The following is a 115,343-nucleotide window of genomic DNA, read 5'->3' on the forward strand; positions in this document are numbered from 1 at the left end:
CAGGCAAGCCAGGGTATGATTTGCTTACTCAAGCAGGAGATAACGGCGAAGGTTTAACTTGGAACTTCCAGGTCAACTTGTGGCAAGCTGGCGGCGAATTCTTGACAAAGGATAATTCTAAGGCTGCATTCAATACGCCAGAAGGCAAGAAGGCTATGAACTTCTGGGTGGATCTTATCAAGAGCGGCGTGAGCCCATATGCTAAGTGGGGCGAATTTGAAAAGGGCAAGGGTGGTTCTGCTCAGGAAGGTAGCTGGATGGTTGGCATCTGGGCGCCAGATCCACCATTTGATTTCGGTGTAGCAAAAGCCCCTCATCCAAAGGATGGCAAGGAAGCAACTAATCTCGGTGGTGAACAAGCAATCGTCTTCCATAATTCTGACGCTCGTGCTAAAGCTGCTGGCGAATTCTTGAACTGGTTCTTGCAGCCAGAACAGGTGATCAAGTGGTCGCAAAAGACTGGCATGCTTCCTGTAACGAAGAGTGTTGCAAAGTCTGATAAGTATTTGGATTGGGTTAAGAAGGAACAGCCTCGTTTAATTCCGTTTGTGGAACAAATGGAGATTGCTCATACACGTCCAAATACGCCATTGTATCCAAAAATTTCCTTTGAATTTGCAAAGGCTGTGGAGAAGGCTTTCGCTGGAGAGCAGAGTGTTGACGAAGCGCTTGCGAATGCTGAAAAGGCAGTTAACGACGTGATTGCCAAAGGCTGATTGCATAAATACTGCGCCGATAGCTGGGTCAAAGGAAATGAAGTTGACTCAGCTATCGGGGTTCTTTGCATCAAGGAGTATGTAATGAAAAAACGTCATTTTCTCAAGTCTGCGCACAGGCACTACCAGAAAGATCAAGTAATATGTGCTGCGGTATTCTTGTTGCCAGCAGTGCTTATTATTGGTGGTTTCGTGCTGTACCCTGTGTTGTCTGCTGTATATATTTCACTAACATCGTGGGATGGATTCTCTCCAGAAAAGAAATTTATTGGCTTGGGAAACTATGTTCGTCTTTTCCAAGATCCTGAGTTTTTCAATAGTTTAATGGTAACGGTTATTTATGCTGCTGGTGTATGTGTATTAAGTGTGCTGACTGGATTGTTGCTCGCGCTTTTGCTTGATGCGCCTATACGAGGTAGGAGTATTTATCGTAGTATTTACTTCCTTCCAGTGGTTACATCTTCTGTGGCTGCAGCCATTGTGTGGAAATATATGCTCGATCCTTCTGGATTCGTGAACAGTGTGTTGATGAAATTCAATATACACGGACCAGATTGGTTACAAAATCGTTGGCTTGCGCTTATTGCATTAATTCTTTTGACCGTGTGGAAAAATATTGGTTTTAACGCTATTTTGTATTTAACTGCGTTACAAGCATTGCCAAAAAGCGTGTATGAAGCGGCTGCATTAGATGGAGCTACTGGGTGGCAAAAATTATGGAAGATTACTTTCCCATTGCTATCTCCAATGACGTTTTTTGTAGTAGTTCAGGCATTAGTAACGAGCTTCCAATCCTTCGACCTTGCATACATGCTCACTGGTGGCGGTCCTCGCGGAGGCACGGAAGTGCTTGGCATGATGATGTATCGTGATGCGTTCAAGCTCGGTGATTTTGGCTATGGAACAGCAATAGCGTTCATTACGCTTGCGCTAGTGCTAGGCGTGACGATGATTCAATGGAAAGTTTCTGGAGCACAAGGAGAAGAATAATGAAGTCATCATTATGGTCGCGTTTGGCGCGTCATGCGATTCTGATTTTAGGTTCAGCAACAGTAATCATTCCATTTTTGTGGATGTTCACTACTTCTTTGCAAATGCGTGCTGAAACATACACGAATACTTCAATTTTTCCTACATCATGGCATTGGGAAAACTATATTCACGCTTGGCAAGCGGCGCCGTTTGCGCAATATTATTGGAATACGCTATTGATGACGGTAGGAATTGTTGTAGGACATTTAATATTTGATGCCTTTGCCGCCTACGCTTTTGCGCGATTAGAATTTCCTTTGAAGAAAACAATATTCATTCTGCTGCTTTCTGCATTGATGATTCCTAATTTTGTGATTGTTATTCCGTCTTATGAGATAGTCGCTAATTTGGGATGGGTTGATACGCTGTATGCTTTGATTGTTCCTAGACTTGCAGATGTGTTTGGCATTATTTTACTTCGCCAATATTTTGCAACAATTCCTCGAGAGCTTGATGAGGCAGCGCGCATTGACGGTTGTGGCAGGTTTGGAATATTCTTCAAAGTAATCGTTCCATTGTCGTCCCCAGCGTTTGCGACGCTTGGTATTTTTAGTTTTCTCTTTGCGTGGAATGATTTCCTTTGGCCGTTATTGGTTACGAATACGGATGAAACTCGTACAATTCAGATTGGTTTAGCATCCTTCGTAGGGCGTTACGGAACCTCTTGGAATTATTTAATGGCAGGAACTTTGACTGCAACAATACCAAGTATTATTGTGTTCCTTTTCTTCCAACGTGCGCTTGTTAGAGGAATTGCCAATACTGGTATGAAAGATTAGAAATTGTAGAAAAATTAAGGATGGGGTTTATTATGTCTATACCACAGTGGTTGCCTGATGCAAGATTTTATCAGATTTTTCCTGATCGTTTCTATCGTTGTGAAGGCTACGGTATGCTAACTGAAGGTCATGTGCCGCTTGATCCATGGGATGCTGAGCCTACGCGTGAGAATTTCTTAGGTGGTAATATTGCTGGAATTACAGAAAAACTTGATTATATTCATGATTTAGGTTGCAATGCGCTCTATTTGAATCCAATTTTTTCTGCTGCAACAAATCATCGTTATGACGCAAACGATTATTTTAAAATCGATCCACTTTTAGGAACTCTTGAAGATTTCCATACATTGGTAGATGAAGCGCATAAGCGGAATATACGTATAGTACTAGATGCAGTTTTAAATCATTGTGGTAAAACTCATTGGATGTTTCAAGATGTTGTTAAAAATGAAGAGAATTCAGAATATGTTAATTATTTTTCAGTGAAAAACTTTCCAGTTAAGTCATTGCCTGTGCCTAATTATAAAACCTGTTCTGGTTGTGAATATCTACCGAAGTGGAATGTGTTTAATCCAAAGGTGCGTGAGCATCATTTTAATGTTGCGAAATATTGGATTGATCAAGGTATCGACGGTTATCGTCTTGATGTTCCATATTTTATTTATCCAGAATTTTGGCAGGATTTTAGGCAAGTTGTTAAATCAAAAAATTCAGAATTATGTTTGATAGCTGAAGAATGGAGAGACCCTGCTCAATGGTTGCAAGGAGACACTACCGATAGCACAATGAATTATACTCTGCGTGATTTAGTTTTAGGTTTTACTGCAACAAAGCGATTCAATGCATACGATTTTGTTAACGGTATTAACCGTCTGCAGGAGCGCATACCGTATGGATATCACCATGGGATGATGAATTTGTTGGGTAGTCACGATACTGAGCGTGTTTTAACTGCGCATCAAAATAATACTGAGGATTGCATAACTGCCTACTGTTGCATGTTTGCCTGCGAAGGTGCTCCGATGATTTATTACGGTGATGAACTTGGTATGGTTGGCGATAATGATCCAGGGTGCCGTTCTGGCATGCAGTGGGATAGTCTTGATACAAATGCTGAAATATTCCGTACAATTGTTCAATTAAATGCATTGCGACGTGATCATATTGCGTTGCGAAGGGGTACGCAAAGTTGTTACGCTGTTGATGGAGATACTGTCATTATTTCGCGAGAGCATAAGGAAGAATCTCTTTTGATGATTATTTCACGTAGTAATTTATTAGAGTATAATTCATCGAAGCTACCTCAACAATTGCAAAATCATAATTGGCGAATTATAAATGGTGTAACTGTTGGAGATAGTTGGCGCCCTAATAAAGATAATTCTATGATCGTATTGCAGGCTCAACAGTAAAAATAATGTAGAAGTAAGAAGTGTGAAGCATGGGAAAGAAAATTACAATGCAGGATATTGCTGATGCAGCGCGTGTCTCTAAATCTGCTGTCTCCTTTGCGTATAATACTCCTGATCGCTTATCGTCAGAAACTGTAGAACACATATTTTCAGTTGCAAAGGAACTAGGATATGTGCGTAATCCTGTTGCTTATATGCTGCGAACTCAAAAGACAAATAGTTTGGGATTGTTACTACCACAGCAATTAGGGCGAGTGCTAGAAAACCCATACTATTCGGAATTTATTCAGGGTATTGGGCAAATCTGTGAGCGAGAGGGATTGACGCTTCTTTTAGTGCCTCCACTTCGTAATTCTATGTTAAAAGCAATTCCTTATGCTGCAGTTGACGGTTTTATAGTAACTGGTTTAGAAGAAGATCGTGGTGAAGTTGAAGCTCTTATGCAGCAAGGAAAGCCATTTGTGATTGTTGACAGTGAAGTACATAGCCAGGCTCCGAGTATCAATATTGATGAGTCGCGCGCTATGAAAGAATTAACTGAGCATCTTATTTCATTGGGTCATCGCAATTTTGTGGTGATTTCTCCAGAATCAGGCAATGATGATGGGTATCTTTCTTGGCATGGAACAATTCGTCGCCGTATTAATGGTGTGATTTCTGCTTTAGAAGAGAATGGAATAGCCCCACTGGTCGATAAGAAAAATGTTATTGAAGTACCATGTACTCGTACTGGAGGAGAAGAAGCTTTTGCACAAATAAAACAAAATAATTCTGTATTACCAACTGCATTCATCTGTTTTAGTGATGTTATCGCGTTTGGAGTAATGGACGCTGCTAGACAGTCTGGTTTACAAATCCCACGTGATATTTCTGTTACAGGCTTTGATGATCTAGCTGAGTCTGCATGTAGTAATCCACCGTTGACAACAGTTAAACAGCCTGTCACAACTAAAGGACGTTTAGCTGCTGAATATATAGTAGAGACTTTGAATGCTGGGTATGAACGAGCATCATCCCGTCACGTATGCCTACCTATTACTGTGCTGCTGCGTGAGTCAATTGGCCCAGCAGCATCTATACGAGAATAGTCTGCGTAGTAAATACTTTGATTCCTTCCTCCTATGAAAAATATAGTGCCACGTTAAGTTTTTTTTAGCGTGGCACTATATGCATAATTTCTTGAATAGGGTCAGAATTAATCGTAATTTTTTGTTTATGCAAAAATTATGATTTCTACTGGCGATAGTAGGAGAGGAAGTTAGAGAGTTTGCTCATTGCGTCGCGAAGCGTTTGCAAGCGCGGCAAGTAGACTACGCGGAAGTAGCCTGGAGTCTGCCAATTAAAGCCTTTGCCGTGCACAATCAGCAACTTCTGGTCGCGCAGCAAATCAAGCGCAAACTGTTCGTCGTCGTGAATGTTGTAGCGAGCAGGATCGAGTTTTACAAACATGTAGAAAGCAGCATCTGGTCGCTCGACGCTTACGCCATCCATCTCCTGAAGTGCGTTATAGCAGTACTCTCGCTGCTCATACACGCGTCCGCCCGGCTCCAAATACTTCTCAACGCTTTGGTATCCGCCTAAAGCAGTCTGAATAATAGATTGCGCAGGAACATTCGAGCACAAGCGCATATTAGACAGCATGTTAAGCCCCATAATGTAGTCGCGAGCCTTGGATTTATCTCCCGAAAGACTCATCCAACCAATACGGAAGCCAGCAATCATATGCGACTTAGAAAGTCCGCTAAAAGTTACGCAGAACACGTCTGGAGCAAGAGAAGCAATCGAAACATGCTTCTTGTCGTCCATAACAAGACGGTCGTAAATCTCGTCCGCAAAAATAATCAGATTAAACTCGCGCGCAATCTTAACAATCTCTTCCAAAACTTCGCGACTATACAGCACGCCCGTAGGATTATTCGGGTTAATAATCACGATTGCTTTAGTGCGAGGCGTGATTTTAGAGCGAATGTCGGCAATATCTGGGTACCAATGCGACTTTTCGTCACACATGTAGTGCACAGGAGTGCCGCCAGCCAAGCTTGCGCACGCAGTCCACAGCGGATAGTCTGGGCTTGGTATAAGAATCTCGTCGCCGCAATCAAGCAGTGCTTGCATAGAAAGGTTAATCAGCTCGGAAACGCCGTTTCCAGTGTAAATATCTTCCATTTGCACGCCTGGAATGCCCTTAAGTTGATCGTATTGCATAATCGCCTTGCGCGCAGAGAAAAGTCCGCGACTGTCCGAGTAGCCTTCGCAATCAATAAGCTGCTGCTGCATGTCGTAAATTACTTCGTCTGGAGCGCGGAAGCCAAAAGGAGCAGGATTCCCAATGTTGAGCTTTAGAATATGCGTTCCGTTTGCTTCCATGCGGTTTGCTTCTTCTACAACTGGGCCGCGGACATCGTAAAGCACGTGCTCAAGTTTGGTGGATTTGTTGAAGTTTCTATGTTTGAGCGTTTTGGAAAGCTCTTCCTCTGTAAGATGTGGCTGATTTAATTGTGATTCTTCTACAGACTGGCAGTTTTGCGCGGTTTTTGCGCAAGAATGCCCACCTTTGATTCCGTAGTCGCTAATTTCAAGAATTTGTGCAAGCATATCTCGCACGTCTTTGCGTGGCTCAGTTTTACCGCTTAAATACTGGCTTAACTGACTTTTGCCAAGCTTATGACCATCTTTTGCTGCAAGCGCGATTACATCAATCTGCTTATATCCTTTGATTTTCATGGCCTTTTTAAGGTCGTTTGCAAAATTTTGTGCCATAATCTGTCTTTCTTATAGAAGCTTATAAAATCAGCATTCTTAAATTGAACAAACTTACAACAAAGTTCAAAATAGAAGATATAAATTGAACTTTGAGGCGATTAAAAGACAATTTTACGCGTAAAAATGCGTTTTGCAAGCCTAAAATTGAATTTATTTTGAATTTATTTTGAATTTTGACCGAACTCTGCGAACAATTATGAACTTTTTGAATCTATGTTGAACTCTTGAATAAATAGATAATCTTTAGATTTATTTTAGATTACTTTGAATTGCTCAAATTGTTTTACCATTTTCTTATATTTCGCGCGGTTGCCATGTTTCGATAAGCTGGAAAAATATGGCAAATAAGCAAGGGGAGTTATAGCGGCATGCCAGTTTTTGAGCTAATTCTGTACATAATGGCAGTTGTGGTTCTTTCATCATTCTTGGAGCGTTTTATACCAAGAGTTTCAGTGCCGCTTGTGCAGATAGCTATGGGCATTATTGCTGCAGAATTGCCATTTTTTCCAAACGCATCTTTAGATCCAAACATGTTTATGGTCGTTATAGTTGCGCCACTTATATACTTTGAGTCTAGAGAAATCAATAAGCTAGCTCTGCTGTCTTCCTTCAAATATTCAGCCACGCTAGCTATTGGATTAGTTTTAGCCACAATGATTGTTGTTGGCATTCTATTGCCTGCAATATGGCCGTTTGTGCCAATTACGGCAGCTCTTGTGTTGGGTGCTGCATTAGGTCCAACGGATGCCGTGGCAGTAAGCGCTTTAAGTCACGAAGTGTCGCTTACGCGCAAACAATTTAGCGTTCTTCAAGGCGAATCATTATTTAATGACGCATCTGGAATAGTAGGATTCCAATTTGCAGTGTTGGTAGCATCCTCAGGCGTTTTCGACATTGTTCCAGCATTAAGCAGTTTTACAACAAAATTCTTTGGTGGAATAGTAGTAGGCGCGTTAGTAGGTTTTGCTGCAAACTGGCTTTTTGAAAAAATCAGGTCACTAGGTTGGGAAACTACGAAAACTAGAATATTAATGGAATTATTCCTACCATTTTTGCTATACATGGGTGCAGAAAGCCTTGAAACTTCGGGAATGCTTGCGCTAGTTACTGCAGGATTGCTTACAAAATTCGATCGTTCTGGAGTAGGTCCTAATGTTTCGCGAACAAATATAGTGGCAAACAGTGTTTGGAGCGTTCTATCTTTTGGGCTTAATGGTGCTGTTTTTGTGCTTTTGGGAATCGCGCTTCCAAAAGTAGTAAGTTCAAGTTGGAATGATCGTGGAATTAACAATCTTATTCTAGTGGCGATTATTTGCGTAACTTTAGTTGCCATTATAGGCGTTCGATTCTTGTGGATGGTTATTATGATTCGCCTTGTAAGGCGATCTAAAGCAAATAGGCGAGATGTAGATTGGCTAAAATCGTCCGTGATAATGACATTAGGTGGAGCAAAAGGAACTTTAACATTAGCGCTGATGTTTACGCTTCCAATTAGCTTCTCGCTTAGAAATGAATTGATTTTTATTGCTGGAGTGGTGATAGTAGTAACGCTTTTGCTAGCTAACTTTATTCTTCCCTTAATATCTCCTAAAGATAACAATCATGAGCTAGAAGCGGTTACGCCAATAATCATAGAAGTTTTGCGGAGAACCGTTGAAGAGCTTACGCTTAACGTTACGCAGGACAGCACTAAAAGTGATGATTATGAAGCGCGAGGCGCTGTGTTATCTGTGATTGATTCCTACACGGAACGAATCAATAGGCTAAAACAAAATGTAAATAAGAGTGATTCAAAAGACTACTTGTTATTACGTGTAGATGCTCTAAATTGGGAAAAGGACTATATAAAACAAAGGCTTAAAGACATTAAACAAGAGGGTGCAACTAAGTTTAAAATGCTAGATGAGGAAGCATGTGAACGGCTTTTAGACCAAATAATGAATTCGTTAAGACACATACATGCTGGTTCGCAAAAGCAATCAATAATGTGGCATGTGCGAGGGCGATTTAGGGCTGCTCAACGAAAGTATGTAACGGTTGCGCGGCGAGTAGGTAATATGATTCGCAGAACGGCTCCGCTTCTTAGAGAAGACATGATTTTTGTGCGTGTTCGGCAGATTCATATTGACGTTATACATAGCGTTGTTAAACGTTTATATCAAGAAATGCATAAAGAAACGTATAGCACGGAGCATTGTTCAGCTCTTTTACGTGAGTATAGGACTAGCGAGGCTTTTCTTAGATCGAGACCAAATGTTGCTATTAGCGTAAAAATGATTGAGCGAATCGATGATGTTAAGCGGCAAGGGTATGCAATTGAGCTTAGGGTTATTCACGATATGTATGAAGCTGGAGATATTACGCGCGCGCAAGAGAGGCAGCTGCGAAACAACGTTTATGTTATGAGCGTAGATGCTAATTCAGACGTGTAAGTTTTGTGTTAAATGCAGCTTTGTATTGCGTTTGTATTAACTTTACGGCGTGCTGTGTCGTTCGCGCGGTCTAAGCGCGCGAACGACTTCGCCGCGCAGAAGCAGTGCTTCTGCTTTGAGCGGCTCAGCGAATCGAGGTGATTTCTCGCGCATTATGCAGCTCGAAATCGTCGATTCGCACGCGGTCTAAGCGCGCGCTATTCCTCGCGGCTATTAGTAGCCGCTCGGCTGATTTGGCACATAAAGTCCACCGGACTTTATGTTTGAGCCAAATCACGCTTTGAAGGAGCTTGAAATGCGTTATGCAATTTCAAGCTCAGTCAAAGCGCAATCGAACTACATAAAGTTGCGAATCAACGCAGTTTGTTGCGGTGATACTATGGGTTACATGTATTTCTTTACTCCGCGCAGATGTGAATCTACTCAAAAAATAATGTACGCCAACAAAGGGCAGGCTCTTATTGCAGCGGATAAAAGTTTTACGGAACGCGGAGCAAAGCTGTGGGTTTATAAATGCGATTATTGCGGAAGTTGGCATTTAACGCATTCAAATCCTGCAATTCGTAAGTATTGCGATATGCGCTCGCGATTTGAAACAACCAAACCTAAGTCTAGAAAACGCGGATATAAGCCGCGTCTTCGTTAAATAATTAACGCTAAAAAATCAATAAATCAATACTTAAAAGTAAATCCTTGCGCATTAAGCTGCGATTCGCAACTATGGTTTTTGGCTCCAGAATCTACAGCAAGCTTTGTGATTTGTGCGCTGAACGCGTCTACTGGTTTGCTGGCATTTCGCAAATCGTAGTATTTATGCACTCTTTCATCGAATTCTGCAAGTTTTTCAAGCAAAACATCATCGCTGCTAGGGTATTCATTTTCAAAGAATTGCATGCTCGAATCCATGCGCGGCTTTAGTTCTGGGGACTGGTCTGGCATTCCAATCGCAAGCCCAAGTACTGGATACGTGTATTTTGGCAACTTCAAAAGTTCAATTAAATCGGGAATGTTGTTCAAAATTGAACCAAGGATTACGCATCCGAGCCCAAGTGATTCTGCAGCTGTTTCCATAGCATGCAGTGCAAGAATTGCATCGTTCTGCGACTGTGAGAACCTGTATCCTGTTTTAAGCGTAAAATCGTTTCCGTCTGCATCAATGCCATTTTTGCGCGCTATAGCAGCATTTCTGTGCTGATCAATAATAAAAACATACAAAAGTGGCGCTGTGGCTATATAAGTTTGATTTCCAAGCTCGGAAAGCTTTTGTTTAAGATTTTTGCTAGTGATTTTAATTGCGGACCAGTCGTTTAAAAACTGACTACAAGCTGCGCGCTGTGCTGCTGCTTCCAACGTTTTTACAATATTTTCGCTAATCGGCTCGTTTTTAAAAGCGCGTATAGATCTGCGATTTAGAAGTGTCTGAATTGTTTTATTTTCTTCAATCTGTTTATTGTTGTTTTGATCGTTATTTTGTTGCAACTCTGTCATTTTATTTCCTTAAAATTATGCTATTGAAAAATATTTATGCTATTTAGACTACTTAAAATACTTGTTTTTCTTGTTATTTTCTGCGACTTTGCCTTTTCTTAATTGCAGATAGTACCGCGCGATTTGTGTATCTACCTGCAACTGTTGTTAATATTGCGCTAAAAATCGCAAGCCCGAGGTTCATGAGCAAAGAATCTTCTTGTTTATTGTCTTTACTGATTTTTTTATAGTCTTCCCTATTTACGTCTTTATTTTTGCTACTTTTATTTTTTCTGTATTTCTCAAATTGTTTATTTTGCGCGATTTTGTGCATTTTATTGTTTTTTACGTAATGCTTCCATACGATTTCTGCGACTTTACCTACGACCATTGTAACAATTGCAGGAATTGCAGATTTTGCAATCATATCTAACAAAGTGTCAGGATTTTTAAGTCTTTTTTGTCTTAATGCAATAGCTTTATCGTTAACCTTGTTTAAACGCTTAATTGTAAGATTTGAAGCGCTGCGGGTTGCGCTGCGAGACGCATTATGAGTCGCACAATAATCTGCATGTGCGTTGGAAGATTCGGTATAAAATTGACCAGAAAAGTCTTGTCGTGAATTGTGCTGCGAATCATTCCGTGAATCATATCGTGAATCATTTTGGGTTAACGTCATATTTTTATGGTAATGGTAGCGAAATACTAATTAGTAATTGACATGTAAAAGTGTTATAAAAGTGTTATAAAAGCGAGCGAATATGGCAGTGGAGCCAGTTTGTAAGTAATGGGTTTAGATTTGCGCTAAGGCACCAAGCGTAGATTTTTGACTTGTTGGCGGTGCTTAAGGCGGAGTGGATTTATGCTGAACAGTATTGACGTTGACGTTAATGGTGGTTCATTTAGCGGAGATTCGTATGAGATTCAAGATGTTCCAGCAACTTGTGGCGGAGCTCCAGAGGGAAGACTTGTTCTTTTGCGTCACGGACAAACTGTTTGGAGCGAATCAGGTCAGCATACAGGTAGAACTGATATACCGCTTACTCAAATTGGTTGTTCGCAAGCAGTTTATGCTGGTGAGCGCATTCGACAAGCATTTCCTAAGGGTTTTGATGCAGACTGCCAGTTTGTAAGCCCTCTTGTTCGCGCTCGGCAAACAGCTCAACTAGCAGGTTTTACGCATTGCACGCCGCTAGAATACGCAGCTGAATGGGATTATGGGTGTGCAGAAGGGCGAACTAGAAAAGATGTCTCCGCGTTAAGTGGAGTAGAATCGTGGGATGTTTGGCGAGATGGTCCTAAGGCTCTTCCAGAGTTTATGTCGGATTCTTGTGAAGAGTCTCTTCCGAGTGGTGAAACGGTGAAAGTAGTACGCTGCAATGGGGAAAGTCTGCAGGATGTTTCTGATAGAACGCAAAAAATAATCGACTCTGTTTTGCCAAAGCTTAAAAGCGGCAAGGATGTGATTATTGTTGCGCACGCGCATGTTCTTAGAATTTTAGCTATGAGATGGTTAGGCGTTGATGCGTCTCAAGCGCGGTTGCTGCGACTAGACACCGCCCACTACAGCGCTCTTGGAACTTATAAGGGAGATCGTGTAATCGTTCGCTGGAATTGTTGATTTGTGATTGTTGCAGATTGTGCGACACGCCATCATATCAACACTGCTATCGTTTGCAATATCTTTGCATTTGAGGCATAATAAAAATTGTCGAAAAGGGCACCTAGGGGTGCGGCGGCTCATAGTAGGGTCGACGGCATAGGAGAAAGGTTCGATGATGAATCGTACAATTAAGTCAACAATTGCACTTGTAGCTTGCTCCGCGATGGCATTCGGTGCGCTCGCTGCATGTGGTTCCAGCTCTTCGGATTCTTCCGATAAGGGTAAGGTTTACTTCCTTAACTTCAAGCCAGAATCTGCTGATCAGTGGAAGGAAGTTGCTAAGGAATATACCAAGAAGACTGGTATTCCTGTAAAGGTCCAGAACGCTGCTTCTGGCACATATGAGCAGTCTCTTAAGAGTGAAATCAGCAAGGGTGATGAAGCCCCTACGCTCTTCCAGGTGAATGGTCCTGTTGGATATGCATCTTGGAAGGATTACACTGCAGATCTTAAGGATACGGAGCTTTACAAGCAGCTTCAGAACAAGGATATTGCTCTTAAGGACGGAGATAAGGTTGTTGGTGTTCCATACGCAATGGAAACTTACGGCTTGATTTACAACAAGTCTTTGTTAAAGAAGTACACTGAGCTTAAGGATGCAAAGGTAAAGTCTGCTGAAGAGATTAATTCCTTCGATAAGCTTAAGGCTGTTGCTGACGACATTCAGGCTCGTAAGAGTGAACTTGGTGTTGATGGTGCTTTCACTTCTGCTGGTTTCGATTCCAGCTCTGATTGGCGCTTTAAGACTCACCTTGCAAACATTCCTCTGTACTATGAGTTCAAGGCAGACAAGGTAACTAAGCAGCCAGCAAAGATCAAGGGCACGTTCCTTGACGGATACAAGAAGATCTTTGATCTTTACATTACTGATTCCACCACTCCTGCAACTCAGCTCAGCTCTAAGACTGGTGAGGATGCAAACTCTGAGTTCTCGCTTGGCAAGGCTGTGTTCTATCAGAATGGTACTTGGGCTTGGACCGACCTGCAGAAGGCTGGCATGAAGGCTGAAGACCTTGGCATGCTCCCAATCTACATTGGTGCTAAGGGCGAAGAAAAGCAGGGCTTGGCTACTGGCTCCGAGAACTACTGGTGCATTAACGATAAGACTTCGGATGCAAACAAGAAGGCAACTAAGGACTTCTTGAAGTGGGTTCTTACCTCTGATTATGGCAAGGAAGCTATGTCTAAGAAGATGGGCTTCACCACTCCATTCAAGAGCTTTGCTGATATGAAGTCTGAGAATCCTTTGACTGCTGCTGCTGTTGAAGATGCTCAGTCTGGTAAGACTCCTGTAAGCTGGAACTTCACTATGATGCCATCTGACAACTGGAAGAACGATCTTGGCTCCGCATTGCTTGAGTATGCTCAGGGCACTGGCAAGTGGGATAAGGTTAAGAGCGCCTTCGTTGACAATTGGGCTAAGGAAGTTGCTCAGACTCACGAAGATCAGGATTAATCTGAATATTGATTATTTGGCTTAAACTTGATTACAAATTAAAGTCATAATTTAAGGACATAATTTAAAACGATAATTTAAGATTGGGCTGTTGATGTAATTGCATTAGCACAGTGCATTAATAGCCTACTAAAAGAGCTTCAAGCCTTAGGTGTTTGAAGCTCTTTTGTTTGAATTTAGGCTGAATTTTGTTTGAATCTATTCTGATATTTAAATAGTATTTTAAGATTGCATTTAAAATGGTACTTAAACTAAGCTACGTCAAGTTGAGATGTACTCGAGCGCACAATTAACTGTGCTGGAATCGTAATGTATCGGCGACTTTCATCTAAATAATCTCCATTAATTAAAGATAAGGTCATTTTTGCAGCATCCACTGCCATGCTTACAGGGTCTTGTCTGATAGTTGTAAGTCCTGTTTCTCTAGCGTAGAAGCTGTCGTCAAAACCGATAATTGAAAGATCACCTGGTGTGCTGTATCCGCTTCTAGAAAGCTGGAACATTAAAGGTATTGCTATTCCGTCTTCTTGGCATGCGATTGCGGTAGGCATACTACTGTTGCTTAAAAGCGATGAAACTATTGAACTTATGCGGTCTAAACCTTCTGGAGCTACGATTTCGGTAGGCGTAATATTGTTAATCTTGCATTCGTCAATAAACGAATGATAACGTTGTAAAACGCTGAAATGAAGGGAAACATCGCGATTTGTGCGAATATAAGCTATGTTTTTATGACCTAATCCAATAAGGTGACGAGCCATAAGCCTCGCGCCCTGATTGTCGTCAATATTAATTGTTGCGTCAAAATCGCAGTCCATAGGATATAAGCAGTTTATGCCTAAAACTGGTACACCAGTTGCCTTTAATGAAGCAACTTCCGACTTATTTACGTCAAATGAGCAAACTATTACGGCATCTGCATTTCTTCGAGTTGGTAGCATATCAAAGAATTCTGCGCGCTCTTGGCTGCTTGATATTTGGAAAATTGATAGATCGTAGCCTGCTGGGTGAAGAACCTGATTCAATCCTTGCATTATGGATGCGCTAAACCACAGGCGAATGCTGTCGCTCATTAGTAGTGCGACTCTTAGAGTTCTGCCAGATTTTAAAGCGGCTGCAGAACGAGATATTGAGAAGTTTAGTTTTTCTGCAATAGCCAACACTTTGTCGCGAGTTATTGCGGAAACTAAGTTTGGTCGTGTAAATGAGCGTGAAACAGTAGATACTGATACGTGAGCTTCGTTGGCAACATCTTGAATATTAGCCGGCATGTGAACTCCTTTATTCGCACAACATCAATATCTTCATCAATATTTTTATTAATGTCTTCATTAATATCATTCAATCATCTTCAACGATAGTATATGAGCAGCGCATACATCAATGTTCATTGCGCCTCTTATACACAAACGTTTGCAATAAAAATAATAATAGCAGATTTTGCTGCAAAATCGCCAAAAATAGGGATTTTCTTCACATTTAATTTTGATTTCATCGCGTAACGACATGCAAAAAATGACAACGTTTGACATTGCTGTTGCATGTAGTAATATAAAAGTATTGGTTCGGGCGTCGACGCTCGTACAAGCGTTGTACTCAAGGAGGAGAAAGTGACGAGTCATGATTAATATGAGTGGAAAAGCAATACGCAAATGGTGGGCGTTATTCGCTTTGCCAACGTTTGCTGCTTTTGTAATCGGCTTTTTAGTGCCATTCGTAATGGGTGTGTATCTTAGCTTTACTAAGTTCCATACTGTTACGGATGGAAAGTTTGTGGGTATTCGCAATTATCGCAAGGCTTTGCGCGATCCTCATTTTATTCATTCGTTGATTTTCACAACTGCTTTTACTGTTGTAACAACAGTTGTTATTAACGTTATTGCTTTTGCAATTGCGTATATGCTTACAAAGAAGTTCAAAGGTTCAAACTTATTCCGTACAGTGTTCTTTATGCCAAATCTTATTGGTGGCATTGTTTTGGGCTATGTTTGGCAAGTAGTGCTTAATGGTATTTTAGGCTACTTTGGTCGTGCTATTACGTATTCTGCGACGTACGGATTCTGGGGCATGGTTCTTTTGATATGCTGGCAGCAAATCGGATATATGATGATTATTTACATTGCTGGTTTGCAGGCGCTTCCAGGAGATGTTATTGAGGCGGCAGCTGTTGATGGCGCAACACCAATGCAAACGCTGTTTAAGATTACGATTCCTCTTATGATGCCGTCCATTACAGTGTGCACATTCTTGACTGTTACAAACGGATTCAAGCTGTTCGATCAGAACTTGGCGTTGACTAATGGTGCTCCTTCCAGAAAGTCGGAGATGTTGGCGTTGAACATTTTCAACACATTCTATGGAAGAATCAATGGTGAAGGCGTCGGTCAGGCAAAGGCAGTCATATTCTTCATCATTGTGGCTGTAATTGCTTTGATTCAGAACAGGTTGACAACGTCTAAGGAGGTGGCAGCATGAACGAGAAAACTAAGCATCCTGTGCTTTGGACCACGCTTTTTGCTGTAGTGAGTTTGTTGTGGATTTTCCCAATCGCGTTAGTGTTTATGAATTCCTTTAAGTCAAAGGTGTATATTGCTAGCGAGCCATTTTCACTTACTCCAAAGTCGTTTATTGGTTTTGATAATTACGTTCTTGGCATTAACCGCACGAATTTGTTGATGAGCTTCTGGTGGACAATTGTTGTAACGATTGGCGCTGTGGTTCTGATTCTTTTGTGCACTTCGATGTGTGCATGGTGGATTGTGCGAGTAAACAATTGGGCTGCAAGGCTGCTTTACGTATTGTTCTTGTTCAATATGATTGTGCCGTTCCAGATGGTTATGTTCACTCTTTCCAACATCACTACAAAGCTTGGATTGAACACCCCTTGGGGATTGTGGATTATCTACCTTGGTTTTGGCGCAGGTTTGGCTGTGTTTATTTTCACGGGCGTTGTGAAGGGTATTCCTCAGGAATTGGAAGAGTCCGCAATGATTGATGGTGCTTCAGTGCCTCGCATATTCTTCCAGATTATTGTTCCAATTATGAGACCTGCTATTATATCTGTGTCGATTTTGCAAACAATGTGGATTTGGAATGACTTCCTTCTTCCTTACCTCACTTTGGATTTGAACAAGTATAAGACTGTTTCGATTGCAGTTCAATATTTGAAGGGTGGTTATGGTTCCGTTGAAATGGGTGCCATGATGGGCTGCTTGGTTCTTGCCATTCTTCCAATTATTATCTTCTACCTCATCTGCCAGAAGTATATTATCAAAGGCGTTATGGCTGGTGCGGTAAAAGGCTGAGGTCTTTTCTCCTTCGGACCTCGGTTGCATGATGATGGTGGTTGCAAAACTTTGCTTCCACCATCATTTGTGTTTAGGAGTATTTTTTAGTGTATTGTTGTTTTAGATTTGTTTTAGATTGCGTTTAACTATGCAGGAGTGGTTGTAATGATTTCTTTTGGAAGCCCCGATTCAAAGTTTGCTCAAGGAATGGAATCGTTTGCAGACGCAGTATGGCTTACCATTTTAATGATTATTACGAGTGTTCCGATTATAACGATTGGCGCATCAATTACAGCTGCTCATGAAACTGCTAGAAGGATTGAGCGCGGAGAAGCACACACAACTTCAATCTATTTTAAATCTTTTAAAAATAATTTTGTTAAATCTACTATTATTTGGATAATCTTGCTTCCGATTCTTGTGGCAATTGTAGGGTCTTGGATTTTTCTGCAGCTTACGCCACTTTTAATAATAAAGTTTGCGATCAGTATTTTATGGATTTTGGTTGCTCAATGGGTGTTTGCTCTTCAAGCAAGATTTGAAAATTCTGTTGGTAGAACTTTGATTAATTCGTTGATTTTTAGCGTATCTTACATTGCAACCACTTTTATGATGGTTTTGCTTGATTTTGTATTTTTTGCGCTTGTCTATTTATCTTTAAAGTATTTTTTGCAGGGATTGCCATTGTTGATTTTGCTTGGATGGGGGTCTTTGATTATGCTTCACACTCCGCTGCTTGAGCGCGTGTTTGCAAAATACGTTAAAACAAGTGGTAAGTGATTTGTGAATTGACATTAGTAACCAGAGAATTAGATGTAACCAAGTAATCGGGTATTCGGATAACTGGGTAATCGGGGGTAACTAGGTATCCGTGTATTCTGCAGAATAATTAATGAGGCGAACACCATCATGGATGCTCGCCTCATTTGGGACATCATTACAAGGTGCTTTAAATGTGCAACTATGCGCAAATCCTAACACCATGTCGGGGAGGGAAACAAGTTACTCTTAACAGATAACCATGCCCTTTCATTATACTCTAAATAGCTTTATTTATAAAGGTTTTCACCCTTTCTTTTTTGTTATTTTTATTGTTATTTTGGCTTAAATTCTAATTATTTTTTGCCGTTCATAACAGCTGCCATAGAAAGCACTCTAGGTGACTTAAACACTTAGTCGGTATGAACAACATTGCCATCTTTATCAGCAAGAGGAATACGCCAATTTGGATATTCTGTACTGGTTCCAGGCTGATTCTGCGAACGCTTTTCTCCAACTGCGTCAACAAGCGCCACTTGCAAAAGCAAAGATGGGGAAGTGCGCATAACCGCATGCATAGCCTCCACAATCTCTTGCACATGGTCTTCTACATGTTCGGCAGCATCCTTGCTAATCCATCCGCCTTCCAAAAGCATCTTCATCATGGCGTCTCGTTCTGCGCTCGCAGCCTTCTGGAAGCTTTCTACAGAATCGGTAAGCAAATGAAGCTCCTCGCGAAGCTTAACATGCTCGAAAGCAAGGTATCCAGCTGTAGGTGGCATGTCGTGAGTTGTAACAGATGCCAAAGCGTATTCGCGGTATGTGGAAGGGTTTGCAAATATAGTCTGCTTTTTACCAGCCTTCTTAGCGGCTTTTTCTGCATCGTCGTCGTGAGTGAACCATTCAACAACAGTTCCAAGAATTCCGTGCGAGGCAAGAACCTTAGAAACATATGCTGGAACAGTGCCCAAATCTTCGCCAATCACCAATCCGCCTGCGCGAGTCGCCTCAATGCTAAGCACAGCAAGCATAGCGTCCACGTTGTAGTACACGTAAGCACCGTTTTTAGCTCCTTGACCTTGCGGAATCCACCATAAGCGGAAAAGCCCGAGCACGTGGTCAATGCGAACCGCGCCAGCATGCAAGAACACGTTGTGAACCATGTCTCGGTATGCAATGTAACCAGTTTCGTCTAGATAATTAGGGTCAAATGGAGGCTGACCCCAATCCTGACCTTGCTGGTTGTAGAAGTCTGGAGGTGCACCAACGCTAACGCCGTTAGCAAATCGCTCTGGGCTCCACCACACATCTGCGCCATAGCCGTGAACGCCAACAGCCATGTCTTGCATAAGACCTATTGCCATTCCAGCGGCTTTAGCTTCGGCGTGGGCAGCTGCAACCTGCTCGTCTGCAATCCACTGCAGCCAGCGGTGGAACTCCAACAAATCAGCGTGCTCGCACTTAAGCGCGTCAATCTGAGGAGTGCCCTTGCCAGTGGTATCAAACCAAAGGTTATCTCCCCAAGGAGCGCCCCAAACCTCGAAGGCTACGCACCAAGTCGCAAAAGCGTCTAAGTCTTCTCCAGAACGCGCCTTAAAGTCTGCGAAATCCTGCTCACGCTCTGCGCTTCTAGGCTGCTCAAAAATTATCTTTAGTGCTGGTAGCTTTGCGCTCCAAGCAGCGTTAATATCCATAGGATTTGGATCGTTGTTTTGCGCTTCAACCGACTCGTGCAGAGCTTCCACTTGTTCTCTCTGGCTATCGCTTAATTGCGTGTATTCTGGAATATCCTGTGGGCGAATATAAGTTACGTTTAAGAATCTGCGCGACTCAGGCAAATAAGGCGAAGGCTCTAAAGGCGCCACTGGTGCGCAGGCGTGAATTGGGTTTATAAGCATGAAGTCGGCTTTGCCAATGCTACCCGCGTCTTTAAGCAGCCTACGCAAGTCTCCATAATCGCCAACTCCCCAAGATTCCTTTGATCGCACGGAGTAGAGCTGAGTCATGTAACCCCAGCGATGGCGTTCCTGAACGCTTTGCGGAAGAGGGATTCTTGCTGGAGCAGAAATCAGTGTAACCTGAGCATGCAAGGCGCATTCGTCATCTACAGTTGCTTTCAGAGTGTGGTAACCCATTGGCAAATCTTCTGGAAGTTCCAGCAATAAGTCGCCCTCTTTGCTTGTCTTAAAGTTATTAAGCGGCTTATCAGGCGTATCCTCGTATTCTGTTCCGTCTTCTAAAGTCAGTGTTACGTGGATTTTGCTTGGGTCGATTGCACTACCGCCAGTGTGCACAGGCACTATTGTTTTTGTGCCATTAAAGCATACAACTGTTGGTGGCAGAAGTTCGCTATCTCGCTTTTCTTGCACTCGTTTTAGTGAGTTTGCAATATTTTCCTCTGTATCTGCTTGCCAACCTAGTGCATCTAGCACGCCAACAAGAGCTTCATCGGTAATTTCCGTATAGTCGCCTAGTTGGTCGATGTAGAAAGTTGCAACTCCGCAGGCTTTTGCTAACTGAATTAGTGGACGATTGAGTCGTTCTGTGCTTTCTTCTACGGGCACAGGCGTGGCAGCCTTTGTTTTGGCGTTGTCTGTTGTGCTCATGATGCTCCTTTGTTAATCAGTGGCACATGTAATCTCGTCGCATCGATGTTGGTTTGCAAACGATGTTGAAGAGTGCGATTTCTCAACACCTCACTGGATTGAGGCACGCTCTAGCTAACCATTATATTAAGTATTGATATCGTTTGCAATATTGGCGATTTTCGTGGCACTTAACAAAAAACCGCAGAAGGTTAAATACCAACTGCGGTTTTGTTATTTGTTATTTGTTATTTGCGCATATTTGCTGCTACTTACTTGCGACGGATTCGCATAAAGTGCCATCCTGCGCCGATTGCTGCGATTCCAGCAGTTATGCTTCCTGCGATTGCTGCAATTAGCGTTGTGCTGTTGTCAGCGGCGTGCTCACCGTTGTTTGCGCCAGATGCCTGAGCGCTCTTATCGCTGCTATTGTCTTCGCTCTTTGAGTCTTCGTTCTTGGACTCTTCGGATTCCTTCTGATTTTCATCTTTTGCAGAATCGTTAGATGTGTTCTTGGACTCTTCGCTCTTTGTTGTGTTTGCGGAGCTTGCTGTAGGAGCAGCAGATGCTGCAGCACGAGGCGTGCGTGCAGGAATCTCTGCGGTTGCTGGCGACTTAGCAGTAGCATTTTCTACGAGTTCTTCTGCAGCTTTTGCGGTATGCGTGGACTCCGTTTGGTTCGCTGGAACAGCACTGTGCTTAGGTGCAGCCTGTGGTGCAGACTGTGATACAGAAGGAGCCGAAGCCTGTGGCGCACTTGGTGCAGCATTGTTCTGTGGCGCATTCTGTGGAGTGCTTGGAGCTGGAGCAGGAGCTGGTGTAGAAGGAGCTGGCTTCTGAACCTGTGGATTCAAAGATTCCTCAGCCTTTTGCTTTGCTGCAGTGAGACTATTTTCCACAGCATTTAACGTGTTTGTTGAATTATCAAGTTCTTTGGCTCGATTAGCAACCTCTTTTATCATTAAATCAAAAGCTGTTTCGATATTAGTTTTGCTTGCAGCATACTTTGAAATAAGTGTACGCTTGGTCTCTTCAATTGAAGCTTTTAGCTCTAAGATTTTTGCTTTAGTTGCTTCAACATTAGTTTTAGCATCATTTAGTTTTTGCTTTGCTGTTTCAGCAAGTTGTTTAGTCGCCTCGACATTAGTTTTAGCTTCGGATATTTCTTTATCGATTCGCTTCAAGTCTTCTTTCAGTTGATTAAGATTCTTTTCGGCGGTCTCCTTATCTATTTTAGCGTTTTCAAAATTAGCTTTTTCATCTTGAACTTTTTTCTCTGCTTTTTGTGCTTCTTCTGTTCTTGCCAGTAAGCTTTGAGCAGCTTTTTCTGCCTCTTCTTTAGCTTTTTCTGCATCTCTGCTAGCGACATTTAGATCTTTTTCAGCATCTTGTTTAGATTCTTTTAGCTCTTTTATAGTATTCTCAAGCTCAGCTAGTTCGGATTCTTTATCTGAAACTTTTTTAGCTAAAGAATTAGATTCAGACTTCTTCTCATTGGCAGCTTTTCGAGCATCTTTTGCATTATCAGAAATTCTTGTTAAAGAATTTATCTCAGAAGTCAATTCAGAAATTGTATCTAATAGATCTCTTATTTGACTACTTTTATCTGCTTTGGCAAGTTCTTCTTCTGCTTTTTTTGCTTCAGTACTTAGTTTTTCGCTATTTTCTTTTGCGGTACTAGCTTCGTTTTTTAATTGCTCTTCAATATCTTGCGCCTCTGTCTTTTTAGTTTGCGCGTTAGTTAATTTTTCTATGTGTGAAGGATCACCAAGTTTTGATCTATCGGATTCTAATTTTTGTAATTCTCTCTCATATTCGGCAACTTTTTCTTTTTGTTTCGTATATGCAAGTTGTTTTTGGGCAGCAGTTTTTTCTGCTTCTTCAGCTTGTTTTTTAGTCGAAGCAACTTTTTCTTTTAACTGATTAATTTTGTTTTGATCATTGTCAGCATCAAGAGTTTTTAGATTTTCTTCTGCAGTTTTAATTTGCTTAGTAATGTTCTCAATCTTATTATCGACGCCTTCAGCAGCTGCTTCCTTTTGCTGTGCTTCCTTTTCAAGCTTTTCAGCTTCTACCTTAGTGGATTCAGACTTTTGCTTAGCTTCAGCTAACTCTGCTTCAAGCTTAGATTTAGCCTCTTCTTCATTTGCTAAATCTTCTGCAGTTTCTTCGTTGTCATCTTTTGCGTCCTCAGCAAGTTCATCTTTTGCAGCTTTTTCTTCAGACCTAATTTTGTTTACTTGATCAGCATTTTGCTTAGCCTCGTCAGTCACTTTCTTGTCTTTTTCTGCCTCTTTTACGGCTTTACTCTTCTCTTCAATGCGCTGCTCGGCATTTGCTATATTCTGAGTCTCTGTTTCTATTTTCTTATTGGTCTCAGCAATGCTATTTTCTGCATTATTTTTCTTTTCTACAGCTTCATTAATTTTTCTTGCAGTATCTTCAGCTTCTTGTTTTGCTTCTTCTACAGCTTTATTTGCTTCATTATGCTTATTCTGAGCTTCTTTTTGTAGATTCTTTGATTCTTCGACTTTTTGGAGTATTTCTGCATTTGCTGGAGTGTTATTCTTAGATGTGCCTGAACCTTGAACCGTTCCAGGATTTTCTTTCTCTTGCTTGCCAGCATCAGCGTCGCCAGTAACAGGCGAGTTAACGGTTTGTGGTTTAAAATCTTCTGGACCATAAGAAACAACATTGCTAACAGCATTAAAACCAGTGTCGGATATTGTCTTAACATGTGCTGTTGGATTGTGAGACGTATCTGTTGTAGTCGCGTCGGCTGCGTTGGCAGCGTTTGCAATGCTTATGCTTCCAATAAGAGCCAAAGAGCTTGCGCCCAAAGAGATAGCGGCTGCAATCTTAGCGTTCATATTTACCTCATTCTTCAAATCATTTAGGTTTGGGTGTGGGGGTATTTGTTTAATTATCAAGTTGTAAGATCAAAGCGCTGGCATACAATCCGTGTCTGTATTGCGTCTCTGTCTTGTTTCTAGACTTTCTACTCTTCTCTACTCTGCATATTTCTCCACTTTGCATATACACAATAGGGGTATAAAGTATAAAAGTTATTCTAACAGAATCACAGGAATAATTCGCTCACTTTGGCAAGTTATAAGGAACAATTAAGGAAATTACAAGGATTCGCCTTGAAATATTAGTATCCGACTCAGTATTCGAAAATATTGGGTTATTCCCCAAAATATTAATATTCAATCATAAGCCAAAAAATAATCCCGACTTTGTTCCCAAATCACAGGAATAAGAGAACAAAATCGGGATAAATTGCGAGCCGAGCGCGCTCAAGAACTCAAGCAATCAAGCGCACTTGCGACTCAACACAACGAATGTACGCGGCGGCACATGAACCGCACACTGAGAGCCATTATCATCGCACAGCATAGAAACGCAGCTGCCAGAGTCGTGCCCCGTCCACTTAGCAAAATACTCAGTGGAATCCAACACGCAGCGCCACGGGTTCGCAGATTTAGCAGGCAAATCAATTGTTGCAGACGCATCATTCATAGGATTCACGCACACAATCAAATCGCTTCCAATCTGCTCCGCAAGAACAGCATCATCAGACGCAGTAAGCCTTGTGTGCTGAGCATCATAAAACTCCGCATTCTTAGCACGAAGCGATATAAGCGCACTATACCACTCTACAAGAGGTTGGAATCGCTTAGTTCTAGACCAATCCAGCTGATTCATAAGCGCACCGCGATTATAAGAATTATCGCAACCATGCTTAGTGCGACCAAACTCCTCGCCGCCAAGCATAAATGGCATTCCAGCAGAACACAAAATCAATCCAGCACTGAGAATATTAGCGCTAAAAATGTCTGCAACGCTGTTTGGATCACTTGCGTCAAAATCGCAGCTAGACGCATTATCGCGCATAGAAATACACAGCTTATCCCACAAAGTCAAATCGTCGTGAGCAGAAACATACTGCACAATTTGACCAACACTTTTACCAGCACAAGGCATACCACGCCAGCCATTAAACGCGTTTCGCACAGGATCCGCCGTCCAAAACTCATTGCCATTTACATATCCGCGGTCATGATGATCCATAACATTGCCCTTAAGCGTATCGCGAGACTCATCACTAAACCAGCCGATTCTAGAATCAAGGAAGCCGCGCCCATCTTTATCTCCCATAGGGCAATCATCGCCAACAGCTGCAGCATCCGCACCCCACGGTTCACCATACATAAGAATATCTTTGCCGCCATCAAGCTTATCTAATTCGGCACGAATCATATTCAAAGTTTCCGCATCCGTTAAGCCCATAAGGTCAAACCTAAAACCATCCACATGGTAGCAGCGCGCCCAGTGCAAAATAGATTCAATCATAAAACGCCTAAACATAGGATGATCGGAAGCCATCTCGTTACCGCAGCCAGAACCATTAGCAAAAGACCCATCAGCCTTACGCCTGCAGAAATAGCCTGGAGCCACACTTTCAAACACATTCGACGCAGCCTCAAACATGTGGTTATAAACAACATCCATAACTACGCGTATGCCATTTTTATGCAAAGCGCCAATCATCGCCTTGCACTCGCGTATTCTTGCCGTACCGTCGTATGGATTGCTAGAGTAAGCACCCTCCGGCACATTGTACGCATGTGGATCGTAGCCCCAATTGTAAAGCGAATCCACGCTCTCACCGTTTTTGCGAGCAGACGAAATCGCAACCTCATCCACAGTAGCAAAATCGTAGATTGGCATTAGTTGAACGTGAGTTACACCAAGTTTTTTAAGATAGTCAATTCCAGTAGGGAAGTGCTCATCGCCACCTAAAGTCGTATGCGAATCTGTAAAAGCAAGATACTGACCCCTATGTTCTGGCTTAAAACCACCATTAGGATTGCTGCTAAAGTCCTCAACATGCGTTTCCCAAACAACCGTCGCATGGCGCACAAACTCTGGCGATTTATCTTTGTGCCAGTCAGCTGGGCTAACGCGTTCCTCACTTACAACCATGCTGCGCTCGCCATTTACGCCACTAGCAACACCCCAAGGGTCACTTGTACGATTCACTTTTCCATCAGCAAAAGTCACCAGAAAATCGTAATAAACGCCATCTAGCCTTTGCAATATTGAAGTTCTCCATGCGCCGTCGCGCAATGGCTTTAAATTACGTGTTTTGAACGGCTCGCTGTTGTTTCCTGTTTCAAAAAGTCTTAGCGTTACGCATGATGCGGTTGGTGCCCAAACTGTGAATGTTGTTGATTTTTCATTAAGCGAGCATCCAAGCTGACCCGAGTACACTGGCCATTGTGTTGAAGACGTGCACGTCATGTAATATATCCTTCTTTTAATTATTCAGAAGAAAATGAAGGCCGAAACGCTTTAAAACGCTCGACCCCCATTTTCAATTAAACCCCACAATTGATGTAGAGGTTACTATCCCTTAACAGAGCCAGACATCGACTCTTCATAGAATCGCTGCATGACAATAAACAGGATTGCAATCGGAATGGAAACGCACACAGCTCCAGCAGAGAATCGTGCGAACCAGTGATTGATGTATTCTCTCTGCAACATCTGGTACAAGCCCAAAGCCACAGTGTAATTATCTTGAGTACGGGCAATAGTCTTAACCAAAACGAAGTCAAGCCATGGACCCAAGAAGCTAACAATAGCTTGGAACACAATCATAGGCTTGCAGATTGGAAGAATAATCTTCCAGAATACTTGCCAAGTTGTGCATCCATCCAAATAAGCGGCTTCATCCAAAGACTTTGGAATCGTGTCCATATAGCCCTTCATAACGTAGAAGCCCATGCCGCTACCAGCAGAGTAAACGATTATAAGGGAAATAAGAACAACAGAACCATTCGTCAAGCCAAAAGCCTTCAAAATGAAGTAGATAGCGATAACTGCCATGATGCCTGGGAACATACCAAGAATCAAAGCAATGTTCATAAATGTCTTACGACCGCGGAAACGCAAACGAGACATGCAGAACGCTACTACAAGCACGAAGAACAGAGAGATAATGCACACGAAAATAGACACAATCAAGGTGTTTAAGAACATTCGTGGGAAGTCAAGAACTTCTCGCTCAGTAAACAGCTGAATGTAATTATTAAACGTGTACTTAGTTGGGAAGAACGTTGTCTGATATGGTGCAGTGTTCTGGTTAAAGCTTTCCAAGAACACCCAAACGATTGGCGCAAGCCAAATCACAGCCATAACAATCAGGAACAGATGAGCTACAATGTCTCCGAATATGCGGCGTATACGCTGATCGCGCCAGAACGGGACACTACGTACACTATGCACAGTCTGTTCGCCTTGCATAAGATCCTTCTTATTACTCACCGGAATCCCTCCTCATTCTTGTAGGAGCCAGAGTTGCGGTATGTTATCAAAGCAACAATCGCAAGCACAATGAATGTCATAATGCCGATTACCGCGCCCATGCTGTAGTTATCTTTATCAACCGTAAGCTTGTACAGCCAGGTGATGAGCAAATCAGTCTTACCTGCAGAAGAACCAATTGGTGTTGGTTCGCCGCCAGACAACAGGTAAATAACGTTGAAGTTATTAACGTTTCCAGTGAAGGTGGTGATCAGGTATGGAGTCATAACGAAGAAGATGTATGGCATAGTGACGTTCATGAAACGCTGCCACCAGCTTGCACCGTCAAGCTCTGCTGCTTCGTAAAGTTCAGCTGGAACGTTCTGCAAAATACCAGTGATCTGCATGATGGTGTAAGGAATACCAACCCAAAGGTTGATGAGAATAACCGTAACCCTTGCCCAAGTAGCATCCTGGAAGAACGGTAGTGGAGAATGAATCCAGCCAGAAGAGATGAGAAGACGGTTAATAGCGCCATCTCTTTGCAACATGCTGTGCATAACAAGCAAAGACACAAACTGTGGGACAGCAATGGTCAAAGAGAAGCAGATACGCCACAAGCTCTTAAGACGAGTGGTGCGCCTGTTAATAATCATTGCCATAAACATGCCGAAGAAGAAGTTCAAGAATGTAGCGAAGAAAGCCCAAACAAGGGTCCAAATCAAAACATCAAAGAAGATTCCAGCATTAATGGTTCCAGTTGTATTTCCAAGAATCTTAAAGAAGTTGTTTAAACCAACCCAATGGAACAGCAATGTGTGGTCACGATCATAGTTTGTGAATGCCATCGAAATCATGAACACCAATGGCAAAACCGTGAACAAAACAATTCCAGCGGTTGGAAGAGTCATAAAACCAACGTGCGCATGGCGGTCGAGCAAAGACTCAACATCTTTAACAAAAGTAATAGGCTTTTCTCCGCGCGCTACAAAAGCCTGAGCTTTGTATGCGCTACGCAAAGACAAAGTAGCTAAATAAATTAAAACAACAATTGCTGCAATGCTCATAACGCCATACAGCAAAATTTCAACAGAATTATCTCCAGCCACATAGTGCCAGAAGCCGTTAATCTTTACTCTACCCTGCTTCTTAGTACCAAGAGTACCGAATTTTGGTAGATATTCAGCGCCAGTTGTGGCCAAGAAGGCAAGAACTCCAGCCTCGCATAGAATGAATACGAGACCTTTCACGTACTGTTTGCGAACGAAGTTACCAAAACCGAAGATAATTATCGAAACCCAAGACAGTACGTCTGCGTGCTTTGCAGCCTCCTGTAATGAGTATTGCGAAGGGGCAATGTATTCATCGGCAGCAGGTGCCTTCTTACGCTTCCCTCGCTTGGTGGATGTCGTGCCAGTCATGACATGCCTTTCGTAAAATTGTGGGGTTTTTACAAGCAAAAGACGCCCCGCCCCGATTTTAAAATCCTTAGGGGAGCGGGGCGTCCTTGCCGTGTGTTTTCTAAATATTATTTTCTTTTAAAAGAATTTAATATTTAGAAAACAGTCGTAAGTAATACTTACTTCTTAAGAGCTTCCTCAAAGCCCTTCTGGAAGTCTGCAATCTTTGCAGCGGCGTTGCCGTCGTTGACTTCCTTGTTTGCCAATGCAGTACCGAAGGTCTTCATTGGATCCCAGAAGGCACCCATTTCTGGAACGGTTGGCTGCAAGACAGAAGTCTTAGCAATGGTGTTCATCTGAGCCACAGCGGCTGGGTTGTCCTTAACGAGATCAGACAAAGACTTAGCAACTGGGATATCGCCGTGAAGCTTGTACATCTGCTCCTGGGATTCCTTAGAACCGAGGAATGCAGCGAACTTAGCGGCCATCTCTGGAGCCTTGGAGTTAGGGTTGTAAGCAACAGCCTTAGAGCCAGCGAAGGACTTCATCTGATGTTCGCCATCTTCAGACTTGAACTTTGGAAGCTGAGCAGCAGCGTAGTTGTCGCCCAAAGCCTTCTTTACATCGCCAGCATCCCAAGAGCCAGAGAAGTAAGCGTCAACGGTGTGGTTCTTAATGCCAGCTAAGCCAGCGCCATCGCCATCCATTACGAAGTTCTTGTTCTGAATGAACTTTGCAACATACTTGGTGATTTCGGCAGCCTTATCACCAATCTTGATGCCAGCCTTGCCATCGTTGCTCTTCTGGCCGAAGAGGGTCATGTTGCCATCGAGGTAGAAGCCTGGAAGGTACCAAGCGTTGCTGATATCGAAAGCAACCTTGCCCTTTTCGAGCATCTTATCGAGGGACTTAACGTCTTCGTCGGAGAACTTGGACTTATCGTAGTACATGAACCAAGTGTTGCCCATGTATGGAACGCCATAAAGCTTGCCATCCTGAGCGGTTACAGACTGGATGATGGTATCATCGTTGTCTTCCTTAACCTGTTTGGCAGCGTCGTCGCTCAACTCGCCAATTGCGTTTGCCTTTACCAAGTCGCCGAGCTGATCGTTAGGGAACAGGTAAACGTCGGCAGCAGCCTTAGCGTCCTGCTTAACGGTCTTAGCAGCATCTGGTGGAGCAACAACAGCGTTCTTAAAAGTAACCTCTGGGTGATCCTTCTTGAAGGCTTTCTCCATAGCCTGAATCCAGCCGCCAGCCTTCTGATCTTCGGAAGAAGACCACACGGTGAGCTTTACTGGGTTTGCCTTGTTGCTGGAGCCAGCGTTGGTGCTAGAACCGCATGCAGCAAATCCAAACATTGTAGCGATTGCGAGGCCTGCGCCCAGCACTTTCTTCATATTCGTCATCCTTGACCTCCTATATCATGCCAGCTTGGCATGTTCTTTGGTGGCATAGTAACAGATTCCATGCGACGCAACATCGCATTTTGCTGCGTTGAGCAGTGTCGCATTTTTATTGAAATCCGTATATAAGCAATGTGTAGTATACACGGATATAAAAGTGTTAGCAAATCATGTCGCAAGTGATTAGAAAAATTGTTTGTAAAGTGACTTTTTAGCTTTAGAAAATCGTATTTTATTCTATAACTCAGTAAATTTAACGGAATTTTATTATTGACTGGTTGAATGTGAATCGACGATTTTGAGCTCAGTCAAAGCGTAAAGTTTTCCTGATTTTGTTGCTCAAAATGGCATGTTGAGCAACAAAATGCGGAAAAGTGGATAGTAAAATAAAATTAGACAAGATAAGTCAAGTCAAAATAAAAGAGATAAGATAAGTCAAGATAAAAGACAGGTCACGCCAACAAAACCAACAAAACGGGGGAAATATGCAAAACGAACATGCACAATGGCTGCGCGACGCCGTGTTCTACGAAATCTATCCACAAAGCTTCTACGATTCAAACGGCGACGGAATAGGCGATATTCCAGGCATAATCGAAAAGCTCGACTACGTAAAATCGCTTGGATGCAATGCGATCTGGCTAAATCCTTGCTACGATTCGCCATTTAAAGATGCGGGCTACGACGTGCGCGACTACAAAAAAGTGGCAGCGCGCTACGGCACAAACGAGGATTTGCAGCGTCTTTTTAGCGAAGCACACAATCGCGGAATGCACATTTTGCTAGACCTTGTTCCAGGACACACAAGCGAAGAGCACGAGTGGTTTAAGCAAAGCTCGCGCGCGCAAGAAAACGAGTTTAGCAAGCGATATATATGGACCGACAGCGCGTTTAGCGGCTATTCCATGCCGTTTATTGGCGGCGAAAGCGAGCGAGATGCCACGTATATTCTGAACTTCTTCAAATGCCAGCCAGCGCTAAATTACGGTTTTGCGCAAAGGGATCGCGCGTGGCAATCCGCGCCAGATTCTGAGGAGGCGGCGCAAACTCGCGCTGCAATGGTTGATGTTATGCGATTCTGGCTTTCGCTTGGAGCAGACGGCTTCCGCGTAGACATGGCGGATTCGCTTGTAAAAAACGACGACAACAATGGCGAAGGAAGCCTTGGCAAAGACAACACGATTCACGCATGGCAAGAAATGCTGGGTGCTGTAAAGGCCGAGTATCCGCAGGCTGCGTTCGTTTCGGAGTGGGGCAGGCCGCGTCAGGCGCTGGCTGCTGGATTCGACATGGACTTCTATTTGAATTGGCGCTGGGATGGGCAGCCAAACGGATATGCGCGCTTAGCTAGAGATGTGGATAATGCGCTAGACAGCAATCCTGAGCACGACCACAGCTACTTTAATGCGCGTGGTGGCGGCAGCATTTGCCCATTTTTAGACGATTATTGCCCACAATACGAGGCTACTTGTAACGACGGCTACTTTAGCTTTATAACGTGCAATCACGATACGCCGCGTTTAGCTCCGCGTCTTGACGATCGTGAGCGTCGCGTGGCTTTCGGCATGATTCTTACAATGCCAGGCGTGCCGTTTGTGTATTATGGCGACGAAATCGGCATGAAATACCGCGATATTCCTACAAAAGAGGGAGGTTATGCGCGCACGGGTACGCGTACACCAATGCAATGGGATGATTCCAAGAATTTTGGATTCTCCACGGCCGCAAAGTCGAAGTTGTATTTGCCTGTTGAAGCGCGCGCGGATGGAAGGACCTGCGCAAATTCTCGCAAACAAGCGGTAGAAAGTGGCGAAATTCCAACGGTTTTGGGGCAAGAGCAGGATGGTGATTCGCTGCTTAACTGGGTGCGCGCGCTGATTGCTTTGCGCCACGAGTGCGCGGCGCTGCACGCGGATGCCACTTGGCGAGTGTTGCATGCGCCTGTGGATGGTCGCAGCTTTGCATACGAGCGATGCGCGGCTGAGTCGAATGTGTCGGATGGCGAATCCTCTACAGATAGATGCATTGTGGTTATGAATCCTGGATTAAACGAGGAGACGATTGCGCTTAGCGCGCTTGCGGGGCTTACGCCAGAGGCGATTTTGCAGCCGCGGCTTTCGGTTGGAGCGGTTGCTTGCGATTCTTCCGCGCTTAAACTAGGCGCGCAGTCCTTCGCCGTGTTTGCTTTATAACACGATTTTCCTATTTAGCGTTGTGTGAGGGCTGGGTGTTTCTACGTCCGCGCGGTCTAAGCGCGCGGACGTCTTCGCCGCATGTAAAGTCCACTGGACTTTACATTTAAGCGGCTCAGCGCTCCGAATTACCTTTTCGCGCTATGCTCTAAGCGAAAAGGTAGGTCGTCGCGCACTGCAGAGATTTAAGTTAGGGTTTGATACAATTGCAATGATTATGCAATGACGTTGTCAACGCTGTTGTCAATAACGTTGCAATGACGGCAAAAGCTTATACGCACTTAACGCAACGAGTGCTAGCAAGAGGTGAATTATGGACGCGCTAAAACCAAAGATCCGCGCAGATAAGAACATAAAAATGGGTATTACGCTCAAAAAGTTCAAGCTGCTCGGCGCTGTAATGATGATGCTCAGTGCGTTCGGAACAACCGTGATTCCGCACCTTTTTGGCGGCCTTTCCAACTCCAACATGTGGAGCCTCACAGCTGCCGTAGTTTGCGAAGTTATAAGCTGGTCGGCTCTGCCGTGGTACGCGTGGCTACTCGTTCGCGGATATCAAAACACGCATAATCTCAACCTTTACACGCTCCGCCTTCTTGTGCTTGCGCTTATTTGCGAGGTTCCGTACGACTTTACAACCTTTGGCTGCGCTTTCGATATGCGCTCGCAAAACCCAGTGTTTGGGCTTGTTATTGCGCTTTTTGTGCTTTCGGGAATTGACATGGTTCGCGCGCGTTTTAAGGGTGCGCAAAAAGTGGCGTCAATCGCAGTGATTCTGATTGCAGGAATATTGTGGAATCTTTTCGGAAAAGTCGGCTTTAGGCAGAATATTTTTTGGGGCGGAGCTTTACTTTTAGGATTTGTTTTGATTTTTAGATTCCTAGAAAACCACGAGATTCGCATGGAACTGATTGCTGGCGCTTTCGGAGCAATGTCTCTTTTGGCGCCAGGCGTTGGCGTGGCTGTGCTGCACTATCGCAGCCCGTATGGCGATGGACCTAAGCAAACTAAGCAATTCCGCTGGCTTATGTATGCGTGGTATCCGCTTATGCTTGTAATCGCAAGCTTGTTCACGATTCTGCTTTAGGTGCAGCCGTAGAATTTCTTATAATAAGTTGCACTGGAGCTGTAAGATGTCTTCGCGCTACAGCTTTACCTTCTATAAGAGATATCGCAATGTTCCCAGCTTGTTCTGCCATTGTTTTAGGATTTTGGCGGATTGTGGTTAGTCCAGCCTCTTTTGCATAAGTGCCATTGTCGAATCCTATAATCGATAAATCTTCAGGCACGCGAATTCCTAATTTTTGTAATCTAAACAAGAACGGCATTGCTGTTGAATCCTGGTGGAAGCATATTGCAGTAGGGGGATTTTCTTGTGTAAAAAGCTCAGAAAGAGTGGCATCTATAGGGTCATCTTTTATGTCTATTGGCAGTACTTTCCCTTGCATTCCATCAATATTGCTGCACACGTTTTCAAAGCTTGTTATTCTTCTTGACGAGCTAAAGCGGAAAGATGAACAAAAATGCTCATACACGTATAAAAGACGCTTATGCCCTAATGTTGCTAAGTGTTGAATCGCAAGTTTTATGCCCAGAGCATCGTCGATTCCGATTGATGCAGAAAGCACTTTAGAAGCTGTGCAGTTTATTCCGACAATTGGTACGTTTATGCGTTGTAATTGTTCAGCCTCATTGCTGCTTATGTCAAATGACGATACGATTATTGCGTCTGTGTTTGCGCGTAAGGGCAGCTCTTTAAAGAAGTTTTTTCTTTGTTCAACTCCCTCTAAAAGGTGTATTACAAGGTCGTAGCCATTTTTGTTCAGTACGCTATTTAATCCTTCTATAATTGCTGAGCTAAACCATTCGATTTTACTGCTTCCGATTAGTAGCGTTATGCGATATGATTTGCCTGTTTTAAGCTCTCCAGCGGTTCTAGAAACAGTGAAATCCATTTGTTCGGCTGCGCGCATGACTTTGGCGCGTGTAGATGCGGAGACTTTTTCTGGATGTGCGAATGTTCTGGAGACGGTTGCAATCGACACTCCTGCCAGTGTTGCTACATCGCAAATACTAGTTTTTGACAAGTCGCACCTCTTTTAAGCGTTTTAGCTGCAGAGTTTTTAGCTGCATTTCTTTCAATCACCCTGCTTCTAGTTATCATAAATGAAAAGGTTTACATTTTTAGACACGCCGCCTAAAAAGTATTTATTCGTGCAAAACTAGCTTAGTATTAAGGATTCAAAATGAAAACCTTTACATTTACATTTTTAATGTTTGACCGAGTCAAACTTAAAGCAATATTATAAAATTACCCATCAATTTCACGAGGAAGTGGAGTAACAATGAAGATTAGAAAAATATGCATATCCTGTATAGCAGTTTTGGGCATGATTTCTACGCTTGCCGCATGTGGGAATAATGGTGCAGCAGGAGTAACAGATACAAAGAAAGACAAAGGCCTAGCTGTTATGGGTCAAGCTTTAAAGTATGACCCAAATCATTTAGTAAATCAAGGAAAGCCAATCCAGCTTGAGTATTGGAGCTGGGGAGACGCGTCCACTGATCCAATTTACGACATGATTAAGGATTATCAAAAGATTTATCCAAATGTAAAGTTTAAGACTAAGAACGTTGCTTGGGATGATTACTGGACAAAGCTTCCTCTTGCTCTAAAGGGAACAAAGGGCCCAGCTTTGTTCAATATTCACAACTCCAAAGATGAGCTTATTCGCCCATACGCTGCCGATTACAAGATTGACAAGGCTGCTATGGAATCGGATTACGCAACGGCTAGTGCGCATGAAGATGCTAAAGGTAATGTAAAGTACATTGATTCCGTAATCAATACGGGAAACATCTACTACAACAAGAAGCTTTGGAAGGAAGCTGGCTTAACCGAGGCAGATATTCCTGCTACTTGGGATGAGTTGCGCGAAGTGGCAAAGAAACTCACTAAGTGGAACGGTTCCAAGATGGAACAGGCTGGATTTAACGTGAACGGCGATGCTTATGCTGCAATCAATCAAGGATTGAACTATCAGCGTGGTGAACTTGCTTTTGATGAAAGTGGCAAGAAGCCTAATTTTGACAACAAAGTCACGCGTGAAAACATGAAGTTCTTGAAGAATTTGTACGACAAAGACAAGGTCATTTCTACCGACTTTGGCACGGATTACACGCAAAGCTTTGGAAACGGCCAATCTGGAATGGTTTATGCCTGGGGATGGCTCGAAGGTGTGCTAAAAGAAAAGTACCCAAATATTGAATATGGAGTCTTCCCAACTCCAACATTCACAAAAGAAAAGCCATTTGCGTACGATCGCTACAATGGAGAATCCACTCCAGGAATTAACGCTCACCAGTCAAAAGATCAGCAAGAGGTTGCTCAAGACTTTATTAAGTTCATTCTCGCTAACGATGCGTTTATTCGCTCGGCAGTAAAGCATTTGAACTCGTTCCCAGCAAAGAAGTCTTTGCAAAACGATCCTGAGATTCTAAAGGCTCCAGTAATGGCTGCGATTCAGCCGCGTGCAGATCGCCTAATCTGGCCAGGGATCACGCCTTCTACCGTGGAAACAAGTAGCAAGGCTGCTTTCCAGAACGTTATGCAAAATGGTGAGTCTATTGATGATGCAATCAAAGAGGCTCAAGCAACAATGGTTAAAGATATGAAGAATTCTAAGTTTACGTCTGCAGAAAGTAAGTATGAGTTCTTCAAAGAGCACAAGTAAAAACAAAGCAGACTAGTTAACTAGTTGTAAATCGTAATCACTGTGCTCAGTAGGTAAGGCAAGGAAAATCATGAAACAAGTAAATCAGGATTCTCATTTGAGCAAAATGAGAAAACATAATGGTGGTATGTCAAAAATAAGCACTGCTCTTTCTCGAACCTTCTCCTTTCGGAATATAGCAGTAGTGTTTCTGATTGTTTATTTTGTGATTTTTCTTGCCTATCCAATATATAAGGCTTTTGCAGGCAGCTTCCATGAATGGAATCCGCTTGTTGGAACATACAATTGGGTTGGGCTGGATAATTTTAAGCAGATTTTAGTAGATAAGTTATTCTGGAAGTCCATTGCAAACACCGCAATCTTTACGTTTGTATCTGTTGTATTCCGCGTTATTCTTGGCATTGGTTTTGCAATGTTGTTAAGCTCCAAGCTTGTTAAGTGCAAAGATACTCTGCGAGGTCTTTTCTACATGCCAACAATTACGCCGTTGGTGGCAGTGAGCTTTGTGTGGATGTGGATGTTTGACCCGCAGTTTGGCATGATCGATAGGGTTACAGGATTAAACATAAATTGGTTGCACAGTTCGACTTGGGCTATGCCAGCAATCATAATAATGACAATTTGGAAAGACTTTGGCTACGCAACGGTATTGTATTTGGCTAGATTAATGAATCTGCCAAAAGATGTTTACGAAGCGGCAGAAATCGACGGCGCTAATAGTGTTCAGAAATTCTTTAGAATAACAGTTCCGTTGCTAAAACCAACAACACTTTTTATAGTAATCACATCTATGATTGGTTATATTCAAGCGTATGTTCAGATTCTTGTTATGACCAATGGAGGCCCAGGAACATCAACGTACACAATCAGCTACCTAATTTTTGATCAAGCGTTCCAAAAGTATAACTTTGGAATTGCATCTGCAATGAGCGTCATTCTGTTTATAATCACTGGAATCCTAACATTCATAATGTTTAAAGCGTCTAAGGATAGTGAGTTAGTATGAAAAAACAAAATCTTAAAAAGAGCATTATTGGATGGTTTCTAACAATATTCCTATTCTTATTGTCTTTCTTAACAATCGTGCCATTTATTTGGATGTTTGTATCTTCCTTTGCTCCAAACAGCGACATTGTGCGCATAGATGGTGGGCTGTTCCCAAAGCCAAGCACATTTGGGAATTACGTTGGGATTCAAGAGAAATTCGACTTTTTGAGGCTATTCTTTAACTCATTGTTTATATCGGTAGTTAAAACGGTAATAGCCATTTACACGAGTGCCGTTCTTGGATATGTGTTTGCAAAAATGAGGTTCCGTGGCAGAAATCTGCTTTTTGGAATAGTAATAAGCACGATGATGGTACCGTGGGCAGTAACAATTATTCCTCAATACGACATGATGACTAGCTTTGGTTGGCAAGACACGTATCGCGCGCTTATAGTTCCAGGCTTAATAAGCGCATTTGGAATCTTCTTATTCCGACAATCAATAAGCGGAATATCCGACGAATTGATTGAAGCAGCAAAACTAGATGGAGCTTCGGATTCTAGAATATTCCACAGAATAATTCTGCCAATGAGCCACAATACTATTGCTGCGCTCGCGATATTTACGTTCTTGTGGAATTGGGAAGACTATTTGTGGCCATTCCTTATGATTACAGACGAGAAAAAGCAGCTTCTTGCAGTTGGATTGAAGACGTTTAGCGGAAGATTTGGAACTGACTACGGCGGTTTGTTTGCTGCGGCATCGCTTGCTATTATTCCTGTAGTAGTAGTGTACTTGGTGTTCCAGAAGCAGTTTATTGCTGGAATTTCAACCGGCAGCGGTAAGTAGAAAAGGGCGGGTCGAATGACTTTACAAGATGCGCGTGAAGCGCGTGGAACACAGGATGTGCAAGACACACACATTTTTTACGATTACGCTAAAAATCCGATGTCTAAAGCCAAAGAGTCGCAGGTTATAAGCGGCAAAAATTGGCGAATCACGTTAATCACGGATTCGCTTGTGCGCCTTGAGTGGAGTGAAAACGGCGGATTTGTAGACGCGCCTACGCAAACAGTTGTAAGACGAAACTTCGAGGCTGGCACGCAGTTTGCCGCGGAAAAGTCGCAAGCAACCGAAGATGAGGCATCGCGCGCTTTTAATCCAAAATATAGTGTAAAAAACTTGGAAAATGACTGGATAGAAGTCGAAACCGAAAAACTACTGATCACGTACAACCAGCAGCCGTTTAGCAAAGAGGGCTTGAGCATTGTTGTGCGCGGAGTGCCAGGCTCGCAATTCAACACGTGGCATTACGGCGACGAGTGCCACGGCAATTTGCTCGGCACAGCGCGAACAGTGGACGAGGCGGATGGAGCCGTTAAGCTTGGAACGGGCGTAATATCTCGCGACGGGTGGGCTGTGTTAGACGATTCGCGCTCGGCACAAATCGCGTATGCGGCTGCTGTTGATGGAAAAGAAAACCCATACGGGGCATGGGTGGAGCCGCGTGAAAAGGCGGATGGCAGTGTGTCTGGGGAAAACTCTGGCGAAAACTCTAAAGACCTATACTTCTTTGGCTACGGTCACAACTATATAGGCGCAATTCGCGACTTTTACAAGCTTACGGGCGCGCAGCCGCTTCTTCCGCGATTTGCGCTAAGCAACTGGTGGAGCAGATACTACAGGTACAGCCAAGACGAATATTTGCAGCTGATGAGCCGATTTAAGCGCGAAGGAATACCGTTCTCCACGGCAGTAATCGACATGGATTGGCACGTGACGGATGTGGACCCAAAGTATGGTTCGGGATGGACTGGCTACACGTGGAACCGCGATTTATTCCCAGATCATCGCGCGTTTTTGCGCAGACTTGCCAGCGAAGGGCTTTCTGCAACGCTTAATTTGCACCCGAGAGACGGCGTGCGCGCGTTTGAAGAAGACTATGCGCAAGTTGCGCGCGATATGGGAATTGACCCTGCAAGCGGCAAGGCAGTTGAGTTTGACCTTACAAATCCGCGCTTTTTGCGAGCATACCTAAACATGCATCGGCGCATGGAGAACGAGGGCGTTGGGTTCTGGTGGATTGACTGGCAGCAGGGCGGAGTTACAAAGCAGGCTGGCTTGGATCCGCTTTGGATGCTTAACCACGTGCACTACCAGGATTCGGGGCGCGGAGGCGCGTGGCCGATAACGTTCTCGCGCTACGCGGGGCCTGGCTCGCACCGCTACCCAGTGGGATTCTCGGGAGATAGCGTAACAACGTGGGATTCGCTGGCTTTCCAAACTTACTTTACTTCTACGGCGTCTAACATTGGCTACGGCTGGTGGAGCCACGATATTGGCGGACACATGCTTGGCTTGCGATGCGATGAGCTGGAGGCGCGCTGGTATGCGTTTGGCGCGTTTAGCCCGATTAATCGCCTTCACTCCAGCTGCTCGCCGTTTGCAGGCAAGGAGCCGTGGAACTTCCCTCGTGAAACTCGTGACGCGATGGTTAAAATGCTGCGACTTCGCGCGCAAATGCTGCCTTATTTATATACGATGAACTATCGCGCGGCGGTTTGCGGAAGGCCGATTGTAGAGCCAATGTATTGGCAATCGCCAGAAACACCTGCAGCGTACGAGATGCCGAATGAGTACCGTTTTGGCAGCCAGCTTGTGGTTGCGCCAATCGTTAGCAAGGGGCGCGCGCAAGTTGAGCGCGGGTGCACTGCCGTTTGGCTTCCAGAAGGCGATTGGTACGATTTCTTTGACGGAAGGCGCTACGTTTCGCGCGGCGGTGCTGGGCGCAGATTTGAGGTTTGGCGAGGAATCGACCGCGTGCCGGCGTTTGCGCGCGCTGGTGCCATTATTCCAATGCAAGTTTTGCCAAGTGAGGCGTCTTGTGCAAGTAGCGAGCAGGCGGCGGCTGCGGTTAATAGCATTGAAAATCCGCGATCTTTGCGCGTTCTCGCATTCCCGGGGGATTGCGGCGAGTTTGTGATGCGCGAAGATAACGGACGATTTGAAGACGCGTGCGCTGGGAAAACTGCCGATACGCGCATGGAGCTTATTTGGCGAGATGGGAATGGATCCACACAGTTTGTGATTGATGCAGCAAAAGGATGCGCTAGTGCTGTTTCTTCGCTGCCTTCCAAGCGCGATTGGAGCGTGGTATTTAGAGGTGTTGCTTGCCCAGACTTTTCGCGCATTCGCGTTTTTGTTGGGGAAAATCAGCTTGAATCTAAGGCTGTAGAAGTTTCATATGAAGGCGAAGAGGGCGACTTAAGTCTTATTGTTTCTGTGCGCAACGTGCCTGTTTGCGATTGCGTGCGAGTGATTGTGGATAGCGGACTGTGCATTGCGCAAGATCCTAAGATTGGCGATTGCTACAGGCTGCTTTTACAAGCGCAAATGCCGTACCGCGGCAAGGAGATTGCTTTTGACGCGATTCGCCAGGCTGGTGGTAGCGCGAGTGCTATAAGTGAGCTTTGCGCGCTTGAGTACACTAGCGAGAGCGAGTTTGAGCGACATCAGCAAAGCGTTGACTTGACTAATGCGCATGCTCCGCAGCACCCAGAGGTTGCTAAGTGGGCGCAATGGAAGTGCACGCTGCCTGATTCGGTTAAGCGCGCGCTTGAGGAGATTTTACTTCGGAGCGCGCTGTAATGCACTGTAATGCGCGAACGATATTTCCTATTTGGTGTTGTAGGAGGGCTGGCTAATTCTACGCTCGCGCGTTACAGCGCGCTCGCGCCTTCGCTTGCGTTGAAAGCACACTGTGCTTTCAACTTTGAGCAAGCTCAGCGAATCGAAGTGACTTCTCGCGCATTATGCAGCTCGAAGTCGTCGATTCGCACAACGCTTCGCCTCTTACGTGTTGGTTGTTGTTGCGGTTGTTCCGTTTTGGCTTTGATTTTGTTTTTGGGTTGAAGTTTGTTTGTAGCGGTGGCTCATTGGATTATTTGGTATCGGCTGCCGCTCTTATATTGTTCGACCAAGAATCACCCAGCCCTCTTACACGTCTGAGCTTTTGTGTGGCTTTCATCGCCGCATTTGGTGTAATCATGTAGTGCGTTTGTACCGAATTTCAGCGTTTTTTAATACAAACACACTACACAAACACGCAAAACTGTAGTGTGTTTGTACTGAATTTCGGCGTTTTTTGATACAAACGCACTACAAGAAATGCACAAAATATTGAACAAAAGTCAACATAAACAACAAAGCACGGAAAACAACTCCGCTTTTTGTTGTTGATTTTGCCGTTTTGAACAACATTTTCGGGAAAAAGTTGATGCTTGCGGCGAACGAAAACCCGCTGTATAGGGTCTAAAAATGTGATTTGTATCATATACAAATGTTTAGATGAGTGAGCTAAAAATGGCGGTTGACTTGCCAGAACTGCAAGAATTTTTGAAAAAATTATTTCGCAAAAACCCTTGAAATAAAAGGCTTGGGGGGGGGGGTATGTATCCCCCAAAGCTATAAACATTTGTTAGTTATCTTCAAAATTTTTTCTAAAATGTTATAATGACTTCTCAAAGGATGGTTACATCATTATAGATGTACGCTATAAGACTTTGTAAAACTATTGTTAAAAACTATAGGGCTTTGAGATTCACGGTCGGTGCGCAAAGCAATATCAAGTAAATTTAATTAATCTCACGGAAAGAGGAGAACATGACTACAAAATCTGCTAAACACGCCAACAAGACATTTGGTTCTGCAAAAGATGAGTCTGCAAAGGCTGTTGATATGCGCAAAGTGGCTGCTCTTTCGGCTGGAGCTGCTAGCGTAATTGCCGGCGCGGCGATTGCTTTTGGCGCAACTCCTGCAATGGCGGCGGAGACTCCTGCTTCTGCGCCTGTTAATACGAATGATCCTGCAAAAGAACAGAGTGTAATTGCTAATAAGAATAAGACTGAGGGTGAGGATTCTAAGAAGACTGCGACCGAGACTAATAAGAAGGAAGAATCTAAGAAGGAGCAGCCTGAGCAGACTAAACCAACTGAGCAGACTGTAGTAAAAACCGAAGGTAAGGCTGACGCTACTAAGACTGAGTCTGGGTCGAAGGTTGAGAGCGCTACGGCTGTAGATAATAAGGTTACGAATAGCACTTCTGCTACTGATAAGAATAATGCAGACAGTAGCACCACTGAGGAAACTAGCACTCCTGCGGAAAATGTTGTAAAGAAGCGTACAAGGCGTGCGACGGTTGAGAATAAGCAACCTGAGGCTACTAATTATGCTAAGGATGAAAATCAGAAGCAGAGCGAACCTGTTGTTGGTCAAGATCGCGAAGCTAATCCTGCACCTGCTCCACAAGTTAATAGTGAGATAACGCTTTCAAAAGAAACAAAAGACACGCTTCCTAACTTGTATGCATGGGGATCTTCTGACAATGTGTATATTGAAAAAGGGCAAAACCAAGAAGTAACATTTAATTTTGCAAAACCTTCTGACGGTAGCACAATTACCAAAGTAGCAATTTTCCCATCTGATGGTAATACTGTTGATAATGATAAAAGTAGAAAGTTCCTTGAATATTATTCTGCTAATGAAAACGAGCACAAGCCATATTCTGGTAAGTACGAATTTATAGTAAATACAGATGGCTCAGCTAAGCTTACCATGACTAAGCTTTATAGCGAAGCAAACATGGCTGCAGAAAAATACACTGCAAACCGCTGTATTTATGTGTACGGCACCAAAGATGGTAAAGAATCTGTACTGTATAAAACAAATATTGTGCGTGCAGCAACACTTGTTCCGCCTAAAACAGCTGGCTCAATTGTTTTGAAGTATAACGAAGAGCTTACCGCACAACAAATTCAAGATAAGCTCAAGGCTGCTTTAGATGCTCCTACCGAAGCCACTGGTAAAAAATCAATTCGCGCACAAATTGATGCTGCAAGTAGATCTAACGGCGTTGGTGGTCGCACTGGAGAAAATGGTAAATTCGTTCAGACGCCAGATGACCCTGATAAAAAGGTGGTTATTACTGACAATCAGGCGTATGATGCTAATCAGTTTAATCGCATTAACACTGTAACATCAAAGAATACCGACAAAGTAACCACATATACCACTGGCGCTCAAACACTCAAGACCTACTTGGTCTCCGACCTCGGCTACAAGTCCGAGGCGCTGGCGCTTACGGTTGCGCGCTACGACACGCGTATTGATAAGCCGATTGTGGACGAGGTGGACATCACTAAGCTTACAGACGACCAAAAGGCGAACATTCGAAAGAAGCTCGCACAGCTTAATCATGTGTCACAAGACAAGGTGACCTTCAACGATCAGGGTGAAGCTGTAATCAGCTTCGACGGCGTGGATGCTGCGGACGCTCCTAAGATTGCACTCAAAGACCTCGTTATGAAGAAACTAGCAGAAACCGACGTTGCCGTTCCAACTGGCGATAAAGCAGTCTTTGTGGCTAACCCACTTGGCTACTCAAACGCTGAACTTGATCGAATTAAAACAGCTATTTACGAAGCTAATAAAGATAATCAAGAACTTGGACTATCCAAGGATAACTACAAAGACCAAATCACGCTTTCGTACATTACGGGTGACCTTACTTGTGCAGGCGATGCTAATAAAGGTCGTTCAAACGGCTTACAAGAAAATAATATTAGTGTAACTATTAAAACTGATAAGGCAGTTGCCGAGTTTACATCCGATGTAAAGTCGAATAAATTGACGCGTCTACCAGATATCCGCACCGATTATAACGTTGAACTGGTAAAGAATAAGCTTGATGGTCGCGATAGCGATGAGGGCTTCTCGTGGAGTGACGATAAACACACTACGCTTATCTATCGTTATGATTCAACCAAAGCTCAAGCGTTTACCGCTCCTGAGATTTTGAAACTTATCAAAGCCACGCCTAAGGATCAGAAAACAGGTTTGCGTCCGCTTACGGGTGGTGAAGCGCTCGATCACGAAGGCGCGAACGGCAAGGCGCGTAAATCTCATGTGTATTATTCAATTGATAAAAATGGTGAACCTACTACCGAGCTGACCCTTGGTATGATGAGTGGTCCGTATTGGATAGGCAATCCACAAGTTGCCAATTCAGACGTGAATATGGGTGACGAAGAGTCGAAGGTGGGTCAGTATACCTGGGATACAGAGGCTGGTTCTGTAACTGTTGCTGCTAAGCAGAACAAAGTTTTTAAGACGCGCTTGTTTGTTGCACCATATACTTTGACGTACTATCGCGGCGTATATACAAATCCGTATCAAAAGGATCCTAACAACACGCCTAAGGCAATCAACATTATCTTTGTGCCGCAAACGAATCATAAGAAAGATGATCTTTCTAAGTCGATTGCTGAGCACAAGACGGACAAGGTTGAAGGCAAGGAAGTTCCAACACAGTCGAAGTACTACAACGCGTCTGACAAAGTGAAGAAAGACTACGAAGATGCATTGAAGGTTGCTAAGCAAACGCTTGAAAAAGTTGGAACTACACCAGATGATCAGTTAACTGAACAGCTTAAAGCTGAGGTTGATAATGCAACCATTAAGCTGGATAAAGCTCGCAAAGCTCTTGATGGTGACGCTACCAAGAAAGACGAACTGGATAAGTCGATAACAGAAGATGGTACGCCTGCTGAAGGTCAACAAGCTACAACTGGTACAAAGGCTAGCGATAAGTATAAGAACGTAAGTAATCCTGATTTTAAGACAGCTGATGGCAAGCCTGATGAAACCAGGAACAATGCTGCTAAAGAAGCGAAGAAAGCCTACGACAAGGCTCTTGAAGATGCCAATAAGGTAAAGGCAGACGACAACGCCACGCAAAAGGCTGTTGACGATGCCAAGGCTAAGTTGGACGAGGCTCGCAAGAAGCTTAACGACTTCACCACCAACAAAGATGAGTTGAATAATGCCATCGCTCAGCATGGTCATGTGAACACGGGCGACGCAACTAAGCAAGGCGACGAAAAGCTCAAGACCGCTGACCCAACCTACCAGAATTCTACTCCTGAGCAGCGTACAGCTTACGATAACGCTGTAAAGAAGGCAGGCGAGGTTGTAGCCGATCCAAACGCTTCCCAAAAGGAAGTAAACGACGCTATCAAGAAACTTAAGGACGCCAAGGATGCGCTCGACGCTAACGCAACCGACAAGGCTCCTCTTGATGCTGCGGTTCAAAAGACTTTAGATAACCCTGATCCAAAAGATCCTAACAAGCACAGCGTGTTCTATACGAACGCTGCCGCAAAGAAAGACAGCGACCCTGCTGCTAAAAAGGCTGTTGAGGACTACGATAAGGCGCTTGCAGAAGCTAAGAGAGTACTTGGTGAAAAGAATGCTACAAAGGCTGATGTAGAAAAGGCTAAGAAAGATCTCGAAGATGCTGAAAAGGTACTTTATGCTGATACCTATCAGACAAAGACAACTGACCTTGCGGAAGCGCTTGCAGACAACTTCAGCGGTTATTTGATGCCTGCCTACTTCAACGCCTTTGATAAAGCGCAGGCGGGCGACGAGCAGGCTAAGAAAGACTTCAAAGCCTATAACGACGCGTACCACGCTGCAAAAGACTTGATGGAAGATTTAAAGAAGCCGGGGAGTACCGTAGATCAGGAAAAGGTTGATGTGGTTAAGAATCAACTTATCGAAGCGCGTAAGGTAATCGACAAGTACGCCACGGATACCAGCAAGATTTCGGCTGCGCTGCTTCATAGCTTGGCTATTACTAATAGTCCGGCGTATAAAAATGCGTCCGCAAATACTGACCCGAATTCTGACGAAGCTAAGGCAAAGAAAGCGTACGACGATGCGCTTAAGGAGTTGCAAAAGGCGTTCAATGATCAAATGGATAAGGACAGGGGTGACGACGGTAACGAAATCCCAGAGTCCGTTATTCCTAAAAAGGGTGGCGACACAAATAGTGCGAGCTATCTTGATGGCATTCAGTCGCACGCTAAGCAGCAGCCTTTGAATAGGGATGTGACGAGGCTTCTTGAAAAGCTTAATGATGCTGTTAAAGGTCTGGATAAGTTTGCAACCAAGACCGATGACTTGATTAAGTCGATTAACGAGGACGCAACCACGCATCCAAGCCCAGCGTTTAAGAACGCGTCGCATCCTGACTACAAACAAGAAGATGGCACGACTGCCGACAAAACCAAGAATGATGCAGCTAAAAAGGCTATAGATGAGTATGGTGACGCTCTTAATGCCGCAAAGGACTTGCTCAAGAATCCTGCTGCAACGCAGAAGCAAGTAAACGACGCGCTTAAGACCTTGAATGAGAAGCGTGCGGCTCTCAACGACTACAACACCGACACCACCAAGCTGGAAAAGAGTGTTGGCGAACACGGTAAAGAGAAGCAGGGTGACACAGCTGCTACCGAAGGTACTGTTACATCTGATGCGTATCGCAACGCGTCTGATCCTCACTTCATGAAAGAAGAGGGCGGCAAGCTTGTTCCTGATAAAGAAAAGAACACTAAGGCTGTCGAAGCCAAGAAGGCGTATGATGAAGCTTTGACAAAAGCTCAGGAGCTTTTGAAGAAGCATGACAGCGCCGATACGCCGCAAGACGCAAAGCCAACTCAAACAGAAATTAATGCTGCGCTTGATGCTCTTGATAAAGCACGTACTGAGGTTGAGAAGTATAAGACCGTTACTACTGATCTTGAGACAGAAATTAATAAGTCTACTGCTGACGGCGCTGCTCAGCCAACTGCTGGTTCGTTCGAGGAATCGCCAGAGTTCAAGAACGCCGACGCTAAGAAGGGCAAAGGCGACAAGGATAATGAGGATGTTAAAGCCTACAAGGAAGCTCTTAAGAAAGCGCGCAATCTTGTAAAGGCTGCTACGGAGGCAGGCAAGAAGAACAGCGAACGTCCAACGCAGCAGCAGGTTGACGAGGCGCTTGAGGCTTTGAAGAACGCCAAGAAGCAAATCACCGACAATTACAAGACCAATGCAGCTGCGCTTAAGGCTGCAAAAGACTTTGCAGCTGGCGACTTTAAGAATACGCCTGAGTATAAGAATGCTAAGGCTCTTAAGGATAATCAGAACGCGGATGCAGATAAGAAATCTAAAGCTAAGACTGACGTTGATGCTCTTGATAAGAACACTAACGACGGCGCTCTGAATAAAGCCATCGGTATTCTTCAGGCATTCGACGATGACGGCAAGCCAAATGTGACAACGGGAGCCAGAATTCCAACTCAGAAGGAAGTTGATGACGCGCTTAAGACTTTGCAAGAAGCCATGAAGACTGTTGCCGAGGGCTACAAGACTGATGTCAAGCCGCTTTCTAACGAAGTTGGCGATAAGGATACGCAAGGTAATCCTGTAACTCCTCCATTCGAGGCGTCTGTTGCGTACAAGAACGCACTTGAAAAGGCGAAGACAGAAGATCATGCGACAACGGATCCTAACTCCGCTACTAAGAAGCTGGAAGCTTACAACGAAAAACTCAAGGCTGCACAGGAACTCATCAACAAGGTGAATAACCCTGATCCAAATGCAAAGCCAGAAGATCGTCCAACCCAAGCGCAGGTAGATAAGGCATTGCAAGACCTTAAAGATGCAAAGACAGCTATCGACAATGCTTTCAAGACCAACGCATCTTCCCTTAAGAAGGAAGCCGACGATAAAGACGAGACCGGACAGGAACATAATCCGAAGTTTGAACAAACAACGGAGTACCTCAACGCTCTTGCTAAGAAGACTGGTGACGAAGATATTCCTGATGTAAAGGCATACAAGGATGCACTGAAGAAGGCTCAAGATCTTCTGAAGAAGTTTAACGACGATGGTTCTGCGCCAAAGCAGGGTGAAAAGGATATTCCAACTCAGAAGGAAGTTGACGAAGCTCTTAAGAATCTTAAAGATATCAAGGATAAGATTACTAAGAACTACGTAACAAGCCCACATGACTTGCAAGAAGAAGTTGATAAGTCTAAGGACGGCGATACTGATACCAGCACCGACGTGTTCGAGAACACGCCTGAGTTCAAGAACGCTGATGCTAAGAAGGGTGAAGACGGCAAGTCGGATAATTCCGACATGAAGGCATACAAGGATGCCCTAGAGAAAGCTAAGAATCTTCTCGATGCTTTTGATCGTACAACAGGTAAAGTAAAAGACCAGTTGCCTAAGGGCATGACTAAGGCTCCAACTCAGAAAGAGCTTGACGACGCCCTAGATGCATTGCAAGCCGCTAAGAAGAAGATTACTGATGGCTACAAGACTGATCCTTCTAAGTTGAAGTCTGAGGCGGATGCTAATGGTGACTTCACCAAGACTCCTGAGTATCAGAATGCTCAAGCTAAGGGTGATGACGCATCTAAGCAAGCTCTTGAAGACTACAAGAAGGCTCTCGAAGACGCTAACAAGGTTCTTGGTGACAAGGACGCAACTCAGGCGCAGGTTGATGATGCTTTGAAGAAGCTTCAGGACGCTAAGTCTAAGCTTTCGGATGGTTATAAGACTGATAAGTCTGATTTGACTGTTGAGGCTGATAAGGATTCTGATTTCACCAAGACTCCTGAATATCAGAATGCTGCAGGAAGCCCAGAGGCTGATGCTTACAAGCAGGCTCTTGAGGATGCTAACAAGGTTCTCGGTGACAAGAATGCTACTCAGGCGCAGGTTGATGATGCTTTGAAGAAGCTTCAGGACGCTAAGAAGAAGCTTGCTGATTCTCATAAGACCGATAAGTCTGATTTGAACACTGAGGCTGACAATGATCCTGATTTCCGTAAGTCGATTCCGTTCATTATTGGTAAGGCTGCTGATTTGGCGGAGTATCAGCAGGCGTTGAATGATGCGAATAGTGTGCTTAATGATCCTAATGCTACACAAGCTCAGGTTGATCAGGCTCTTCGTAGGCTTCGTGATGCTAAGCAAAAGTTGATTGATGCTTATAACAGGCTTGTTAATACTGGTGTTGGTGTTAACGATGTGAATAATACTAGTGTTAATAATGTTGTTGATAAGGGTGCTTTGCAGGCTGAGGTTGATGCGGCTCTTGGTGATGTTTCGGCTAATGCTAATGGTGTAGTGGCTGATTCTAACTTGGTGAGTGAGTTTAATGCGGCTTTGAATTATGCTCGTTTAGTATTAGCGGATTCTAATGCTACTCAGGGGCAGGTTGATTCGGCGTTGGCTCGTTTGCGTGCTGCGCGTGCAGCTTTGCGTGCGGGAATGCTCGCAGCGCGTAATTCTGCTGGAATGAATCTCAAGCGTGGTGACGTGAGTGGTGTTAATACTGGCGCTAGTTCCTCGGTGTTTGCTGCTTTGGCTGCGGTGTTTGCTGGGCTCGGAGTGGTTGGTGCTGCGTCTAAGCGTAGGAAGCATTCGGCTCGTTAGTTTAATCTGTAGTAGTGTGTGATGCTGCTACGATTGGAGTAATGTGAATTAATGGCTTGGAGATAATCTCTTCAAGCCATTAATTGTTTTCTTCTTTTCCACATTTTGTTTGCTCATGTACAGAAGAAGACGCGGAAGAAGACGCGGAAGAAGACGCGGAAGGAATCTCCGAATAACATAGCAAAGAAAACGACAAATAACATTTTGGAGAATATTGCGAAGAACATACCAGTGAATTTAGTAATTTTTCACAAAAGTGTTAAAATCCGTAACTGTGACTTATGCAAAGCAAAATTGCAAATCACCCGTATGGGGACGTTTGCAGGATTGCACTATCGCGAATAATCGCCAGTAGTTGTGATTGCAAAAGTCAAAAAGAGAAAATAGTCTAAAAAATAATCTAAAAAACAGTCTAAAAGGTCTAAAATTAACCAAAATAGACGAAACACGGGAGCTTGTTCTATACAGGCTGAGAGGGCGAAAGCCGACCGTAAACCTGATGCGGGTAATGCCGCCGTAGGGAAGGAGTATTATGCGAAATATTCGTATTATTGGTGCAGGTATCATTGGTCTAGCAACAGCTTGGAGACTTACAGAAGCTGGCGTAAAAGTTAGAATAATTGATCCAGATCCAGTCTCTGGCGCTTCTCATCATGCTGCCGGCATGTTAGCTCCTACCGCAGAAATGCAATATCAGCAGGATGCCTTGTATCCGCTCATGTTTGAGTCTGCAACTATGTATAAGGAATTGGTTGATTCGGTTGCAAAATACACCGATAAGCCAACTGGCTACTTAGAGTGCGGATCTTACGTAATTGGCGGTGACGCTGCAGATAACGAGCACGTAAACGAGTTGCTAAACTTGCAGCACCGTTACGGACGTAGAGCTGAGCATATTTCTGTGAGTAAGCTTCGTGAAATTGAACCTGCGCTTTCGCCGACGATTGCAGGCGCTGTAAGCGTTCCGGATGATCATCAGATTAATCCTCGTCAGTTTACTGCAGCAATGATTGATGCACTTGAAAAGCGTGGTGTTGTTATTGAGCGTCGCGCAAGCACTCCAGACGATTTGGGTCCAGACACGGTTTTGGCATCTGGTTTGGGTGCTAAGGAAATGCTTCCTCAGCTTAAACTTCGCGCTGTGTGGGGCGACATGATTCGTATGACTATTCCAGAGCCTTTGCGCCCAATTTTGAGCTCTGTGGTTCGTGGATTTGTGCATGACCGCCCAGTGTATTTGGTGCCTCGCGCTAAGGAAACAGGCGAGCTTGTGCTCGGCGCTACTTCTCGCGAAGACGACCGCGATATTCCAAAGGTTGGCGGTGTGCTCGACTTGCTCCGCGATGCAGCAAGCGTACTTCCTGGCATCCAGGAATGCTCGATTACTGAGGTTACCGCTGGCGGTCGCCCAGGAACTCCAGATGATTTGCCATTCATTGGCATTGATCCTAAGACGCACACCACAATTTCTACTGGTTACTTCCGTCACGGCATTTTGCTCACAGCTTTGGGTTCTTCTTTGACTACAAAGCTTGTGCTTGAGCAAGAGTTGACTGATAAGGAAAAGGGCTTCTTGGAGAGCTGCAATCCTGCTCGCTTCTAGTGAAGAAAGTTCCTAGTTACGCAAGTTTCTAGTGACGCAAGTTTTAATAGACGCTAACAAAGGTTGAATTATGCAAATCGTCGTCAATGGTGAAACCGCTCAAGTGAAAGATAACTTGACTATTGCCCAACTTGTTGCACAACTCTACGGATCTGACTCTGGTTTTGGCATAGCGGTCGCGATTGGCGACGATGTGCTTAAGCGCGCCCAATGGGAATCAACCATCATCTGCGATGGGGATAAAATCGAAATTCTCAGCGCGGTTCAGGGCGGATGACCCTCAATAGGCGGATGACGCTAAATAATTTGAGTATGGTTTCAAAAAATTTATATAAAAGGCTTAAAATGACAGAAAATATAGAAAATAATGCAGAAGAAAATGTCGATACTTGGCAGCTTTGCGGTAAGACCTTGCACTCAAGGCTTTTGCTTGGCACGGGTGGAATGACAAGCATTGACATTATGGAAAAGTCACTTGTTGCTTCAGGCGCGGAAGTAGCAACTGTTGCTTTGCGTCGTCACGCAAAAACTGGAGTTGATATTTACGGTATGTTGCAGCGTCATAATATTAACGTTTTGCCAAATACTGCTGGTTGCAAAACTGCGCATGATGCTGTTCTTACAGCAAAAATGGCTCGTGAATCACTTGGAACTGATTGGATTAAGCTCGAAGTGATTGCAGACGACGATACTTTGCTCCCAGACACTCGCGAAGTTTTGCTTGCTGCAGAAAAGCTAGTTGAAGAAGGATTTAGCGTGCTCTGCTACACGAATGACGATCCGATTGTGGCTCGTCGCCTTGTGTCGCTTGGTGTGAAGGCTGTTATGCCAGGGGGTGCTCCAATTGGAACTGGACTTGGTATTTTGAATCCTCGAAACATTGAGCTGATTGTTCAAGAAAGCAAAGAATCTGGCGTTCCTGTGATTTTGGATGCTGGCGTTGGAACTGCTTCCGATGTTGTTAAAGCTTTCGAAATCGGTTGCTCGGGCGTGCTTCTTGCAAGCGCTGTAACTCGCTGCCCAGATCCTGTAAAGATGGGTCGTGCAATGGCTGCTGCTGTAACTGCTGGTAAGCTTGCTCACGATGCTGGCCGTATTCCTAAGCGTGAGCATGCGCTCGCGTCTTCGCCTGTTGAAGGTCGCGCTTGGGCTGACGCGGTACTGTAAATTCTGTAAATTTTGTACTGTAATTGATTCAGCATATTCAGTATGACGATTAATAAGATTTATGATAACCTGCAGGAGCTTGAGGCGGAACGCACTTGCCGCCACTTGCTCCTGCCAGGCTTTACGCATGAACATCAGCAGTTACTTCGCGATGCGAAAATCTGCATGGTTGGGGCAGGTGGACTTGGTTCGCCGTGCTTGCTTTCGCTTGCTGCTGCAGGAGTTGGTGAAATCACGATTTGTGACGACGATGTTGTAGAGCTTTCTAATTTGCAAAGGCAGACTTTATACACTGTTGATCAGTGTGGCAAGTCGAAAGCGCAACTTGCAGCTAAGCGCTTGCAGGCATTATCTCCAGGTTTAAAAATCAACCTTGTAAATAGATTTAATGAAGACAACGCAAAACAACTTGTAGAAAATCACGACTTAATAATTGATGGTTGTGATAATTTTGCTACGCGCTTTTTGATTGCGGATGCTGCTTGTAGTGCTGGCACGCCAGAAGTTTATGGCTCAGTTCTTTATTATGAAGGTCAAGTAAGCGTTTTTGTGCCAGGAAAAGGACCTACTTTGCGTGACTTGTATGCTTGCCCTCCACCTAAAGAAAAAGTGCCAAAATCGGCTGTATTAGGCGCAACTGCAGCTATTGTTGGCGCAATGATGGCAACGGAAGCAATCAAGATTATAACTGGTATAGGAAAGCCGCTTATTGGGGTTTTGGCGCGATATAACGCCATTGATAACTCGCTTCGACATTTTAGGTTTGCGTGAACTTTGCGAAAAGTTACAAAAGTTGAGTGGAGTAGTATTAAGTTTTTGCGAAACGCGTGCGAAAATGCTTGACTTTAATAACTTGAGTGTGTTAGACTCAAGTTTTGTAAAAAGAAAAAGCGGTTAGTCGCAAGGCTGGCTGCCAAGAATTTGAGTACATAGATTAAAGGTACGTAGATAAAGATAGCTAGGAGATATTATGGGACGCGCAGTAGGTATTGATTTAGGAACAACGAACTCCTGCATTGCAACGCTTGAAGGCGGCAGTCCAACAGTTATTGTTAACGCAGAAGGTGCGCGTACAACACCATCCGTGGTGGCATTCAGCAAGTCGGGAGAAATCTTGGTTGGCGAAGTCGCTAAGCGTCAGGCAGTTACAAACGTTGATCGCACGATTAGCTCTGTAAAGCGCCATATGGGTACGGATTGGTCTGTTGAGATTGATGGCAAGAAGTGGACTCCGCAAGAGATTTCCGCACAGGTTTTAATGAAGTTGAAGCGCGATGCTGAAGCCTACCTTGGTGAGCCAGTAACCGATGCCGTTATTACATGCCCAGCTTACTTCAACGATGCACAGCGTCAGGCAACTAAGGATGCAGGTAAGATTGCAGGCTTGAACGTGCTGCGTATTATTAACGAACCAACTGCTGCAGCTTTGGCTTACGGCCTCGAAAAAGGCAAGGAAGACGAGCGCATTTTGGTATTCGATTTGGGTGGCGGTACTTTCGATGTGTCGCTTCTTGAGATTGGTAAGGATGACGACGGCTTCTCTACAATCCAGGTGCAGGCAACTAATGGCGATAACCACTTGGGTGGCGATGACTGGGATCAGAAGATTATCGACTGGCTTGTTGGCGAAGTTAAAAACAAGTACGGCGTTGATTTGAGCAAGGATAAGATTGCTTTGCAGCGCTTGAAGGAAGCTGCTGAGCAGGCAAAGAAGGAGCTTAGCTCTTCTACTTCTGCTTCAATTTCTATGCAGTACTTGGCAATGACTCAAGACGGAACTCCAGTGCATTTGGATGAGACTTTGACTCGCGCTCACTTTGAGGAAATGACTTCCGACTTGCTCGGTCGTTGCCGTACGCCATTTAACAACGTGCTTTCCGATGCTGGCATCTCCGTAAGCCAGATTGATCACGTGGTGCTTGTTGGTGGTTCAACTCGTATGCCAGCCGTCAAGGAGCTTGTAAAGGAGCTTACGGGCGGTAAGGAAGCGAATCAGTCCGTGAACCCAGATGAGGTTGTGGCTGTTGGTGCAGCCGTGCAATCGGGCGTTATTAAGGGAGACCGAAAAGACGTTCTGCTTATTGATGTAACTCCACTTTCCTTGGGCATTGAAACCAAGGGTGGAATTATGACGAAGCTTATTGAGCGTAATACCGCAATTCCAACTAAGCGCTCTGAAGTGTTCTCTACTGCAGAAGACAATCAGCCATCCGTGTTGATTCAGGTTTATCAGGGTGAACGTGAGTTTGCTCGTGATAACAAGCCTCTTGGTACTTTTGAGTTGACTGGTATTGCTCCAGCTCCTCGTGGCGTTCCACAAATCGAAGTGACTTTCGACATTGATGCTAATGGCATTGTGCACGTTTCCGCTAAGGATAAGGGCACTGGCAAGGAACAGTCCATGACGATTACTGGCGGTTCTGGCTTGCCAAAGGACGAGATTGACCGCATGGTTAAGGAAGCTGAAGCTCACGAAGCTGAAGATAAGAAGCGCAAGGAGGAAGCTGATACTCGTAACCAGGCAGAATCCTTTGCTTACCAGACTGAAAAGCTTGTTAACGATAATAAGGATAAGCTTTCTGACGAAATCTCCAAGGAAGTTACCGAAAAGGTTAATGCTTTGAAGGAAGCTTTGAAGGGTGATGATATTGAGAAGATTAAGTCTGCTCAGAGCGAGCTTATGACTTCTGCTCAAAAGATTGGTCAGCAGCTTTACGCTCAGCAGGGTGCGGCTGGTGCTGCAGGTGCACAGGCTGGCGCTGCTGGTGCTGCATCTGATGCAAATGCAGGCGCTGGATCTTCTGCAAAGGATGACGACGTGGTTGACGCCGAAGTGGTGGACGACGACAAGGACGATAAGGACAACAAGTAATGTCCGAGTTTAACGCCAACGACTACTTGAGCGGATTGGAAGATGTGCCTTCGGATGCTGGCGATTTGGAAGAATCGTCAAATCCAGCTGATTCTGCTAGTGCAGCCTCGTCTAATGAGCATGTGAATGCATCACAAAACGAAGCACAAGACGCAGCTGCTCATGAGGCAAAGCATGCGGCGACGCAAGATACGTCAACACAAGATGCGGACGCTAATGCAGATGCCGAACGTGAAAAGTCGCCAGCAACCGACGATGAAGCCAACGCTAGTAAGTCTCAAGAAAATAATGATTCTTCAGACACGCAAAGCAACGAAGAAGAAGATTCTTTAACGCCGCTTGGCAAAGCTAAAAAAGAGGCGGCGGAGTATTTGGAAGCGTTGCAACGCGAGCGAGCAGAGTTCATAAACTTCCGTAACCGTGCTTCTAAAGAGCAAGATCGATTCCGTCAACATGGAATTATCGATGTTTTAACAGCTTTGCTACCTGCTTTAGATGATATTGATCGTATTCGTGAACATAGCGATATGGACGATTCATTTAAAGCCGTTGCTGCAAAGTTAGACAAAGCATTTGAGAAATTCGGCGTTGAAAAGTTCGGCGAAAAGGGCGAAGAATTTGACCCGACTAAGCACGATGCGATTCTGCATAAGCCAGATCCAGATGCTACAAAAGACACAGTAGATGTTGTTGTAGAAGCAGGATACAGGATCGGAGATCGAGTGATTCGCGCAGCTAGAGTGGTTGTTGCGTCGCCAGCAAGCTCGTGAAACACGCTGTGAAACATTCGTATGGTTTGTATGTAACGCAATAAAACGCAGTTACCGACTTGCGAAGAATCCCATAAAAACTTACTCGTGCTGGTTTAAAACGTTTAAAACACTGTTTAAAAACGCAAAACCAACACGAGTAGGTTTGTATTTAAGGTTTATATATAAATGTTATGCCAATGTGCTCGAAACATAAGAAGGAGGCACAAATGGCTGAAAATGAATGGTTAGCCAAAGATTTCTACAAAGTGCTCGGTGTCTCCAAAGATGCCGACGAAGACACAATCACAAAAGCATACAGAAAACTAGCTAGAAAATATCATCCTGATTTAAACAAAACAAAAGAAGCGGAAGAAAAATTCAAAGACGTGTCCGAAGCGTATGACGTTTTGAAAGATAAGCAAACACGTCAGCGTTACGATGCGATACGCCAATTTGGAGCGGGCGGAGCAAGATTCGCTGGAGGCTCTGGTGCAGGCGGATTCGACGCAAGTGGATTCAGCGATATATTCTCATCGATGTTCGGAGGCTCAAATGGGTCTCGCGTGCGATTCTCCACAAGCGGAGCTGGACCAGACATGGGAAACATATTCTCCATGTTCACGGGAGGTGCAGGAGCGCAATCTTCGCAAGGATTTGGAGGAAGTGGCTTTAATGGTGGCGCAGAATATGGTCAATATGGTCAGTATGGTCAATATGGTCAATCTGCTCCACAAAATTCGCCTGAACGCGGTGAAGACATTACAACTTCAATCAAACTAACGTTTAAACAAGCGTTCAAAGGTGCTACGGTTTCGCTTCGATCGGGCGGAGAGTCGTTCAAAACTCATATTCCAGCAGGAGTAAAAGATGGGCAAAAAATCCGCTTAAAGTCCAAGGGCAAGCCAGGGAAGTTTGGTGGAGAAGCTGGAGATATGTACTTACAAGTGCAGGTAGAAAAAACCGATAATTTTTCTCTACGCGGCTGTGATTTAGTGGCAAATCTTCCGCTTACACTAGATGAGGCTGTTCGCGGAGCAAAAGTCACGCTTAAAAACCTAGATGGTAAGCCAGTAGTGTTTAAAGTGCCAGCTGGAACATCTAGCGGTAGCGAAGTACGTGTAGAAGGCGAAGGCGTGCCAGGTAAAAATGGAGCCTTTGTAGGAATCGTACAAATACAAATACCAAAGCGATCTGGCATGATGATAAAGCGTGCTGCAAAAGAATTCAACAAGGCATGCGGAGAATCATATGAGCAAGAAGTGCACGATTTGCGCGCATAGCAACAAATCGCTTAGCGCATGCGTGTAGAAAGGAAAAGTCATGGTTAGGTTGGAGCGCCAAACTAAAGCATTGTACGAAATGTGTGCAGTGGCGTTAGTGCGTGGAAGCGCAACTCTTGACGGCGCAGATGAAGTCGGCTTTAAAATCGACATGCCGATTTTTACAGTAAGCCACGTAGCCAACCTAACCGACACTCATCCACAAACACTAAGACAGTACGACAGGCTGCGCTTGATTATGCCACAGCGTACAGAAGGTGGAGCTAGAAGATACTCGCTTAGAGACATAGATAGGCTTGTGCAAACACAAAAACTAAGCCAAGAAGATGGAGTAAATCTTGCTGGAATAATGCGTATTTTGGCTTTGCAAGAAGAAAATCGCCAGCTTAAAAGACAAGTAAGACACTTGATTGAAGAAGCCAATTGCGCTGAACGAAATATTTTTACTGCGACTGTAGATGGGAATATTGTAGAAGTTCAAAGGTCACAAAGCGCAAAGGATTGGCGACGCGACATTCGTGTTCAACAGCGAGCATTGCCATCATCGTATAATAAACATTCTCACTCGCAAAACGATGCTCAATACAACAATTGTGATTATGATGATTTAAACGACGATAAGTCTGTTGTTTTGTGGCGAGCATTCAGAATATAGCAATGTAGCAGTCTAACATTAGTTTAGATATTATTAAATACTAATCAAATGTTTAAATATAAAATGTAAATATAAAATATAAATATTGATAAATATCGCATACGTAAAGCGACAAAACAAAGGGTATTGATGGCAATAAACACAACAGCAGCGCAAAACACCACAAATCACAAGCTTTCCGCAGTCTTTTGGGATATGGACGGCACGTTAATTGATTCGGAACCGTATTGGCATGATGCTGAAATCCAAATCGCAAAAGAACATGGTGGCGAATGGAACGAAGAATTAGCTTGGCAGTATTCTGGTGGATCTTTAAAAGATGTTGCTGAAGCCATGATTGCTCGCGGAACAAAAATGGGCGTTGAAGAAATCGGCAACGCGATGGTGGACTATGTAGCGCAAAAAGAGCAGATAGAGGTTCCATGGGTACCAGACGTTCTGAATCTTTTGCAAAAATTAGCGGATGCAGGAATCCCTTCGATTCTAGTGAGCAATTCACCAAGGCGACTTGTTGAAAACATTGTGAACCATGCGCCAAAAGGTGCGTTTGCAGGATACATTTGCGGAGACGATGGATATGCTACAAAGCCAAGCTCCGAGCCATATTTAGCAGCAGGGAAACTGCTTGGTATTAGTGCGCAAAACATGAAGTATTGCATCGCTATTGAGGATTCGTTTGCAGGGTTAAAGTCGGCTGCAGCTTCGGGGGCGACGACTCTTGCACAAACAGCGTACTCGAATCTAGACGTAAGTAACGGACCGCAATTCGCTGATATACATGGATACGAAGATGTTACGCCTCAAACGCTTGAGCGCTACATTATTGCGCGAATTGCGCAGTAGCGAATACGTGAGCGCTTAGAGCGCGCGAACGGTATTTCTTTGCTTGCTGTTGCGCGAGGTTTGAGTATTTCTCTCCTCGCAAGTCCCGTCGCTACGCTCCTCTTTTATTGCTCGTATAGAAATACATCAAACCTTCTGAATATCTAAAACTTTTGCGTATATCTTAATCACCGAGATTCTCGATTTTTCTTCTTCATTCGATGAATCACCATTTCATGCTGAGGTTCATCTCATTCAGTGCGAAAAATCTCGAATCTCTACCTACTTGGCGCAACCTACGTAATCTTGTAACGCGCGAACCAATCGACGCTTTTTGTACCAAATTCGACCCGATTCACGTACAAACTCGGGGAAATATAGATTAATCGCCGCCAGCAGCGCCTTCTTGAGTCTCTGATCCAGAGTATCCATATGGCGATCCTGGCGAGTCAAATGCTCCAGACGAATTGCGTTCAGCTTGACCAGACTCTCCCGAACCAAGCCCAGATCCATAAGATCCTTCGGACCCGCGTGAAGAGTCGCCAGCAGCCGCGCCTGCAGAATCTGAAGGCTTATTTTCTGTCCTATCTACTTTATCCTTATTTTCCTTATAAGGCTCTTTATCGTCAGAAGCTCTATCCGAGTAGTCGTATTCCGAAGTACGCCTATTGCCTCCAAGTCCCCACTTGCCATCTTCACCACCAATTTTGCCGTTATCCTTAGCTTCTGGGAACTTCTCGGTAGGCATTCCAGTAAGCGCGTGACGCATATACTTTGTAAACAAATGTGCAGAATACCCAACACCGCCTGGATAACCGCGGAAAGACGGAACAGGCTGAGGATTTCCCTGCGCATTCGGATACCATATAGCAAACACGGTTACAACACTAGGAGTAAAACCAACAAAGCTGCATGCAGTCTCATCGTTTGCGGTACCAGACTTTCCAGCTATAGGTTTGCCAACACCCCTAGCTTCCGTAGAAGTACCATATTGCACAACGCCTTGCAGAGCTTTAGTGGTAAGAGCCATGTCTGCTGGAGAAAACACTTGTCGTCCAGATGTTGGAGCTCTATAAAATTCTTTACCATCTGGATTCTTAACGCTAGCAACAATATGAATATCTGGCCTGCGCCCCTGATTTGCTATCGTAGAATAGGCTCGCGCAATTTCGCTAACATGCACAGGGTCGTTACCCAACACTGTGAACGGATTTTCGCCATTAATCCTCTTAGGATCCAAGCCAGCCGTAACAGCAGTATGAGCCACAGCCCTACGCCCAAGCTTTTGCTGCAAAGACATAAACGGCGTGTTCACGGAGTTTGCTGTTGCTTTATAAAGGTTGATTGTTCCCCAATTAGTGTTTGCATAGTTGTTAACAGGCTTATCTATGCCTTCAAACTTTAGGTTAGAATTTCCATTAAACAGAGTATTAAGACTTGTTCCAGCCTGAATAGCACCGATTAAAGCGAATGGCTTCATGGTGCTTCCAGGTTCATAAAGGGCTTGAGTAGCATTATTAAGCGGTTTAGAAAGATAGTCATCTCCAGCATAAACGGATATGATTGACCCGTCTTTAGGATTTACACTCATTCCACCTACTTGCAACCCAGCTGGAGCGATTCCGCGACCACCCATAGCAGGGCTTGCCACACTAAACATTAAATCCTGCTTAGCTTTATCGATTGTTGTAACAATACGATATCCGCCAGTATCAAGGTCTTCCTTTGTAAAAGCTCCGCTTTGAGTAAGCTCGCTGCGAACCATGTTAAGCAAATAACCTTGAGGTCCCGAATAAACGTTTTGCTTAGTCTGATTAATGGTTTGTGGCATTTTAGCGCTTTTATATTCTGCGTCAGTAATGTACTTGTCTTCACGCATAATCCTAAGAACGCGCTTGAATCGCATATTCGCTTCTTTAGGCATAATTGCAGGATCCCAGCTGCTTGGTGCAGGGATTATTCCAGCCAGCATTGCTGCTTGAGATAGTGTAAGATCCTTTGCTTCTACACCAAAGTACGCTTTTGCTGCCGCTTGTATTCCATACGCTCCGCGACCAAGATAAATAGTGTTCATATAGTTACATAGCACAGTATTTTTATCTTGTGTTTGCGCGATTTTTAGCGCTAGAATCGCCTCGTGAAGCTTGCCTAAATACGTTTTTGTTTCACCAAGATAGTAGCGTTCTGCATACTGTTGTGTGATTGTGGACCCGCCCCAGCGTCCTTTAGAAGTTATGTTGTGAATTATTGCGCGTCCAATTCCTTTAAAATCAATTCCACCGTCTTTGTAGAACGATCTGTTTTCGCTTGCGACTATCGCGTTGCCAACATATGGTTTTAGCGCAGAGCAACTTATGATTTCTCGATTTTGTTCCGCAAAACTACCGATTTCTGTTTTTCCATCTGCGTAGTACACCTTGGTTTTGTCTGCCATCGCAATCTTATCTGGCTGCGGAATGTCGGTGTTCACATACATAACCGCAAATACGAGTGTGCCAAGGATTATTGGCGTAAAAATTATGATTAATGCCCAAAATAGGATTGGATGTTTTGTTCGCCACGTGTCGCGGATTCTTTTGTGTTTTCTTCTTTGACGCGGCTTTCTTGTTGCGCTTGGTCTGGCTGTTCCAGTTCTGGCGTTTGCGCGTCGTTTTTCCTCTGCAGAAGTCGCGCTTCTTACAGTGCGTCCTGTATTAGAAGAGTGCGAATTTTGTCCATTACTATTTGCAACCATATAATCCAAGTTAGCGCTTGGCGAGGAATTTTAATCATATGTAATATCATGTGTAATATTTGTAAAAGCTAGTATTATAAAAGTGTGTTAGTGCAGCATGATTATATGCTGTTGTTTTTGGGCAAGGAGTTTATATGAGTATCCGCGTTGCCATTGCCGGTGTTGGCAATTGTGCTTCGTCGTTGGTTCAAGGCGTTGAATACTACAAAAATGCCAATGATGGCGATAAAATTCCAGGATTAATGCATGCTGTTTTTGGGCAATATCGCGTGCGAGATATTGAGTTTGTAGCAGCTTTTGATGTTGACGCTTTAAAAGTGGGTCATGATTTAAGCGAGGCGATTTATGCTTCGCAAAACAACACGATTCGCTTTGCAGATGTGCCTAATCTTGGTGTTAAAGTGCAGCGTGGACCTACTTACGATGGCTTGGGCGACTACTACAAGCAAATGATTGAGGAGTCTAAGGAAGAGCCTGTAAATGTTGCCGCGGTTTTGCGCGATTTGCATGTAGACGTGCTTGTTTCTTACTTGCCAGTTGGCTCCGAGCAGGCAGATAAGGCATATGCTACGGCGGCTATGGAAGCTGGATGCGCGTTTGTAAATTGCCTTCCTGTTTTTATTGCTTCCGACCCAGTTTGGGCGCAAAAGTTCCGTGACGCAGGCGTTCCGATTATTGGCGACGATATTAAAAGCCAGGTTGGAGCTACGATTACGCACCGCGTTATGGCGCGACTTTTTGAAGATAGAGGAGTGCGTTTGGATCGCACTTACCAGCTGAATGTTGGCGGAAACATGGACTTTATGAACATGTTGCAGCGCTCTAGGCTTGAGTCGAAGAAGATTTCTAAGACGCGCGCGGTTACTTCGATTGTTCCGCACGATATGGATGATCACAACGTGCACATCGGTCCTTCGGATTATGTTGCTTGGCTTGACGACCGCAAGTTTGCGTTTGTGCGCTTAGAGGGCACCACTTTTGGAGATGTTCCGCTTAGCTTAGAGTACAAGCTCGAAGTGTGGGATTCGCCTAATTCTGCAGGCATTGTTATAGACGCTGTGCGCGCAGCGAAGATTGCGTTGGATCGCAAGCTTTCAGGCCCGATTTTGGCTCCTAGCTCCTACTTTATGAAGTCGCCAGCTGTTCAGCATGAAGATAGCGAGGCGCGCGAACTCGTTGAGCGCTATATTGCTGGAGATGTTGAGGCAGATGAGTCGCAGCTTAATGCAGATGTTGAGGCTGCAAAAGAACATGGTAAAAGCGTGTGGCGCGCCTAGCAATGCGCCTAATGGTGCGGAAGCTTGCGACTTGCGCTCGACTTGTAGCCAAAATCGTGTAATATAGGTAGAGCCTCCGCGTGGCACTACGTCACCCAATCCCCCCAGGGCAGGAATGCAGCAAGGGTAAGTGGCCTCTGGTGGGTGCGCGGGGGTTTTCTTATATAAAGTTTGTTAGATTTGTCTCGCTCGTGAGACATTTGTAACGTTTTTTGACTGATTTTCGTTAGATTTGTCTCGCTCGTGATGCAAATATAACGCAAGCGATATTACCCATTTGTTGTTGCGCGAGGGCTGGGTGTTTCTTGTCTCACAACGCTCCGCCTCTTGTGTGTTTCTTGTTGTTGCGGTTGTTCCGTTTTGTCTTTGATTTTGTTTTTTGGTTGAAGTTTGTTTTGTAGTGGTTGATCATTGGACTATTTGGTATCGGCTGCCGCTCTTATATTGTTCGACCAAGAATCACCCAGCCCTCTTACATGCTTGAACAATTGCGTAGTTTTCATCACCGAGATTCTCGATTTTTCTTGCTCTCTCGGCGAGTCACCATCGGAGGACTGCGGATCGACTTGCATGAGCGCTTAAAGCGTAGCGCGCGAATGCACTTCGATTCGCTGAGCTTGCTCAAAGTTGAAAGCACAGTGTGCTTTCAACGCAAGCGAAGACGTGAGCGCGCTGTAACGCGCGAGCGATACATCTCTTTCGCTGCGAAAAATCTCGAATCTCCACCACATTTGGCGTAATCTACATAACCCTGTAGCGAGTGGAGTGTTGTTTGATAAAATGCTTGGTATGAGTCTATTTGAAGGCAGCAAGATTAGTGATGGCAGCGACGACAGTGATAATAGCCAAATTAGCGGCATTGGTGAAAATATCAAAAATAGTCAAAATTCTCAAAGCAGCGAGGCTAATCAAGATATTTCTAAGCTCGATCCGCTGATGAATCGTCCTAGAATATCAACAATAGCTTTGTGTGCGCTGTGTGCTGTTCTTTTTGCATCTTTTGCATCAATCATGTGGATTCTAGCCGTTAGAACCGCAATAGGTCAGTCGTATGAAGAAATGGTGATTAGTACTTTTGGATATAGTGCCATTCCGTCGTGGCTGTCTGTTGTACTAACTCCGCTTAGAAGTTCCATACTCGTTATAGTCTTATCTGCCTTGATTTGCGCTGCGGCAGCAATAATATCAATCATAAGAAAACGCTGGTGGCTGATTGCGCAATGCGCTGTAATACTAGTTTTATCTCTAGCTGCAGAGCCTCTAAAACGTGTGCTTCCGCGTCCGATCCTAGTAAATGTAGCAACGCTTGCAAAAAATTCCGCTCCGTCTGGTCACATGCTACTAATGGCGGCTGCGTGCGCGCTGCTTGTTTGCGCTGTAAGTCGCGCTTTTAGAGCATGGGTTGCACTTGGCTCAGCAATAATCACATTTCTGCTTGCCATAGCTCTTTTGGGAGGCAGATGGCACAGGCCGGCAGACGTTATGATATCCGTGCTCATAGTTGGTGCTGTAACATCAACAGTGTTGATTTTTACAAGATCATCTGGAATGGACGTGCCAGGTTCAAGAAGATCATCTATAAGCGTGCAAATCGTTGGAAGCGCAATGATCACAATGGGAATAATCTGCCTAACTTACTGTTCGTACATGATTTACCAGATTATGCCAGGAATAGATTTAGGTGCAAAATGGGCTATAGGGGTATCGCACTCTTGTGCATATTGGGCTGTAGCAGGAGTGTGTAGCTTGACTTTCGGCGTTTTGATGGTTCTTAGACAATCCAGTGCAGCTCCTTTAAGTAGGCTAGGATTAGTTGGTGCTCCGCCTACTCCTCCTTCAAAAAGCGAAGTTCCAAAACGTCAAGATGAGGACGATTTATTGTTAAGATTATCGTCTAATTGAATAAAAAATAAGTAAAGTGGTATATATAGGAGTATATGCTGATATTTCGCAAAGTTTGATTTTGTTGATTTTGTTGAATATGAAACGCGTATTGCGTTAGAGTTTGCGTGGATTGAGTAGTAAAAGCGCGGAATATGCATACAAAATGCATCTGTACGAAAGGAGAGCGTATGACAGAGCAGAACAAGCTTGTCATTGTGGAGTCTCCCACTAAAGCGCGTAAAATAGGCGGATATCTTGGAAACGGATACACTGTTATGGCATCCGTGGGTCATATTCGTGATTTAGCACAGCCAAGTCAGGTGCCAGCTGCTAAAAAGGCAGAATTTGGCAAGTTTGGCGTAGATGTAAACAATGGTTTTGAGCCATACTATGTTGTTGGCGCGGATAAAAAGAAAACAGTTTCGGATTTAAAGGCTGCGCTCGCAAAGTCGGGCGAATTGTTCCTCGCAACTGATGAGGACCGCGAAGGAGAAGCGATTGCGTGGCATCTTGTGCAAGCACTTAAGCCAAAAGTGCCAGTAAAGCGCATGGTGTTTCACGAGATTACAAAAGATGCGATTCAAGCTTCGCTTGCTAACACGCGAAACGTTGACGACCATATGGTTGATGCGCAAGAAACACGCCGCGTGTTGGATAGATTGTACGGCTACGAGCTTTCGCCAGTTTTGTGGCGTAAAGTGGGACCGGGTCTTTCTGCTGGGCGAGTGCAATCTGTTGCAACGCGTTTGATTGTTGAGCGCGAGCGCGAGCGAATGGCGTTTAAAAAGGCGAGCTATTGGGATGTTTGTGCGGATTTGAGCGCAAATGGCGTTGATTTTCAGGCGCGAATGATGGCTCTAAATGGAGAGCGTTTGGCTGCTTCTAAAGATTTTAATTCGCTTGGCGAGCTTCAAAAAACTAAGGGCGAATCTGCTTTAGCGCACTATTTGAATGAGGCAGATTCTTGTTCGATTGCACAGAGTCTTGGCGCGGCTGATTTTGTTGTGAGCTCAATGGACACTAAGCCGTATCGCCGCCGCCCATTGCCTCCGTTTACAACTTCTACTCTTCAACAGACTGCTGGAAACCGCTTGTCGATGAGCTCTCGCCAAACTATGCGCGCGGCTCAATCTTTGTACGAAAACGGTTACATAACCTACATGCGTACTGATTCTGTAACGCTTTCTAAAGAGGCGATTTTTGCGGCGCGAGATTGCGTTAAGTCTAGTTTCGGAGACGAGTATTTAGCGGATTCTCCAAAACAGTATGCTACGACTTCTGCAGGCGCTCAGGAAGCGCACGAGTGTATTCGTCCTGCTGGATCTACGTTTAGAAATCCTGCGGATTTGGCTGGTGTTCTCCCTGCCGATCAGCTTAAACTTTATACGCTTATTTGGCAGCGCACTCTTGCTTCTCAAATGGCGGATGCTACTGGTTTTACAGCTACAGTTAAGCTAGATGCTTCGGCTGGCAGCTTTGGAACGGCTAATTTCCAAGCTTCTGGAACCGTGATTGAGTTTGCTGGATTTATGAAGGTGTTTGGCGGATTTAGCGAAGACGAGCAGTCTAAGGCTTTGCCGCCTATGGCTAATGGCGATGTTCTTAAAGCTTTGCGAGTTAGCGCGGATGGTCATGAAACTCAGCCGCCAGCTCGCTACACGGAAGCGTCTTTAGTTAAAACGCTTGAAGCTAAGGAGATTGGTAGGCCGTCTACTTACGCTAGCATTATTTCCACGATTATTGATCGCGGATACGTGTATGAGCGTGGGCGCGCGTTGATTCCAAGCTGGCTTGCTTTTGCTGTTATTAAGCTTTTGGAATCTAATTTCCCAACTTACGTTGACTATGCGTTTACGGCGGACATGGAAAATGGTTTGGACCGCATAGCACATGGCGAGGAAGCTGGTAAAGATTGGCTTTACAAGTTTTACTTTGGAGATAACGGGGCGGTTGCTGGCGACTTTGCAATGCATGAAGGTTTGCAAAAACAAGTTGATCAGCTTGGCGAGATTGACGCTCGAGAAATCAACACGATTGATATTGGCGGCGGATTGCACGTGCGCGTAGGTAGATACGGCCCGTATTTGGAAGATACGAAGAATCTAGACGAAGAGGGCAATGCGCGCAGAGCTTCGATTCCAAGTACTTTGGCTCCAGACGAGTTGACTGAGCAAGTTGCGCGAGATTTGATTGAGAACAACTCCGACGGTCCGCGCGTTTTGGGTACGGATCCGCAAACTGGCGGCAGCGTAGAAGTTAGGAACGGGCGTTTTGGAGCGTACGTTGCTCTTGTTGAAGCCTCGGATGAGGATGGGTCGCAAGCATCCGACGATTCTGCTAAAACTGGCGCAAAGTCTTCTTCAAAATCTAAAAAGTCTGCTAAAGCTAAGCCAAAAATGGCGTCTTTGTTTAAAACAATGGACCCTGCGACAATAACTTTGCAAGATGCTTTGCGACTTTTGAATTTGCCTCGATTGGTTGGCGTTGTGGAAGAAGTTGATGAGCAAGGCGAAGTGAAGCGCGCGAAGATTGAGGCGAATAATGGTCGATACGGACCTTATTTGACTAAGACTTACGAGCGCGCGGATGCTGGCGATTCGGCAGCGTCTGCGGATGCCAAGCCAGACAATCGTTCGCTTGCAAGCGAAGACGCGATTTTTAGTGTGACTTTAGACGAAGCCAAGGAGCTTTTTGCTCAACCGAAGTATGCAAAGCGCACTCGTGGAGCCGCAAAACCGCCGCTTAGGGAGCTTGGAGAAGATCCAGAAAGCGGCAAAGCAGTGGTAATTAAAGACGGCTTCTATGGAGCTTATATTACAGACGGCGTTACGAATCGCACGCTTCCAAAGCAGTACACGCCTGAGTCGATTGAGCCACAGGTTGCGTTTGAGCTTTTGGCGCAAAAGCGCGCGGCAGGGCCTGTAAAGCGCAAGAGAACTGCTGCAAAGAAGACGGCAACAAAGAAGACGGCAACAAAGAAGACGGCCGCTAAAAAGCCTGCTGCAAAAAAGAGCACAGCAAAAAAGTCCACGTCTAAAGGCGAGTAAACCTGGTAGAGGTATGCAAAAATGGCTATAGGTCTTAAAAACAGCGGGCTTAGCGGTTTAAACAAAGGTCTTTTTATATCTTTTGAAGGTATAGACGGCGTTGGGAAAACCACGCAAGTTGAGGCTTTGCGTGATTTTTTGCAAGCACGCGGACTTGAGGTTGTTGTAACGAGAGAGCCTGGCGGAACACCGTTGGGCGAACAGTTGCGCAACATTCTTCTACACGGCGGAGCGATTTCTGCGCGCACCGAGGCGCTTCTGTTTGCTGCGGATCGCGCTCAACATGCTGCGCAAATCATCATCCCAGCCTTGCGGCGCGGTGCGGTGGTTATAACGGACCGTTACATTGACTCATCGCTAGCGTATCAGTCTGGGGGGCGTGAGCTCACTATGCAAGACGTGCGCGATTTAAGCGAGTGGGCATCTAATTGCCTTTGGCCCAATCGCACGTATTTGCTAGATATGAGCGAGAAAGATGCTGCTGTGCGATTGCATGGGCAGGCGGATCGCATGGAAAGTGCAGGGCTTGATTTTGCGCGCCGCACGCGTGAAGCGTTCTTAGATCTTGCTAAACAAAATGCGCAAAGATTTTGCGTTTTAGACGCCACTTTGCCAGCTTGCGACTTATCTAAGTTGATTGCTAAAGACATGTGCGAGTTGATGGATAATGCTGGAATAGGTGACAAAAAATCGCCAGAAGCCCCAGAAAATCAAGGATTTTAGGATTTTAGGACTATAGGATTTTAGCAATGGACGTTTGGGAATCGGTAGTTGGTCAAGCGCAAGTTGTTGAACGCCTTAAAAAAGTAGCGCAAGGCGATTCAAGCAAAATCGCGCAATCATGGCTTATTTGCGGATCTACTGGATTCGGGTGTGCAAAAGTGGCAAGAGCGTTTGCAGCGGCATTGCAATCGAGTGGAAAAATCGCAAGCAACCGCGCCGCCGAAAACTCCGCCACTCAAATAAACACTCAAATAAACACAGATAAAATCGCAAGTGAAGTATTAGCTGGAACAAGCCCAGACGTAAACATTTTAAGCACGGACAAAGTTACAGTAAGCATTGACGAAGTGCGCGAACTCGTATCAATATCCGAGCAAATGCCAAGTGTTGCACCGTGGCGAATCATAATAATCGAAGACGTTGGGCGCATGCTTGAGAGAACAACAAACGTTTTGCTAAAAGAAATCGAAGAGCCAGCACCTCGCACAATATGGATTCTTTGCGCGGCAAGCGCGGCAGATGTTTTGCCAACAATTCGTTCCAGGTCTCAAATAGTGAATTTGGTGCAACCAAGCGACCAAGATGTGCAAGAATACGTGCAAAAATGCTCGAACGTTGATGCAAAAACAGCGGAGAGCGTTGCACGAATTGCGCAAGGAAACGTTGATTTGGCAATGCTTTATGCTACAAGCGAGCGTGCTAGAAGCGGGCGAGAAGAGCTTGTTGCTAGCGTTTTGCGCATTAGCAGCGCAATAGATGCGATTATGCTTGCGCAAACGCTAATCGAAGATGCTAAAGCGCAGGCAGAAGAAGAAGTGCAAAAATCTGTGGAAGAAGAGCAAAGCGAGTTTTTGCGCATAAATGGCATTAAGCCAACAGATAAAATTCCGCCTAAAATTCGTAGCGCATACAATGCGATTGGCAAAAAAGACGACGTTAAGCGCAAAGTGACTCGCGTAAGCAGAGATGTTCTAAACCGCGCAATAGATGCGATTTGCAGCGTGTACAGAGATGTGCTTGTTGTGCTAAACAATGCGCAATTACAAACGCCACTTGTGAATCAAGAATTTAAAGCAGAGATTATTCAGCTTTCTAAAAAAATTACAGCAGAGCGCGCGCTTAAATGCCTTGATGCGCTTTCGGTGGCTAAAAAGCGGCTTGCTGGCAATGGAAACGCAACGCTTGTTTTTGAAGCGCTTTTTTGCAAGCTGTAACGCGCTAGCGTCTTTGCTTGGTATTGTTGTATGAGGGCTGGGTGTTTCTACGTTCGCGCGGTCTAAGCGCGCGAACGTCTTCGCTTGCGTTGAAAGCACACCGTGCTTTCAACCTTAAGCAAGCTCAGCGCTCCGAATTACCTTTTCGCGCTACGCTCTAAGCGAAAAGGTAGGTCGTGTCGTTCGCGCAGATTAGCTGCGCTCACGTCTTCGCAGCGCAGAAGCAGTGCTTCTGCCTTGAGCTGCTCAGCGCGCCAAATTGCCTTCGCGCGCTACGCTTTAAGCGCTACGGCAGGTTGGCGCGCATAGTCACAGCGGTAGTAGATACTTAAATTATGAATATTTCTGCAGATTTCACCACTATTCCAGACAACTTTGCAAAAGCTGCGCCGGAAGAAAACAAGATTAACGGCGTTCCAGTCGTATCTTTTCCATTTTATGTAGACAAGTTGCCTGATTTTGTGCACTACTTGCATTGGCGATTTGTAGACGACGACGCTATACCAGTGTGCGGATTCCAGTGGATTCATTGGGTTGTAGCAAATGTTCCAGTGGAAGCGCTTATGTTTGACTTTAACGACTCGCGCGCTTTGCAAATTCCGCAAGACTTTTCTCGCACAATGCCAACCATGATTCCAGAAGTTGTACAAGGGCGAAACTCGCAAGCTAGCCGATTTGTGGGATGCACGGACCCTGCGATTACAATGCGCTACAATGGCCCGCAGCCGCCAGACAAGGATCACGACTACATGCTAGAAGTGTTCGGCACGCAAAAGCCTCTTGCAAATCTTAAAGAGGGCTTCTACCTTAACGAAATGATGAATGAAATCAGGCATTATGATTCGTATGTAGACGTTAACGGATTATATTTGCGAGGAAAAGCTTAGAGCTTAAGATTTAGAGCTTAGAGTATAGGATTTAGGCTTTAGGTTTAGGCTTTATATGACTTCGCGCTGGCAAATCGCAAGCAGCTTACGACTAGATGCGCGTGTGTAAAATAGTCAAAACTAAGCAAAACTAATCTAAACAAACAAAATTATCTAAAATAATCAAATAACCAAAATAATCAAAAATTAGAAAAATGAGGATGCAAATATGGCATGCACAACAATTTTAGTAGGACGCAAAGCGAGCTACGACGGATCCACGCTTATTGCGCGTAACGAAGACTCCGCAAATGGAGAGTTTAACCCAAAGCGCTTAGTAGTAGTTAAGCCACAAGACCAGCCTCGCGTTTATAAGTCCGTGCTTAGCCACGTAACAGTAGAGCTTCCAGATAATCCAATGCAATACACAAGCGTTCCAAACGCAGACTTGCGCGAAGGAATTTGGGGAGAAGCTGGCGTTAACGAAGCAAACGTGGCAATGAGCGCAACCGAAACGCTTACATCCAACGAGCGCGTGCTGGGCGCAGACCCAATGGTAGAACTTCAAAAAGCGCAAGGCAAAGAAGGTGACGCTGATTATAAGCCAGAAGTGCCTGGCGGAATTGGCGAAGAAGACTTCTTAACGCTTGTTTTGCCTTATATTCGTAGCGCTCGCGAAGGCGTTGAGCGTTTGGGCGCGTTGCTAGAAAAGTACGGCACTTACGAGATGAACGGCGTTGCGTTCTCGGATGTAAACGAGATTTGGTGGATGGAAACTGTTGGCGGACACCACTGGATTGCTAAGCGCGTTCCAGACGAGGCGTATGTTGTTATGCCAAACCAGCTTGGAATTGACGAGTTCGATTTGGAAGATGCTTTGGGAGACCAAGAAGAGCACATGTGCTCGGCTGATTTGCTTGAGTTTATTGAAGAAAACCACTTAGATTTGTCGGTAGAAAACGCTTCGCCATTTAATCCTCGAGATGCTTTCGGCTCTCATTCAGACGCTGATCATGTGTACAACACGCCGCGCGCGTGGTTTATGGAGCGTTTCTTGAATCCTTATGACGAAGTGTGGGATGGCAAAGACGCGGATCACAAGCCAGATAGCAACGATATTCCGTGGGCGCGTCAGCCTGAGCGCAAAGTGACGGTTGAAGACGTTAAGTACGTGCTTAGCTCGCACTATCAGGGAACTGAGTACGATCCTTACGACAAGCTTGGCGATGAGCATACTCGTCATCTTTTCCGTCCAATCGGCATCAATCGTCAAAGTCAGCTGGCTGTTATGCAAATCCGCCCTTACGTGCCAGAAGCGTTCCGCACAATTCAGTGGATGGCGTACGGCTCTAACCCATTTAATGCGCTTGTGCCGTTCTATCCAAATGTAAACGAAACTCCAAAGTATTTGGAAGATACGACTACTCGCGTAACAAGCGAAAACTTCTATTGGGAGAATCGCATTATTGCAGCTCTTGCGGATGCCGCATTTAACGACACTGCAAACGCGATTGAGCGTTACCAAGAAGTTGTCGGTTCCCTTGGTCACGCAATGGTTAAGTCTACGGATGCTGCTGCGGCAGATCTTCTTGGCGTTTCTTTGAAGGATTACGAACCAGAACGTGAAGGTAATGAAGGCGAAGATTACGATGATTTAGTTCGCGATCCTGAAGCAATTATTGCAGAGCTTCGTAACGACAAAGTGCGTGAAGCTTTGGCTGAAGCGAACGACGATATGGCAGCAAAGTTGAAGAAAGAAACAGATTCTTTGCTTGACACAGTGCTGTACATAACTAGCATGCGTATGAAGAATGGTTTTAATCGTTCCGATCACTGATCGCAAGCTGTTATAGACATTAGTGATAACGCGCATAGTTTTAATGTAATATTGTTATACCACGCCCATGCAATCGTATAGTATAAAAATTGTTCATTTACATTAGCTATGCGCGTTTACTATTGAGCGTTTATTGGGCATCTGTTATTGAACGTTTGTTATTGAACACTATTGGGCATCTACTAGGCTTTTTGCTTATGAAAGTGGGGAATATGAGCATTCTTGATTCGTTTACTACGCAATTTGGATTAGTTAAAAAAATAGACGCCTTCGGATTTATGGATTATTTAAAGAAGAATCCAAGTGAGCAAAAAAAGCACGGTAAAGTGCTACTCGTTACAGCTGATACTCCTCTTAAGGCTTCTAGAGGAGAAGGCAAAACAACTACCACTATTGCGCTGGTAGACGCGTTGCGCGAACGCGGGGTAGATGCGGCGGCTGTTTTGCGCCAGCCAAGCATGGGCATTACTGCAGCGGGTTCAAAAGGCGGCGCTAGCGGCGGCGGAAAGTCCTCACTTTCGCACCCTGAGCTAATCGATTGGGGATTGTGCGGAGAAATGGCTGCCATTGAATGTGCGCAGAATTTGCTTGTTTCTTTTGCAGAAAAAGCGATTGACGAGGGTATTTTAGACACGATTTTAGTGCCGCGCGTAAGTGAAGTACCTTCAAGATCTTTGCGTAGTATTGCTGTTGACTTTGGCAAGAGCACGGTTGCGGAGCGCGTTGTGTTAACGCCAACTTGTGAGCTTATGCAAATTGTAGTGCTTTCGAGAAGCATGGAAGAAATCGCAAATCGCGTTGCTGCCATGATTGCTGGCACAAAAGACGGGAATCCTGTTAAATTTGGCGATTTTGTTGACTTGTGGCGAATCACAAATATTCTTGCCGATGCTGTAAAGCCTGCAAAAACTGAGACGATTAATGGTTCTCCGATTTATGTTCATTGCGGGCCATTTGCCAACGTATCTCTTGGTATTCCAAGCCTTGTAAGCGTTGAAATGGCTTGTGCGTTGCACGATGTTGTTGTTGTGGAAGCAGGCTATGGCACGGATGCTGGTGCGCAAAAGTGGCTAGATATTGCTGCTCGCGAATTTGGCGCAAAGTGGCCTGCTGCTGCGGTTGTTGTTACTCGTGCAACTACTTGGCGAGATGACGAAACGCTTGCGTGGCGTTACCCGTTCCACGTTTCGCGCCTTGAGTCGCTTGATATTCCTACTTTCCCTCTGATTAATTTGTGGGAAGGGGAAGATGGACAAGTTCCAGATTTGCTTGAGCAAGCTAAGACTTTGGGATTCCGTAAGCCGATTGTTGGTAATCTTTTCCGAGATGGCGGAGATGGCTTGGCGGATCAGCTAGACGATTTTGTGTCTGTGATTACCGCTGATGCTGAAACGAAAGTTCCAGAAAGTAGGCGAGGAAAGTCGCTTCGCGAGCGCATTAATCTGCTTTGCTCCGAGGCGTATGGTGTGCCTGCTGAGCGCGTAATCGACAAAGCAGGTTTTGCTGATTCGTTGAAGGAAGCGCAGGATTTGTGCAATAAGGCTGGTGTTGATTTTGATAGCTTGGCTCTTGTTGCTGTAAAGTCGCCAGCAACCATGACTGATGACGATCACGCGCCTGAAGATTCTCGCACTGTAACTTTAAAGAAAGTAGAAGTTCACGCTGGAGCTGGGGTTGTTCAAGTCAACCTTACATCTTCACTAACAACGCCAATGCCAAAAATCGTGTGATTGCTTTTAAATATTACTTATTAATAACAAATAACAAATAACAAAACGTCGTCAACACATCAATCACGGTGTGAGGACGACGTTTCTGTTTTATAAACGTTGTTTATAAACGTCTTTTAATCTTTTACATAGGATCCATGTTGTATTTGTCGTAAAGATATTTGTGTATTGAACTTGTAGAATATTGTGAAATGTGAAAAACCTCACATATATCATTTAATCATCATATTGTTATAACAACAGAAAATATTACGATTTAGCTTTATTATAAGAGAGTTAACATGTATATTTTTCGTATTTTATCTTAATTAATTTAAATTTTTCTTCAGACTCGCCGAAGGTGTTTTTTTTTTATTCGGCGATTCCATAAATATAAAAAGGGTTTTAGTTGTCGGAAAATTTACGACAATTTTCAGTTTGAAAAATAAATTTTTTAGTGTTTTACTCGTGGCTTGTCTCATAACTATTTTCATGAGCGAAGGGAGAAAATACTTAATGAAAATGAAAATAGTGACAGCTAGCTTATTAACGGCCACGTTATTAACAGCAAGTTTATCTTCTTCGGCGTTAGCTCAGTCGAGCAATGATAATGCTTTCACTAATCGTGAGAACATTCCAACGAATAAATCCAGTATTAACAACATTGATTTAATTCCTGCTCCTACCCAGCATTTCGGCAAGCCAGATGGGAAACTTCCAGAAGTAAGAACTTCAATCAGCTATGTTGATGGAGATTCTACTGACAATCATGCGGATACGAATAAAACTAATAAAATTCTGCGTCCAGGTAGCAAGCTTACGCTCCGGGCTACAGCCAAATTTATTGTTCCTGAAGCTGGCGATGTTTTTAGACCATATCTTCGACTAGCCATTCCGAAAATTCTTACAGTAAACGCAAATGATTTTGTTGTTGATGCTGGCAGTGTTGCAAATAAAGTAGTACAGATTTCAGATTCTAAGTCGTTTGATAACCACAATCTCGGTAACTATAATCTTTTTGACGTCTACTTTAATTACAACGAGTGGTCCTCTGATTTTGCAAACGAAATGCCATACCTTGCTGCCATAAAAGGCGTGAACCACTCTGGCAATGTATTATCCAATGGTGATGTAGTAAAAAATAATCAAACAGTTTCCATTGAAATCCCCACAGTAGTCGACAGTAATGCAAATACTTCTGATCTAGTTGATTTGCAAAATTACAAAAAAGGTGTGAAACCATTAATCCAAGGCAGAGTGTCTTATATGCCTTTCCCAACGCCTATAGAATATACTTCGACAATCGGCGGATTAAAAGATTTTCCAAACGATAAGATACTTCAAGATAATCCATGCTTAGTGCGTTCGGATCTGGTAACTGGATGGGACGGCAGAGATGATTATGGATTCTGGTTCACTGGGCTATCTATGGAAACGAGCGGCGTCGATTATGACAGTAGAAGCACTATGGTTGAGTCGCAGAATGGTGTTTGGTTACCACAATTAATACCTGCAAATATTGAGCATAACCAATTCGTAACTATTTATCGCAATGGGAACGACAATAATCCGATTAAGTTGAGATTTAAAATTCCATTTGGTTCTAAGGACTATACTTTAAATGGAACTAAGCAAGCTCTTAAAAATCATCATTTAACAGTTTTCCGTTCGCCTAACAACAATGCTGAAGCTCGTAAAATTATGGGCAATATCGGAATAGAAAAAGTTGCTTATGAGAATACTGAAGTTTTCGGCGATATTTTGGATTCTAAATATTTCGATGGTTGGGGAACTGTTCCAGAACAAAGCAGACCTTCTGAATTGCTAATATCTGGAGAATTTAACCCAGATTCAACTGTGTTTGGTCCTGATAATATTAGCAACGGTATTTGGATGAGTGGAAAAGCAAGCGCATCTATAAAATCGTATTATCGTGCGTTAGATTGTAATGATAATTATCCAGATAGTACTTTGAAATATCCGCCAATTATTAACAAGATTCAGGAGACTGTTGCAACGTATGCGCGCAGCAATCGCAGCAAAGTTAGCACAGTTCCTATTGAAATCGTTATTCCTGCATCTTTGAGTGGACGCGTGTGGTTTGATGCTAACCATAATGGTATTCAAGATAAGGGGGAGTCGAGCATAATTGGTGCAAAAGTACAGCTTGTTAAACAGTATGGAGATAGTACAGTAATCGACATAAATGGCAATGAAGTTAAGCCTATTACCACTACTTCGCCTGATGGATACTACGAATTTACTAATTTGCTGCCAGGAAGCTATGTTGTTAAATTCACACTTCCAGAAGGTAGTGAATATTTTGGTTTTACATATACGCATAAAGGGTCAGATTCCTCTGTAGATTCTGACGCGATTCCTGGAGAGCCTGTAACGGATAGGTCTGTTATAGAAAACGTATCTTCAGAAACTGATAATTCAACTTCAAAAAACTCATATGTTGGCAATATAAGTCTTTCTGCTGGCGAAGATAAAAAGCATATTGATGCTGGAGCTTTTAAGAAGGATGAGCCTAAGGACCCTAAGCCAAATACTGAGCCTAAGAATCCGCAGCCTAAACATGAAGATCCTAAGGATCCTAAGCAAAATCCTAATCCGAAGGATCCTAAGAAGGATAAGCCGAAGTCTAAGGACCCTAAGCCTAAGGATCCTAATCCTGAGAAGGATAAGCCTAAGGATCCTGATAATAAGCCAAAGCAAAATCCTGAGCCGAAAAAGACTGATCCTAAGGATTACAATCCTGTAAAACCTGATACTCCTAAGTCTCCTGATCCTAAGAAGGATGATCCAAAGCCTAAGGATAAGCCTAATAATCCAAATTATCAGGATAGGGATGTACCTGATACTAAACCTGAAGATCCTAAGAAGCCTGATAATCCTACGAAACCTAAGGATGATAAGTCTGATACTCCTAAGGAGCCTGAGTCGAAGGAGCCTAAGGATCCTAAGCCTAATGATGAGCCTAAGAAGGATGAGCCTGAAGATCCTGATCCAAAGGATACTAATCCTAAGTCTGAAAATCCGAAGGACAATGAGAACCCTAAGAATCCTGAGTCTAAGCCTGATGATCCTAAGTCTGATACTCCTAAGGATCCTGATACTGATGACACAGAGTCTAATGATCCCCCTCAGTATGAGGATTCCCAGCCTAAGGAGGATTCTTCAGGACCTAATCACTCTGAGATTCGTGAATCAGATAATCCGATACCAAACATTAATAATGATTTAGATAGCAATAATAGTCAGTCGAATGAAAGTTCGTTTGACAATAATAATGCTGATTTTAAGCAAGAGCATGTGAGGGATAAGCTTGTAAACACTGGCGTAAGCACAGTTTTCACAGCTGTTGCGTCCGTTGCTATGCTCGCTCTGGGTGCTACAAATAAAATAAAGAGTTATTTCTGCAAGGGCAAGCACAGGCAATAATCGTAGAAAATTCAGGTGAATAATATAAAACGTCGACTTGCAATTTTGTGTAGTGCGTTTGCGCGACGACCTGCCTGAGCGCACTACATGATTACGCCAAACCAGGTAGAGATTCGAGATTTTTCGCACTGAATGAGATGTATCGCTCGCGCGTTACAGCGCGCTCACGTCTTCGCTTGCGTTGAAAGCACACTGTGCTTTCAGCTTTGAGCAAGCTCAGCGAATCGAAGTGCATTCGCGCGCTACGCTTTAAGCGAAAAGGCAGGTCGGAGCGCAAGTGAGGTAGAGATTCGAGATTTTTCGCAGCGAAAGAGGTGTATCGCTCGCGCGTTACAGCGCGCTCACGTCTTCGCTTGCGTTGAAAGCACACTGTGCTTTCAGCTTTGAGCAAGCTCAGCGAATCGAAGTGCATTCGCGCGCTACGCTTTAAGCGCTCATGCAAGTCGATTCGCAGCATGAAATGGTGATTCGCTGAAGCAGCAAGAAAAATCAAGAATCTCGGTGATAAAAGATACGCAAAAGTGTTAGATATTCAGAAGGTTTGATGTATTTCTATACGAGCAATAAAAGAGGAGCGCAGCGACGGGACTTGCGAGGAGAGAAATACATCAAACCTCGCGCAATACCAAGCAATGGAACCGCGCTACGCTCTAAGCTCGAAGACAGGTCGATTAGCACGCAAATGTGCGACGAAGCCAATCGCAAGCAAGATCAATCCACTGCTGAACCTCTGGCTGTACAAACTCAGGAATCACTGCGCCATTTTCATCGCGCTTAGCAGTTTCTTTAACAGCCAAAGCCAAGCCGTGCGGACCCTTAGGGAACAAATGTGCTTCCACGCTTACGCCAGCTTTAACACAAGCATTAATAAACATAATTGAGTTTTGAACTGGAACCGTTTGGTCTGTAATCGTTTGCCAAACGAACACAGGTGGAGTCTTAGAATCAACGTGGTTTTCAAGCGAAAGCTGTTCAACGAGTTGCGCGCGAGTGTTAGAATCTACGCTTCCAAAAAGACGGTCGAAAGTTGGCTTATGTGCGTATTCGCCAGCGGAAATCACTGGGTAAGCAAGCATAAGAGCGTTTGGACGAACATCATTTGCGTTGTATCCATTTGTTTCTTCAACATCGTCGCTAACGCTAGTCGCAAGATTTGCTGCAACATGGCCTCCTGCAGAGAATCCAATAATCGCCACTTTTTGCGCATCTACATGCCATTCTTTTGCATTATTGCGAATCAATTGCATAGCTTGTGCTGCTTCCAAAAGCTGAGTCGGGTGTGCACTAGGCACAAGAGAATAGCGCAGAACAAATGCGTGGAATCCAGCAGCAGCAAACTTCATAGCAACAGGTTCTGCTTCGCGATTAGAAACGCGCAAGAATCCGCCGCCTGGCAAAATCAGCACTGCTGGGCGTGTTTGATCCCCTTCGCTATCTAAGTTGTCGTCTAAAACATATCCAGTAAGAAGCGCGTTACTACCGTCAATGCCTTTAATTTGGCGTTCTATAATCTTCATGGTATCTCTTTTCGTTTTGCTTATTTGCAATTCATGTTAAGCATAATTACTAAGCGCAATTACTAAGCATAATTCTAATCAAATATCTTATTTTTTAAGTGCGTTATTTTATAAATTCGTGTAGAGTCTTAAGAAGTTTCATAAGGAGATTTAAGATGCGTAATGAAGAAGATAATTTAGGTAAAGTTGTTCTTGCAGCCACTCCTATTGGCAATATGGGAGATGCTTCATCGCGCTTGATTAATCTTCTAGAAACCGCGGATATTGTTGCAGCGGAAGACACGCGCAGGCTTTACGATCTTGCAAATCGCCTTGGCGTGCATGTTTCTGGGCAAGTTATTGCATATCACGATCACAATGAGCACAATAAGGCAGATGGCTTGCTGGACAAGGTTGAGCAAGGCAATACCGTTCTTGTTGTTTCCGACGCTGGTATGCCTACGATTAACGACCCAGGGCTTGCGATCGTTCGCCGTGCAATAGAGCGCGATTTGCCTGTTACTTGCGCTCCTGGGCCGAGTGCCGTACTAGATGCTCTAGCGCTTTCTGGCTTGCCAACAGACCGTTTTTGCTACGAAGGTTTTTTGCCGCGTAAATCTGGAGACAGACAGCAGCATTTGCGCTCGCTTCTTTCAGAGCGGCGAACAATCGTTTTTTATGAGGCGCCGCACAGAATTGCGGAGTCAATGGAAGATCTTCTTGCAGTTTTTGGCGCAGATCGCAAAATGGCGTTATGTCGCGAGCTTACAAAGGATTTTGAGGAAATAAGGCGAGGAACAATCTCTCAAATATGCAAAAGCGTAGAAAACGACCCTCCGCGCGGAGAAATTGTTCTTGTGATTGCGGGAGCTAGCGATGAAGAAATCAAGCAGCGAAACATTGATTTGAGCGTTGAACAGCTTGCGCAAATGTCTTACGATCTTTCGCAAAATGAGGGTTTGCGTATTAAAGATGCTATAACGCGTATTGTTTCACAAAATCCTCTTTCAGACGGTTCTTTTGCGAATCGTAAAGAAGTTTATGCTGCTTGTTTAAACATCAAGTCATGAAATCTGTTTCGCGTAATCATAGCTTTCTAAAAGTACGTCTAAGCTATGCTTAACATCTGGACCTCCTTTCTGTGAAATATACTCCAGTATTTTTGCGTCAGCGGCTGGGTTTGCTATAACCCATTTTCGTAAGTGCGGAATGTTTCTCGCTATGTGCCAAAGTATTTCTTTGTCTGTATTTTCACAGCATGCTACTTGTTCTGTGAGAATAATTGGCGGTTTTGGTGGTAGATCTTTTGTTTGTGTTTTATGGAAATTTTCTGTATTTTCTTGTACTTGATTTAAATGTTCAATATTAATATTCATAAAAAATATCTTCCTGTTCTATAACGTTTTTTAGCCAATCTTTTGCTTTTTGCGCTCCTGGAAAATGTGGGTTGCTATTTATGATTTTTTCGCATTCTTTAAAGCTTGTGCCATATTCTTGAATCAGATTGAAAATTGTGTCTTTTTTGCGTATCTCGTCGTAAATATTTTTAGATGGTGTTAATGCTATGTCGCAGATTGTTCGAGCAGGAGATGTTATGCGCAAATCTTTAATCACCTTTTGTTCTCTCTTCAACAATTTTCGTCTGAATACTCGTAATGGATGATCATGTGGCACTACACGATAATGGCTGCCAGAGATAATGTCTAATATGTTTGGAATTGTTCCTCCAAGCCAAATCCATGATGCTGTAAACATGCATGCTGCAGAGTCTCGTGGTATTAGTTTTTTGAGTATTTTGCACCGCCCCTCAATGGACTTTGCAGTGGAATGTGCAAATCCGCTTCTTATTGACAATCGTTCAAAAGCTCCGAATTTAGATAATTTCTTCATGCACAATGGTCCTGGCAGATGCGTTGTGTCTAGTAAGGTTGGAAGATTTTTACTAATGTCAATGTGTTGATTTTTATTGTCGTAATTTTCAAGAATTATTTTTGTTTCTTGAGCTATATCTTTAGTCGTACTGTATTTATTCGCATCATAGTTTCTGCTTTTTGAAGTCTGTCTTGAAGTCTTTTTTAAATTTTTAGCGATTGGCTTGATTGTGGGTTTATCTGTTCTTTTATTTGTTCGCTTATCGGTTGTTTTGCATGTGTATTTACTTGTAGTATTAGTCGAATTGTTAATAGTTTTGTTTGCAATAATTTCTGCTTCGTTATTCATAATCCCTCCTTTCTTGTTAGACATAATGATTGGGAATAATTTTTTAGACATATGGTTTTAGACAGAATAGATACGTTTGTTCATGTTGTCCATAAGATTTTTGCGAAATGTGTAAAAGTGGATTTTTAAGCATTTTTACATTAAAAAATGTGCATATGTGTATATGTTTTTTATTAAGGTGTCCTCGCTGAACAAGATAATATTTGGCTATGAGTCATATTTTGGTGAATGTTGCATGGCCTTACGCAAATGGCCCTCGTCATATTGGTCACGTTGCAGGATTTGGTGTTCCTTCAGACGTGTATGCGCGTTATGAGCGTATGAAGGGCAATGACGTGCTTATGGTTTCTGGTACAGACGAACATGGCACGCCGATTTTAGTTGAGGCAGATAAAGAAGGCGTTAGTGCTCAGGAGCTTGCTAACCGCTATAATCGCGTGATTACTAAAGATTTGTGCGATTTGGGTTTAAGCTACGATTTGTTTACGCGCACGACTACAGCAAATCATGAGCACGTTGTTCAAGAGATGTTCCGTCAGTGCTTAAAGAACGGCTACATTTATAAGGGTACTCAAAAGGTTGCGATTTCGCCTTCTACAGGTCGTACTCTTCCAGATCGCTACATTGAGGGCACATGCCCACTTTGCGGCGCGGATGGAGCTAGAGGCGACCAGTGCGATGCTTGCGGTAATGAGCTTGATCCAGATGAGCTTATTAATCCTGTATCCAAGATTAACGGCGAAACTCCGCGATTTGAAGAAACAGAGCATTACTTCCTCGATTTGCCTGCTTTAGCTGATGCTAATTTAAGCTGGCTTAATTCAAGGGATGGTTGGCGTACAAATGTTATTAACTTCTCGATTGGATTATTTAAGGAAGTTAAGCCTCGAGCTATAACTCGTGATATTGACTGGGGTATTCCTGTTCCTGTAGAAGGATGGGTTGATAACCCGAATAAGCGCCTGTACGTGTGGTTTGACGCTGTTATTGGCTACTTGTCTGCATCTATTGAATGGGCACGCCGTCAAGGTAAGCCGGATGCTTGGCGCGATTGGTGGTGTGACCCTAAGTCTCCTGGCTATTACTTTATGGGCAAAGATAACATCACCTTCCATTCTCAGATTTGGCCTTCAGAAATGCTTGCATATAATGGCGCTGGCTCTAAGGGTGGCGAGGCTGGAGTTTATGGCCCGTTGAATATGCCTGAGCAAGTTGTTGCTTCTGAGTTTATGACTATGGAAGGCAAGAAGTTCAGTTCTTCGCGTGGAATTGTGATTTACGTGAAGGATATTTTGGCGCGTTATCCTGTGGATGCTGTGCGTTACTACATTTCTATTGCTGGTCCTGAAAATTCTGATGCCGACTTTACTTGGGCAGAATTTGTTCGTCATAATAACGAAGAGCTTGCTGCCAGCTGGGGTAATTTGGTAAATCGTGTCGCTAATTTGATTCATAAGAATTTCGGAGAGATTCCTGCTCTGGATGAAAATTCAATGACAGATATGGATCGCGCTTTGCTCGATCAAACCTCTAATGCTTTTGAGATTGTTGGTGGTTTGATTGAACGTCATCATCAGAAGAATGCGCTTAACGAGGCAATGCGTGTTGTGTCGGATATCAACAAGTACATTTCTGCAACTGAGCCTTGGAAGATTAAAGATGATGAAGCACGTCTTGGTACTGTTTTGCACGTTGCAGCTCAAGCTGTTTCTGATGCTAATCATTTACTTGCTCCATTCTTGCCGCATTCTGCGCAAAAAGTGTGGGAAGCTCTTGGTGGTACGGGTGTGTTCTCGCCTCTGCCAAGAATTGAAGAGGTGACTGACTTAGATAATCCAGATTTTAAGTATCCGATTATTACTGGCGACTATCGTCTTGGCGAAACTGTCCACCCATGGGAGAGCGAAGAATTAGTGACTGGTACACCTGTCGCTAAGCCAACTCCGATTTTTGCCAAAATTCCTAAAGAGGCTATTGATGAGGAGCTTGAGCGTTTTGAATCTGCGCTTGCCGCTCGTCGTAAAGCTGACGAAGAAAGATTGGCTGCAGCTAAAAAATCACTAGAATCTAAGTGATTAAACGAAAAATTTTAAGTTATAGTGATGCATGTAACAAAAAATAGGTTGACTATCAGGATTTAAAAAATTTTTTAAGGAAATTTTTAGGTTATATGCGTGTTTTGCGAGAAAAGTGTGGTTATAATGAGTATTGCTGATGGTTATCCATCAGTGAGGTTCGTTCGCGAACCCCATAACTGAAACCTTCTTCTCTCTTTCTCTCTGCCCCGGTGGGTCTTCTCTTTCCCACCGGGCTTCTTTTATCTTTTTTAACTGTTCGCCGCTTACCCTACCATTTGTTCCTTTATTTCTGCCAAGTGTGGTGGAGATTCGAGATTTTTCGCAGCGAATGAAGCGAACCTCAGCATGAAATGGTGACTCGCCGAGAGAGCAAGAAAAATCGAGAATCTCGGTGATCAAGCAATACGCAATTGTTCAAGTACGTAAGAGGGCTGGGTGATTCTTGGTCGAACAGTATAAGAGCGGCAGCCGATATCAAACAATCCAATGATCAACCACTACAAACAAACTTCAACCCAAAAACAAAAATCAAAGACAAAACGGAACAACCGCAACTCTAGACTACACGTAATAGGCGGAGCGTTGTGAGACAAGAATTAGCCAGCCCTCTAGCAACAGTAAACAGAGAATGTCGCGAGCGTTATATTTGCATCACGAGCGAGACAAATGTAACGAAATTAAGCCAAAAAACGTTACAAATATCTCATCGATGATGCAAATATAACGAAATTAAGCCAAAAATCGTTACAAATGTCTCACGAGAGAGACAAATCTAACGAATTTGGGTCAAAAAAACGCAGACTGCGTTGGCAATCTGCGTTTATAAATCAGTTACACTCTATATCGAGTTTAGCGGCAGCGCTTTGAAAGCGGCTCCCATGGTTCAAGCATTACTGGCTCTTGGTCTAAGATAGCTAGAGTTGCTTCGTCGAGATACTTCTTGTTGATGATTACCTCGGTAACGTAGCGGTCGAACCACTGCGCGGATCCAACATAGTATCCGTCTTCGCCGTTATCCTTGCCCCAGCTATTCTCAATCTTCCAGCGATCTGGCTCGCCGTTTTCATTGAGGTTCACACCTGTGAATGTCATTGCATGGTTGCCTGGGCAATCCATGTATTCCAAACCTTTAGCTTTGTCGAATGTGAATTTCACATCAAACAGTTCATCTACGCGCACAACTGCAGGATCAAAGAATCCATCTTGTCGGAGTGAGAACTGAGTGCAATCGCATGCGAACCAGATTGGATGTCCGTCTTTTAGCTGATCGACAGCTGCTTTTCGGAATACTTCAATTGGAACGTTAACAAATTCCAGTTCTTCAGTTTCAGCTACGTTCGTGCTGTACTTTAACTGATAGAGCTTGTTGAACGGAGTGCGTTTCATAGGTGAGTTGCACATTGTTACGAAGTCGTTTACGTCAATTGGAACGTATTTCTTTGCGAATTCTAGTGGTGTAATTCCATATTCGCGAATCATTGGACGATCGTCTTTGCCAGTCTTTGGCTTTTCGTCTTTCTTTTCGTCTTCTTTGGCTTCGTTCTTTTTGTCGTCCTTTTCGTCCTTCTTATCGTCGTCATCTTTAGTACGTGCAATAAAGTCGAAGCGCTCTGGTGGCTCGCCAAGTGCGATAGCTGTCATACGGTATACGGTTTCAAGGTCGCGGATTTTCATTTCGCGCAACTCTTCTATGGAAGTACCATTCTTGTGTGCTTCGCGCAATTCAGCCGCGAATTCGCGCAACTTGGTATTTATGTATTGTACGAATGCATCTGAGTCAATAGCATTTTGTGAATCTGGGTATGCGCTCTTTGGCACGAGTCCGTACTTGTTTACCAAGTTAACGAACATTTGCCACCATCCGCCGTCGTCGATCGGACCGTAGTTAATGTTTTCAAAGATTCGACTATCTAGGGTTTCGTCTAATGTTGCCAACACGTTTTCCAAGTACGCATTTGCCTTTTCAATCTTGTCCCAGAAGAACAAGTAGCTTTCGGAAAACTCGAAGTCGTCTAAATTCCACTTGTGCATTAATTCGTAACGCAAAGTGTTAAGGGAAGCGAACATCCAGCAACGTCCAGAGTGCTGTTGGTTTGTTATTGATCCTTGTTTTAATTCTATGGAGAAGTTGCGTGGTAAAGCGCGTTGTCCTTGATAGCTTGTTGCAGCTTTAAGAACGCCGCTTGCTACAGAAGCGTTTGCGGCTACTCGATTTGCTCGCTGTTCGTTAAAATGCTTGGAATATTCGCGCACGTTGTCTATGGTAACGGCTTTTACGTTTTCAGACATATATCTCCTTTTGTTGTTAGGTTGAAAATAGGCGAATAAGCGTTATTGTAGCGTGTTCAATGCACGAGTAGCGTTTTGCGTGGTCTGTGCTTTTTTAATAGGATGCTAGTAAAACTAATTGCAATGTGTTTTGTTAGTACGAAATGTTATTGTATTTACACTTTTATTACGATTTACGAAACTAATTTTCGTAAAATTTAAATAATTCCGTTAAATATTCTGATGTTTTGTTGATTTTGTGTATTAATTTTTGTGATAATTGATATTTATTCCGTATTATTGCATGTTTATTTTAAGCAATGTACATAGGTTAGCTAAAAATATACTAATTACATGTCCCATTTATGAGGGCTTACTTAAGTGTGCCTTGAGTATGCTTTTGATTTGCTTTTGCAACTGGGTATAGCAAACGATGGCAGTGTGCAAGCTTTAGGCTTGCAGTTACCAGATGGAGGTAACAATGGTTAGACGTAGAAAAGAGTCACAATGATACGATACATCGTTAAACGATGCCTGAATTATGTTGTGATGCTGTTTGTCTCCGTATCCATGACGTATTTCTTGGCAAGTGCTTTTATGGATCCGCGATCGAATTATATGTCTAGGCATCCGCATCCACCAATTCCTTCGATTAACCGTTCTTTGGATTTGGCGAACATTAACGACCAAACTCCAGTTATTACGAGATATTTGCGTTGGATTACTGGCGTTCTTACTCGTTGGGATTGGGGATTAAGCCCAGAGCAGGCTCCTGTTGGTCCTGCGATTGCGGCTCGTATTGGTGCGTCTGTCCAATTAGTTACTTGCGCAACTGTTCTTGGTATTGTTTTCGGTGTTAGTGTTGGCGTTTATACTGCTATTCGTCAGTACAAGTGGCAGGATCGAGTTCTTAACTCTATTGCTACGTTCTTGCTTGTTGTTCCAGCTGCTGTGTTTGGATTGCTTATTGTGTTAGCTGCAATTAGCGTTAACAATGCTGCTGGCTCTCGTTTATTCTTTGTTACGGGATTGCATTCTTATCAAGGTTCTAACCCTATTGCTTTTGTTCTTGACTTCTTACAGCATTTGATTTTGCCGACAATTGTTATGACTGTTCCTGGCATGGTTGGATACCATCTTACGCAGCGCACTTATTTGCTTGACACTATGAATGCTGATTATGTTCGCACTGCTCGTGCTAAGGGCTTGCCTTTGAACATTGCTATTCGCCGCCACGCTTTGCGTACTTCGTTGATTCCTACAGCCGTAGATGTTGCCTTCTCAATTGCAGGTGTGTTTACGGGCGCCGTTATTACTGAAACCGTGTTTGCAATTAACGGTTTGGGTAGCTATTTTGTGCAGACGATTTCTAATAACGACATTAATGGTTCTGTTGCTATTGCTGCATTCGGAGCTGTGTGTACTTTGGCTGGAGCTTTGCTGGCAGATATCTTCTCTGCTTGGCTTGATCCTCGTATTCGCTTGAATTAATTGTGCAACAGTGTAGGTGATTGATATGAGTAAAAAAGATGTATCTTCAAAGTCTCAAGAGTCTGTTGCAGACAAAAAGGCAAATGCTAATTCTTGGGGTAATTTTAAGCGAACTGGCAAAATTACGCTTTATACGCGTCGCTTCTTTAGGCGACCGTCTGCCGTCGTTGGCTTGGTTTTGCTTGTGTTCTTGATTCTTCTTGCTTTGTTTGGATCTAAGATTAGTAAGTGGGGCTACGATGAGCCTGATTTTACGGCTCTTGCAACTCCTCCTAGCGCAGAGCATTGGCTTGGTACAACTCCTGGCGGATCAGACATGTATGCAATGGTTGTTCGCGGACTTGGTCGCTCACTTTCTATTGGCATTGTAAGCTCCATTTCTATTACAATTATTGCTGCTTTGGTTGGTACTGCTATTTCTTACTTTGAGGGTTGGTTTGAGCAAGTTGGCATGTGGGTTTTGGACATGCTTTTGATTGTTCCATCCTTCTTGCTTATTGCTTTGATTGTTAGCTCCGCGACTGGTGGCAATGATTGGCTTTGGCTTGCGTTTGGTATGACTTCCTTTGGTTGGATTGGTTATGCTCGTACGCTTAGAACTTTGACTTTGAGTTTGCGCGAGCGTGAATATGTGCGCGCAGCCAAGTTTGAAGGTGTTTCTTCGTTCCGCATTATTGTTCGCCACCTTGTTCCAAATCTTGGTTCTGTATTGATTATTAATACGGTTCTCGGTGTTATTGGTGCAATCAACGGCGAAACCGCATTGAGCTTCTTGGGTCTTGGTATCAAGGCTCCAGATACTTCTTTGGGTACTCTTCTTAATGTTGGTCAAAGTAGCGTTATGACCTCTCCTTGGGTTCTTTTGGTTCCTTCTGCGGTTTTGGTTATTTTGACTTTCTCTGTTCAGCTTATTGGCGATGGTCTTCGCGATGCGATTGATCCATATTCTAGGTCTGTTGGTAAGGCCGAGTAAGGCTTGTTGGAGGTTTAAACATGACTGATATGGTGAATGACGCAATTAAGGAAGATTCTGTGATGGAAAATCAGAACAACGAACCACTTCTTTCTGTACGCAATTTGCAAATTAGCTTTGCTTCGGAAGCTGGTACGGTTCATGCAGTACGCAATATGAATTTTGATTTGTACCGCGGAAAAACCATTGGTATTGTAGGTGAATCTGGATCTGGTAAGTCGGTTACTTCTCTTGCTGTTATGGGTTTGCTGGATAAGAACGCGTCTGTTAAGGGTTCTGTTGTTTATAAGGGCGAAGAGCTGTTAACGAAGTCTGATGCAGAGATGAGTAAGATTCGTGGCAAGAATATTGCTATGGTGTTCCAGGATCCTCTTTCTGCTTTAACTCCAGTGTTTTCTATTGGAGATCAGCTTAAGGAAGCTTTGGTTATTCATAATCCAAATATGACCGAAGATCAGATTCGTGAGCGCTCTATTGAATTGCTTAACTTGGTTGGTATTACTAAGCCAGCTGAGCGCTTAAAGGCTTTCCCTCACGAGTTTTCTGGCGGCATGCGTCAGCGCGTTATGATTGCAATGGCAATTGCTAACAACCCAGATATTATTATTGCTGATGAGCCTACTACCGCTTTGGATGTTACGATTCAGGCTCAGGTTTTGGATGTTTTGAAGAAAGCGCAGAAAGAAACTGGCGCCGCAATGATCTTCATTACTCACGATTTGGGTGTTATTGCTGGCGTTGCAGACGAAGTTATTGTTATGTATGCGGGTCATTTGGTTGAGCATAATAGCGTTGAAGAGATTTTTACTCACCCAACTCAGCCATACACAATCGGCTTGCTTGGCGCTGTTCCGCGCGTTGACCAAAAGCGTACTCGCCGCTTAACTCCAATCTCTAAGCCAACAATGGATATGTTGATGGCAGAAGAAAAGAGTGGAGATACTAGCGATATGATGGGTCTTGAGGCAGAAAGCGAAACCGTTCGTGCGCTGCTTCATGCAGAAACCGAAAAAACTATTAAGCCAATGTTTGAGGGCATTCCTCGCGAGGATCGCAAGGTTGTTTTGGATGTTAAGGGCTTAGTTAAGACATTCCCAATTACTGGTGGCGGTTTCTTGCGACGCAAGGTTGGCGAAGTTCGCGCTGTTGATGGCATTGACCTTGAGATTCGCGAAGGCGAAACTGTGGCCCTTGTTGGCGAATCTGGTTCTGGTAAGTCAACTACTTTGATGGAAATCATGAGTTTAAAGAAGCCAGAAGCTGGCTCTATTACAGTTTTTGGCACCGATCTTAACGATAAGTTGACTAAAGAGCAGCGTCGCGAGCTTCGTTCTAAGATCCAATACGTGTTCCAGGATCCTATGAGCTCTCTTGATCCTCGTATGCTTGTTTACGATATTTTGGCAGAGCCTCTTCATGTTCAAAAGAAGTCTAAAGAAGAGATTCGTCAGCGTATTGCGGAGCTTATGCAGCTTGTTGAGCTGAATCCAGATCAGGTTGATCGCTTCCCAACGCAGTTCTCTGGTGGTCAGCGTCAGCGTATTGCTATTGCTCGCGCTTTGGCTGTAAACCCTAAGCTGCTTCTTCTTGATGAGCCTGTTTCGGCTTTGGATGTTTCTATTCAAGCTGGCATCATCAACTTGCTTGAAGATTTGCAAGACAAGTTGGGTGTTGCTTACTTGTTTGTGGCTCACAACATGGCGGTTGTTCGTCATATTTCTAGCAGAATTGCTGTTATGTACCACGGACGCATTGTTGAATCTGGCGAAACGGATGAGGTGTTTGATAATCCTAAGCATCCGTACACTAAGGCTTTGATTAGTGCTGTGCCAATTCCAGATCCTGCGATTGAGAAGAATCGTAAGCGTATTATTCTCAATGAAGAAGATTCGTTTGATGACGTTGCAAGCGTCTGATTCTAATCTTTTGTGAATACGCCTAAACTTTTGTTTAGGGCAATTTTGATCGCGTGTGTTATGCAAGACACACGCGATTTTTTGTTACAGGCACATAAATTCTAAAAAAAGTAATATATTTTGTTTTTTAATTAAAATAAACTAAAAAATTTTCTGTTTGACTGTTTTATGTATTTAATTTTCTTTTTTATGGATTAAATCTTAAGTAACAAAAGCTTAAATTCAGTATTTGTTAAAAAAGTCGTAACACAAAATGTCAAAAGATTAGATATACTCTACACACATACCAGAAAGCGGACATCATTTCTGGGGAATGAGAGGAATCATGAAAAAAACTAATGCAGGCAAATTAACTGTATTCGCCGCAGCTGCACTTTCTGTTGCAATGCTACTCGGCGCTTGCGGTGGCACAACTGCTACTACAGCAGATAAGGCCAAGGGCGGTATGACCGAAGAGCCAGCCGCAGGTGTGGATACTTCCTACACTGGCGCTCTTCCAATGCCTAAGGTTGACAAGCGTTATGACAATCCACAGCCTCGTGACAATGTTAAGGATGGCGGTACTTACACGTTCTCGCTTTCCGACATGGGTCCAAACTGGAACTACGCTTCTAACGACGGTAATACCGCTTATATGAGCACTTTGTGGGGCTTCTACCAGCCATCGCTTCCTTATTACGACACTGTTAAGGGCGAGAAGGTTAAGTACAACCCTGATTACATTACTTCTGTTAAGAAGGTTAGCGACAAGCCACTCGTAGTTCAGTACGATTTGAACCCAAAGGCTAAGTGGAACGATGGTACAGACATCGATTACACTGCTTTCAAGGCTACTTGGGAAGTTATGAATGGCAAGAACGAAGCCTACTCTGTACCATCTCACGAGGGCTATGACTGCATTGAGTCCGTTGAGCAGGGTGCAAATCCTAAGCAAGTAATCGTTAAGTACAATAAGCCATGCGCAACTTGGGAATTGCTTTTCGCTCCATTGGTTCATCCAAAGGCAACCGATCCTACTGTGTTCAACCAGGGTTGGGTAAATAATCCTCACAACGAGTGGGGTGCAGGTCCATTCGAGATTCAGTCCGCAACCGAAGATCAGGTTGTTTTCGTGCGCAATCCAAAGTGGTGGGGCAAGAAGGCAAAGCTCGATAAGGTTGTTGTAAAGCGTATGGAAGATACCGCTGCAATGAACGCCTTCCAGAACGGCGAAATCGATTCCGTGGATTCCATCTCCACCAAGGATAAGATCAAGGCTGCTCGTAGCGTTAAGGGCGCTCAGCTCCGTTACGGCTACAGCACCAAGATTCGTGTTATTAACTTAAACGCAAAGGCTGGCGCATTCAAGGATAAGGCAGTGCGTAAGGCTGTTGTTCAGGCATTCGACGTTGCTACCTACAACAAGATTCAGTTCCAGGGTATGAGCTGGAAGATCGAGCAGCCAGGTTCTGAGCTTCTCTCCATGTTCCAGGCTGGCTACAAGAACAACCTCCCAGCTGATGCTAAGTTCAACGTAGAAAACGCTAAGAAGACTCTTGAAGCCGCTGGCTACAAGATGGGCAAAGATGGTTACTACGCTAAGAATGGCAAGACCGTTCAGTTCACATTCACCTTCTTCGGCGATGACTCTACTCAGGCAGCTCTTGCTAACGCATTCCAGGCCATGATGAAGAAGGCTGGCATGAAGTGCAAGACTGTAAACAATCCTGCATCTAAGTTCTCTAAGACTGTAAGCTCCTTCGACTTCCAGATGCTTCCAATGGCTTGGGTTTCCCAATCTCCATTGAGCTTCTTGGCATCCGCTTCCCAGGTATACGGTTCTAAGAGCGATTCCAACTTTACTGGCACTGGCAGCAAGAAGATTGATGCCGTTCTAGCCAAGATTGGCAAGACCTACGATTACAAGGAACAGACTGCATTGGCCAATAAGGGTGAGTCCATGGCTTTCGCCGAGTATGGTACACTCCCAGTTTCTGCTCCTCCAACCTATCAGGCATACAAGAAGGGCTTCGCTAACGGCGGTCCTGCTGGATATGCTAACGTTTTTGTTGAAAACATTGGTTGGCAGAAGTGAGTAAATTTGTAGCGATAACTCGCGCAAGTTTACTAAGCTGATTGCTTAACTTATAGCATGTGGCGTGTGGTCTTTGGCTGCACGCCACATGCTTTTGAGTGCGCTTTGACTGAGCTTGAAATCAACAGGATTTCAAGCTCCTTCAAAGCGTGATTTGGCTCAATTGTGAAGCACGGTGTGCTTCACATGCCAAATCAGCCGAACGGCTATGCCGTGAGGAATAAGCGCTCGCTATGAAACTCGCTCAACACCAAACAAGAGCTGTCGATTAAACTATAAATTTAAGATTAAGTCTCAAAAAACAAAGTCAAAAATAAGGGAGAATCTAGCGCATGTATGTAAATCCAAATAAACGCAAAGACGCGAGTAACGTGCGCTGGGTTTTGCAATATTGTAAGCCAGATATGTGGAGAGTAGGCGTATCGCTAGTTCTTTTTACTATAAACGACACAATGGCAATGACAATGCCTCTACTTTCGGGCTTTATTGTAGACAAAATAATTATTGGCAAACAGCATGATTTGCTTCTTAACGTATGCGTGCTAATGGTTGCAATGATGATTGTTCGCGTTGGCTCAAGGTATATCTACCAGCTTCTAATGGAAAAGTTTGGCCAAAATGCCGTGTATCGCCTTGTAAGCGACGAGTACGAGAAGCTACATTCGCTTGATTTTACGTACTTTAATCACACGCGCACAGGCGACATTATGAGTCGCATGACTTCGGATACGGATGCGATTCGCCACGTTTTAAGCTGGGTGTCTTATATGGCGCTTGATTGTGTAGTGATGTTTGTGTTTGCGCTAGTTATAATGTTTTCAATTCAATGGCAGCTAGCGCTAGCACTTATGGCAATTACGCCATTTTTGTTCTGGCTTGCAAGACTTATGGGCAAGAATGCTAGGCCAAAGTTCCTTGCGATTCGCGAATCGTTTGCGCGAATGAATTCAATGGTAGAAGAAAATATTGAAGGCAATCGTGTTGTAAAAGCTTTTGTGCGCGAGCCTTTTGAAACACAGAAATTCGATAAATGCAACGAAGATTATTTTAATTGCAATATTACGCTTGCAAAAAACACGCAAAAATACATGCCATGGCTTGACGGCATGGGCTTTGCGCTAGAGCTTGTAACAGTAGGATTTGGCGGATGGCTTGTGCTTAACGGAAGCATGACTTTGGGCGCGTTTGTAACGTTTAACAGTTTTCTTTGGATGCTCCACATGCCAGTAAGAATGGTTGGGTGGCTTATTAACGATTGGCAGCGATTCAACGCAGGATGCGTAAATATTCGTAAGCTTCTCACGCAAGAATCGCATATTGATTTGCCATCTGCCTCCGAGAAAAACGTTAAGGTAAAGGGCCATGTAACTTTTGAACACGTTGATTTTGCGTTCCCAGATGATCTTGATTCCCCAGTTTTAAGCGATATTGATTTAGATGTTCCAGAAGGAACAAAGCTTGGAATCTTAGGGGAAACGGGGTCTGGAAAGTCAACGCTTGTAAGTCTTATAGCAAGATTCTATGATCCTACGCGCGGCCGCGTTTTAATTGATGGAAAAGACGTGCGCGAATGGCCTTTAGAAATTGTTAGAAATCAAGTTAGCATAGTTGCGCAAGAAACATTTCTGTTTTCCGATACGATTGCAGGAAATATTGGCTTTGGGTTGCCTCAAAACGAGGAAAATTGCAAAGAATTAGATAACACGATTAGGCGTATGGCAAGAATCGCAGATGCAGACGATTTTATTATGAATATGCCAGAAGGCTACGAAACTGTAGTAGGCGAGCGAGGAGTTGGTCTTTCGGGCGGCCAAAAGCAGCGCTTAAGTCTTGCTCGCGCGCTAGCTAATAATCCTGCAATCTTGATTATGGACGATACAACTTCTGCAGTAGACATGGAAACTGAGGAGCATATTCAAAAAGAGCTAAAAAAGTTAGATGGTTCTCGCACAGTAATCACAATTGCGCACAGAATCTCGTCTGTTAAAGACGCAGACATGATTATTGTGCTAGATCACGGCAAAATCGTAGAACGCGGAACGCATGAGCATCTTGTGGTGTCGCATGGAAGATATTGGGAAATCTACAAAAAGCAGCTTGGTATGCAAATGGGCAAAGCTTTGGGATTTGAAGATTTAGACAAGGCTAAAGGTGAGTAGAATGGCGCAACGCAACACTTATAAAGAAGATGAAAGCCAAGAAGAGCACGTAAATTTACACGAGTTGATGCGCGTTCGCAAATACATAAAGCCGTACGCATGGCAGCTAGTCAAAATAGTTTTAGTTGTTATTAGCGGAAGTTGCATTATGACAATAACGCCAATGATTACAAAAACACTTATAGACGTAGTTTTGCCTAATAAAAACGTTTCTTATTTGTATGCGCTTATTGCATTGTTTGGCGTGCTTATTGTATTGTATGAGCTTGGTTTGGCATACAGAACGCTTGCTATTACGCGACTTGGTCAAATGATAATTAAAGATATGCGACGCGATATTTTTACGCACGTGCAATCGTTGTCGTTTGATTACTTCGATTCGCGCCCACACGGCAAAATTTTGATTCGCATAGTAAACTACATTAATACGCTTTCCGACACGCTTTCGTCTGGTTTAATCAACGTATTTTCCGATGTTTTTGTGCTAATCATTACGCTGATCGCAATGTTTTCTATAGATTGGCGAATGGCATTGTGGAGCCTTGTATTATTCCCAGTTTTTATAATCTGGACTCGCACTTTGCAAATTTTGCAACGAAAAGCGTCTAAAAAACTGTCAAATAAGCAAAGCAATCTTAACGCATATTTGCACGAATCAATCGCAGGCGTAAAAACCACTCAAACTTTTGCGCGCGAATCAGAACAATACGCTACATTCCAAGATCAGCAGTCGGGAGTCAGAAAAGCGTGGATGCGAAACGTTAGAGTGCAAATGCTACTTTGGCCAGGAGCTTCGATTATTGAAAGCGCAGCAATTTCGCTGCTTTACTACGTTGGCATAATGAATGCAAGTAGTATGAACATAAGCACGGGTACGCTTATAGCATTTGTGTGGTATTCGAGTACTTTTTGGGAGCCAGTTGTAAACATTGGTAACTTCTACACGCAACTCGTAACATGCTCAGTGTATTTGGAGCGTATTTTTGAAACGCTAAGCATTAAGCCAAATATTGTAGATAAGTCAGATGCAAAAGAATTGCCGCAAATTAAAGGCAGGGTTGACGTAAACGACGTTGTGTTCCGCTACGAAGAGAACGGAAAGCCGATTTTGAATTTAGTTGACTTGCACATTGAGCCTGGAACAACGGTTGCGCTTGTAGGTCCTACTGGAGCGGGTAAAACAACGCTTGTAAGCCTGCTTTCTAGATTCTACGACGTTTCCGAAGGTTCAATCACAATTGACGGCTACGATGTGCGCTCAATAACGTTAGCATCTTTGCGAAAGCAAATGGGCGTTATGCTTCAAGACAGCTTTATATTTAGCGGAACTGTTAAAGAAAACATTCGCTACGGCAAGCTTGACGCAACAGACGAAGAGATTGAAGCTGCAGCTCGCGTAGTTCACGCTCACGAGTTTATTGAAGAATTGCCTAATGGCTACGATACGGAAATTGAGGAGCGAGGAGCCACTCTTTCTGCAGGACAAAGGCAGCTTATATCGTTTGCCAGAGTATTACTTGCGAATCCGCGAATTCTAATTTTAGACGAAGCAACAAGCAATATAGATACGCGTACAGAAGAGGCGTTGCAAGCAGGATTAGCTCAATTGCTTAAAAATCGCACTTCTTTTGTAATTGCACACAGGCTTTCTACAATAGAGAATGCGGATTTGATTTGCGTGATTGACCATGGGCAAATCGTGGAGCGCGGAAGCCATGAGCAGCTTATGGCGCAAAAAGGTGCGTATTACAGGCTTGTGGAATCGCAATACGCTGCGATTAGTGCTGCGATCCAGTAAGCGCAAAAGTTGCGTTTTAAGTCACGTTTTAAGCCACGTTAAATATGCGACTACACTTGTAAATCATGAGTAAGCATCATCGCGAACACAATTGGGCGCCTTCTTTAACAGAGCAGTCTGAAATATGGCAGAATCTAATTAAAGAAGGCATAACAATCGCAGACGACCACACGCACATGTTAAGCGTAGTGGATTTTGCAAAAAATCTTAATCAAGAATTATCGCAAAAAGGGCGAGAACCAATTGCGGAACCAAGTGCAGATGACTTAGTAAATAGTGCAAAAGCATCAGGCGTTTCTAAAATGATTGAGGTTGGATGCGAATATCCAAATTGGCAGCCAACAATAGATTTTGCGGCAGCTCACGCGGATTGCGTGCGTGCTGCAATAGCGATTCACCCCAACGAAGCGCCTCTACACGGTCATAGGGGAGCAGAAGGACCAGACGGCTTACCGGTGGTTTATAAGCCGTATCATGATATTTCATTTGACGAAGCAATGCAACACTTGCGCTCGCTAGTCGTAGATAACGCAGAAGAAGTAGTGGCAATAGGTGAAACGGGATTAGACTATTTTCGCACAGGCGAGTCTGCAAGGATTTACCAACGCGAATCATTCCGCGCGCATATAGCACTTGCAAAAGAGCTTAATTTGCCGCTTCAAATTCACGATAGAGATGCTCATAGTGATGTTGTAGAAATTTTGCTAAAAGACGGAGCGCCAGAGCGCACAGTGTTTCACAGCTATTCTGGCGGGAAAGACTTAGCTCAAGTGCTAAAAGAAAACGGATGGTACGCAAGTTTTTCTGGAACGATTAGCTATAAAGGTAACGAAGATTTACAAGAATCTGCGCGAATCATTGGCAAAGATCATATAACTGTTGAAACAGATGCGCCGTACCTTACACCAATGCCGTATCGAGGTCGTCCGAACGCGCCTTATATGGTTCCTTATACACTTGAATCGTTAGCAACCGCGCTTGACTGTTCTTTGCTAGAAGTAGCAAAGTCAACTTTAAAAACAACGAAAGAAATCTACGGTTTTTAGATGATCTAGTCTTATATTCTTGCTTTGATTAAGCCTTATTTTTCAAGGATTCTATGCTGACTTTGCTTTATATATCTGTTATTGTATACAATATTTAGGTACAAATAAATAAAACTGTAAGCAGTAAGACCATATGCGACTTCTTATTATGGCAGATTATTGCAAAGAAGAGGTCTTACTTTTTGGAGGAAAAATCAAGCATGACTAAGTCACGCGTTTCAGCGCTATCTAACGATGACGCTAAGGATCTTCGCAACGGGGCGAAGGAGTCTGAGAAGGCTGCTAAGGGAGTAACGAACCCTAAAGAGGCGATCCTAAAAGCCGCTTCTTTTACAAAAGCGCCAAAAGTTTCTCAGAAAACCACCACTCGCGAAGAACGAGAGGCGTTGGCGTATCAGCAGGCTAAAGAAGTTAAAGAGGCTGAAAAGCTTGCGGATAGTGCGGTTAGAGGTCCACTTGGCAGATGGTGGGCAAAGATACAAACCAGCTCAGATAAATTTACTTTAGGTATGTCGATAGTGGCATTGGGCGTTGTTTATGGAGATATTGGAACTTCTCCTTTGTACACTGCTCAAACATTCTTAGCTGGTCAAGGCGGATTGCAAAACATTAGTCGCGAAGCCGTTTACGGAATGTTATCCCTAGTGTTTTGGTCAATCACGCTGATCACAACCGTAAAATACGTGTTTGTAGCTATGCGCACAGACAACAAAGGCGAAGGTGGAATTTTTGCACTCTATTCGCTTATTAGGCGAAAAGGCGCGTGGCTTGCGATTCCAGCAATGATTGGCGGTGCTGCGTTCCTTGCGGATTCTGTTCTAACTCCAGCAGTTTCAATATCTTCTGCAGTTGAAGGTCTGCGAACTATATCTGCGTTTAGGCCTATTTTCTTAGAAAACGACAATCTATCTTTAATGATTACCGTGGTTATTATTGTGATTCTGTTTTCGGTTCAACAGCGAGGAACTGAAAGAATAGGCAAAGTTTTCGGCATAGTAGTTATGATATGGTTCGGATTCCTAGCGCTTGTTGGAATCATGAATATTGGAGAAGATTGGGCAATTTTTGAAGCTTTGAACCCAATTTACGGCTTGAAGTTTTTGTTTAGTTCGCACAATGTGCAAGGAATGGCGTTAATGGGCATCATATTCCTTTCCACAACAGGTGCGGAAGCCTTGTATTCTGATATGGGTCATGTTGGGCGTGGAAACGTTTACGTTACGTGGCCATTTATTAAAGTTGCTCTTGTTCTAAACTACTTTGGTCAAGGCAGCTGGATGCTACAACATCAAAACAATAAAGCATTATGGTCTATAGAAGGCTTAAATCCTTTCTTCCAGATGCTCAGCCCGAATTTACGTTATGTAGCAGTTGTGCTTTCTGTAACAGCAGGCATTATTGCATCACAGGCTTTGATTACTGGTGCATTCACTATGGTTTCAGAAGCTACAAGCCTTAATTGGATGCCTCATCTCCAGGTGCGTTACCCTGCGCGTACTCGTGGTCAGCTTTATATTCCAGTTGTTAATTTTGTGCTTTGTCTTGCAACTCTTACGGTTTTAGCTGTGTTTAAAGATTCAGAGCATATTTCGGGAGCATATGGTCTTGCACTTACGCTTACCATGATTGCTACAACAACACTTCTTACTGTTCACATGTGGTATCAAAAGAAGAAGATTGCTGCTTTAATTTTTGCCACTGTGTTCTTGATTATCGAGATTTTGTTCTTTATAGCATCTATGGCAAAATTCATGCATGGTGGTTGGTTTACCATGATTCTTGGGGCTACGATTCTTATCGTTATGCTCACTTGGAAGGATGGCACTAAGATTGAGCGTTCTCAACGCTTGCACATGAAGCCTAAGGATTTTCTGCCTGTGCTAGATAAGCTTCATCGTGATTTCCGTATTCCTTATTTTGCGGATAACATTGTTTATTTGACTTCCGATAAGGAAATGAAGCGTTTGGATACTGGAATCTTCTTCTCTATTTTTGCGGATCATCCTAAGCGTGCGCGCGCGTGGTGGGCTGTGTCAGTGGAAACGGATGATGCTCCGTTTACTCGCGAATATTGCGTGGAGAATTTTGGTACGGACTATTTGTTCCGCGTTAAGATCAAACTTGGGTTTAAGGTTTCTCCTTCGATTCCTGCGTATTTGCATCAGATTATGCACGATTTGTCGCATACTGGCGAGCTTCCGCAACAGCAATCTGTGTACCCTAAGGTTGATGCGGATCCAGATATTGGTCCAATTCGTTACGTGCTTTTACATAAGGCTTTGATGCCTGAGTCGAATATTTCTTTGCGTGGTGCGTTATCGCTAAAAATGAAGTATGCGATTCGTCATATTGCTGGTACGCCTGTTAAGTGGTTTGGATTAGCTCCGTATAATCCTGTTGTAGAAGTTCAGCCGTTGTTTGTTTCCACTCGTAGACCTCCTCGTTTAAAGAGAGAAGAAGTTGCTTCTTCTAGAGCAGTTCAGTCTTTGCAAGGTTCAGGAATTGTGTCTGATGTTGCGTCGGATGCTGAACAAACAACTATTATGAACGCTAGAGATATTGTTAATGCAAATGTTTCTAGCGATGGCAAGTCTGAGAAGTCTGAAAAGTCTGCAAATAAGGAGACTAAGGAATCTAAAATATCTAACACTGGCAAAATCGCTAGAATAGATACTGGTCAGATTAAAGCAGTTAAAAAGTGAAGTGATTTAAGCAACTAAGCAACAAGTGCTTTGTTTGTGTTGCTTTGTTTTAAGGAGCGCGGTGTAATTATGCTTGCAGATTTGCCTGATTTTAATAGGATCGAAAAGTTGCATCGCGCTACTGCGCCAAGTGAAGCTGCGTACAATTTGATTCACTGCCATTGTGTTGTTATTGCTACGATTTCTTGGATGATCGCAAGACGTCAAAATCAGTTGTTGGCTTTTAAGCAGCTTGGTAGTATTGAGGATTTTGCGGATAAGTCGCCAGCATCCGTCGAACGGATTATGCTTTGTCAAATATCTAAAATCAATAAAGACTTAAAAAATAGATGTGATTTAGCAAAGTCGTGTCTTGAAAAATTAATAAATTTAGATCCGTTATCTCTTCCTCAAATCGATGGAGGTGCGGCTCCAAGTGATTATGTAGACGAATATGCTGCATTTGCTGGAGGATTGTTGCACGATATCGGAACTTATTTTGTTTTAGATAAAGACGGTTCGCGCGAAGAGAACAGTAAGTTGGAGTTTGACGGTCCTCATTATATTTTGCACGGCTTGCGCGGCTACAACTATTTGATTGATAACGGTTTTAGCGAAGATACTGCGCAATTTGCGCGTAATCATACTGGTGTAGGGCTGACTCGCGAGCAAGTTGTTTCTCAGAATTTACCGCTTCCAGCTGGCGACTATATTCCGCAAACTATTGAACAAGAAATTGTGATGGTCGCAGATAAATACAACAGTAAGTCGATTCCGCCGCGATTTTTAACAGTTGATACATATAGATGTAAAGCTGAACGATTTGGCGAAGAAAATGCAAAACGATGGATGTTCTTGGTTAATAAGTATGGCAGAGTGAGTGTTTGCAAGCTTGCAGATTTCTTTGGGCTTAAGGTTGATTAGGCAAAGTTGATTAAGCTTTGCTTTTATGGCTATAAAGCCGCTAATCCAAGTGCAGTGTTTACTTCGGCTACAATATCGTGCATAGCAGCGCTTGCTGCAGCTGCGTCACCTTCCATAATTGCCTGCGTTACCTTTTTATGGTTTAATATCGCTTCTTTATTTGGTTTTTGCGGATAAAGATTTAGCTCAACTCTGCCGCGTAATACGCTTTCGACTATTGAACTAAGTTTTGCAAAAATCGGGTTACCGCTATTTGCAAGCAAAAGAGTATGGAACTGGATATCTAATTCATGAAAATCTGCCAGTCTATTTTCTTCTACCGCTTTTACCATATCGTGACCAATTACGCCCAATTTATAGCGTATTTCTACATCTCCGCGTAATGCACACCCAGCTGCTGCGGCAGGTTCTACAACAAGACGAAGTTCTGTTAATGCTCGTAGTTCATTTTCTCTGTATGGTGAATGTAGTTTCCATGTGATTACTCGTGTATTTAAATCGTCCCAATTTTCTGGATTGCAAGCTATTACGCCTGTTCCGCGTTGAAATTGTACGCAACCCAAAGATGCTAATAGTCTTGTTGCTTCTCGAGCTACTGTTCTAGATATTCCATATTGTTTTTGAATATCTTCTAGTTTTCGATTAGTTTTTGGCTCCCATTTGTTATTTACTATTTCATCTGCGAGAGAATCTGCTATAGATAGATGTAAAGGAGCGTTTTCGGTCACTAAGTCACTAGAAATTTGACTTTGTGTGGTATTAGACACCATATTTGCCTCGTAGTTTTATGTATATTTATGGTTTCATCCTAGCAAATAGAAAATGAAAATATAATCATGCTCAAAAAATAACATATCAAAGACTCTTAATTCTTTGACAAAGAGTCTTTGTGTGGTATTCTTATAGTGTTGTCAATAACAAAGGAGCTATTATGGCGATTCACATTGTAGTGATGGGCGTTGCTGGTTGCGGCAAGTCTACTGTTTCTGAGGCAATTCGCGATCAACTTGGTTACACTCTGGCAGAAGGTGATGATTTTCATCCAAAAGCTAATATAGATAAAATGTCCGCAGGAATTGCGCTAACAGATGAAGATCGTTGGCCTTGGTTGGATCTTATTAACAAATGGATGGTTGCGCGTGAAAGTCTTGGAGAAAACACAGTTGTTTCAAGCTCTGCATTAAAACGGTCATATCGCGAAGTTCTTTCTAAAAATCTAAACGTGTACTTCTTGCATTTAAACGGAAGCCATGAGTTAATAGCGCAGAGGCTAAAAGATCGTAAAGGACACTTTATGCCACCATCTTTATTGCCAAGTCAGTTTGCAATTTTGGAGCCTCTAGGTAAAGAAGAAAACGGAACCGTTATATCGATTGAAGGTTCTGTTGAAGATATGGTTCATAGAGCTATCAAAGCAGTGAAAACATATGAACAATCGCAGCTGCAAAAACAATCATAAATGCAAAACAATAGCAATTGTAAAGTGGCGCAATTGTAAAGCAGCACAAAAATATACATTCAAAAATTACTAACGCAAATAACAAAGTTGTTAGCGCATTGATCGTAAACAAAAGATCACAAGGAATTATAAATAAAGCATCACAATAATTAAAACAATTCACAAAATCATGGAGGATTTATGAGTGGGTTAATTCTTGCGGCAATATTAGGTATAGCGCTTATTGTCGTACTTATTGCAGTGGTAAAAGTACATCCCTTCCTATCGTTAATGATTGGTTCGATTGCAACTGCAATCATTGCAGGAGTTCCATATGATAAAAGTCTTACAAGCTTTACTAATGGAGTTGGTTCCACAGCATCAGGAGTTGGATTACTCATTGCTTTAGGCGGAATTATTGGAATTCTTCTTACGCGTTCTGGTGGAGCAGACGTGATTTGTGACACCATACTTAAGAAAGCTCCAGAACATAAGCTTCCATGGGCTATGGCGCTGAGCGCATTTATTGTTGGAATTCCACTGTTCTTTGAAGTTGGTGTAGTGATACTTATACCAATTATTCTTCTTGTTGCTCGTCGTACAAAAATGCCAGTAATTGCTTTAGGAATACCGGCGCTCGCAGGCTTATCGGCTTTGCATGCTTTTGTACCGCCACATCCTGGACCACTTGTTGCTATTGATGCTTTGCACGCAAACCTTGGATTGACTTTGGCTTTTGGTTTGATTATCGCCATACCAACTGTAGCAATCGCAGGACCTCTAATGGTTCATTGGATGGTAAAAATGGTTCCTATTCAAGCTAAGCAAGACGAAGACAATAAGAAGGAAGATAAGCCACAAAATCGTCCTACATTCGCGGAAGCATCTAGCGTAATTTTACTTCCAGTAATTCTTATGCTTGCAGCCAGTGTTGTTGATATTACGGGGCAATCAAAATCTACATTTGGTAGTGTAATCGCATGGATTGGAACACCACTTGAAGCTCTTACAATCACTACTATTTTTGCGATGATATTATTTGCTATTCGCGCAAAGTGGAGTAGGGATACATTAAATTCTCTGGTAGGCCTTTCGTTCTCCTCAATTGCAAGTATCTTGTTGATCGTTGCTGCTGGAGGTGGATTCAAGCAAACCCTTGTAGATTCTGGAATTGGTAAAGTTATTGCTACGGGCATTGTTCAGGCAAATCTTAATCCTCTTCTTGCTGGATGGATTGTTGCTGTACTAATTAGACTGGCGACTGGATCTGCAACCGTTGCAACCGTAACGGCATCTGGTATTGTTGCACCTTTGGCTGCAAATCTAAATCAAGTACAATTAGCGTTACTCGTACTAGCTATTGGTGCTGGATCAATCTTCTTATCTCATGTAAATGATGCTGGATTCTGGTTGGTTAAAGAATATTTCGGTATGAGCGTAGGACAAACATTTAAAACATGGTCATTAATGGAAACAGTATTGTCTGTTGTTGGACTTGCAATTATTATGCTAGTTTCCGCTGTTGTTCCTGTGTTCATATGAAATTAAAAAGATTATCTGAATAAGTTTTGTGACAGTTTTGCAAAAGTTATTAAAAGTTATTAAAAGTTATCAAAAAATTTGAAGGAAGGAATTTATTATGCAATTAGGTGTTATCGGTTTAGGGCGCATGGGTGGAAACATGGTTAAGCGCTTGCGCGAAGGAGGTCATGAAGTTGTTGGATATGACGTTAGTGCCGAATCAAATCGAGATGTTGATTCTTTAGAAAAATTGGTACAAAGACTTTCTAGTCCGCGTATTGTATGGGTTATGGTTCCAGCTGGTTCTCCTACAGACACAACTATCGAAAAATTAAGCAATCTTCTCGAAGATAATGACCTAGTAATTGATGGAGGCAATACTAGGTATATTGATGATCAACGTCATTCTGCTGAATTAAAAGCAAAGGGAATCCATTTTATGGATGTTGGAGTTTCAGGCGGAGTTTGGGGATCGACTCGTGGATACGCATTGATGGCTGGCGGCTCCGATGAAGATTATCAGAGAATGCTACCAATTTTCGAGACTTTGAAGCCTGAAGGCCCTGACGGACTCGTTCACGCTGGTGCTGTTGGCGGTGGTCATTTTGCCAAGATGGTTCACAATGGAATTGAATACGGGATGATGCAGGCTTTTGGTGAAGGCTTTGCAACAATGATGCGTTCAGAATTAATAGATGATCCAGCTAAGGTTATGTCTTCATGGCGCCAAGGTTCTGTTGTTCAGTCTTGGTTGCTTGACTTATTCGCGCGCGCTGCAAAAGACGATCCAACATTAGAATCTATGCCTCCTGTTGCTAATGAATCTGGTGAAGCAAAGTGGATGGTTGAAGCTGCACTTGAACTTGGTGTTCCAACCCCAGTTACCGCATGCTCATTGTGGGCTCGTCAAGTATCTCGCGGAGGTGGAGATGACACTTTGCGAGTAGTTTCATCGTTGCGCGCGCAGTTTGGTGGCCATGTCACTAAAAAATAGTCAAAATAACTAGAAAATATCTAAGGTAAAAATAGGTAAAAAATAGATAAAGATTGTATAGATGGGCAGTTATGTGTTAATTGCCCATCTATTTTTGTTTGCGACACTCCCGGGTTTTGTGTTTTTTATGGTTTTTTGTTTGTTTTTTGGGTTGTTTTTGGTTTTGTGTTGGTGGTTGTGGTGGTTTGTTGTGGTTTTTTGCGTGTTTTCGACACGCCGATGTTTTGGCTTGTTTTCAATGGTTTTGTGGTGTTTGTTTTGTGTTGGTTTGCGTTTTGGTGGGGTTTGGTGTAAGTTTATCTCTTGCTGCTCAGCGCGGCTGGTTCTCCTCGGTTGAGGTTGATGAGCCGGCTGGTGTGGTGGTGGTTTGAGAACTCAAGAGCGTGTCTGTACTACTTATTAGTTAATTATTGCCAGTTCATTGTCAGCCTCACGGATTGTGGGGTGCCTGAGAGATGGTTAAATGATGGTGAGGTTTTTTGTTGGGATGTTCTTTCCTTAAAGAATGTCTCGTCTTTTTCTTTTATATTGGAGCCTTTTGTTGGCTCTTCATTGAAGTTTTTCGTGGAGGGTTCGATTCTGGCTCAGGATGAACGCTGGCGGCGTGCTTAACACATGCAAGTCGAACGGGATCTGACCAGCTTGCTGGTTGGTGAGAGTGGCGAACGGGTGAGTAATGCGTGACCAACCTGCCCCATGCTCCAGAATAGCTCTTGGAAACGGGTGGTAATGCTGGATGCTCCAACTTGACGCATGTCTTGTTGGGAAAGTGTTTAGTGGCATGGGATGGGGTCGCGTCCTATCAGCTTGTAGGCGGGGTAATGGCCCACCTAGGCTTCGACGGGTAGCCGGCCTGAGAGGGCGGACGGCCACATTGGGACTGAGATACGGCCCAGACTCCTACGGGAGGCAGCAGTGGGGAATATTGCGCAATGGGGGAAACCCTGACGCAGCGACGCCGCGTGCGGGATGAAGGCCTTCGGGTTGTAAACCGCTTTTGATTGGGAGCAAGCCTTTTGGGTGAGTGTACCTTTCGAATAAGCGCCGGCTAACTACGTGCCAGCAGCCGCGGTAATACGTAGGGCGCAAGCGTTATCCGGAATTATTGGGCGTAAAGAGCTTGTAGGCGGTTCGTCGCGTCTGGTGTGAAAGCCCATCGCTTAACGGTGGGTTTGCGCCGGGTACGGGCGGGCTAGAGTGCAGTAGGGGAGACTGGAATTCTCGGTGTAACGGTGGAATGTGTAGATATCGGGAAGAACACCAATGGCGAAGGCAGGTCTCTGGGCTGTTACTGACGCTGAGAAGCGAAAGCGTGGGGAGCGAACAGGATTAGATACCCTGGTAGTCCACGCCGTAAACGGTGGACGCTGGATGTGGGGCCCATTCCACGGGTTCTGTGTCGGAGCTAACGCGTTAAGCGTCCCGCCTGGGGAGTACGGCCGCAAGGCTAAAACTCAAAGAAATTGACGGGGGCCCGCACAAGCGGCGGAGCATGCGGATTAATTCGATGCAACGCGAAGAACCTTACCTGGGCTTGACATGTGCCTGACGACTGCAGAGATGTGGTTTCCTTTCGGGGCAGGTTCACAGGTGGTGCATGGTCGTCGTCAGCTCGTGTCGTGAGATGTTGGGTTAAGTCCCGCAACGAGCGCAACCCTCGCCCTGTGTTGCCAGCGGGTTATGCCGGGAACTCACGGGGGACCGCCGGGGTTAACTCGGAGGAAGGTGGGGATGACGTCAGATCATCATGCCCCTTACGTCCAGGGCTTCACGCATGCTACAATGGCCAGTACAACGGGTTGCTTCATGGTGACATGGTGCTAATCCCTTAAAACTGGTCTCAGTTCGGATCGTAGTCTGCAACTCGACTACGTGAAGGCGGAGTCGCTAGTAATCGCGAATCAGCAACGTCGCGGTGAATGCGTTCCCGGGCCTTGTACACACCGCCCGTCAAGTCATGAAAGTGGGCAGCACCCGAAGCCGGTGGCCTAACCCTTTTGGGATGGAGCCGTCTAAGGTGAGGCTCGTGATTGGGACTAAGTCGTAACAAGGTAGCCGTACCGGAAGGTGCGGCTGGATCACCTCCTTTCTACGGAGTTTTTGTGCACGCTCGGTTGAGTGTGGTTACTGGTGTGGAAAACAATAGTTAATGTTTTTAGATGAGTTTGTTGGGCATGCTTTTGGGTTCCCGGATTGCCACCCCCCTTTTTTGGGGTTGCGGTCCTGGCCCTTGGATTACAGGTTGAGGCTTTTTGGTTTTTGGCTTGTGTTCTTGGTGTTTGGTGGTTTGAGAACTGGATAGTGGACGCGAGTAAGAATAGTGAGACTGTTTTTTGGTTTTGCTTGTTTTTACTTTTATCAATTTCAACCGGCTCCATTTTGGTGGAGTCGCTTGATCGTTTTGTGATCGTTTAGTGTGATGATTTATTGTCTAGAGAGTTAAGCGATAGGCTTTTTACTGGTGTATCACTGGTAAGGGCGTATGGTGGATGCCTTGGTAGACAGGACCGATGAAGGACGTGACGGGCTGCGATATGCCTCGGGGAGCTGCCGAGTGGGCTTTGATCCGAGGATTTCCGAATGGGGAGACCCGGCCACTGTTATGGGTGGTCACCACAGTTTTTGTGGGGGGTACGCAGGGAAGTGAAACATCTCAGTACCTGCAGGAAAGGATACTCCGTGAGTAGTGGCGAGCGAAAGCGGATCAGGCTAAACCGAGTACGTGTGATAACCGTCAGGTGTTGCGTATTCGGGGTCGTGGGATTGACTGTTCAGCCTCTGACGGGGTTGAGAAGAGTGATAAAATGTCGTGTTATGTGAATGGGATTGAATTCCCAGCCGTAGAGGGTGATGGCCCCGTAGCAGGTTGCGCGATGTCTTTTTATGTTTATTCCCAAGTAGCGCGGGCCTCGTGGAATCCCGCGTGAATCTGCCCAGACCGTTGGGTAAGCCTAAGTATTCCTGTCTGACCGATAGTGTACTAGTACCGTGAGGGAAAGGTGAAAAGCACCCCGGGAGGGGAGTGAAATAGTTCCTGAAACCGTGCGCTTACAATCCGTCGGAGCCTTCTTTGTGGGGTGACGGCGTGCCTATCGAAAAATGAGTCTGCGAGTCAGTGGTATGTGGCGAGGCTAACCCGGGTGGGGGAGCCGTAGCGAAAGCGAGTTTTAAAAGGCGTTTTAGTCGCATGTCCTGGACCCGAAGCGGGATGATCTAGCCCTGAGCAGGTTGAAGCGCGGGTAAGACCGTGTGGAGGACCGAACCCACCTAGGTTGAAAACTGGGGGGATGACTTGGGGTTAGGGGTGAAAGGCCAATCAAATTCCGTGATAGCTGGTTCTCTCCGAAATGCATTTAGGTGCAGCGTCATGTTATTGCTTGCAGGGGGTAGAGCTACTGGATGCTTGCGGGCCCATACCGGGTACTAATAGCAGCCAAACTCCGAATACCTGTTAGGTTTATCATGGCAGTGAGTCGGCGGGGGATAAGCTCCGTCGTCAAAAGGGAAACAGCCCTGATCGTCGTCTAAGGTCCCGAAGCGCGTGCTAAGTGGGAAAGGATGTGGAGTCGCATAGACAGCCAGGAGGTTGGCTCAGAAGCAGCCATCCTTGAAAGAGTGCGTAACAGCTCACTGGTCTAGTGGTTCCGCGCCGACAATGTAGCGGGGCTTAAGCACGCCACCGAAGACGCGGCTGCATGATTTAGTTCATGTGGGGTAGGAGAGCGTCCTGTATGGGGTGAAGCGGCAGTGTGAACTTGTCGTGGACTATACGGGAGTGAGAATGCAGACATGAGTAGCGAGAGACAGGTGTGAATCCTGTCCGCTGAATGACTAAGGGTTCCGGGGCCACGTTCGTCGTCCCCGGGTGAGTCGAGTCCTAAGGCGAGGCCGACAGGCGTAGTCGAATGGATGAACGGGTTGATATTCCCGTACCGGTGTTACACCGTTCGAACTGAATCTGAGAGTACTAACCTTCGTTATTCTGGTTGATTATCTTTCGGGGTTTTCTTCTGGTTTAGTGTTGGGAGCGTATCGGTAGTAGGTTAGCGTGGGAGTGACGCGGGTAGGTAGCCGGCTGCGGAGGTGGTTTTCCGTGGCTAAGCGTGTGGGCTGTCTCCTAGGTAAATCCGGGGGATGTTTAAGCTGAGGCGTGATGGGTAGGCTGTAAGGCTGATTCCGGTGATCCTGCTTGCCGAGAAAAGCTTCAACGTGAGGTGTGATTCCGCTCGTACCCTAAACCGACACTGGTGGTCTGGTAGAGTATACCAAAGCGATCGGGCGAATCCTGGCCAAGGAACTCGGCAAATTACTCCCGTGCCTTCGGCATAAGGGAGACCCCTGATGGTGATATGGTTTCACATTGTTGAGCTGTTGGGGGTGGCACAAGCTAGGGGGTAGCGACTGTTTACCAAAAACACAGGAGCGTGCGAAGGCGTAAGCCGCTGTATACGCTCTGACGCCTGCCCGGTGCCGGAAGGTTAAGAGGATCCGTTAGCTTCGGTGAAGCGGTGAATTTAAGCCCCGGTAAACGGCGGTGGTAACTATAACCATCCTAAGGTAGCGAAATTCCTTGTCGGGTAAGTTCCGACCTGCACGAATGGCGTAACGACTTCCCCACTGTCTCGGCCAGGAGCCCGGCGAAATTGCAGTACGAGTAAAGATGCTCGTTAAGCGCAGAAGGACGAAAAGACCCCGGGACCTTTACTATACCTTGGTATTGTCGTTAGGTGTGGATCGTGTAGCATAGGCGGGAGGCTGTGAAGCGTGGGCGCTAGCTTGCGTGGAGTCGATCAGTGAAATACCGCTCTTTCCATATCTGGCGTCTAACCTCGACACGTTATCCGTGTTAGGGACAGTGCCTGGCGGGTAGTTTAACTGGGGCGGTTGCCTCCTAAAGAGTAACGGAGGCGCTCAATGGTCCGCTCAGCCCGGTTGGCAATCGGGTGTTGAGTGTAATCGCACAAGCGGGCTTGACTGTGAGACTGACGGGTCGAGCAGGGACGAAAGTCGGAGATAGTGATCCGGTGCCGGCGTACGGACGTGGCATCGCTCAACGGATAAAAGGTACCCCGGGGATAACAGGCTGATCATTCCCAAGAGTCCATATCGACGGGATGGTTTGGCACCTCGATGTCGGCTCGTCGCATCCTGGGGCTGGAGCAGGTCCCAAGGGTTCGGCTGTTCGCCGATTAAAGCGGCACGCGAGCTGGGTTCAGAACGTCGTGAGACAGTTTGGTCTCTATCCTCTGCGCTCGTTGGAATGTTGAGGAGACCTGCCCATAGTACGAGAGGACCTGGGTGGACGAACCTCTGGTATGCCGGTCGTCACGCCAGTGGCGCTGCCGGTTAGCTACGTTTGGAAGGGATAACCGCTGAAAGCATCTAAGCGGGAAGCCTGCTCCAAGATTAGCATTCCTTGCACTTTGTGTGTGAGCCCCCATGTAGAACACGTGGTTGATAGGCTGGATGTGGAAGCCCTGTAAGGGGTGGAGCTGACCAGTACTAATGGGCGATTGTGATACTACTTGTATTGCTTATCGTTTAATTCTCTTAGATAGTATGGAGTGTTAGACGGTCATTTTATGGTTAAGTTGTTGATTTTGATGATTGTTTTTCTGTTGCTCGCGTTCATGTCCGGTTCCCAAACCGCCAATTTGCCGCTCGTTTAAAGCGAGTGTATAATCTAGTTTTGCGGTGGTCATGGCTCAGGTGAGACGCCCGGTCCCATTCCGAACCCGGAAGCTAAGGCCTGACACGGTGAGGGTACTGCACTCGATAGGGTGTGGGAGACTAGCACGCTGCCGCATTATTCTTTCTAGCGGGGAACTTGATTGTTCCCCGCTTTTTTATTATTTAAGTTTAGGTTATCGTCGAACACGTTCATATTCTTGTAGTGCGATTGTACCAAAACATGTTAGTGTAAAGAATCTTGTTAGCGTAAAGAGTAGTGTGTAAGTGTAGCTTTAACACAATTAGACGGAAGTATGTATGAAAAAGGCTCTTATTAACATTGATTATACGAATGATTTCGTTGCAAGTGATGGCTCGCTTACAGTAGGAGAGCCTGCACAAAAGCTCGAGAAGCGAATTACAGAGATATCGCAAGAATTTCTAGACGCTGGAGAATTCGTTGTTTTTGCAATCGATACGCATCATCTAAACGATCCGTATCATCCTGAAACTAAGCTTTTCCCACCTCACAATATTGCTGGAACACACGGTCAGAAACTGTATGGCATGCTTGGCAATTTTTATGAGGCAAATAAAGATAAAAGCAACGTTTATTACATTCATAAGACGCGCTACTCGTCGTTCAATGGCACTGATTTGCTGATTAAGCTTCGCGAACGTCATATTGAGGAGCTGTATTTGGTAGGCGTTTGCACAGATATTTGCGTGCTTCACACGGCTGTCGATGCGTATAATCTTGGATTCAAGATTGTGGTTCACAAAGATGCAGTCGCAAGCTTTGATCCTCAAGGTCACGAGTGGGCTTTGCGCCACTTTAAGACTTGTCTTAATGCAGATATTGTAGAAGGCTAAGATCTTTAGCTAAAAATATAAATAATTATTAAATAATCAATTATTAAATAATCGACGCTGGTTGCTTTGAGCTGCCAGCGTTTTTGTTTAATCGGAGTGTCGACTTGACTATTAATGAGAATCATTATTATTATTGATAGACGTTGTAAAGATGTCTTCGAGTAGTTATGTGTAAAAGAAGAGTACACATTGCGAAATAGAGAAGATGAAGTGTAGAGAGCGAAATAGTAATTATGACTCAGGTCATTAAGAATATGGTAAAACGCGCGTTTGCAATGTGTGGCGTTGTGGTGCTTGCGTTTGCGGTGCTGGTATCGGGGTTCAGTGCTGCAAATCCTGCGTATGCGGATGAAGAACAAACTATCTATAAGTATGATGCAAGTGCAAAAGATGTGCTGGCAAACGGTCATATGGACATCTTCTATCCATTTATGCATAATGGCAAGCTCATAATGGGTTTTGAAGCCAACTCTATGCTATACAAGCCTGAAAATGTAACAATGAAGGTTGGTCAATCATCATACAGTACGCAAGATTTTGATAATTACAAAAACAAGTTACCATTCGATGCTTCACAAGGTTATTGGCTTTTAGACGAATCTGGTAATAAACAAGATAAAGAGCTATTCCCAGGGTGGGATACTTCCATTACTTCTAAAGCAGTTGGATCGGAAAATCCAGATGGCGCATCAGCAGATATTGTTATACAAAAAGTAACAGCTCCTAAAGGTGCAAAAGTATTAATATGGCAGTCTGCAAAAAATAAGGATAAAGAATCCATAGCAAAATCATTTGAATATCAAGATAAAGATGATGAAAAAGAGGAAGGCAGCCGATTCGAGCTTCCAGGAGTGATTCATCAATCTCAAGTTACACATCAACATACAAACTGGGTATTCACTCAGCCTGGAACTTATACATTAGAAGCGTACGCTGTTATTAAAAATAAGACGACGAAAGAAACTAAAACCACTAATACTGCCAAATATACTTTTATTGTTGAAGCAAGCCATAATCATACCGTGTCATCTGAGTCTGTTGTTAAAGAACGCGGAAAAGCGGAAATTCCAGTTTTGGATGCAAACACTAAAGACGATAATCCTTCTGAAAACTCTGACTGTGCTGATGGCAATCTGTGCATACTAGGGATTCGCAATACAGGTAGCCACCCACATTATCATTCCTATGAGCCAGGCGGTGGATTGAATCTTTACACGTATCGTGAAGGATTCAAAAAAGATATTGAAGATGGAAAAATAAGGCGACCATCATACGAATGGTGTATAAACAGGGCTGACGAACAAGAAAACACGTTTGCATCATGCTTCTTAGGTGAAAGGCTAAAGCTGCCAGCAGAACCTGCGATGAACGGAATGAAAGTTCGCGTGATTCTAACAGGTGAAGGAATCGGAGCTTTCGATAGAGATAGAGCTTTCGGAACAATAGTCGTAGAAGATCATGGCGCTGACGGACGCCCAGTAGTACAAGCATACGGAAAGTCCAAAGTCAATTTAGGAGAAAAAGTTCATCTAAAAGCTAAACTGTTCTCCCCACGAGTTCCTACTGTAAAAGGTGAAGCGTCTGATCCAGAAGAGCCAGCTACATCCATAGTAAAAAAATACAAGTGGATGATTAAAAAAGATGGCGAAAAAGAGTTTAAAAATATTGAAGGTTCTGCCGATGGAAGCACATGCGAATTAACAATTGATGAAAGCATGCAGGATGCTGTCGTTCGCGCTTATCTTGTGCTAGACGACGGAACGTTATATAGGAACGCAGGTTTCGATGATTTTTGCGATTGGAATGTCAATATAAAGAATTTAGACAAAAAAGATCATGCGCAACCTGAAAACTCAAAAGATTCTAAGAATAAGAAGAACAACAAGAATAAAAACAACAATAAAACAAAGAATAAGAAGAATAAGAAAAATAAGAAGAATCGTAAAAAGAATAAGAACCATAAGTCTAATGGAAACGATGAATCTGATAGTCAGAATGAGATAGAAGACGGCAATCAGAACGAAGAATCCAATAACACAGGTGAATCAAAGGAAAAGAATAACAACAAGGAATCAGAGTCAGATAATAAAGATTCTAAGAAGAACAAAAAGAAAAACGATAAGGATAAAGATAAAAAGAAGAATAAGAATAAGTCAGATGAAAGCGAAGATGATTCCAATTCGTCTGAGTCTTCCAATTCGCATAACTCTTCCGAATCGTCAGACTCTGACAATAACAGTTTTAAGCAATCCGCAACCACTCCGTTAGTTGCAAGAGCTAATACTAATAATGTATTTACAAATGCTAGTGGAAGCTTCACAAAATCTTCTTCTAAAGGATTAGGCGGATTGTCAAATGGTATTTCTTCCTCAAAACATTCTAAGAAGATGAAAAAAGTGAAACTGCTTAGTAAAAAAAGCAAAAAGTCAAATAAGACTAAAGCTGCTTCATACAATTCTGATGATGAAAACATTGAGGATTCAGAAGTACTAGAAGATTCAGAAGAAGAACAAGAAGCAAAAAGTCACAAAACAAAATGGGTAGCTGCTGCTGTAGGAACTGCAAGCGTGAGCTTATGTGCTGTAACAGGAGCTGGGGCTTTCTTGATGAGACCACGTATGAAGTTGTTGTAGAAGGAGAAGAAAAATGACTAAAAACAAGCACTATATAGCAACGGCAATAATAGCATCAATATGCACAGCAATTATGCTACTAGCTACGGCTCTACTCCCATCTCCATTTATGGGGTCCGCCAAAGCTGCAACAAGCAACCAGCCAGTTATGATTCAGGCAGGTCACGCAGATTTTGGACCAACACTTTCTGGCGGAAATTGGAAAATACAAATTCGCGATGATACTGGCGACGAACCAGTATGGAGAGACCCAGAAAACGTAGTATTCAAACTTGGCAACAGCTCAATAGTTCCTATGCCAAACGATGCAACGTACAACTTTATCGGCGAAAAACCAGGAACAAAGCTTTATGTGATTCCACAAACACAAAACTCTAATGTGGTATGGCTCGGATGGAACACGCAGGAAGGTGGAGTGCTTAACGAGCTAGATCGCGGAGCAAACCTTTCGCTTGATGGCGTTAGCGGACCTGGAAAACTGCACGTTTACCTTGAAAATGGCAATAATGCTCCACAGCAATTATGGGATAGTACTAAAGGATATCCACAAAACAGTTGGATTGAAGCGAACGCGCACACTCACGTAAATTGGGTATTCTCGAAGCCTGGAATTTACCATGTAAAGCTCACTTTTTCTGGAAAACTAAAGAATGGTCGCGCTGTAAGTGACACTCGTGTGCTTAATTTTGCAGTGGGAGAAAAAACAGATCCACAAGCTGCGTTATCTGGAGCAGCAGGAGCAGCATCTTCAGGCGCGCACTCTCAGTCTGGCTCATCGAATGCAAACGAAGGAAACGACGGAGAAAATAACGAAGAGTCTGACGCAGACAACAATGATGAGAATGCGGAAGGAAGCGAATCGAGCAATGCTTCCGCCAGAAAGCATAAGAAAGCTAGTAGCGCTGACGATACAGTAGCGATAGCGCAAATTGTGATGATTGTATTTGTAATTCTAACAATCGTAATTATTGCGTTTATTGTATTTGCTGTAATTAAAAGCAAGAAGGCAAAGCAGCAGGCGATTAGCCAACATGGCGCGAATCAGCAAGTTTCGCCAATGGCTCCTATGCAGCAACCAACGCAACCGCAAATGGTGGCTCCAGTGCAGCAAATGCAACCGCAGTACGTACAACAGCCTGTACAACAACAGCAGTATGGAGTTCCGCAGCAACCAGTGTATGCTCAGTCTAATGTGCCAGTGCAGCCAGTTGCTCCAGCACAGACTTATGCTCAGCCATATTCGCAGCAGTACGTTCAGCCTCAAGCGAATCAGACTTATGCGAATCCAAATCCTCAGTATGTTGAAAATCAAAGTTCACTAAGTGACTTAGTGAATCCTACAGAAGAAACAACGATCTTACCGAACACAGATTTTAATAATTTAGGACAAAACAATGCGTAATAAATCAACCTTAATCTGCTTTAGACTACTAAGCGCGATTTTAAGCGCAATAATATCTTTTGGATTCTTGGCATCGATGTGCTGCTGCAATTGCGGCAGTGCGTATGCGAGTGAAGCGCAAAAAAATGGGCTTTCTGCTACAGAAAGTGATAATAGTAGCGACGAGGATAAAGATCCTGACGAGAATGTATATTCGGATGATTCAAGTAGTTATGATTCTTCCAATATGCCTAAAACTGATCAGAATCCTGCAAAAGATCCAAAAAAGAGCGATAATCCTAATAAAACCAGTAATGAAGAAGCTTGCAAGGCCGCTGTTGTAGCTAAAGATTCCAGTAAGCCAAAGGATTCAGACACACGATACGAAAAGTGTAAGGTGTACAAGGGTCATACTGATGGCATTGCTGTGTATATGGATAAAAGCAGGCATCTTGTGTTGGGAACGCAAGGAGATTATTTCCCAGGCGTACCCCAAAACGGTGTTAGGTACAATTCTGATCGCATAGAATTTATGCTTGGAAGCAACACAAAATTAAGAAAATCTGATTTTGCTAAAGAATTAAGTTTTCTTTCTAAAGATAATAGTAGCGAGTATGTTTGGGCTTTGCCTCAAGGACAGGAAGATAACAAGTTGTGGTTGGGTTTTACAACACAAACATTGCCTCGTAAAACTGTTTCCGCTGTAAAGTTTCACTTAAAGTCTGCGACTATTCCAGAAGGCGGAGCAGTGTATGTTTATGAGAATGATTCTCACGGTAAGGTAATACCTGTTTTAGGATCGCCTAATACTGATTTTCCTCATAAGTTTTATAGAAACGACAATACGCATTTGCATGTTAATTGGGTGTTTACCAAACCAGGTGAATATGGTCTGTGCATAGAAGTAACAGTTAAAACAAAAGACGGGAAAATCCTTAAAGATTCGCAAGGATACACGTTTAATGTGGATATGCAAGGTGATGCTACTGGTGAATATTTTCGTATAGAAGATAAAGATCCTGATAACGATAGCGAATTAAATAAACACGAAAATCAGAATACAAACGAAAGTGACGAAGACGGTAACGATAGTGATAATGAAGATGAA

The 115,343-nt window shown here is 44.0% G+C and carries 73 protein-coding genes, 3 rRNA genes and 1 other RNA gene (2 of these 77 cut by a window edge); 60 read left to right on the forward strand and 17 right to left on the reverse strand.

Annotation, left to right across the window (positions count from 1 at the left end; genetic code table 11):
* From GAVG_RS00465 to GAVG_RS00485, 5 genes are all read left to right on the forward strand, one after another.
* Positions 1–716, forward strand: partial view of an ABC transporter substrate-binding protein gene (locus GAVG_RS00465; protein WP_004113753.1) — the 3' portion only. 556 nt of this gene lie to the left of the window's left edge; only the last 716 of its 1,272 coding nucleotides appear in the window; its start codon lies off the left edge, out of view; its stop codon occupies positions 714–716.
* A gap of 84 nt (positions 717–800) precedes the next feature.
* Positions 801–1,706 carry a carbohydrate ABC transporter permease gene (locus GAVG_RS00470; RefSeq protein WP_004118115.1) on the forward strand — a complete coding sequence of 302 codons (906 nt, stop codon included), beginning with the start codon at positions 801–803 and terminating at the stop codon, positions 1,704–1,706.
* Positions 1,706–2,527: a carbohydrate ABC transporter permease gene (locus GAVG_RS00475; protein ID WP_004112888.1), complete on the forward strand. Its 822-nt coding sequence runs from the start codon at positions 1,706–1,708 to the stop codon at positions 2,525–2,527. Before GAVG_RS00470 ends, GAVG_RS00475 begins: the two co-directional genes overlap by 1 nt.
* Positions 2,528–2,559: 32 nt before the next feature.
* Complete coding sequence (locus GAVG_RS00480) at positions 2,560–3,939, forward strand: glycoside hydrolase family 13 protein (protein WP_004138409.1); 1,380 nt, start codon at positions 2,560–2,562, stop codon at positions 3,937–3,939.
* Positions 3,940–3,968: 29 nt separating this feature from the next.
* Positions 3,969–5,027 carry a LacI family DNA-binding transcriptional regulator gene (locus GAVG_RS00485; protein WP_009994395.1) on the forward strand — a complete coding sequence of 353 codons (1,059 nt, stop codon included), beginning with the start codon at positions 3,969–3,971 and terminating at the stop codon, positions 5,025–5,027.
* 145 nt (positions 5,028–5,172) lie between these two features.
* Here GAVG_RS00485 and GAVG_RS00490 read toward each other — a convergent pair whose 3' ends face one another.
* On the reverse strand, positions 5,173–6,699 hold the full coding sequence (locus GAVG_RS00490) for an aminotransferase class I/II-fold pyridoxal phosphate-dependent enzyme (protein WP_009994396.1): 1,527 nt from the start codon (positions 6,697–6,699) through the stop codon (positions 5,173–5,175).
* A 371-nt stretch (positions 6,700–7,070) separates the two neighbouring features.
* Between GAVG_RS00490 and GAVG_RS00495 the strand changes: the two genes are divergently transcribed.
* Entirely contained in the window at positions 7,071–9,134 is a 2,064-nt protein-coding gene (locus GAVG_RS00495; protein WP_009994398.1) for a cation:proton antiporter, read from the forward strand.
* Positions 9,135–9,513: 379 nt separating this feature from the next.
* Positions 9,514–9,780, forward strand: coding sequence for a hypothetical protein (locus tag GAVG_RS00500; RefSeq protein WP_103013388.1), 267 nt, complete (start codon positions 9,514–9,516; stop codon positions 9,778–9,780).
* A 26-nt stretch (positions 9,781–9,806) separates the two neighbouring features.
* On the opposite strand, the gene GAVG_RS00505 is transcribed toward GAVG_RS00500, so the two are convergent.
* Together GAVG_RS00505 and GAVG_RS00510 are read right to left on the reverse strand one after the other, a co-directional pair.
* Positions 9,807–10,622, reverse strand: coding sequence for a nitroreductase family protein (locus GAVG_RS00505; RefSeq protein ID WP_013399401.1), 816 nt, complete (start codon positions 10,620–10,622; stop codon positions 9,807–9,809).
* A 73-nt stretch (positions 10,623–10,695) separates the two neighbouring features.
* A complete protein-coding gene (locus GAVG_RS00510; RefSeq protein ID WP_004112904.1) occupies positions 10,696–11,280 on the reverse strand; it encodes a hypothetical protein in 585 nt (194 codons plus the stop codon).
* 183 nt (positions 11,281–11,463) lie between these two features.
* On the opposite strand from GAVG_RS00510, the gene GAVG_RS00515 reads away from it, so the two are divergent.
* Both GAVG_RS00515 and GAVG_RS00520 read left to right on the forward strand, forming a co-directional pair.
* On the forward strand, positions 11,464–12,222 hold the full coding sequence (locus tag GAVG_RS00515; RefSeq protein ID WP_004113771.1) for a histidine phosphatase family protein: 759 nt from the start codon (positions 11,464–11,466) through the stop codon (positions 12,220–12,222).
* A 154-nt stretch (positions 12,223–12,376) separates the two neighbouring features.
* Positions 12,377–13,720, forward strand: coding sequence for an ABC transporter substrate-binding protein (locus GAVG_RS00520; RefSeq protein ID WP_013399402.1), 1,344 nt, complete (start codon positions 12,377–12,379; stop codon positions 13,718–13,720).
* A gap of 251 nt (positions 13,721–13,971) precedes the next feature.
* Here the strand turns inward: GAVG_RS00520 and GAVG_RS00525 are convergent, their stop codons facing one another.
* A complete protein-coding gene (locus GAVG_RS00525) occupies positions 13,972–14,991 on the reverse strand; it encodes a LacI family DNA-binding transcriptional regulator (RefSeq protein ID WP_013399403.1) in 1,020 nt (339 codons plus the stop codon).
* A 349-nt stretch (positions 14,992–15,340) separates the two neighbouring features.
* Here GAVG_RS00525 and GAVG_RS00530 point away from each other — a divergent pair, with 349 nt between their 5' ends.
* From GAVG_RS00530 to GAVG_RS00540, 3 genes are all read left to right on the forward strand, one after another.
* Positions 15,341–16,195, forward strand: coding sequence for a carbohydrate ABC transporter permease (locus GAVG_RS00530; protein ID WP_004112931.1), 855 nt, complete (start codon positions 15,341–15,343; stop codon positions 16,193–16,195).
* A complete protein-coding gene (locus GAVG_RS00535) occupies positions 16,192–17,025 on the forward strand; it encodes a carbohydrate ABC transporter permease (RefSeq protein ID WP_004113778.1) in 834 nt (277 codons plus the stop codon). Before GAVG_RS00530 ends, GAVG_RS00535 begins: the two co-directional genes overlap by 4 nt.
* A 147-nt stretch (positions 17,026–17,172) precedes the next feature.
* On the forward strand, positions 17,173–17,787 hold the full coding sequence (locus GAVG_RS00540; protein WP_009994403.1) for a DUF624 domain-containing protein: 615 nt from the start codon (positions 17,173–17,175) through the stop codon (positions 17,785–17,787).
* 392 nt (positions 17,788–18,179) lie between these two features.
* Here the strand turns inward: GAVG_RS00540 and malQ are convergent, their stop codons facing one another.
* The 6 genes from malQ to GAVG_RS00570 all read right to left on the reverse strand — a co-directional run bounded on the left by malQ (position 18,180) and on the right by GAVG_RS00570 (position 29,472).
* Positions 18,180–20,372 carry a 4-alpha-glucanotransferase gene (malQ, locus tag GAVG_RS00545; RefSeq protein ID WP_009994404.1) on the reverse strand — a complete coding sequence of 731 codons (2,193 nt, stop codon included), beginning with the start codon at positions 20,370–20,372 and terminating at the stop codon, positions 18,180–18,182.
* A gap of 251 nt (positions 20,373–20,623) precedes the next feature.
* A complete protein-coding gene (locus GAVG_RS00550; protein ID WP_048653112.1) occupies positions 20,624–23,221 on the reverse strand; it encodes a coiled-coil domain-containing protein in 2,598 nt (865 codons plus the stop codon).
* A 445-nt stretch (positions 23,222–23,666) separates the two neighbouring features.
* Entirely contained in the window at positions 23,667–25,658 is a 1,992-nt protein-coding gene (gene pulA, locus GAVG_RS00555; protein ID WP_009994410.1) for a type I pullulanase, read from the reverse strand.
* Positions 25,659–25,763: 105 nt separating this feature from the next.
* Positions 25,764–26,684, reverse strand: a complete 921-nt coding sequence (locus GAVG_RS00560; protein ID WP_004113786.1) for a sugar ABC transporter permease — start codon at positions 26,682–26,684, stop codon at positions 25,764–25,766.
* Complete coding sequence (locus GAVG_RS00565; protein WP_004113788.1) at positions 26,681–28,084, reverse strand: carbohydrate ABC transporter permease; 1,404 nt, start codon at positions 28,082–28,084, stop codon at positions 26,681–26,683. Before GAVG_RS00565 ends, GAVG_RS00560 begins: the two co-directional genes overlap by 4 nt.
* A gap of 158 nt (positions 28,085–28,242) precedes the next feature.
* Positions 28,243–29,472 (reverse strand): extracellular solute-binding protein, encoded by a 1,230-nt coding sequence (locus tag GAVG_RS00570; protein ID WP_048653113.1) that lies wholly within the window; start codon positions 29,470–29,472, stop codon positions 28,243–28,245.
* Positions 29,473–29,954: 482 nt separating this feature from the next.
* Here GAVG_RS00570 and GAVG_RS00575 point away from each other — a divergent pair, with 482 nt between their 5' ends.
* Both GAVG_RS00575 and GAVG_RS00580 read left to right on the forward strand, forming a co-directional pair.
* Positions 29,955–31,661, forward strand: coding sequence for an alpha-amylase family glycosyl hydrolase (locus tag GAVG_RS00575; RefSeq protein WP_013399407.1), 1,707 nt, complete (start codon positions 29,955–29,957; stop codon positions 31,659–31,661).
* 313 nt (positions 31,662–31,974) lie between these two features.
* Entirely contained in the window at positions 31,975–32,748 is a 774-nt protein-coding gene (locus GAVG_RS00580) for a TraX family protein (protein ID WP_009993522.1), read from the forward strand.
* Here the strand turns inward: GAVG_RS00580 and GAVG_RS00585 are convergent.
* Positions 32,732–33,748, reverse strand: a complete 1,017-nt coding sequence (locus GAVG_RS00585) for a LacI family DNA-binding transcriptional regulator (RefSeq protein ID WP_004118143.1) — start codon at positions 33,746–33,748, stop codon at positions 32,732–32,734. The two genes, GAVG_RS00580 and GAVG_RS00585, sit on opposite strands and share 17 nt — an antisense overlap.
* Before the next feature lie 258 nt (positions 33,749–34,006).
* Here GAVG_RS00585 and GAVG_RS00590 point away from each other — a divergent pair, with 258 nt between their 5' ends.
* The 14 genes from GAVG_RS00590 (at position 34,007) to GAVG_RS00660 (ending at position 57,884) form a co-directional block, all read left to right on the forward strand.
* Positions 34,007–35,395 carry an extracellular solute-binding protein gene (locus GAVG_RS00590; protein WP_004118145.1) on the forward strand — a complete coding sequence of 463 codons (1,389 nt, stop codon included), beginning with the start codon at positions 34,007–34,009 and terminating at the stop codon, positions 35,393–35,395.
* Between the two features lie 70 nt (positions 35,396–35,465).
* Positions 35,466–36,401 carry a carbohydrate ABC transporter permease gene (locus GAVG_RS00595; RefSeq protein WP_009994448.1) on the forward strand — a complete coding sequence of 312 codons (936 nt, stop codon included), beginning with the start codon at positions 35,466–35,468 and terminating at the stop codon, positions 36,399–36,401.
* Complete coding sequence (locus GAVG_RS00600) at positions 36,398–37,231, forward strand: carbohydrate ABC transporter permease (protein ID WP_004113800.1); 834 nt, start codon at positions 36,398–36,400, stop codon at positions 37,229–37,231. Before GAVG_RS00595 ends, GAVG_RS00600 begins: the two co-directional genes overlap by 4 nt.
* Positions 37,232–37,246: 15 nt before the next feature.
* Positions 37,247–40,030, forward strand: coding sequence for a glycoside hydrolase family 31 protein (locus GAVG_RS00605; protein WP_009994449.1), 2,784 nt, complete (start codon positions 37,247–37,249; stop codon positions 40,028–40,030).
* Positions 40,031–41,044: 1,014 nt separating this feature from the next.
* Entirely contained in the window at positions 41,045–48,712 is a 7,668-nt protein-coding gene (locus GAVG_RS00615; RefSeq protein ID WP_048653114.1) for an FIVAR domain-containing protein, read from the forward strand.
* Between the two features lie 532 nt (positions 48,713–49,244).
* A complete protein-coding gene (gene thiO / locus GAVG_RS00620; protein WP_009994451.1) occupies positions 49,245–50,315 on the forward strand; it encodes a glycine oxidase ThiO in 1,071 nt (356 codons plus the stop codon).
* Between the two features lie 70 nt (positions 50,316–50,385).
* Complete coding sequence (gene thiS / locus GAVG_RS00625) at positions 50,386–50,592, forward strand: sulfur carrier protein ThiS (RefSeq protein ID WP_004112838.1); 207 nt, start codon at positions 50,386–50,388, stop codon at positions 50,590–50,592.
* Positions 50,593–50,660: 68 nt separating this feature from the next.
* Positions 50,661–51,482, forward strand: a complete 822-nt coding sequence (locus GAVG_RS00630) for a thiazole synthase (protein WP_004113806.1) — start codon at positions 50,661–50,663, stop codon at positions 51,480–51,482.
* A 42-nt stretch (positions 51,483–51,524) separates the two neighbouring features.
* A complete protein-coding gene (locus GAVG_RS00635) occupies positions 51,525–52,253 on the forward strand; it encodes a HesA/MoeB/ThiF family protein (RefSeq protein WP_004113807.1) in 729 nt (242 codons plus the stop codon).
* Positions 52,254–52,452: 199 nt separating this feature from the next.
* Complete coding sequence (gene dnaK, locus GAVG_RS00640; protein ID WP_004118161.1) at positions 52,453–54,354, forward strand: molecular chaperone DnaK; 1,902 nt, start codon at positions 52,453–52,455, stop codon at positions 54,352–54,354.
* Positions 54,354–55,124, forward strand: a complete 771-nt coding sequence (grpE, locus tag GAVG_RS00645; protein WP_009994457.1) for a nucleotide exchange factor GrpE — start codon at positions 54,354–54,356, stop codon at positions 55,122–55,124. Before dnaK ends, grpE begins: the two co-directional genes overlap by 1 nt.
* Before the next feature lie 209 nt (positions 55,125–55,333).
* Positions 55,334–56,386, forward strand: coding sequence for a DnaJ C-terminal domain-containing protein (locus GAVG_RS00650; RefSeq protein WP_004118165.1), 1,053 nt, complete (start codon positions 55,334–55,336; stop codon positions 56,384–56,386).
* Positions 56,387–56,426: 40 nt separating this feature from the next.
* Positions 56,427–57,041, forward strand: coding sequence for a heat shock protein transcriptional repressor HspR (locus tag GAVG_RS00655; protein ID WP_004112824.1), 615 nt, complete (start codon positions 56,427–56,429; stop codon positions 57,039–57,041).
* 129 nt (positions 57,042–57,170) lie between these two features.
* Positions 57,171–57,884: an HAD family hydrolase gene (locus GAVG_RS00660; RefSeq protein WP_004112821.1), complete on the forward strand. Its 714-nt coding sequence runs from the start codon at positions 57,171–57,173 to the stop codon at positions 57,882–57,884.
* A 361-nt stretch (positions 57,885–58,245) separates the two neighbouring features.
* On the opposite strand, the gene GAVG_RS00665 is transcribed toward GAVG_RS00660, so the two are convergent.
* Positions 58,246–60,597: a transglycosylase domain-containing protein gene (locus tag GAVG_RS00665; protein WP_009994458.1), complete on the reverse strand. Its 2,352-nt coding sequence runs from the start codon at positions 60,595–60,597 to the stop codon at positions 58,246–58,248.
* Positions 60,598–60,731: 134 nt separating this feature from the next.
* Between GAVG_RS00665 and GAVG_RS00670 the strand changes: the two genes are divergently transcribed.
* The 10 genes from GAVG_RS00670 (at position 60,732) to GAVG_RS00715 (ending at position 76,601) form a co-directional block, all read left to right on the forward strand.
* The gene (locus GAVG_RS00670) at positions 60,732–61,874 is read left to right on the forward strand and encodes an inositol-3-phosphate synthase (RefSeq protein ID WP_009994459.1); all 1,143 of its coding nucleotides are present in this window, start codon (positions 60,732–60,734) and stop codon (positions 61,872–61,874) included.
* 67 nt (positions 61,875–61,941) lie between these two features.
* Positions 61,942–62,038, forward strand: an RNA gene (gene ffs / locus GAVG_RS06555) — signal recognition particle sRNA small type.
* Positions 62,039–62,654: 616 nt separating this feature from the next.
* Positions 62,655–63,776, forward strand: a complete 1,122-nt coding sequence (locus tag GAVG_RS00675; protein ID WP_004113828.1) for a PAP2 family phosphoesterase — start codon at positions 62,655–62,657, stop codon at positions 63,774–63,776.
* 170 nt (positions 63,777–63,946) lie between these two features.
* Entirely contained in the window at positions 63,947–66,805 is a 2,859-nt protein-coding gene (gene topA / locus GAVG_RS00680) for a type I DNA topoisomerase (protein ID WP_009994256.1), read from the forward strand.
* A 21-nt stretch (positions 66,806–66,826) separates the two neighbouring features.
* Positions 66,827–67,528 carry a dTMP kinase gene (gene tmk / locus GAVG_RS00685; protein WP_004118180.1) on the forward strand — a complete coding sequence of 234 codons (702 nt, stop codon included), beginning with the start codon at positions 66,827–66,829 and terminating at the stop codon, positions 67,526–67,528.
* A 26-nt stretch (positions 67,529–67,554) separates the two neighbouring features.
* Positions 67,555–68,742 (forward strand): DNA polymerase III subunit delta', encoded by a 1,188-nt coding sequence (locus GAVG_RS00690; protein ID WP_009994257.1) that lies wholly within the window; start codon positions 67,555–67,557, stop codon positions 68,740–68,742.
* A 335-nt stretch (positions 68,743–69,077) separates the two neighbouring features.
* Positions 69,078–69,629 carry a YbhB/YbcL family Raf kinase inhibitor-like protein gene (locus GAVG_RS00700; RefSeq protein ID WP_009994261.1) on the forward strand — a complete coding sequence of 184 codons (552 nt, stop codon included), beginning with the start codon at positions 69,078–69,080 and terminating at the stop codon, positions 69,627–69,629.
* Positions 69,630–69,837: 208 nt separating this feature from the next.
* A complete protein-coding gene (locus tag GAVG_RS00705; protein WP_009994262.1) occupies positions 69,838–71,445 on the forward strand; it encodes a C69 family dipeptidase in 1,608 nt (535 codons plus the stop codon).
* A gap of 212 nt (positions 71,446–71,657) precedes the next feature.
* Positions 71,658–73,175 (forward strand): formate--tetrahydrofolate ligase, encoded by a 1,518-nt coding sequence (locus GAVG_RS00710; RefSeq protein ID WP_004112767.1) that lies wholly within the window; start codon positions 71,658–71,660, stop codon positions 73,173–73,175.
* Positions 73,176–73,670: 495 nt separating this feature from the next.
* On the forward strand, positions 73,671–76,601 hold the full coding sequence (locus tag GAVG_RS00715) for an SdrD B-like domain-containing protein (RefSeq protein ID WP_009994263.1): 2,931 nt from the start codon (positions 73,671–73,673) through the stop codon (positions 76,599–76,601).
* 671 nt (positions 76,602–77,272) lie between these two features.
* Here the strand turns inward: GAVG_RS00715 and GAVG_RS00725 are convergent.
* Positions 77,273–78,118: an alpha/beta hydrolase gene (locus GAVG_RS00725; RefSeq protein ID WP_009994265.1), complete on the reverse strand. Its 846-nt coding sequence runs from the start codon at positions 78,116–78,118 to the stop codon at positions 77,273–77,275.
* Between the two features lie 155 nt (positions 78,119–78,273).
* On the opposite strand from GAVG_RS00725, the gene rsmI reads away from it, so the two are divergent.
* Entirely contained in the window at positions 78,274–79,167 is an 894-nt protein-coding gene (rsmI, locus tag GAVG_RS00730; protein ID WP_009994267.1) for a 16S rRNA (cytidine(1402)-2'-O)-methyltransferase, read from the forward strand.
* Here the strand turns inward: rsmI and GAVG_RS00735 are convergent.
* Both GAVG_RS00735 and GAVG_RS00740 read right to left on the reverse strand, forming a co-directional pair.
* Complete coding sequence (locus tag GAVG_RS00735) at positions 79,162–79,473, reverse strand: variant leucine-rich repeat-containing protein (protein ID WP_004113848.1); 312 nt, start codon at positions 79,471–79,473, stop codon at positions 79,162–79,164. The two genes, rsmI and GAVG_RS00735, sit on opposite strands and share 6 nt — an antisense overlap.
* Entirely contained in the window at positions 79,463–80,317 is an 855-nt protein-coding gene (locus GAVG_RS00740; protein ID WP_029600579.1) for a hypothetical protein, read from the reverse strand. The genes GAVG_RS00735 and GAVG_RS00740 overlap by 11 nt, the downstream gene beginning before the upstream one ends.
* A 209-nt stretch (positions 80,318–80,526) precedes the next feature.
* Here GAVG_RS00740 and metG point away from each other — a divergent pair, with 209 nt between their 5' ends.
* Positions 80,527–82,392, forward strand: coding sequence for a methionine--tRNA ligase (gene metG, locus GAVG_RS00745; protein ID WP_004112755.1), 1,866 nt, complete (start codon positions 80,527–80,529; stop codon positions 82,390–82,392).
* 852 nt (positions 82,393–83,244) lie between these two features.
* On the opposite strand, the gene GAVG_RS00750 is transcribed toward metG, so the two are convergent.
* Complete coding sequence (locus tag GAVG_RS00750) at positions 83,245–84,684, reverse strand: C1 family peptidase (protein ID WP_009993859.1); 1,440 nt, start codon at positions 84,682–84,684, stop codon at positions 83,245–83,247.
* Between the two features lie 486 nt (positions 84,685–85,170).
* On the opposite strand from GAVG_RS00750, the gene GAVG_RS00755 reads away from it, so the two are divergent.
* From GAVG_RS00755 to GAVG_RS00795, 9 genes are all read left to right on the forward strand, one after another.
* Positions 85,171–86,154 carry an ABC transporter permease gene (locus GAVG_RS00755; RefSeq protein WP_004138444.1) on the forward strand — a complete coding sequence of 328 codons (984 nt, stop codon included), beginning with the start codon at positions 85,171–85,173 and terminating at the stop codon, positions 86,152–86,154.
* 25 nt (positions 86,155–86,179) lie between these two features.
* A complete protein-coding gene (locus GAVG_RS00760; protein ID WP_004112747.1) occupies positions 86,180–87,127 on the forward strand; it encodes an ABC transporter permease in 948 nt (315 codons plus the stop codon).
* 20 nt (positions 87,128–87,147) lie between these two features.
* Positions 87,148–89,043, forward strand: coding sequence for an ABC transporter ATP-binding protein (locus GAVG_RS00765; RefSeq protein WP_013399425.1), 1,896 nt, complete (start codon positions 87,148–87,150; stop codon positions 89,041–89,043).
* 325 nt (positions 89,044–89,368) lie between these two features.
* Entirely contained in the window at positions 89,369–91,117 is a 1,749-nt protein-coding gene (locus GAVG_RS00770; RefSeq protein ID WP_009993852.1) for an ABC transporter family substrate-binding protein, read from the forward strand.
* A gap of 332 nt (positions 91,118–91,449) precedes the next feature.
* Entirely contained in the window at positions 91,450–93,276 is a 1,827-nt protein-coding gene (locus GAVG_RS00775; RefSeq protein WP_009993851.1) for an ABC transporter ATP-binding protein, read from the forward strand.
* Position 93,277: 1 nt separating this feature from the next.
* Positions 93,278–95,074, forward strand: coding sequence for an ABC transporter ATP-binding protein (locus GAVG_RS00780; protein WP_009993850.1), 1,797 nt, complete (start codon positions 93,278–93,280; stop codon positions 95,072–95,074).
* 65 nt (positions 95,075–95,139) lie between these two features.
* Positions 95,140–96,120 (forward strand): TatD family hydrolase, encoded by a 981-nt coding sequence (locus tag GAVG_RS00785; RefSeq protein WP_004118191.1) that lies wholly within the window; start codon positions 95,140–95,142, stop codon positions 96,118–96,120.
* 200 nt (positions 96,121–96,320) lie between these two features.
* Positions 96,321–98,822, forward strand: coding sequence for a KUP/HAK/KT family potassium transporter (locus tag GAVG_RS00790; RefSeq protein ID WP_013399429.1), 2,502 nt, complete (start codon positions 96,321–96,323; stop codon positions 98,820–98,822).
* 69 nt (positions 98,823–98,891) lie between these two features.
* Positions 98,892–99,725, forward strand: a complete 834-nt coding sequence (locus GAVG_RS00795) for an HD domain-containing protein (protein WP_004118194.1) — start codon at positions 98,892–98,894, stop codon at positions 99,723–99,725.
* A gap of 29 nt (positions 99,726–99,754) precedes the next feature.
* Here the strand turns inward: GAVG_RS00795 and GAVG_RS00800 are convergent, their stop codons facing one another.
* Positions 99,755–100,495, reverse strand: a complete 741-nt coding sequence (locus GAVG_RS00800; protein ID WP_004112733.1) for a FadR/GntR family transcriptional regulator — start codon at positions 100,493–100,495, stop codon at positions 99,755–99,757.
* 161 nt (positions 100,496–100,656) lie between these two features.
* Here GAVG_RS00800 and GAVG_RS00805 point away from each other — a divergent pair, with 161 nt between their 5' ends.
* From GAVG_RS00805 to GAVG_RS00850, 11 genes are all read left to right on the forward strand, one after another.
* A complete protein-coding gene (locus tag GAVG_RS00805; protein ID WP_004112729.1) occupies positions 100,657–101,184 on the forward strand; it encodes a gluconokinase in 528 nt (175 codons plus the stop codon).
* A 180-nt stretch (positions 101,185–101,364) separates the two neighbouring features.
* A complete protein-coding gene (locus GAVG_RS00810) occupies positions 101,365–102,705 on the forward strand; it encodes a GntP family permease (protein ID WP_004118196.1) in 1,341 nt (446 codons plus the stop codon).
* Positions 102,706–102,802: 97 nt separating this feature from the next.
* Complete coding sequence (gene gnd / locus GAVG_RS00815; protein ID WP_004118197.1) at positions 102,803–103,678, forward strand: phosphogluconate dehydrogenase (NAD(+)-dependent, decarboxylating); 876 nt, start codon at positions 102,803–102,805, stop codon at positions 103,676–103,678.
* A 116-nt stretch (positions 103,679–103,794) separates the two neighbouring features.
* Positions 103,795–104,049, forward strand: a complete 255-nt coding sequence (locus tag GAVG_RS07470; RefSeq protein WP_155760126.1) for a hypothetical protein — start codon at positions 103,795–103,797, stop codon at positions 104,047–104,049.
* A gap of 190 nt (positions 104,050–104,239) precedes the next feature.
* Positions 104,240–105,767 (forward strand): 16S ribosomal RNA (locus tag GAVG_RS00820).
* A 373-nt stretch (positions 105,768–106,140) separates the two neighbouring features.
* A 23S ribosomal RNA gene (locus tag GAVG_RS00825) occupies positions 106,141–109,203 on the forward strand.
* 165 nt (positions 109,204–109,368) lie between these two features.
* Positions 109,369–109,485: ribosomal RNA gene (gene rrf, locus GAVG_RS00830) — 5S ribosomal RNA — on the forward strand.
* Together the 16S, 23S and 5S rRNA genes form the textbook arrangement of a ribosomal RNA operon.
* 181 nt (positions 109,486–109,666) lie before the next feature.
* Positions 109,667–110,221, forward strand: coding sequence for a cysteine hydrolase family protein (locus GAVG_RS00835; RefSeq protein WP_009993984.1), 555 nt, complete (start codon positions 109,667–109,669; stop codon positions 110,219–110,221).
* Between the two features lie 233 nt (positions 110,222–110,454).
* A complete protein-coding gene (locus GAVG_RS00840) occupies positions 110,455–112,854 on the forward strand; it encodes a choice-of-anchor M domain-containing protein (protein WP_009993983.1) in 2,400 nt (799 codons plus the stop codon).
* Positions 112,855–112,867: 13 nt separating this feature from the next.
* On the forward strand, positions 112,868–114,256 hold the full coding sequence (locus GAVG_RS00845) for a choice-of-anchor M domain-containing protein (protein WP_004113720.1): 1,389 nt from the start codon (positions 112,868–112,870) through the stop codon (positions 114,254–114,256).
* A protein-coding gene (locus GAVG_RS00850) for a choice-of-anchor M domain-containing protein (RefSeq protein WP_009993981.1) crosses the window boundary here: on the forward strand, positions 114,249–115,343 show its start. 1,353 nt of this gene lie beyond the right edge of the window; 1,095 of the gene's 2,448 nt are visible here — the first part of the coding sequence; it begins with the start codon at positions 114,249–114,251; its stop codon lies off the right edge, out of view. The genes GAVG_RS00845 and GAVG_RS00850 overlap by 8 nt, the downstream gene beginning before the upstream one ends.

The organism is Gardnerella vaginalis ATCC 14018 = JCM 11026, from assembly GCF_001042655.1.
Taxonomy (GTDB): Bacteria; Actinomycetota; Actinomycetes; order Actinomycetales; family Bifidobacteriaceae; genus Bifidobacterium; species Bifidobacterium vaginale.

Coding starts and splice junctions, on each gene's coding strand:
- GAVG_RS00785 (WP_004118191.1), top strand. CDS start 95,140: ATGAGTAAGCATCATCGCGAACACAATTGGGCGCCTTCTTTAACAGAG.
- GAVG_RS00550 (WP_048653112.1), bottom strand. CDS start 23,221: ATGAACGCTAAGATTGCAGCCGCTATCTCTTTGGGCGCAAGCTCTTTG.
- GAVG_RS00520 (WP_013399402.1), top strand. CDS start 12,377: ATGATGAATCGTACAATTAAGTCAACAATTGCACTTGTAGCTTGCTCC.
- GAVG_RS00515 (WP_004113771.1), top strand. CDS start 11,464: ATGCTGAACAGTATTGACGTTGACGTTAATGGTGGTTCATTTAGCGGA.
- GAVG_RS00500 (WP_103013388.1), top strand. CDS start 9,514: ATGGGTTACATGTATTTCTTTACTCCGCGCAGATGTGAATCTACTCAA.
- GAVG_RS00740 (WP_029600579.1), bottom strand. CDS start 80,317: ATGAATAACGAAGCAGAAATTATTGCAAACAAAACTATTAACAATTCG.
- GAVG_RS00595 (WP_009994448.1), top strand. CDS start 35,466: ATGAAACAAGTAAATCAGGATTCTCATTTGAGCAAAATGAGAAAACAT.
- GAVG_RS00845 (WP_004113720.1), top strand. CDS start 112,868: ATGACTAAAAACAAGCACTATATAGCAACGGCAATAATAGCATCAATA.
- GAVG_RS00775 (WP_009993851.1), top strand. CDS start 91,450: ATGTATGTAAATCCAAATAAACGCAAAGACGCGAGTAACGTGCGCTGG.
- GAVG_RS00570 (WP_048653113.1), bottom strand. CDS start 29,472: ATGACGAATATGAAGAAAGTGCTGGGCGCAGGCCTCGCAATCGCTACA.
- GAVG_RS00705 (WP_009994262.1), top strand. CDS start 69,838: ATGGCATGCACAACAATTTTAGTAGGACGCAAAGCGAGCTACGACGGA.
- GAVG_RS00470 (WP_004118115.1), top strand. CDS start 801: ATGAAAAAACGTCATTTTCTCAAGTCTGCGCACAGGCACTACCAGAAA.
- GAVG_RS00485 (WP_009994395.1), top strand. CDS start 3,969: ATGGGAAAGAAAATTACAATGCAGGATATTGCTGATGCAGCGCGTGTC.
- GAVG_RS00750 (WP_009993859.1), bottom strand. CDS start 84,684: ATGTCTGAAAACGTAAAAGCCGTTACCATAGACAACGTGCGCGAATAT.
- GAVG_RS00660 (WP_004112821.1), top strand. CDS start 57,171: ATGGCAATAAACACAACAGCAGCGCAAAACACCACAAATCACAAGCTT.
- GAVG_RS00495 (WP_009994398.1), top strand. CDS start 7,071: ATGCCAGTTTTTGAGCTAATTCTGTACATAATGGCAGTTGTGGTTCTT.
- GAVG_RS00715 (WP_009994263.1), top strand. CDS start 73,671: ATGAAAATGAAAATAGTGACAGCTAGCTTATTAACGGCCACGTTATTA.
- GAVG_RS00615 (WP_048653114.1), top strand. CDS start 41,045: ATGACTACAAAATCTGCTAAACACGCCAACAAGACATTTGGTTCTGCA.
- GAVG_RS00675 (WP_004113828.1), top strand. CDS start 62,655: ATGCTTGGTATGAGTCTATTTGAAGGCAGCAAGATTAGTGATGGCAGC.
- GAVG_RS00690 (WP_009994257.1), top strand. CDS start 67,555: ATGGACGTTTGGGAATCGGTAGTTGGTCAAGCGCAAGTTGTTGAACGC.
- GAVG_RS00670 (WP_009994459.1), top strand. CDS start 60,732: ATGAGTATCCGCGTTGCCATTGCCGGTGTTGGCAATTGTGCTTCGTCG.
- GAVG_RS00650 (WP_004118165.1), top strand. CDS start 55,334: ATGGCTGAAAATGAATGGTTAGCCAAAGATTTCTACAAAGTGCTCGGT.
- GAVG_RS00580 (WP_009993522.1), top strand. CDS start 31,975: ATGGACGCGCTAAAACCAAAGATCCGCGCAGATAAGAACATAAAAATG.
- GAVG_RS00755 (WP_004138444.1), top strand. CDS start 85,171: ATGATACGATACATCGTTAAACGATGCCTGAATTATGTTGTGATGCTG.
- GAVG_RS00655 (WP_004112824.1), top strand. CDS start 56,427: ATGGTTAGGTTGGAGCGCCAAACTAAAGCATTGTACGAAATGTGTGCA.
- gnd (WP_004118197.1), top strand. CDS start 102,803: ATGCAATTAGGTGTTATCGGTTTAGGGCGCATGGGTGGAAACATGGTT.
- GAVG_RS00790 (WP_013399429.1), top strand. CDS start 96,321: ATGACTAAGTCACGCGTTTCAGCGCTATCTAACGATGACGCTAAGGAT.
- GAVG_RS00810 (WP_004118196.1), top strand. CDS start 101,365: ATGAGTGGGTTAATTCTTGCGGCAATATTAGGTATAGCGCTTATTGTC.
- GAVG_RS00840 (WP_009993983.1), top strand. CDS start 110,455: ATGACTCAGGTCATTAAGAATATGGTAAAACGCGCGTTTGCAATGTGT.
- GAVG_RS00490 (WP_009994396.1), bottom strand. CDS start 6,699: ATGGCACAAAATTTTGCAAACGACCTTAAAAAGGCCATGAAAATCAAA.
- GAVG_RS00700 (WP_009994261.1), top strand. CDS start 69,078: ATGAATATTTCTGCAGATTTCACCACTATTCCAGACAACTTTGCAAAA.
- GAVG_RS00805 (WP_004112729.1), top strand. CDS start 100,657: ATGGCGATTCACATTGTAGTGATGGGCGTTGCTGGTTGCGGCAAGTCT.
- GAVG_RS00530 (WP_004112931.1), top strand. CDS start 15,341: ATGATTAATATGAGTGGAAAAGCAATACGCAAATGGTGGGCGTTATTC.
- GAVG_RS00505 (WP_013399401.1), bottom strand. CDS start 10,622: ATGACAGAGTTGCAACAAAATAACGATCAAAACAACAATAAACAGATT.
- grpE (WP_009994457.1), top strand. CDS start 54,354: ATGTCCGAGTTTAACGCCAACGACTACTTGAGCGGATTGGAAGATGTG.
- GAVG_RS00565 (WP_004113788.1), bottom strand. CDS start 28,084: ATGACTGGCACGACATCCACCAAGCGAGGGAAGCGTAAGAAGGCACCT.
- GAVG_RS00590 (WP_004118145.1), top strand. CDS start 34,007: ATGAAGATTAGAAAAATATGCATATCCTGTATAGCAGTTTTGGGCATG.
- GAVG_RS00835 (WP_009993984.1), top strand. CDS start 109,667: ATGAAAAAGGCTCTTATTAACATTGATTATACGAATGATTTCGTTGCA.
- thiS (WP_004112838.1), top strand. CDS start 50,386: ATGCAAATCGTCGTCAATGGTGAAACCGCTCAAGTGAAAGATAACTTG.
- GAVG_RS00605 (WP_009994449.1), top strand. CDS start 37,247: ATGACTTTACAAGATGCGCGTGAAGCGCGTGGAACACAGGATGTGCAA.
- pulA (WP_009994410.1), bottom strand. CDS start 25,658: ATGACGTGCACGTCTTCAACACAATGGCCAGTGTACTCGGGTCAGCTT.
- metG (WP_004112755.1), top strand. CDS start 80,527: ATGAGTCATATTTTGGTGAATGTTGCATGGCCTTACGCAAATGGCCCT.
- GAVG_RS00540 (WP_009994403.1), top strand. CDS start 17,173: ATGATTTCTTTTGGAAGCCCCGATTCAAAGTTTGCTCAAGGAATGGAA.
- GAVG_RS00765 (WP_013399425.1), top strand. CDS start 87,148: ATGACTGATATGGTGAATGACGCAATTAAGGAAGATTCTGTGATGGAA.
- tmk (WP_004118180.1), top strand. CDS start 66,827: ATGGCTATAGGTCTTAAAAACAGCGGGCTTAGCGGTTTAAACAAAGGT.
- GAVG_RS00635 (WP_004113807.1), top strand. CDS start 51,525: ATGACGATTAATAAGATTTATGATAACCTGCAGGAGCTTGAGGCGGAA.
- GAVG_RS00710 (WP_004112767.1), top strand. CDS start 71,658: ATGAGCATTCTTGATTCGTTTACTACGCAATTTGGATTAGTTAAAAAA.
- GAVG_RS00475 (WP_004112888.1), top strand. CDS start 1,706: ATGAAGTCATCATTATGGTCGCGTTTGGCGCGTCATGCGATTCTGATT.
- malQ (WP_009994404.1), bottom strand. CDS start 20,372: ATGAGCACAACAGACAACGCCAAAACAAAGGCTGCCACGCCTGTGCCC.
- thiO (WP_009994451.1), top strand. CDS start 49,245: ATGCGAAATATTCGTATTATTGGTGCAGGTATCATTGGTCTAGCAACA.
- dnaK (WP_004118161.1), top strand. CDS start 52,453: ATGGGACGCGCAGTAGGTATTGATTTAGGAACAACGAACTCCTGCATT.
- GAVG_RS00525 (WP_013399403.1), bottom strand. CDS start 14,991: ATGCCGGCTAATATTCAAGATGTTGCCAACGAAGCTCACGTATCAGTA.
- GAVG_RS00665 (WP_009994458.1), bottom strand. CDS start 60,597: ATGGTTGCAAATAGTAATGGACAAAATTCGCACTCTTCTAATACAGGA.
- topA (WP_009994256.1), top strand. CDS start 63,947: ATGACAGAGCAGAACAAGCTTGTCATTGTGGAGTCTCCCACTAAAGCG.
- GAVG_RS00480 (WP_004138409.1), top strand. CDS start 2,560: ATGTCTATACCACAGTGGTTGCCTGATGCAAGATTTTATCAGATTTTT.
- GAVG_RS00735 (WP_004113848.1), bottom strand. CDS start 79,473: ATGAATATTAATATTGAACATTTAAATCAAGTACAAGAAAATACAGAA.
- GAVG_RS00770 (WP_009993852.1), top strand. CDS start 89,369: ATGAAAAAAACTAATGCAGGCAAATTAACTGTATTCGCCGCAGCTGCA.
- GAVG_RS00575 (WP_013399407.1), top strand. CDS start 29,955: ATGCAAAACGAACATGCACAATGGCTGCGCGACGCCGTGTTCTACGAA.
- GAVG_RS00535 (WP_004113778.1), top strand. CDS start 16,192: ATGAACGAGAAAACTAAGCATCCTGTGCTTTGGACCACGCTTTTTGCT.
- GAVG_RS00630 (WP_004113806.1), top strand. CDS start 50,661: ATGACAGAAAATATAGAAAATAATGCAGAAGAAAATGTCGATACTTGG.
- GAVG_RS00800 (WP_004112733.1), bottom strand. CDS start 100,495: ATGGTGTCTAATACCACACAAAGTCAAATTTCTAGTGACTTAGTGACC.
- GAVG_RS00725 (WP_009994265.1), bottom strand. CDS start 78,118: ATGAAGATTATAGAACGCCAAATTAAAGGCATTGACGGTAGTAACGCG.
- GAVG_RS00510 (WP_004112904.1), bottom strand. CDS start 11,280: ATGACGTTAACCCAAAATGATTCACGATATGATTCACGGAATGATTCG.
- GAVG_RS00760 (WP_004112747.1), top strand. CDS start 86,180: ATGAGTAAAAAAGATGTATCTTCAAAGTCTCAAGAGTCTGTTGCAGAC.
- GAVG_RS00795 (WP_004118194.1), top strand. CDS start 98,892: ATGCTTGCAGATTTGCCTGATTTTAATAGGATCGAAAAGTTGCATCGC.
- GAVG_RS00600 (WP_004113800.1), top strand. CDS start 36,398: ATGAAAAAACAAAATCTTAAAAAGAGCATTATTGGATGGTTTCTAACA.
- rsmI (WP_009994267.1), top strand. CDS start 78,274: ATGCGTAATGAAGAAGATAATTTAGGTAAAGTTGTTCTTGCAGCCACT.
- GAVG_RS00780 (WP_009993850.1), top strand. CDS start 93,278: ATGGCGCAACGCAACACTTATAAAGAAGATGAAAGCCAAGAAGAGCAC.